The sequence below is a fragment of the Streptomyces africanus genome (genome assembly GCF_030816955.1).
In the GTDB taxonomy this organism is placed as follows: domain Bacteria; phylum Actinomycetota; class Actinomycetes; order Streptomycetales; family Streptomycetaceae; genus Streptomyces; species Streptomyces africanus.
This window is the reverse complement of record NZ_JAUSYP010000001.1, coordinates 563513-677611: the sequence shown is the minus strand read 5'-3', so window position 1 is coordinate 677611 and position 114099 is coordinate 563513. Positions and strand designations below refer to the sequence as shown.

At 71.8% G+C, this 114099-nt stretch carries 97 protein-coding genes, 8 pseudogenes and 1 riboswitch (2 of these 106 only partly in view); of the genes and pseudogenes, 38 read left to right on the top strand and 67 right to left on the bottom strand.

The window, feature by feature from the left end; all coding sequences use genetic code 11:
* On the bottom strand, nucleotides 1-773 hold the 5' portion of the coding sequence (locus tag QF034_RS03410; protein WP_307173484.1) for a LacI family DNA-binding transcriptional regulator. Its footprint begins 223 nt before the window's first position; the window shows 773 of its 996 coding nt (coding positions 1-773); it begins with the start codon at nucleotides 771-773; its stop codon lies beyond the left edge, outside the window.
* Between the two features lie 359 nt (nucleotides 774-1132).
* Here QF034_RS03410 and QF034_RS03405 point away from each other — a divergent pair, with 359 nt between their 5' ends.
* Nucleotides 1133-2140 (top strand): LacI family DNA-binding transcriptional regulator, encoded by a 1008-nt coding sequence (locus tag QF034_RS03405; protein ID WP_307173483.1) that lies wholly within the window; start codon nucleotides 1133-1135, stop codon nucleotides 2138-2140.
* Between the two features lie 156 nt (nucleotides 2141-2296).
* On the opposite strand, the gene QF034_RS03400 is transcribed toward QF034_RS03405, so the two are convergent.
* Together QF034_RS03400 and QF034_RS03395 are read right to left on the bottom strand one after the other, a co-directional pair.
* Complete coding sequence (locus QF034_RS03400) at nucleotides 2297-2551, bottom strand: hypothetical protein (RefSeq protein ID WP_307173482.1); 255 nt, start codon at nucleotides 2549-2551, stop codon at nucleotides 2297-2299.
* A 250-nt stretch (nucleotides 2552-2801) separates the two neighbouring features.
* Nucleotides 2802-3256 (bottom strand): annotated as a pseudogene (locus tag QF034_RS03395) (4-hydroxy-2-oxovalerate aldolase); the annotation flags it as partial.
* 204 nt (nucleotides 3257-3460) lie between these two features.
* Between QF034_RS03395 and QF034_RS03390 the strand changes: the two are divergent.
* The 3 genes from QF034_RS03390 to QF034_RS03380 all read left to right on the top strand — a co-directional run bounded on the left by QF034_RS03390 (nucleotide 3461) and on the right by QF034_RS03380 (nucleotide 5730).
* Nucleotides 3461-4285 (top strand): SDR family oxidoreductase, encoded by an 825-nt coding sequence (locus tag QF034_RS03390; RefSeq protein ID WP_307173481.1) that lies wholly within the window; start codon nucleotides 3461-3463, stop codon nucleotides 4283-4285.
* 466 nt (nucleotides 4286-4751) lie between these two features.
* Entirely contained in the window at nucleotides 4752-5375 is a 624-nt protein-coding gene (locus tag QF034_RS03385) for a TetR/AcrR family transcriptional regulator (RefSeq protein ID WP_234388089.1), read from the top strand.
* A 208-nt stretch (nucleotides 5376-5583) separates the two neighbouring features.
* The gene (locus tag QF034_RS03380) at nucleotides 5584-5730 is read left to right on the top strand and encodes a hypothetical protein (protein WP_307173480.1); all 147 of its coding nucleotides are present in this window, start codon (nucleotides 5584-5586) and stop codon (nucleotides 5728-5730) included.
* Between the two features lie 124 nt (nucleotides 5731-5854).
* Here QF034_RS03380 and QF034_RS03375 read toward each other — a convergent pair whose 3' ends face one another.
* The 7 genes from QF034_RS03375 to QF034_RS03345 form a co-directional block, all read right to left on the bottom strand.
* Nucleotides 5855-7114, bottom strand: a complete 1260-nt coding sequence (locus QF034_RS03375; protein WP_307173479.1) for an FAD-dependent oxidoreductase — start codon at nucleotides 7112-7114, stop codon at nucleotides 5855-5857.
* 105 nt (nucleotides 7115-7219) lie between these two features.
* Entirely contained in the window at nucleotides 7220-8185 is a 966-nt protein-coding gene (locus QF034_RS03370; RefSeq protein ID WP_307173478.1) for a fumarylacetoacetate hydrolase family protein, read from the bottom strand.
* A 92-nt stretch (nucleotides 8186-8277) separates the two neighbouring features.
* Entirely contained in the window at nucleotides 8278-9216 is a 939-nt protein-coding gene (locus QF034_RS03365) for a VOC family protein (RefSeq protein ID WP_307173477.1), read from the bottom strand.
* Between the two features lie 10 nt (nucleotides 9217-9226).
* A complete protein-coding gene (locus QF034_RS03360; RefSeq protein WP_307173476.1) occupies nucleotides 9227-10246 on the bottom strand; it encodes an amidohydrolase family protein in 1020 nt (339 codons plus the stop codon).
* The gene (locus QF034_RS03355) at nucleotides 10243-11382 is read right to left on the bottom strand and encodes an FAD-dependent oxidoreductase (protein WP_307173475.1); all 1140 of its coding nucleotides are present in this window, start codon (nucleotides 11380-11382) and stop codon (nucleotides 10243-10245) included. The genes QF034_RS03360 and QF034_RS03355 overlap by 4 nt, the downstream gene beginning before the upstream one ends.
* A 110-nt stretch (nucleotides 11383-11492) precedes the next feature.
* Nucleotides 11493-12464 (bottom strand): cyclase family protein, encoded by a 972-nt coding sequence (locus tag QF034_RS03350; protein WP_307179788.1) that lies wholly within the window; start codon nucleotides 12462-12464, stop codon nucleotides 11493-11495.
* A 5-nt stretch (nucleotides 12465-12469) separates the two neighbouring features.
* The gene (locus QF034_RS03345) at nucleotides 12470-13474 is read right to left on the bottom strand and encodes a fumarylacetoacetate hydrolase family protein (protein WP_307173474.1); all 1005 of its coding nucleotides are present in this window, start codon (nucleotides 13472-13474) and stop codon (nucleotides 12470-12472) included.
* Between the two features lie 128 nt (nucleotides 13475-13602).
* Here QF034_RS03345 and QF034_RS03340 point away from each other — a divergent pair, with 128 nt between their 5' ends.
* Nucleotides 13603-14538, top strand: coding sequence for a LysR family transcriptional regulator (locus QF034_RS03340; RefSeq protein ID WP_307173473.1), 936 nt, complete (start codon nucleotides 13603-13605; stop codon nucleotides 14536-14538).
* 197 nt (nucleotides 14539-14735) lie between these two features.
* Here the strand turns inward: QF034_RS03340 and QF034_RS03335 are convergent, their stop codons facing one another.
* A complete protein-coding gene (locus tag QF034_RS03335; protein WP_307173472.1) occupies nucleotides 14736-16289 on the bottom strand; it encodes a serine/threonine-protein kinase in 1554 nt (517 codons plus the stop codon).
* A 153-nt stretch (nucleotides 16290-16442) separates the two neighbouring features.
* A pseudogene (locus QF034_RS41420) lies at nucleotides 16443-16664 on the bottom strand (hypothetical protein); the annotation flags it as partial.
* An 860-nt stretch (nucleotides 16665-17524) separates the two neighbouring features.
* On the opposite strand from QF034_RS41420, the gene QF034_RS03330 reads away from it, so the two are divergent.
* The gene (locus QF034_RS03330; protein ID WP_307173471.1) at nucleotides 17525-18013 is read left to right on the top strand and encodes a GNAT family N-acetyltransferase; all 489 of its coding nucleotides are present in this window, start codon (nucleotides 17525-17527) and stop codon (nucleotides 18011-18013) included.
* Between the two features lie 306 nt (nucleotides 18014-18319).
* On the opposite strand, the gene QF034_RS41415 is transcribed toward QF034_RS03330, so the two are convergent.
* The 7 genes from QF034_RS41415 to QF034_RS03295 form a co-directional block, all read right to left on the bottom strand.
* A complete protein-coding gene (locus tag QF034_RS41415) occupies nucleotides 18320-18631 on the bottom strand; it encodes a hypothetical protein (RefSeq protein WP_370880765.1) in 312 nt (103 codons plus the stop codon).
* 441 nt (nucleotides 18632-19072) lie between these two features.
* The gene (locus QF034_RS03320; protein WP_307173470.1) at nucleotides 19073-19756 is read right to left on the bottom strand and encodes a TetR/AcrR family transcriptional regulator; all 684 of its coding nucleotides are present in this window, start codon (nucleotides 19754-19756) and stop codon (nucleotides 19073-19075) included.
* A gap of 183 nt (nucleotides 19757-19939) precedes the next feature.
* Nucleotides 19940-21634 (bottom strand): allophanate hydrolase, encoded by a 1695-nt coding sequence (locus tag QF034_RS03315; RefSeq protein ID WP_307173469.1) that lies wholly within the window; start codon nucleotides 21632-21634, stop codon nucleotides 19940-19942.
* On the bottom strand, nucleotides 21631-25227 hold the full coding sequence (gene uca / locus QF034_RS03310; protein WP_307173468.1) for an urea carboxylase: 3597 nt from the start codon (nucleotides 25225-25227) through the stop codon (nucleotides 21631-21633). The genes QF034_RS03315 and uca overlap by 4 nt, the downstream gene beginning before the upstream one ends.
* On the bottom strand, nucleotides 25224-26042 hold the full coding sequence (locus QF034_RS03305; RefSeq protein WP_307173467.1) for an urea amidolyase associated protein UAAP2: 819 nt from the start codon (nucleotides 26040-26042) through the stop codon (nucleotides 25224-25226). Before QF034_RS03305 ends, uca begins: the two co-directional genes overlap by 4 nt.
* Before the next feature lies 1 nt (nucleotide 26043).
* A complete protein-coding gene (locus QF034_RS03300; RefSeq protein ID WP_307173466.1) occupies nucleotides 26044-26955 on the bottom strand; it encodes an urea amidolyase associated protein UAAP1 in 912 nt (303 codons plus the stop codon).
* A 73-nt stretch (nucleotides 26956-27028) separates the two neighbouring features.
* On the bottom strand, nucleotides 27029-28624 hold the full coding sequence (locus tag QF034_RS03295) for an amino acid permease (RefSeq protein ID WP_307173464.1): 1596 nt from the start codon (nucleotides 28622-28624) through the stop codon (nucleotides 27029-27031).
* A 358-nt stretch (nucleotides 28625-28982) separates the two neighbouring features.
* On the opposite strand from QF034_RS03295, the gene QF034_RS03290 reads away from it, so the two are divergent.
* On the top strand, nucleotides 28983-30362 hold the full coding sequence (locus QF034_RS03290; protein WP_307179787.1) for a DEAD/DEAH box helicase: 1380 nt from the start codon (nucleotides 28983-28985) through the stop codon (nucleotides 30360-30362).
* A 241-nt stretch (nucleotides 30363-30603) separates the two neighbouring features.
* Here QF034_RS03290 and QF034_RS03285 read toward each other — a convergent pair whose 3' ends face one another.
* Nucleotides 30604-33357, bottom strand: coding sequence for a SpoIIE family protein phosphatase (locus QF034_RS03285; protein WP_307173463.1), 2754 nt, complete (start codon nucleotides 33355-33357; stop codon nucleotides 30604-30606).
* A 200-nt stretch (nucleotides 33358-33557) separates the two neighbouring features.
* Between QF034_RS03285 and QF034_RS03280 the strand changes: the two genes are divergently transcribed.
* Nucleotides 33558-34679 carry a PP2C family protein-serine/threonine phosphatase gene (locus QF034_RS03280; RefSeq protein ID WP_307173462.1) on the top strand — a complete coding sequence of 374 codons (1122 nt, stop codon included), beginning with the start codon at nucleotides 33558-33560 and terminating at the stop codon, nucleotides 34677-34679.
* A gap of 77 nt (nucleotides 34680-34756) precedes the next feature.
* Here QF034_RS03280 and QF034_RS03275 read toward each other — a convergent pair whose 3' ends face one another.
* From QF034_RS03275 to QF034_RS03260, 4 genes and pseudogenes are all read right to left on the bottom strand, one after another.
* Nucleotides 34757-35683 (bottom strand): ABC transporter substrate-binding protein, encoded by a 927-nt coding sequence (locus QF034_RS03275; protein ID WP_307173461.1) that lies wholly within the window; start codon nucleotides 35681-35683, stop codon nucleotides 34757-34759.
* A 13-nt stretch (nucleotides 35684-35696) separates the two neighbouring features.
* Nucleotides 35697-36356: pseudogene (locus QF034_RS03270) on the bottom strand (ABC transporter permease); the annotation flags it as partial.
* 1 nt (nucleotide 36357) lies between these two features.
* On the bottom strand, nucleotides 36358-36999 hold the full coding sequence (locus tag QF034_RS03265; protein WP_307173460.1) for an ABC transporter permease: 642 nt from the start codon (nucleotides 36997-36999) through the stop codon (nucleotides 36358-36360).
* Nucleotides 36996-38063 (bottom strand): annotated as a pseudogene (locus QF034_RS03260) (ABC transporter ATP-binding protein). Before QF034_RS03260 ends, QF034_RS03265 begins: the two are co-directional and overlap by 4 nt.
* Before the next feature lie 141 nt (nucleotides 38064-38204).
* On the opposite strand from QF034_RS03260, the gene QF034_RS03255 reads away from it, so the two are divergent.
* Nucleotides 38205-39767: an aromatic amino acid ammonia-lyase gene (locus QF034_RS03255; protein WP_307173459.1), complete on the top strand. Its 1563-nt coding sequence runs from the start codon at nucleotides 38205-38207 to the stop codon at nucleotides 39765-39767.
* Nucleotides 39768-39796: 29 nt separating this feature from the next.
* Here the strand turns inward: QF034_RS03255 and QF034_RS03250 are convergent, their stop codons facing one another.
* A complete protein-coding gene (locus tag QF034_RS03250) occupies nucleotides 39797-40405 on the bottom strand; it encodes a GOLPH3/VPS74 family protein (protein ID WP_307173458.1) in 609 nt (202 codons plus the stop codon).
* A gap of 162 nt (nucleotides 40406-40567) precedes the next feature.
* Between QF034_RS03250 and QF034_RS03245 the strand changes: the two genes are divergently transcribed.
* The 3 genes and pseudogenes from QF034_RS03245 (at nucleotide 40568) to QF034_RS03235 (ending at nucleotide 42088) form a co-directional block, all read left to right on the top strand.
* Nucleotides 40568-41182, top strand: coding sequence for a dihydrofolate reductase family protein (locus tag QF034_RS03245; RefSeq protein ID WP_307173457.1), 615 nt, complete (start codon nucleotides 40568-40570; stop codon nucleotides 41180-41182).
* Nucleotides 41183-41525: 343 nt separating this feature from the next.
* A pseudogene (locus QF034_RS03240) lies at nucleotides 41526-41684 on the top strand (amidohydrolase); the annotation flags it as partial.
* Nucleotides 41645-42088: an amidohydrolase family protein gene (locus tag QF034_RS03235; RefSeq protein WP_307179786.1), complete on the top strand. Its 444-nt coding sequence runs from the start codon at nucleotides 41645-41647 to the stop codon at nucleotides 42086-42088. The pseudogene QF034_RS03240 and the gene QF034_RS03235, both read left to right, overlap by 40 nt.
* On the opposite strand, the pseudogene QF034_RS03230 reads toward QF034_RS03235, so the two are convergent.
* Nucleotides 42066-42449, bottom strand: a pseudogene (locus tag QF034_RS03230) (MSCRAMM family protein); the annotation flags it as partial. The gene QF034_RS03235 and the pseudogene QF034_RS03230 overlap by 23 nt on opposite strands.
* Here QF034_RS03230 and QF034_RS03225 point away from each other — a divergent pair.
* Entirely contained in the window at nucleotides 42432-42776 is a 345-nt protein-coding gene (locus QF034_RS03225; protein ID WP_307173456.1) for a 2-oxo acid dehydrogenase subunit E2, read from the top strand. The pseudogene QF034_RS03230 and the gene QF034_RS03225 overlap by 18 nt on opposite strands.
* On the opposite strand, the gene QF034_RS03220 is transcribed toward QF034_RS03225, so the two are convergent.
* The 6 genes from QF034_RS03220 to QF034_RS03195 are packed head-to-tail and all read right to left on the bottom strand — an operon-like array spanning nucleotide 42766 to nucleotide 48869.
* Nucleotides 42766-43188 (bottom strand): DUF6917 domain-containing protein, encoded by a 423-nt coding sequence (locus QF034_RS03220; RefSeq protein WP_307173455.1) that lies wholly within the window; start codon nucleotides 43186-43188, stop codon nucleotides 42766-42768. The genes QF034_RS03225 and QF034_RS03220 overlap by 11 nt on opposite strands.
* Complete coding sequence (locus QF034_RS03215) at nucleotides 43185-44132, bottom strand: Gfo/Idh/MocA family protein (protein ID WP_307173454.1); 948 nt, start codon at nucleotides 44130-44132, stop codon at nucleotides 43185-43187. Before QF034_RS03215 ends, QF034_RS03220 begins: the two co-directional genes overlap by 4 nt.
* On the bottom strand, nucleotides 44129-45337 hold the full coding sequence (locus QF034_RS03210; protein ID WP_307173453.1) for an Ldh family oxidoreductase: 1209 nt from the start codon (nucleotides 45335-45337) through the stop codon (nucleotides 44129-44131). Before QF034_RS03210 ends, QF034_RS03215 begins: the two co-directional genes overlap by 4 nt.
* 17 nt (nucleotides 45338-45354) lie before the next feature.
* Nucleotides 45355-46782, bottom strand: a complete 1428-nt coding sequence (locus QF034_RS03205; RefSeq protein ID WP_307173452.1) for a M20/M25/M40 family metallo-hydrolase — start codon at nucleotides 46780-46782, stop codon at nucleotides 45355-45357.
* Nucleotides 46775-47734, bottom strand: a complete 960-nt coding sequence (locus tag QF034_RS03200) for a sugar phosphate isomerase/epimerase family protein (protein WP_307173451.1) — start codon at nucleotides 47732-47734, stop codon at nucleotides 46775-46777. The genes QF034_RS03205 and QF034_RS03200 overlap by 8 nt, the downstream gene beginning before the upstream one ends.
* A complete protein-coding gene (locus QF034_RS03195) occupies nucleotides 47724-48869 on the bottom strand; it encodes a Gfo/Idh/MocA family oxidoreductase (RefSeq protein ID WP_307173450.1) in 1146 nt (381 codons plus the stop codon). The genes QF034_RS03200 and QF034_RS03195 overlap by 11 nt, the downstream gene beginning before the upstream one ends.
* 584 nt (nucleotides 48870-49453) lie before the next feature.
* On the opposite strand from QF034_RS03195, the gene QF034_RS03190 reads away from it, so the two are divergent.
* From QF034_RS03190 to QF034_RS03125, 14 genes are all read left to right on the top strand, one after another.
* Nucleotides 49454-49993, top strand: a complete 540-nt coding sequence (locus QF034_RS03190) for an EF-hand domain-containing protein (protein WP_307173449.1) — start codon at nucleotides 49454-49456, stop codon at nucleotides 49991-49993.
* A 175-nt stretch (nucleotides 49994-50168) separates the two neighbouring features.
* Nucleotides 50169-50573, top strand: coding sequence for a hypothetical protein (locus QF034_RS03185; protein WP_307173448.1), 405 nt, complete (start codon nucleotides 50169-50171; stop codon nucleotides 50571-50573).
* 103 nt (nucleotides 50574-50676) lie between these two features.
* Entirely contained in the window at nucleotides 50677-51207 is a 531-nt protein-coding gene (locus QF034_RS03180) for an EF-hand domain-containing protein (RefSeq protein WP_307173447.1), read from the top strand.
* A gap of 106 nt (nucleotides 51208-51313) precedes the next feature.
* Nucleotides 51314-52540, top strand: a complete 1227-nt coding sequence (locus QF034_RS03175) for a DegT/DnrJ/EryC1/StrS family aminotransferase (protein ID WP_307173446.1) — start codon at nucleotides 51314-51316, stop codon at nucleotides 52538-52540.
* Complete coding sequence (locus QF034_RS03170; RefSeq protein ID WP_307173445.1) at nucleotides 52537-53661, top strand: DegT/DnrJ/EryC1/StrS family aminotransferase; 1125 nt, start codon at nucleotides 52537-52539, stop codon at nucleotides 53659-53661. The genes QF034_RS03175 and QF034_RS03170 overlap by 4 nt, the downstream gene beginning before the upstream one ends.
* Nucleotides 53662-53688: 27 nt before the next feature.
* Entirely contained in the window at nucleotides 53689-54666 is a 978-nt protein-coding gene (locus tag QF034_RS03165) for a UbiA family prenyltransferase (protein WP_307173444.1), read from the top strand.
* A complete protein-coding gene (locus tag QF034_RS03160) occupies nucleotides 54663-56042 on the top strand; it encodes a protoporphyrinogen/coproporphyrinogen oxidase (protein WP_307173443.1) in 1380 nt (459 codons plus the stop codon). Before QF034_RS03165 ends, QF034_RS03160 begins: the two co-directional genes overlap by 4 nt.
* Complete coding sequence (locus QF034_RS03155) at nucleotides 56039-57805, top strand: AMP-binding protein (protein WP_307173442.1); 1767 nt, start codon at nucleotides 56039-56041, stop codon at nucleotides 57803-57805. Before QF034_RS03160 ends, QF034_RS03155 begins: the two co-directional genes overlap by 4 nt.
* The gene (locus QF034_RS03150; protein WP_307173441.1) at nucleotides 57703-58554 is read left to right on the top strand and encodes a methyltransferase domain-containing protein; all 852 of its coding nucleotides are present in this window, start codon (nucleotides 57703-57705) and stop codon (nucleotides 58552-58554) included. The genes QF034_RS03155 and QF034_RS03150 overlap by 103 nt, the downstream gene beginning before the upstream one ends.
* Nucleotides 58551-60296, top strand: a complete 1746-nt coding sequence (locus QF034_RS03145) for a CoA transferase (protein WP_307173440.1) — start codon at nucleotides 58551-58553, stop codon at nucleotides 60294-60296. Before QF034_RS03150 ends, QF034_RS03145 begins: the two co-directional genes overlap by 4 nt.
* Nucleotides 60293-61915, top strand: a complete 1623-nt coding sequence (locus QF034_RS03140; protein ID WP_307173439.1) for a class I adenylate-forming enzyme family protein — start codon at nucleotides 60293-60295, stop codon at nucleotides 61913-61915. The genes QF034_RS03145 and QF034_RS03140 overlap by 4 nt, the downstream gene beginning before the upstream one ends.
* A gap of 71 nt (nucleotides 61916-61986) precedes the next feature.
* A complete protein-coding gene (locus QF034_RS03135) occupies nucleotides 61987-63243 on the top strand; it encodes a nucleotide sugar dehydrogenase (protein WP_307173438.1) in 1257 nt (418 codons plus the stop codon).
* A gap of 164 nt (nucleotides 63244-63407) precedes the next feature.
* Complete coding sequence (locus QF034_RS03130; RefSeq protein ID WP_307173437.1) at nucleotides 63408-65054, top strand: alpha/beta hydrolase; 1647 nt, start codon at nucleotides 63408-63410, stop codon at nucleotides 65052-65054.
* A gap of 119 nt (nucleotides 65055-65173) precedes the next feature.
* A complete protein-coding gene (locus tag QF034_RS03125) occupies nucleotides 65174-66127 on the top strand; it encodes a sugar-binding transcriptional regulator (RefSeq protein ID WP_307173436.1) in 954 nt (317 codons plus the stop codon).
* 48 nt (nucleotides 66128-66175) lie between these two features.
* On the opposite strand, the gene QF034_RS03120 is transcribed toward QF034_RS03125, so the two are convergent.
* The 12 genes from QF034_RS03120 to QF034_RS03065 all read right to left on the bottom strand — a co-directional run bounded on the left by QF034_RS03120 (nucleotide 66176) and on the right by QF034_RS03065 (nucleotide 79497).
* Nucleotides 66176-66949 (bottom strand): SDR family oxidoreductase, encoded by a 774-nt coding sequence (locus QF034_RS03120; protein WP_307173435.1) that lies wholly within the window; start codon nucleotides 66947-66949, stop codon nucleotides 66176-66178.
* Between the two features lie 71 nt (nucleotides 66950-67020).
* Nucleotides 67021-68529, bottom strand: a complete 1509-nt coding sequence (locus QF034_RS03115) for an FGGY family carbohydrate kinase (protein ID WP_307173434.1) — start codon at nucleotides 68527-68529, stop codon at nucleotides 67021-67023.
* Entirely contained in the window at nucleotides 68526-69497 is a 972-nt protein-coding gene (locus tag QF034_RS03110; protein WP_307173433.1) for a transketolase family protein, read from the bottom strand. Before QF034_RS03110 ends, QF034_RS03115 begins: the two co-directional genes overlap by 4 nt.
* Nucleotides 69494-70387, bottom strand: a complete 894-nt coding sequence (locus QF034_RS03105; protein ID WP_307173432.1) for a transketolase — start codon at nucleotides 70385-70387, stop codon at nucleotides 69494-69496. The genes QF034_RS03110 and QF034_RS03105 overlap by 4 nt, the downstream gene beginning before the upstream one ends.
* A gap of 38 nt (nucleotides 70388-70425) precedes the next feature.
* Entirely contained in the window at nucleotides 70426-71931 is a 1506-nt protein-coding gene (locus tag QF034_RS03100) for a sugar ABC transporter ATP-binding protein (protein WP_307173431.1), read from the bottom strand.
* A 21-nt stretch (nucleotides 71932-71952) separates the two neighbouring features.
* Complete coding sequence (locus QF034_RS03095) at nucleotides 71953-72918, bottom strand: sugar ABC transporter substrate-binding protein (protein ID WP_307173430.1); 966 nt, start codon at nucleotides 72916-72918, stop codon at nucleotides 71953-71955.
* Nucleotides 72919-72968: 50 nt separating this feature from the next.
* On the bottom strand, nucleotides 72969-73982 hold the full coding sequence (locus QF034_RS03090) for an ABC transporter permease (RefSeq protein WP_086558547.1): 1014 nt from the start codon (nucleotides 73980-73982) through the stop codon (nucleotides 72969-72971).
* Between the two features lie 92 nt (nucleotides 73983-74074).
* The gene (locus tag QF034_RS03085) at nucleotides 74075-74872 is read right to left on the bottom strand and encodes an SDR family oxidoreductase (RefSeq protein WP_307173429.1); all 798 of its coding nucleotides are present in this window, start codon (nucleotides 74870-74872) and stop codon (nucleotides 74075-74077) included.
* Nucleotides 74869-75825 (bottom strand): transketolase family protein, encoded by a 957-nt coding sequence (locus QF034_RS03080; RefSeq protein WP_307173428.1) that lies wholly within the window; start codon nucleotides 75823-75825, stop codon nucleotides 74869-74871. The genes QF034_RS03085 and QF034_RS03080 overlap by 4 nt, the downstream gene beginning before the upstream one ends.
* Complete coding sequence (locus QF034_RS03075; RefSeq protein ID WP_307173427.1) at nucleotides 75822-76700, bottom strand: transketolase; 879 nt, start codon at nucleotides 76698-76700, stop codon at nucleotides 75822-75824. Before QF034_RS03075 ends, QF034_RS03080 begins: the two co-directional genes overlap by 4 nt.
* Before the next feature lie 209 nt (nucleotides 76701-76909).
* Nucleotides 76910-77356, bottom strand: coding sequence for an SRPBCC family protein (locus QF034_RS03070; protein ID WP_307173426.1), 447 nt, complete (start codon nucleotides 77354-77356; stop codon nucleotides 76910-76912).
* A 326-nt stretch (nucleotides 77357-77682) separates the two neighbouring features.
* Nucleotides 77683-79497, bottom strand: coding sequence for an ABC transporter ATP-binding protein (locus QF034_RS03065; RefSeq protein WP_307173425.1), 1815 nt, complete (start codon nucleotides 79495-79497; stop codon nucleotides 77683-77685).
* A 374-nt stretch (nucleotides 79498-79871) separates the two neighbouring features.
* Here QF034_RS03065 and QF034_RS03060 point away from each other — a divergent pair, with 374 nt between their 5' ends.
* On the top strand, nucleotides 79872-80531 hold the full coding sequence (locus tag QF034_RS03060) for a hypothetical protein (protein ID WP_307173424.1): 660 nt from the start codon (nucleotides 79872-79874) through the stop codon (nucleotides 80529-80531).
* Here QF034_RS03060 and QF034_RS03055 read toward each other — a convergent pair.
* Together QF034_RS03055 and QF034_RS03050 are read right to left on the bottom strand one after the other, a co-directional pair.
* Nucleotides 80519-81175, bottom strand: a complete 657-nt coding sequence (locus tag QF034_RS03055; RefSeq protein ID WP_307173423.1) for a maleylpyruvate isomerase N-terminal domain-containing protein — start codon at nucleotides 81173-81175, stop codon at nucleotides 80519-80521. The genes QF034_RS03060 and QF034_RS03055 overlap by 13 nt on opposite strands.
* A 41-nt stretch (nucleotides 81176-81216) precedes the next feature.
* Nucleotides 81217-81819 (bottom strand): TetR/AcrR family transcriptional regulator, encoded by a 603-nt coding sequence (locus QF034_RS03050; RefSeq protein ID WP_307173422.1) that lies wholly within the window; start codon nucleotides 81817-81819, stop codon nucleotides 81217-81219.
* 89 nt (nucleotides 81820-81908) lie between these two features.
* Here QF034_RS03050 and QF034_RS03045 point away from each other — a divergent pair, with 89 nt between their 5' ends.
* Nucleotides 81909-83066: an FAD-dependent monooxygenase gene (locus QF034_RS03045; RefSeq protein ID WP_307173421.1), complete on the top strand. Its 1158-nt coding sequence runs from the start codon at nucleotides 81909-81911 to the stop codon at nucleotides 83064-83066.
* A gap of 92 nt (nucleotides 83067-83158) precedes the next feature.
* On the opposite strand, the gene QF034_RS03040 is transcribed toward QF034_RS03045, so the two are convergent.
* The 9 genes from QF034_RS03040 to QF034_RS03000 all read right to left on the bottom strand — a co-directional run bounded on the left by QF034_RS03040 (nucleotide 83159) and on the right by QF034_RS03000 (nucleotide 93012).
* Nucleotides 83159-84013, bottom strand: a complete 855-nt coding sequence (locus tag QF034_RS03040; RefSeq protein ID WP_307173420.1) for an energy-coupling factor ABC transporter ATP-binding protein — start codon at nucleotides 84011-84013, stop codon at nucleotides 83159-83161.
* Nucleotides 84010-84759, bottom strand: coding sequence for a cobalt ECF transporter T component CbiQ (gene cbiQ, locus QF034_RS03035; RefSeq protein ID WP_307173419.1), 750 nt, complete (start codon nucleotides 84757-84759; stop codon nucleotides 84010-84012). The genes QF034_RS03040 and cbiQ overlap by 4 nt, the downstream gene beginning before the upstream one ends.
* A 5-nt stretch (nucleotides 84760-84764) precedes the next feature.
* The gene (locus tag QF034_RS03030) at nucleotides 84765-85139 is read right to left on the bottom strand and encodes an energy-coupling factor ABC transporter substrate-binding protein (protein WP_307173418.1); all 375 of its coding nucleotides are present in this window, start codon (nucleotides 85137-85139) and stop codon (nucleotides 84765-84767) included.
* Nucleotides 85136-85837, bottom strand: coding sequence for an energy-coupling factor ABC transporter permease (locus QF034_RS03025; RefSeq protein WP_307173417.1), 702 nt, complete (start codon nucleotides 85835-85837; stop codon nucleotides 85136-85138). The genes QF034_RS03030 and QF034_RS03025 overlap by 4 nt, the downstream gene beginning before the upstream one ends.
* A 30-nt stretch (nucleotides 85838-85867) precedes the next feature.
* Nucleotides 85868-86228, bottom strand: a riboswitch (cobalamin riboswitch).
* Between the two features lie 90 nt (nucleotides 86229-86318).
* Complete coding sequence (locus QF034_RS03020) at nucleotides 86319-87731, bottom strand: serine/threonine-protein kinase (RefSeq protein WP_307173416.1); 1413 nt, start codon at nucleotides 87729-87731, stop codon at nucleotides 86319-86321.
* 651 nt (nucleotides 87732-88382) lie between these two features.
* Nucleotides 88383-89711: an MDR family MFS transporter gene (locus QF034_RS03015; protein WP_307173415.1), complete on the bottom strand. Its 1329-nt coding sequence runs from the start codon at nucleotides 89709-89711 to the stop codon at nucleotides 88383-88385.
* Complete coding sequence (locus QF034_RS03010) at nucleotides 89708-91552, bottom strand: ABC transporter permease subunit (protein WP_307179785.1); 1845 nt, start codon at nucleotides 91550-91552, stop codon at nucleotides 89708-89710. Before QF034_RS03010 ends, QF034_RS03015 begins: the two co-directional genes overlap by 4 nt.
* Nucleotides 91553-91623: 71 nt before the next feature.
* On the bottom strand, nucleotides 91624-92160 hold the full coding sequence (locus QF034_RS03005; protein ID WP_307173414.1) for a GNAT family N-acetyltransferase: 537 nt from the start codon (nucleotides 92158-92160) through the stop codon (nucleotides 91624-91626).
* A gap of 54 nt (nucleotides 92161-92214) precedes the next feature.
* Nucleotides 92215-93012, bottom strand: a complete 798-nt coding sequence (locus QF034_RS03000) for a VOC family protein (RefSeq protein WP_307173413.1) — start codon at nucleotides 93010-93012, stop codon at nucleotides 92215-92217.
* A gap of 187 nt (nucleotides 93013-93199) precedes the next feature.
* Between QF034_RS03000 and QF034_RS02995 the strand changes: the two genes are divergently transcribed.
* Complete coding sequence (locus QF034_RS02995; RefSeq protein ID WP_307173412.1) at nucleotides 93200-94048, top strand: class I SAM-dependent methyltransferase; 849 nt, start codon at nucleotides 93200-93202, stop codon at nucleotides 94046-94048.
* Nucleotides 94049-94069: 21 nt separating this feature from the next.
* Here QF034_RS02995 and QF034_RS02990 read toward each other — a convergent pair whose 3' ends face one another.
* Nucleotides 94070-94867: an SDR family NAD(P)-dependent oxidoreductase gene (locus tag QF034_RS02990; protein ID WP_307173411.1), complete on the bottom strand. Its 798-nt coding sequence runs from the start codon at nucleotides 94865-94867 to the stop codon at nucleotides 94070-94072.
* Between the two features lie 151 nt (nucleotides 94868-95018).
* Here QF034_RS02990 and QF034_RS02985 point away from each other — a divergent pair, with 151 nt between their 5' ends.
* Both QF034_RS02985 and QF034_RS02980 read left to right on the top strand, forming a co-directional pair.
* The gene (locus tag QF034_RS02985; RefSeq protein WP_307173410.1) at nucleotides 95019-95684 is read left to right on the top strand and encodes a hypothetical protein; all 666 of its coding nucleotides are present in this window, start codon (nucleotides 95019-95021) and stop codon (nucleotides 95682-95684) included.
* 175 nt (nucleotides 95685-95859) lie between these two features.
* Nucleotides 95860-96492: a sigma-70 family RNA polymerase sigma factor gene (locus QF034_RS02980; RefSeq protein ID WP_307173409.1), complete on the top strand. Its 633-nt coding sequence runs from the start codon at nucleotides 95860-95862 to the stop codon at nucleotides 96490-96492.
* Between the two features lie 419 nt (nucleotides 96493-96911).
* Here the strand turns inward: QF034_RS02980 and QF034_RS02975 are convergent, their stop codons facing one another.
* From QF034_RS02975 to QF034_RS02965, 3 genes are read right to left on the bottom strand one after another with little or no spacing between them, the layout of a single operon-like run.
* Nucleotides 96912-97793 (bottom strand): metal ABC transporter permease, encoded by an 882-nt coding sequence (locus QF034_RS02975; protein WP_307173408.1) that lies wholly within the window; start codon nucleotides 97791-97793, stop codon nucleotides 96912-96914.
* Entirely contained in the window at nucleotides 97790-98638 is an 849-nt protein-coding gene (locus tag QF034_RS02970) for a metal ABC transporter ATP-binding protein (protein ID WP_307173407.1), read from the bottom strand. The genes QF034_RS02975 and QF034_RS02970 overlap by 4 nt, the downstream gene beginning before the upstream one ends.
* Complete coding sequence (locus QF034_RS02965) at nucleotides 98635-99555, bottom strand: metal ABC transporter solute-binding protein, Zn/Mn family (RefSeq protein WP_307173406.1); 921 nt, start codon at nucleotides 99553-99555, stop codon at nucleotides 98635-98637. The genes QF034_RS02970 and QF034_RS02965 overlap by 4 nt, the downstream gene beginning before the upstream one ends.
* Before the next feature lie 171 nt (nucleotides 99556-99726).
* On the opposite strand from QF034_RS02965, the gene QF034_RS02960 reads away from it, so the two are divergent.
* From QF034_RS02960 to QF034_RS02950, 3 genes are all read left to right on the top strand, one after another.
* Nucleotides 99727-100419, top strand: coding sequence for a helix-turn-helix transcriptional regulator (locus QF034_RS02960; protein WP_307173405.1), 693 nt, complete (start codon nucleotides 99727-99729; stop codon nucleotides 100417-100419).
* Nucleotides 100416-101396, top strand: coding sequence for a pyridoxal-phosphate dependent enzyme (locus QF034_RS02955; RefSeq protein WP_307173404.1), 981 nt, complete (start codon nucleotides 100416-100418; stop codon nucleotides 101394-101396). Before QF034_RS02960 ends, QF034_RS02955 begins: the two co-directional genes overlap by 4 nt.
* A gap of 61 nt (nucleotides 101397-101457) precedes the next feature.
* A complete protein-coding gene (locus QF034_RS02950) occupies nucleotides 101458-101814 on the top strand; it encodes a cupin domain-containing protein (RefSeq protein ID WP_307173403.1) in 357 nt (118 codons plus the stop codon).
* Nucleotides 101815-101837: 23 nt separating this feature from the next.
* Here QF034_RS02950 and QF034_RS02945 read toward each other — a convergent pair whose 3' ends face one another.
* Both QF034_RS02945 and QF034_RS02940 read right to left on the bottom strand, forming a co-directional pair.
* A complete protein-coding gene (locus tag QF034_RS02945) occupies nucleotides 101838-103196 on the bottom strand; it encodes a VWA domain-containing protein (protein ID WP_307173402.1) in 1359 nt (452 codons plus the stop codon).
* The gene (locus tag QF034_RS02940; RefSeq protein WP_307173401.1) at nucleotides 103193-104050 is read right to left on the bottom strand and encodes an AAA family ATPase; all 858 of its coding nucleotides are present in this window, start codon (nucleotides 104048-104050) and stop codon (nucleotides 103193-103195) included. The genes QF034_RS02945 and QF034_RS02940 overlap by 4 nt, the downstream gene beginning before the upstream one ends.
* Before the next feature lie 183 nt (nucleotides 104051-104233).
* On the opposite strand from QF034_RS02940, the pseudogene QF034_RS02935 reads away from it, so the two are divergent.
* Nucleotides 104234-104494, top strand: a pseudogene (locus tag QF034_RS02935) (SDR family oxidoreductase); the annotation flags it as partial.
* Between the two features lie 16 nt (nucleotides 104495-104510).
* Here the strand turns inward: QF034_RS02935 and QF034_RS02930 are convergent.
* The 6 genes and pseudogenes from QF034_RS02930 to rhaI form a co-directional block, all read right to left on the bottom strand.
* On the bottom strand, nucleotides 104511-105158 hold the full coding sequence (locus QF034_RS02930) for a LutC/YkgG family protein (protein WP_307173400.1): 648 nt from the start codon (nucleotides 105156-105158) through the stop codon (nucleotides 104511-104513).
* On the bottom strand, nucleotides 105155-106633 hold the full coding sequence (locus QF034_RS02925) for a LutB/LldF family L-lactate oxidation iron-sulfur protein (RefSeq protein WP_307173399.1): 1479 nt from the start codon (nucleotides 106631-106633) through the stop codon (nucleotides 105155-105157). Before QF034_RS02925 ends, QF034_RS02930 begins: the two co-directional genes overlap by 4 nt.
* Nucleotides 106630-107385 (bottom strand): (Fe-S)-binding protein, encoded by a 756-nt coding sequence (locus tag QF034_RS02920; protein ID WP_307173398.1) that lies wholly within the window; start codon nucleotides 107383-107385, stop codon nucleotides 106630-106632. The genes QF034_RS02925 and QF034_RS02920 overlap by 4 nt, the downstream gene beginning before the upstream one ends.
* A 70-nt stretch (nucleotides 107386-107455) precedes the next feature.
* Complete coding sequence (locus QF034_RS02915) at nucleotides 107456-108904, bottom strand: rhamnulokinase (RefSeq protein WP_307173397.1); 1449 nt, start codon at nucleotides 108902-108904, stop codon at nucleotides 107456-107458.
* Entirely contained in the window at nucleotides 108901-110940 is a 2040-nt protein-coding gene (locus tag QF034_RS02910; RefSeq protein WP_307173396.1) for a bifunctional aldolase/short-chain dehydrogenase, read from the bottom strand. The genes QF034_RS02915 and QF034_RS02910 overlap by 4 nt, the downstream gene beginning before the upstream one ends.
* 110 nt (nucleotides 110941-111050) lie before the next feature.
* Nucleotides 111051-112212: pseudogene (rhaI, locus tag QF034_RS02905) on the bottom strand (L-rhamnose isomerase).
* Between the two features lie 270 nt (nucleotides 112213-112482).
* Between rhaI and QF034_RS02900 the strand changes: the two are divergent.
* Both QF034_RS02900 and QF034_RS02895 read left to right on the top strand, forming a co-directional pair.
* The gene (locus QF034_RS02900; protein ID WP_307173395.1) at nucleotides 112483-114000 is read left to right on the top strand and encodes a sugar ABC transporter ATP-binding protein; all 1518 of its coding nucleotides are present in this window, start codon (nucleotides 112483-112485) and stop codon (nucleotides 113998-114000) included.
* Nucleotides 113997-114099, top strand: the 5' end (the start) of a protein-coding gene (locus tag QF034_RS02895) for an ABC transporter permease (protein WP_307173394.1). 938 nt of this gene lie beyond the right edge of the window; only the first 103 of its 1041 coding nucleotides appear in the window; the start codon lies at nucleotides 113997-113999; its stop codon lies off the right edge, out of view. Before QF034_RS02900 ends, QF034_RS02895 begins: the two co-directional genes overlap by 4 nt.

Sequence of the window (114099 nt, the reverse complement as noted above, 5' to 3'; positions counted from 1 at the left end):
CGGAAGGCGGACATCGCGCCGATGGCGATGGTGTCGTTGGCGGCGAGGACCGCGTGGGGCGGCTCCAGCCCCTCGGCGACCAGCCGCCGCGCCGCGTCGAACCCCCCCTGGCGGTTCACTGTGCAGTGCGAGATCCGGATGTGCCGCTCCTCGACGCCGCCGTGGCGGAGACCGGCGATGAAGCCCGCGGTACGGGCCGAGACGTTCCCCTGCCCGCGCGCGCCGGCGAGGATCGTCACGTGCCGGTGCCCCGCCCCGGCGATGTAGGTGGCCAATTCCTTCGCAGGGCCCTGATTGTCGAAGCCGATGGAGTCGAACGGCATGTCGGTGTCACCGACGATCACTACCCGGCCGCCCTCGCGTTCGTAGCCGAGCAACTCGTTGAGCAGGCGCCCGCCGAGGGCCTTCGTGTCGAGGCGGCTCGAGGTCAGAATGAGCGCACGGGGCCGCAGAGCACGCTGCAACCGGACGGTTTCGAGCTGCCGCTCGGCGGTGCCGTGGGTCGACGAGACGGTCACGAACGCACCTGCGTCGCGCGCTCGCCGTTCCATCGCCGCGGCGACCATTCCCATCGACGGGGTCGTGAGATCGTCGCCGACGACCGCGATCGAGTCGTTCGCGCGCCGCATCGCCCGGGCCGCGGCGTCCGCGGTGTAGCGCAACGCGGCCGCCGCGGAGACGACCCGCTGCCGGTATTCCTCCGCGACCGTCCGGGAACTGCCGCCCAGCACTCGCGACGCGGTCGAAACCGACACACCGGCGGCCGCCGCCACGTCACGCAGGGTGACGGTCGGCCTGGCTGAATGGGGCATCGCGCCGTCCCTCCCGCACCACGAAAACGGAGCCGCGTCGACGCTACCCGAGGATATCCCCGGCCAGGCCGCCGAGTGTGGACGAATGTGCCGGTGACCGACTCGGGATATGGTCGCCCGGCTGGAAGGTGGTCGCGTCGGCCCGGTCGGATTTCGCAAGGCATGTGCGGCGCAGTAAGCGCACCGGCCTGCGGAGTGACCCTCGGTAGTGATTCCGCGACTTCCAGGCGCCAGCGGCTCGGTGCACAATGTGCGGCATGGGAGATGGAGCGGCAGCGCCTGTAGGGCGTCGCGGGGAGGCCGTATCCGAGGGGCGCCAGGTGACCCTGCATGATGTGGCGCGGACAGCGGGCGTCTCACAGGCCACGGCGTCGCGGGTGCTCAACGGCAGCGTCCGCAACGTCCGGCAGGAGAACGTCGACCGTGTGCTCACCGCGGCCGCGGAACTGGACTACGCACCGCACCTGTCCGCCCAGGCCATCGCGCGGGGTTCGACGAACATCGCCGCGCTGGTCGTCAGCGGTGTCGACGACCCGTACTTTTCCTCCATCGCGGCAGGTGTGACGCAGGCAGCCGAGGCCGCCGGACTCATCGTGACCATGGCGGTCGCGGACCGCTCCCCGGAGCGCGAACTCCAGATCGTCGGGACGCTGCGCGGCATGCGCCCCCGCGTCATCATCATGACCGGCAGCCGCGTCGACGGCGCCGATGCCCGCGACGCACTTGTCGAGGAGCTCCACGCCTACCGGGAAGCGGGCGGCAGCGTTGTCCTGATCAGCCAGCACGACCTGCCGTTCCACACCGTCAGCATCGACAACTACGGTGGAGCGCGGCAGCTTGCCCGCGCGCTGGTAGGGCTCGGCTACCGGCGGTTCGCGGTGGTCCGCGCAGGATCCGCACTAAGGACGTCCCGTGACCGGTGCAGCGGTTTCGTGGAGGGCCTGCGCGAGTTCGGCATCGGCGTCGACGAACGGTTGGTGGTGGAAGCCGAGTTCAGCCGCCGAGGGGGTTGTGCGGCGGCCCGGGAGCTCGTCCGGCGGGGACTGGACGGCACGGAACTCGTCTTCGCGGTCAGCGACGTCATGGCGATCGGTGTGATGACCGCATTCCGCGACGCCGGGCTCGTCCCCGGCCGGGACATCGCCGTCGCCGGCTTCGACGACATCGGCCCGGCGGTGGACGTCGTCCCGGAGCTGACGTCCGTGACCGTTCCTCTGCAGCAGGTCGGGCTCCTCGCGATGGAGCTCGCGCTCTCCGACGATGACGCCCCGCGGGTCGTACCGGTCGACCCGAATGTCGTCCTGCGGGCAAGCACACCCCCTCGATGACCGTGCCGGCTGATCGCGTGGTGAGCGTCGGCTGTCCGGCCCTGAGCTGCTCCGCGGCCCGGCCGACGCCCCCGTGGCGGGCGACGGTCTTCCGGCCTGCCGAGCGCGCCGTAGTCGATGAGCACGGCGCCGTCCTCGGGAGAAGCCCCGCTCAGCTCAGGGCAAGCCGTCGAGCCGAGCCGGGCGGCGGACCATGACCAGGCCCGGAGCGGGCTCACGGCGATAGCCGGGAGCGAGCCGCAGTTCGGGGAAGCGCTCCAGCAACTGTTCCAGGACGACGCGGGACTCCAACCGGGCCAGTGGTGCGCAGGGGCAGGTGTGGAGGCCATGGCCGAAGACCATCGCAGTGGCCTGTACGTCGAGGACGTCGGTCACGATGTCGCGGGCGCGTGCTTCCTGCTCGCGGAGCACGGCGGGAGCGAACCAGCGCCTGAGACGAGCGCAGGGCCGTGTGGTCGGGCGGGGCCAGCGTGGTGATCATCACCGCGGGCAGGTCGGCCGTCGTGCCACCGCTTTCCATGGCGAAGCTGTCGACGGACGAGTACGCCTCGTGGTCGGTGAGGACGTCCCGGACGTCGTCGTGGCAGGTGACAAGTGCACGCCGGGGCGCGGCTGGGACATCGGGCAGTGGTCGTGGGCCTCGGCGAGCCGGGGCGATCGGCGTCAGGGATTCCCGGTCGACGCGCACGTCCTGGTCCTGGAGCGGGCGGACCGGACGTCGGCGGCATCCATGAGTGGGAACAGGTCGCAGCCGTGCTTCCCGCCCATCAGGTCGGCGACCGTGATGAACGCGTTCAGCGGGCAGTCGCCGGCGCCTGCCCTGCCAAGGAGCGTCCAAGCGCGTCACCCCGTTCTCGACGGCGACGACGGTGTCGGTGTCGGCGGCGCCGAGGGGGCTCCATCAGCTTGGCCTGGCGGCCAAGTCGGCCAGTTCGGCCAGCGGGACATCAGCAGGATGCCCGCCACATCCATGCCCAGCCCGCGGGCCGCGGCGATGTGCTGGGCGGAGTGGTCGGCCTCGGTGCAGTGGGGGGGGCACGCGCACGGAGCGGATGCCGGCGAGTGAGCGCGTCGCAGGTCGTGCAGGGTGCCGATGCGGGGCAGCAGCGGGGTGGTCGAGAGCCGGATCGCTGCTTGGGTCGCCTCTGCCTGACTCGTCGCTCGCCTGTGCCACGCAGGCTCGACGGCTTGGCCGGGAACTGTGTCGAAGGTGTGCGGAGCTACTCATGCTCAAGAATCTACAGAGGAACTACTTGATACTGAGTATCAACAGGATCTAGAGTCTCGTACTGCAAGTTCGTTTCGAACAGGAGTGTCCTCATGAGCAAGATCTGGTTCGTCACCGGTTCCTCGCGTGGCTTCGGTCGTCAGTTCGTCCAGGCGGCCCTAGAGCGTGGTGACAAGGTCGCGGCCACCGCCCGCAACACCGACTCCCTGGCGGATCTGGTGGCCGCCCACGGTGAGGCGGTCCTGCCGCTGAAGCTGGACGTCACCGACAAGGCCGCCGCATTCGAGGCCGTCAAGCAGGCGCACGAGCACTTCGGCCGCCTGGACGTGATCGTCAACAACGCCGGACACGGTTTGTTCGGCGCGGTCGAGGAGCTGACGGAACAGCAGGTCCGCGGTCAGATGGAGACCAACTTCTACGGCGCTCTGTGGGTCACCCAGGCCGCCCTGCCCCTCCTGCGGGCCCAGGGCAGCGGCCACATCGTGCAGATCTCCACCGTCGGCGGCGTCGTCTCCTTCCCCAACCTGGGCGGTTACAACGCCTCCAAGTGGGCCCTGGAAGGCCTGACCGAGGCCCTCGCCCAGGAGGTCGCCGGATTTGGCATCAAGGTCACCCTCGTCGAGCCCGGCGGCTTCGAAACCGACTGGGCCGGCTCCTCCGCCACCTTCGCCGAACAGCTGCCCGCCTACGACGACCTGCGCGCCGCCGTCGCCGCCGCCTGGGGCGACGTCAAGTCCGGCGACCCCGCCGCAACCGGCCCGGCCCTGCTGGAGATCGTCGACGCGGACAACCCTCCGCTGCGCGTCTTCTTCGGCACGGCTCCCCTCCACCTCGTCCCCCAGGTCTACGCCGAGCGGCTGAAGACCTGGGAGGAGTGGGCGGCGGTCTCCGCCGAGGCCGAGGGCGCCGCGGCCTGAAGCCGCGCGCGGCAACGAGACGCCGCGGGCCGATCCGTGACGAGGTGGACGGTTCGGGCGGCAGCCCGCAGGTATGAAGACGGGCTCGGTGGTCAGGATCCACTCGCGGCTCCCGAAGTGTCCGGGCGTCCCCGGCGCACTGTAGGCCCTTCCTGTCGGGGTGACGGGGAGGGCCGGGCGGGCACGGGGCGGGGCGCGGCCGGTCCGCCTGGCCGGGAACGGTGAGCAGGCCTGCTGCCGTCACGTTCCCTGCTGGCGGCCCAGGGATTCGTCGTCATCGCTGCCGTCCCCGAGGGCGGACTGGGTGCGGCCGGGCAGGTCCTCCAGGTCAAGTGGACCCTCACCTCGCATCAGCTGACGCCCTCCGTGGGAGTGACCTGAACGGCCGGCGTGGACAGTGTGGCCGCCGGGAGCCCAGGTTTCTGATGCTCAGTATCAGATTGAGTCGCTGTTGTATTCTTTATTCATGACCGACGCCGCCCGCACCTCCGCCCAGTCCGCAACCAAACCGCCCGGCCTGCGGGAGCGTATGCGCGCGACGGTCCGGAAGGAAGTCGTCGAGGTCGCGCTCCGGCTCTTCAGCGAGCAGGGATTCGACGGGACGACCGTCGACCAGATTGCCGGTGAGGTCGGGCTGTCGCGTGCCAGCCTGTTCCGGTACTTCGGCACCAAAGAAGACATGGTCCTGCAGGGCTTGGAGGAGACCGGCCGTCAGATCGCGGAGGCGTTCGCCGCCCGCCCCGACACCGAGCGTCCCTGGGAGGCGCTGCGCAGGGCGTTCGACGTCCTCACGCAGGCGAACGAGCAGGCGCCCGAGCAGGCGCTCAGCTATCTGCGCATGCTCCAGGAGACTCCGTCATTGCGCGCACGGCACTTCGAGAAGCAGCTGAGCTGGCAGGCGATGCTGGAGCCGGAGATCGCCCGGCGGCTGGGCGTCAGCGCCGACCAGCCGGAGGAGGTCGGGCCGAACGCGCTTTCCGGGGCCGCGCTCGCCTGTCTGGATGCGGCCGCGACGGGCTGGGTAGCTTGTGGGGGCGCCGTTCCCCTGGCCGTACTGCTCGACCGTGCGATGGGCACGCTGACGGAATAGTTTCACCAAGGCCCCCTGCATCCTGGAGCCACGGGGGTGGGCAAGGGGACGGACCGCCTGAAGTGGTGGTGTCTTGAGGGAACGCCGCGGTAGCGGCAATGTGGGCTTTCTCAGAGATCAACGGCGCTTGTCCCTAGCGGAGTTCGCTGGGCAGGCGAGGCCGGCGAAGCAGGTGCTCTCGAATCCGGCGCAGGGCGCGGGCAATCCCATGGTGGACACACTGTTCTCGATCGCCGTGGTGCTCGGCGTACCCGTGACCCGGCTGGTGGCCGAGTTGTCGGCGGCGAACCCCAGTCCGCGCTCGGCCACTCCGAGCGGATCCAGCGATGCGTTGACCGACGGTCGCGGAGCCTAGGCGAGGTTGTTCTCGACTTCCCGATGAACGCTTGGCGTTCTGCGCCGGGGTGTGCGTCGGGCGGCCTGCTGTTCTGGGGCAGCACCAGCCCCGCCGGGCGCGGGCGCGGCCCGAGCCACGTGGTTCAGGAAGCGGTGTCGTGTGTCCCGCCGAGGCCGAGGAGTGTGATGAAGCGGGCTTCGGCCCGGTCGATCTCACCGAGCTGAGCGAGGATCGAGCTGGGGGTGGAGTCACCGACCACCTTCTGCATCAGTGGGGTGCGGTCCAGGATCGCGTCCCGGACCGGTTGCAGAGCGCGCGGCGCGTGATGGAAGACCTGCCCGAGGACGTAGGCGTGCTGGGACTGCCGGGCGGTGTGCGGTTTGCGGGGGGCTTCGAAAGCGTCGAGTGCGTGGCGGACAGCGGCGTAGTCGCTCAGGTCCAGCCCTGCCAGGCGGCGGCCGATGAAATAGCCGTCCTCGGTGGCCATACCGGCGCCGTACCCGGCGTACGGGGAGGTGGGATGAGCGGCGTCGCCGACGAGGGTGGCGCGGCCCTTGGACCACTGCTTCAGCGGCTTGCGATCGCGGATCACCCAGCGCTGAACGTGCGCGGGGTCGGTCGCGGCGATCAGCTGGGGGAGCGGACGGGCGAAGGCCTGACCGTGGCTGGTCGCGGTCGAGTGCAGGTCCCCGGTGAATTCCCGGCTTGCGTCGAACGCTTCGAGTACCCACCACTGGTGGCCGTCACGTCCCTTGTCGCGGATGGCGGTCCAACTGCCCTGCACGGTGCGGGTGTGGGACAGGACGCACATCCCGGGCTCGGTCTCGACGCTCTCGTCGAAGGTGTAGCCGCCGAAGATGTGCAGGTTGTGCTCGCGCTTGGGGCTGTCGCCCCACAGAGTGCGGCGGACCAGGGAATCGATGCCGTCCGCGCCGATCACGAGGTCCGCCTCGTGGACTCGACCGTCCGCGAGGTGCAGTCGAACACCGCTCTCGTCCTGCTCGACGCGCTCCACCGTGTGGTTGACCCGCAGGACTCCCTTGGGCAGCGCGTCGAGCAGCCGCTCGTACAGCTCGGGGCGCAGCAGACCGACGAAGCCGCCGCCGTAGTCGCGGACAACCTGCTCCGGAAGGGCCGCGCGGACCCGGCGGCGGCCGCGGGCGTTGCGGAACTCGGCCGTACAGGGCGCACCCAGGTCCTCGGTGTTCACTCCGAGCAGCCCGAGTGCCTTGATGGGGGGCGGCCACAGGTTGAGGATGTTGCCGGCGGGTCTGGCTTGCGGGTAGCGCTCGAACAGCACGACCTCGTGGCCGGCCTGGTGGACGGAGAGCGCGGCGGCCATGCCACCGGGCCCGGCGCCGATGACGGCGACGCGGCCGCGCTGGGCGGGAAGCTTCTTCATGGTGGATTCCTCAGCCTTGGTCGTCGTTGACCTGGTAGTTGGTGAGGGCGGGCTTCTCCCATACAGGGTCGGTGCCCGGCCAGGAAGCTTTGGGGTGTGCGCGGTTCACGGGCGCGTTCGCGGGCGCCTACGGGCGCGAGGGACGGCCACCGGTTCGGCACCGGGTACCACGGTGTTGGAGACGGTGCCGATGCCCTCGACGGTGAGGGTGACGGTGTCGCCGGGCTTGAGCGGCCGCGGGTCCTGGCGGCCGCGTATGCCCCAGAGTTCGGCGAGGCAGCCGCCGTTGCCGCAGGTGCCGGAGCCGAGTACGTCGCCGGGGCGTACCCAGGTGCCGCGGGAGGCGTATGCGGTCATCTCCTCGAAGGTCCAGCTCATGTTGGACAGCAGGTCCTTGCCGACGACCTCGCCGTTGATCTCGGCGGTCAGCGCCAGGCGCAGGAATCCGTCGCTGTCGCGGTAGGGCTCCAGTTCGTCCGCGGTGACTACGTAGGGGCCGAGGGTGGTCGCGGTGTCCTTGCCCTTGCAGGGGCCGAGGCTGACCTGCATCTCGCGGGACTGGAGGTCGCGGGCGGACCAGTCGTTGTACACGGTGTAGCCGATGATGTGGTCGCGGGCCTGCTCGGGGGTGAGGTCGCGGCCCTCGCGGCCGATGACCGCGGCGACTTCGAGTTCGAAGTCCAGTGCCTGGCTGCCGGGCGGCACGGGGACGTCGTCGTGAGCGCCGATGACCGCGTAGGGGTTGGTGAAGTAGAAAGTGGGCGCGTGGTACCAGGCGTCCGGGGCGCCCGGGATTCCGTCGATGCTGCGTCGTACACCCTCGACGTGCTCCTCGAACGTGACGAAGTCGCGTACGGACGGCGGTTGGAGCGGCGGCAGCAATCGCACCTGGGAGACGTGCGGGCCGCGCGGCACGTCCAGGCTTGCGTTGCCCGCCTCGCGCAGCGCCTCGGGACCGGCCTGGATCAGATCGAGAAGCGAGGCTCGGCCGGGGCAGGGGTAGAGGACGCCGTCGTCCTCGACGGTGGCGAGACGGCTGCGGCCGTGCTGTTCGTACGTGGCGAAACGCATGGCATTCCTAGGGAGCTGGGTGGGTTGACACAGGCCGGGGGCCCGGCGGCATGGCAGGCGGGGGAGTACGCCGAGCCCCCGGGATCGAGGGGTCAGACCGGCGGAGCGACGAAGACGCCGCGGTCGACGTCGTTGAGCATCTCCTTGGCGACCATCTCGTTCATCGGGTTGGACGTGCCCCACTGGTCGGCGTTCTCGGGCTTCGTCAGGTCGTAGATGTGCGGGTGCCAGGTGTCCTCGTCCAGCTTTTCGAGCTCGGTGGTGTACTCCACGGTGTTGCCGTGCGGGTCGAGGAAGTACATGAAGGTGTTGTCGCCCGCCATGTGCCGCCCGGGGCCCCAGATCTTGCGGGCGCCGGAACGCATCACGCGGCCCGAGCCGCGCATGTACTCGTCGATGCCGCGCATCTCGAAGGAGAGGTGCTGCAGGGAGGTGTGCGGACCGCTGGCGATGGCCATGGAGTGGTGCTGGTTGCTGATCCGCATGAAGTGCATGGCCTCGCCCATGTGCGGCAAGGCCATCGTGTCGGACAGCCGGAAGTCGAGGTGCTGCTCGTACCAGGCGCGGGTGGCGTTGATATTGGGGGAGTTCAGGACAACGTGCGAGAGACGGACCGGGATGGACTCCTTCTCCTCGATACGACGGTGCCGGCGCGCCTCGACGTCGGCCGAGACCTCGATGGTGCGGCCGTCGATGTCGAAGAAGCGGAAGCCGTAGCCGCCGCCGGGGGTGTCGACCTTGCCCGGCTGGGAGATCAACTGCACTCCCCCGGCGAGGAGTTGCTCGGCGAGCGTGTCCACGTCGGCGGGATTCGCCGCGCCGTAGGAGATGAGGTCGAGGCGCTTCTCCTCGGCCTTGCGCAGCCGGACGATGTACTGCTCGGGGGAGCCCTCGGCGGCCAGGAAGGAGATGCCGGAGTCCTCGGCGACCTTGGTCAGGCCCCAGACGCCGGCGTAGAAGTCGAGCTGCTTGTCGTAGTCCGGCACGGCCAGGTCGACGTGTCGCAGATGGGTGAGCAGACGGTTGGTCATGTCGGGCTCCTCAGGTGAGACGCAGCAGCGCTGCCGCGTTGCCGCCGCGTACGGCGTGGAAGTGGAGGGCGGGCAGGTCCGTGACGTCTCGCAGAGCGCCGAGCGGGTCGTCGGTGCCCATGTCGAAGGGGAAGTCGGAGCCGAGCAGGACCCGGTCGGGGCCGGCCACCCGGATCAGCTCGCGCAGGACGTCCGGGTCGTGGACAAGGGAGTCGAAGTACAGCTGCTTGAGGTAGCTGCTGGGCGGGTGCGCGCAGCCGCGGGTGTCGGTGCGGGCAAGCCAGGCGTGGTCGGAGCGGCCGATGTGGGTGGGCAGATAACCGCCGCCGTGGGCGGCGACGATGCGCAACCCCGGGTGCCTGTCCAGGACTCCGGAGAAGATCAGATGGGACAGGGCGACGGCGTTCTCGGTCGGCTGGCCGACGGTGTTGGACAGGTACCACCGGTTGAGGCGCTCGTCGAGCGTGCAGCCGAAGGGGTGCAGGAAGAGGATCGCTCCGGTTTCCTCGGCCCGCGTCCAGAACGGTTCGTACGCGGGGTCCGACAGTTCGCGTCCCGGCGCGTGGCTCGAGATCTCGACACCGCGCAGGCTCAGGCCGAGGGCGTGGTCGAGGGCTTCGACGGCGAGGTCCGGGTGCTGCAGCGGGACGAGGCCGAGGCCGTGCAGCCGTGCCGGGGCCTGGGCGACGTGCGCGGCGGTGCCCTCGTTGGCCAGTTCCCACACCGTACGGGCCAGGTCCTCGCCGGCCCAGTAGTGGTAGTGCGACGGAGACGGCGAGACCAGCTGGACGTCGATCCCGGAGGCGTCCATCGCGGCGAGCCGGGCCTTGACGTCGGTCAGCCTCGGGAAGCGGTCCCGGAACATCGGGCCGCTGACGGCGATGGCCTCGGGGCCGTTGCGGCGGGCGTCGAGATCGCGGGCCGCGGCCAATCCGGGGTGTCCGGCGACGGCGTCCTCGACCTGAGGGAGCAGGACGTGCGCGTGGACGTCGATCGTGGGTGCGCCGTTCTGGGGGTTCACGGGGTTCACGGGGTCTCCTTCAGGACGGACATCGTGCGGGCCATCAGACCGGGTGCGTCGGCGTCACGGGCGCCGTCCAGCTGCCACTGACCGAGTTGCACGGATGCTTCGACCACCATGCGGACACGGCCGATCCGGCGTTCGTAGAAGCCGGTCAGCAGGGCGTCGAGGGAACTCCAGTCCTGCTCCTCGCTCAGCATCTCGGCCAGTACGGAGGCGTCCTCCAGCGACATGGCCGCGCCCTGGGCGAGCGTGGGGGGACAGACGTGGGCCGCGTCACCGACCAGGACGACCCGGCCGCGGTGCCAGGAGCCCTCGACGAGCAGCCGCTCGAACCAGGTGTAGTTGACCTCGGCGGAGTCGGTGATGCTCGCGGCGATATCCGGCCACGCACCCCCGTAGGGCGCGGCCAGCCGCCGCATCTCGTCCGCGTACGAGGCCGGGTCGATGCAGGCGCGGTCGCGGTTGGCCTCGACGAGATAGGCGTAGATGGTGTTCTTGCTGGTGGGGCAGTAGCCGGCGATGTAGCACGGTCCGCCGTAGGCCAGGGTCATGCGCTCCACGCTCTCGGGGCGGGGCGCGGGGACGCGCCAGATGGCCATGCCGGTCGGTTCGGGCTTGTCGCTGATGCCGATCATCGCGCGCGTGCGGGAGCCGACGCCGTCGGCGGCGATGACAAGGTCGTAGCAGCCCTCGGTGCCGTCGCTGAACCGGGCGGTGACGCCGGACGCGTCCTGGACCAGTTCCTCGGCGGTGGTGCCGAGGCGTACCGTCGCGCCGCTCTCGAGAACGGCCGCACACAGAATCTCCTGGAGCCGGGGCCGCTGCATGCCGAAGATCGAGGGCAGGTCGTCCCCACCGGTGCGGAAGTCCTGCTGGACATGGAACACGGTCCCGTCGGGCGCGGCCATGCCGACGGCGTCGACGGCGCTGCCGCTCTCCCGGACCTTGTCCCATACGCCCACTTCGCGCAGCACGCGCAGCGCGTTGCCCTGGAGGGTGATGCCGGAGCCGAGCACGTTCCAGTCGGGTTTGGCCTCGATCAGTTCCACGGCGATGCCCGCCCGCCGCAGCAGCACGGTCACGGCGTTGCCGGACGCGCCGCCGCCTATGACGAGGACGGTGCGGGGACGGGGTTCGTTCATGGGTTCTCCCTGAGATGGCGCCGTGCGACTTCGGGGCAGAGGGGGTGTTGCGGGCCGGGCGGGCGAGGGGCGTAGCCGTCCGGGCGCGGCCCGCCCGGCCGTCCAGGGCGTTACTTGACGGCGATGGGATTCACCGGTGAACCGACGGACCCGGTGATGGGCAGCGGCGCGGCGGTGAGCCAGAACTCGTACCGGCCGTCGGCGGCGCAGTGTGCGGCGAGGGCGTCGAGGTCCCACATCTCACCGATGAGCAGACCGATATGGGGGATGACGACCTGGTGCAGCGGCTGGAAGGCGTGGTCGAACTCGTTGGGCCGCACCTCGAAGCCCCAGGTGTCGGTGGCGATCCCGGCGATCTCGCTCCGGTGCAGCCAGCCGGCCGCTCTGAAGCTCAGCCCCGGCGCCGGCCCGCCCGCGTAGTCGCCCCAGCCTTCGTGACGGGCGCGGGCCAGCCGCCCGGTGCGCACGAGGACCAGGTCACCACGCCCGACGGTCACGCCGTGCGCCTCGGCTGTTGCGGTCAGGTGCTCCTCGGTGATGGCGAAGCCGTCGGGCAGTTCGCCACCCCAGCCGATGATTAGGCCCACGTCGAGGAGGACGCCCCGCCCGGCGACGTGCGGTGCCATGTGCTCGATGCCGGTGACCAGGTCGCCTTCGGAGGTGACGACCTTCTCCGCCGGGCGGCCGTTCCACGCCTTGCCGTGATCGAAGATGTGCCCGAGGCCGTCCCATTGGGTGGAGCACTGCAAGGGCATGGCGATCACGTCGTCGGCGCCACCGAAACCGTGCGGAAAGCCCTGGCCGCCCAGAGCGGCGTCGGTTCCGGTGGCGAGCATCGTGTGCACCGGGTTGGTACGCCGCCGCCAGCCCTTCTGCGGGCCGTCCATGTCAAAGGCCTGTGACAAGGAGAAGCTGACGCCGTCGCGGATCAGGGCTGCGCCCTCGCGGCGCTTGGCCTCGTCGAGGAAGTTGAGCGTGCCGAGCACGTCGTCCTCGCCCCAGCGGCCCCAGTTCGAGTACGCCTTGGCGGCCTCGGCGATCGCCGCCTCGGGATCGGCACGGTCGATGCGGTCGGTGCTCATCTGGCTCATCGGGCCTCCTCCGCGACACAGCGGGTGCGCTGGGCGCCGAGCCCGGAGACCGAGCCGTCCATCACGTCGCCGTCGCGCAGCAGCCGGCCCCAGTGGATGCCGTTGCCGGCCGGGCTGCCGGTGAGGACGAGGTCGCCGGGGAGCAGCCGGGCGGTCTGGGAGATGTACGAGACCAGCCGTGCGACGCCGAAGACCATGTCCTTGGTGGACTCGTCCTGCATGGTCTCGCCGTTGAGTTTGAGGGTGACCCGGAGGTCGGAGGGGTCGGCGATGGAGCCGGCCGGGACGATCCACGGGCCGAGCGGGGTGAAACCGGGGGCGTTCTTGCTGCGCAGCCAGTCGGTGCCGATCGAGGGCATGTCCCGGCGGAAGACGGTCGCGCGGTCGGTCAGGTCGTTGGCGATGGTGTAGCCCGCGACGTACTCCAGGGCTTCCTCCACGGTGACCCGGTAGGCGGGGCGGGAGATCACCGCGGCCAGCTCCAGCTCCCAGTCGGGCTTCTGGGCCCAGGAGGGCAGCACCACGTCGTCGTAGGGGCCGCTGATCGTGGTCGGCAGGCCGATGAAGACGTACGGGAGGTCCTCGGCGGCCCGCTTGTCCATGACCGCCGCGACCTCGGCGCGGGCCTCCTCGACGGTGCCCGGGGCGTCCGGGGCGCGGTGTGCGACCGCCAGGTCGATCACGTGCTGCCGGTAGTTGGCGCCGGACTGGAAGATCTGCCGGGGCTCGACGGGCGCGTGCACCGCCAGGTCCGCCAGCGGTCGCCAGTCGCGCGTCGGGTCCCCGGCGAGGGTGTGCAGGCGCGGCAGCTCCTCGTCCCAGCGCTCCAGGAGCGCGAGCGTGGTCAGCGCGGGTTCACCCAGTGCCGTGCGCAGGTCGAGGACCCGGCCGTCCGGGGCCACGAGGCCCGGAAACCTGGACTCGCCCGGTGCCGAAAGGGTGCCGATGGCGAACGGTCCGGAGAAGGGGGTGAAGGGTGCCGACGTGGCTGCGGATGTCACGGAGATTTCCTCCCGATTGCGGTGCCACTAATCTGGCCCGTAGATTACAATCAGGGAAATCGATTTCCTGTATATAAGAATCCAGCCGGTGAATACCGAGGGTGCCGGCTCCGGAATTGGGACGCTTCGTGAACTTGGCCAGCCTGGACCTCAACCTCGTCGTTGCCCTGCGCGCCCTCCTGCAGGAGCGCAACGTCACCAGGGCCGGCCAGCGCATCGGGCTCAGTCAACCCGCGATGAGCGCGGCGCTGGCCCGGCTGCGCCGCCACTTCGACGACGACCTGCTCGCCCGGGTGGGCGGAGGGTACGAACTGACCGCCCTCGGGCAGGCCCTCCTCGACCGGACCACCACCGCTTGCGACCTGCTGGAGCGCGTCTTCGCCAGTCAGGCCGAATTCGACCCCTCCCGCGAGGAACACGAGTTCACGCTGATCGCCTCGGACTACGCGGTTGCCGTCTTCGGCACCGAACTCGCCCGGACCCTCCAAGCCGAGGCACCAGGCATCCGGCTCAGGTTCAAACAGGTACCGAACGAATTCATCGACAGCACCGGGTCGCTGCTCAGCACCGTGGACGGGCTGCTGCTGCCCCACGGCATCATTCGCGGCTTCCCCACGGTCGAGCTCTACCAGGACAGCTGGGTCTTCCTCGTCGCCGACGACAACCCCGAGGTCGGTGAGCAGCTCACCCTCGACGACCTGGCCCGACTGCCGTGGGTGACGTACCAACGAGCCTACGATGCCCCCGCCGCCCGCCAGATCGCCACGCTCGGCATCGAGCCGCGCGTGGCGGTCTCCGTCGACAGTTTCCAGCTGATGCCACTCCTGGTCGCGGGAACCCGCCGGGTAGCTCTCCTTCAGAGGCGTCTCGCCGACGAGCTGGACGGACTCGCACACGTCCGCATCATGGAACCGCCCTATGACGCCGTGCCGATCCAGCAGGCCTTGTGGTGGCATCCGGTACACATGCACGACGCGGCGCACATGTGGCTGCGGGAGACGGCGGCCCGGGTCGCCGAGGCCGTGGAGGCAGGGCGGCCCACGATCTGCAGTCAGCCGAGTTGAGGACGGGTTGGGCCCTTGCGAGGGCGAAGACGCTGCCGCGCTCCGGCCCTGCCCTCCCGCCGCGGTGAGGGTACCCACGTCGGGGAGGCGGGCGAGCTGGACGGCCATCTACTTTGCGTAGCCGGTGGCGCCCAGGGACAAGCAGCCCGGCGCCGGACGGGAAGGGCTCGGCACCGCCGGGTCGGCGGGCGCAGCCGTCAGCGCCGGGTGAGGGTGGACGGCGCCCCTGCGGACTGGTGACCTTCGTCGCGCAAGCCCAGGGTGTCTCGGCCGGTCATCGTGACGACGTAGATACTGCCGTTGGGGCAGGGGACCTCGGCCCCCTGTTCGGTGGAGTGGCTGCTGACCGCCTTGAGGACCATCGACGCCTTGCGTATCTCCTGCAGTCGCAGGGTCTCGGTGCATCCCAGCTCACGTTTGGTGTCCACTTCTGTCACCCTGCTGACCTGCTTGCCCGCCATCTCACCTCGTTGTGCCGGGTGGAGAGTCAAGGTGACGCTGAACCGGTCGGTGCGGGGCTCAGTGAAGCCGTCAGGAGTGGGATTGCCTGGCCCGGTGCCGACCCATGTACCTGCCCAGGCCTCGGGAAGCGAAGTGGCAGCCGATGACGACGAAGGCGTCCCGTCGGAGGCGTCATCGCCGGAGAAATGCCGCACGAGGAACGTGCCCGTCGCGGCCATCAAGGCCACGGCCATGGTTCCGGTGACCGCTCGGCCGGTACGGCCGGACACCCACCGTCGCACGGCGTCGACACGCGGCAGGACGGCGGTCCGTGCGTCGGCGGAAGCCGGGCCGTCTTCGGGCTCACGTGACACAGCCGCCACAGACGGCGGTTGCACTGTTGCGGAGATCAACGCGTGCGCCTCTTCCTCCCGCACGGCGAGATCTTTCTCCAGCCCTTCGGGCAGCAACTGCGGCCAGGTACCGCACCGCCCGCCCAGGCGTTCCAACAGCACGCTGACGGTGTCGGGCGTGGCCCGCTGCTCGGGGTCCTTGGCCAGACAGGACCGCAGGAGCGGAACCAGAGCCGCCGGGACGCCGTCGAGGTTCGGCTCCTGGTGCACGATGCGGTAGAGCAGCACAGCGGGCGAGAACTCGTCGTTCGGGTTGGAAAACGGGCCCCGTCCCGTCGCCGCGTACACCAGTACCGCAGCCAGCGAGAAGACGTCGCCCGGTGCACCCGATTCCCCAGCACTCACCTGCTCCGGCGCCAGATAGCCGGGAGAACCGATCACACCGCCCGTCCTCGTGTGACGCGTGTCCTCCCTCGCGCGCGCGATCCCGAAATCGATGAGCAGAGGACTACGGCGGCCCAACAGCACATTGGACGGCTTGACATCCCGGTGGGCCAGTCCCGCCCCGTGTACCGCTGCCAGCGCCCCGAAAAGCTCGGCCGCCAGTGCCAGGACGCACGGCTCGGACAGCCGGCCGTACTGCTGCACCCACTCCGCCAGTGACGGCGCTGCCACGTACTCGGTGGCGAGCCACTGCGGGCGCTGCCCCGGAGGGCTGTAGTCCACCACCGCAGGTGTCCAGGGCGAGCGCACCCGGTCGCTGTTACGGATTTCCCGCGCGAACCGCTCCTCGAACCCCGGTCCCCGTCCGAACTCGGCACGCACCGTCTTGAGCGCCAGCGGCCGCCCCGACACCGTCCGGGACAGATACACCCGCCCCATTCCGCCCTCACCGAGCCGCGCCAGCAGTGGATAGCCACCGAGAGCTTCCGGATCCGACCCGTCCAGCAACTCCACGCCCCGCCGCCCTCTCAGATTTGCACTGCCGATCAGGTTCAGCCCAGGACCAGCACAACCAAGCGCCGCATCCGTGACATCGGCACCAAGCATCACCTGTCACCCCCGCGATACACCATTCTCAGCCACAACGTCCGGCAGCCCGAGAACAGGTCACTGGGCGAGAGCCCACGTGGGCCGTCGGGAGGGCGCACATTGGCAGTAGCTCCCGATTTGTTCGGTTGTGTGCATGTCGTGGCATCGGGTTGGGGCGGTGTTCCTGCGGCCTCGCGGTCGTCCAGGGGGTCGGGGCCGTGAAGGTTTCGGTGCTCCGGCCCGGTGGGCGGCCTTCCAGCAGATGTGCCGGAAGTCACGGCGGACGCGGGCAGGGGCGAGTCACGATCCGCAAGGTCACCGCCCGCGGCGGACGCCGATCCGGCGCTTGTCTCCTACTGCGGCACCATCGGCGAACCGTTCTGGGCCAGTTTCAGGCGGGGTGCGGAGGCGGACCCGCAATGTCGGGAAGAGCTCCGGCCGGTGCGTGCCCACCCGGATCCTGGTCATGGTCGAGGCTCTCGGCCCGGCCGACGGCGATCAAGAGGTACGCGATCGAATCAGCACGCCACATCCCCGTGCTGGTTCCATGCTGACTTCGAGGGCCGGAATCATGGAAACCGCAGGTCCTAGCCCCGACCGAATGAGTTGTCGTACCACTCGATGGTGGTGCCGATGAGGCTGGCGGCGACGATGCGTTTGAGGCTGGCGGGGGGTGGGGGAGCGGTTGCGGGGGAGGGCATCGGCACCACTTCCAAGCGGTCGGCGGGGACGGGTTCGTGTCGCCATACCGTAGGAATCCGCAGGTCGGGGGCACATGTGGTGGGACACCATAGTTCGAGGGGTGGCTATGCGTGTGGCCACCATGCCCGCTCATGGAAAGGCGGTTCAGAGGCTCGATGGCGGTCGAAACGAGCGCCGTCCGGGACGCGTAGTTCAGGGGGATTTGATGGTGCGGTGCTGACTCCCGTGCTGGTTCGGTGTGGCCCTCGCTGCGGCAGGCCCAGGGGAAGCAGACCCCGTTCTTCGGCTCCTCCGCAGCGGTTCGGGCGTCCCAGTTGCTGTCGGCGGGCGGCCGATGCGGCGGCAGTGACCTGGTCGATCGGGGCCTGGGCAGGCGGTTCCCGGGAGCGGTGCAGGAATCCGGCCCGAGCAGCCGACCCGCCGCACGACGGCACGCCCCGGTGCGAAATACTCTCCCGATGAGTTCACGCACTTCCCCGATCAGCCAGCCGATCACGATACGGAGGGCTGTCGCGCGGGATGCCAAACGGCTCACGCGGCTCGTGCGTGGCTCAGGCGCCTACGAGGGTAAGTACGCAGCCGCAGTCGCGGGCTACCGGGTCGGGCCTGATTACATCGAGGCCCACCGCGCCTTTGTGGCCGTCGGCGCCGACGAGCATGGAGGCCGGGTCCTCGGGTTCTACTCGCTCGTCCTCGCCCCACCGGAGCTCGACCTGCTGTTCGTCGCCGACGACGTGCAAGGACGGGGTATTGGACGGCTGCTCGTCGCGCACATGCAGTCCGAGGCCCGTGCCGCCGGGCTCGATCGTGTCAAGGTCGTGTCGCATCTTCCCGCCGAGGGCTTTTACCACCGCGCCGGTGCGGTGCGGATCGGGACCGCGCTCGCGAACCCGCCCGCTGTGCCGTGGGACCGTCCCGAGTTCGAGTTTCGCGTTTCTTCGGAATGACGCGGTGTGCCGGTTACCCGGCGTCGCCCGGTGGGCGCTGGTGCTGCTGCCCGTCTACTGGATCGGGGTCACCGGCCGTTGGTGGACATCGGCTGGTGCCTGACGCGGATCGGCGTGCTCACGAACCTGATCGGTAGTGCGCTGGCGAGGGGCGGCGCCGTGGCCAGCGGCGCGCTCGTGCGGCGGCTTGGGCCGCCGCTGGGCGGTGATCGTGTTCGGGGTGGCGCAGCTGCTCGCCTTCTGGCCTGCTGCCGCTGGCCGCCGGCTCCCGCAACGCGATGCTCGCCCGGGCGGCGGTCATCGCCGTCAACGTCGTACGGACACCAGATCCAGGCGGCCGCCGGCCATGGCCACCACGGAGGACACGAACGCCTGGAGGCAGGCGTGCTCGGCCTCCTCGTCAGGATATGAGAGACGCTGCATCGTCAGCCCGTCGAAGCCGGCGAGGAAGCGGAGCGTCTCCTCGCGGGTTGCGTCCTGAGAAGTGGGGAGGGAGCCGCCGGCCAGGAAGTGCTCAAGGCGCTCGGCGTCCTCGCGCGCCTCGCGGCCGGTGATACGCAGGGTGGCTCCGTGGGGGCGGGTCGCGACGATGTGCGCTGAGGCACCTTGGCCGGCCATACCTGAACGCAGGCTGCCGCCGGCGATCCGGCACTCAGCACCAGTCCCACGACCCCCACGATCTCGCCGCCCTTGTCGGTGCTCACAGAGGGATCGGCCGAGGGCAAGCGCAATGAGGCCGTCGGGTCGGCCTCCGACATCTGAGCCAGCAGTTCGCGGGCGTCGAATGACTTGTCGTACCACTCGATGGTGGTGCCGGTTCGGGCCCCATACCGTAGGAATCCGCAGGTCGGGGGCGCGGCGGGACAGCATGGTTCGAGGGTTGGCTCTGCGTGTGGCCACCATGCCGGCTCATGAAGGCGGTTTCAGGGGCTGGATGGTGGTCGAAACGAGTGCCGTCCGGGACGCGTGGTTCAGGGTGATGTGACGGTGCGGTGTGCCGTGATCGATGAACGCGCAGCAGGTGTTCGCCATTGCTCGATTCGCCCGTTGAGCCGCCGGTCAGCCGAAGCGGCTCAGCAGGACCTGCGACTCGTCCCTGGCGGCGGCCACCTCCGACTCGCCGAGCCCGCACAGCCGCAGGCACGACGACGCGATGACATCGGCGTCGGCCGCTTCCGGCTCGCGAGAACGCCGTATCTGAATGACGACCTCGACCAACTGGATCAGCAGTTCGCCGATCCTCTCGGCGGGCACGCTGCGGGCGACGCCCTCGGCCGCCGCCTGGGCGCCGAGAGTGCCGTAGCTCTCCTGCAGCCGGCCCCGCTCGGCTCGGAAGGCGTCGAAACGCTCCGCCCGCACCTCTGGCAGCAGATAGAGCGTGCCGATGTTGTACGGAGTGCGGCAGAGGGTGCGTACATCCATCGCGGCCACCGCATAGAGCGCCGCGGCCGGGGTCGCCCGCTCGGGCACCAGTGCCTGGATCCGCTCCACCATATGGAGACTCGGCCGCACGGAAGTGGCCAGCAGCTCGGCGAGGATCTCTTCCTTGGTGGCGAAGTGGTAGTACAGAGAGGCCTGCCTGATGCCCACCCGTTCGGCGATCATCCGCGTGCTCGTGCTCGCGATCCCGCGTTCGGCGAAGAGCGCGCCCGCGGCGTCGAGGATCTGTTCCCGGGCGGAGGCGTCAGGGTCGGACGGCGGCGCGTGCCGGGGTCTGCCTTGGCGGGGACGCGTGATCGACATGTTTCCATCCTGCCACCTTGGTGGCGGACCTCTGCGGTGCCCGGTACTCGAGCACGGCGGCCGGGAGCACGAACAAGCACCGACGTCTGCGCACGTGGTGCTGCTGACGCAGGCTGTGCCACCGCATCCTGAAGACGCCTGAGGCCTTGTGGACTCACGTCCTTGGGCCCTGTCTCCTGACGGTCATACCGATTCCTGATAGGCCCGCCAGCCGCCGAAGCGAGTGATGTCGGGCGCGCCCTCGACGGCGTACGGCTCCACGAGGAAGCCGCTGACCTGTCGTCCGTCGGCCAGCTCGACGGTACCGATGGTCATCGGCGCGGGAACGGCTGTGGTGAACGTCCCGAATCCCGAAGCCGGCAGCCGCCAGATCTCGCCCTCGATGCCACTGCCCGCCCCGCCGTCCGCTCCCGTGCCGCGGCCCGGCCCGCCCTCGGGCGCCCGGACCAGGCCCGGCTTGGGCGGTTCGGTGGCCAGGGCGTACAGCCGGTAGCCGCCGGCGGTGCGCGCCGGGCCCACCAGGGTGCCGCCCGCCTGCACCAACTGGGCGTTGAGCGGCTGCCCCGTGAGGTGGGCGCCGACCACGAACAGGTCGAGCCCCGGGTTGGCGAGCCGCTCGGCGAGGGCGGCAAGGGCGCGGTCGGAGAACGCCGGGCCGGTGAACATCACGCCGAACGGCAGGCCGTCCACGAACCCGGCGGGGACGGCGAGCGAGGCGTAGTCCAGCAGGTTGGCGAAGTTGGTGAAGCGCCCCATCCGGGCGTTGGCGCCGACCGGATCGGCCGCCACCTCGTCGAGGGTGGGGTGCCAGGCGGTGGTCGGGGTCAGGAGCGCGGCGCAGCCGTCGAGGGCCGCGCGTCCGGCGGCGCCGAGGGCGGCGAGGCGGGCGGTGTCGCCGGCCCAGTCGGCGGCGGTCTTCTCCCGCCCGGCCAGCACGATGGAGGCGACGGTGGGGTCGAGATCCGTACCGATCAGGTCGCGGTGCTTCTCCAGGTGCTCGCCCACGGCGGCGTACCGCGCGGCCACGAATGCGCCGCCGTACAGCAGTTGCGCCGCCTCCAGCAGTGGCGTGATGTCGGCCTCGACGATCTCCGTCCCGGTGCTCGCCAGGCGGGCGGCCGCGGCGTCGAAGGCTTCACGCCAGCCGTCGGCCATGCCCTCCAGGTGCTGTGGCCCCGGGACGGCAACCTTGGGGCGCGCGGGTGGCAGCGAGAGCCGGGGGCCGGTGCGGCAGAGCGGGTCGGCCGGGTCGGGGCCCTCGACGATCTCCGCGGTGACGCGGGCGAGCCGCAGGTCGCGGGCGAAGACGGTCACGCAGTCGAGGGCGTGGCACGCGGGAACCACCCCGGTCACGGGCACCAGACCCTTGGTCGGCTTGACCCCGACGATGCCGTTGAGGGCGGCGGGCACCCGTCCGGAGCCGGCCGTGTCGGTGCCGAGCGCGATGTCGGCGATGCCCAACGCGACCGCGACGGCGGAGCCGGAGGACGAGCCGCCGGAGATGCGGGTCGTGTCCCAGGCGTTGCGTACCGCGCCGTAGGGGCTGCGGGTGCCGACCAGGCCGGTGGCGAACTGGTCCAGATTGGTCTTCCCGAGCACCACCGCGCCGGCCGCGCGCAGTCGCGCCACCGCGGGCGCGTCGGCCGGCGGCAGGTAGGCGTACGACGGGGCGCCCGCGGTCGTGGGCAGGCCGGCCACGTCGATGTTGTCCTTCACGGCCGCGACCAGGCCGGCCAGGGGCAGCGCCGGGTCGATCCCGGCCGCCTCGGCGAGCACCTCGCCGCGGGGCCTGAGGTGGATCCAGATCTCGGGCCGGCCGGCGCTCTCGATGCGGTCGTACGCGGCCTCGACGCGTGCGGTCGGCGTCACGGCGCTCATGCCCTCACCGCCGCGAGGACCTGGCCGGCGGCGACCTGTTCACCGGGCTTGACGTAGATCTCCAGCAGGGTGCCCGCGGCGGGGGCGCTCACCTTCGACTCCATCTTCATCGCCTCCAGGGAGAGGATCGGGTCACCCTCGGCGACGACGGCGCCCGGCTCGGCGACGGTCTGCCAGACGGTGGCGGTGAACGGCGCGGTGACCGGGACCGCGCCGTCCGGGACGGCGACCGCGACGGCACTCGCGGCCGCGGGGCCGGGATCGTCGTCCCGGTCGAACTCGCCCGTGGCCCGCCAGCGATCCTTCTCGGCCTCGAACGCGGCGCTCTGCCGCTTCCGGAAAGCGGCGATCGAATCGGCCTCGGCGGACAGGAAGGCGTTGTACTCGGCGATCGAGAAAGCCCCCTCCTCGGTCCGGAAGGCGCCGCGGCCGGCGTCGGTCTCGGCGCGCAGTTCGAGCAGCTCCTCCGCGGTGACGGGGTACCACTCGATGCGGTCGAAGAAGCGCAGCGCCCACGGCGAGTCCTCGAACAGCCCGCCCTTGCGGAACCGGTTCCAGATCTGCACCGTGCGGCCGACGAACTGATAGCCGCCGGGACCCTCCATGCCGTAGACGCACAGATAGGCGCCGCCGATGCCCACGGAGTTCTCCGCGGTCCAGGTGCGTGCCGGGTTGTATTTGGTGGTCACCAGGCGGTGCCGCGGGTCGAGCGGGGTGGCGACGGGGGCGCCGAGATAGACGTCGCCGAGGCCGAGCACCAGGTAAGAGGCGTCGAAGACGGTGCGGTAGACGTCGTCGGCGGTCTCCAGGCCGTTGACGCGGCGGATGAACTCGATGTTCCACGGGCACCACGGGGCGTCGTCGCGCACCCCCGCCATGTAGCGCTCGATGGCGAGCCGGGTCGCCGGATCGTCCCAGCTCAGTGGAAGCCGCACCGTGCGGGAGGGGACCACCAGCTCATGCGTGGGCGCGACCTCGTCCTCCAGTTCACGCAGCAGGACGGTGAGGTCGCGGGGTTTCAGCCGCCGGGTGTCGGTGTGGATCTGCAGTGAGCGGATGCCCGGGGTGACGTCGACGATGCCGTCGGGCGCGTGCGCGGCGAAGGCCTCCTGCAGGGCATGCACGCGCATCCGCAGCCCGAGATCGAGCACCATGGGGCCGTACTCGACGAGGACGTTGTCGTCACCGGCCCGGCGGTAGGTGACGCAAGGGCGGTCGTCGGTGGCCTCCAGACGGCCGAGTATGCCGTCGTCGCCGTCTCCGCCCGCGCTGATCAGCGCGGGGGAGGCACGGCGGGCATCCAGGGCGGCCGCCTCGGCTTCCCTGACCGGCACGAAGCGGACGGTGTCCCCGGGGCGGAGCTGACCGAGCTTCCACGCATCCCCGCCGGCGACCACCGCGGGGCAGACGAAACCGCCCAGGGACGGCCCGTCGGGGCCCAGGATGATCGGCGTGTCGCCGGTGAAGTCCAGAGCGCCCACCGCGTACGGCGTGTCGTGGATGTTGGAGGGGTGCAACCCTGCCTCGCCGCCGTCCTGGCGGGCCCACTGGGGTCTGGGCCCGATCAGGCGGATACCGGTGCGGGCCGAGTTGTGGTGCACCCGGTAGTCGGTGGCGTAGAGGGTGTCGATGTCCTCGCGGGTGAAGAACTCGGGCGCCGCGTGCGGGCCTTCGGTGACACCGATCTGCCAGTGCGGGGTGATCGCCGGCCGGCGCTCGGGCGGTGTCGGCCCGCCACCGGCGGTCGCGGCGGCCCCGGGCCGCAGGACGTCCCCGGCGAGCAGGGCCCGACCGCCGTGTCCGCCGAAGCCGCCGAGGGTGAACGTCGAGGCGCTGCCCAGGTACGCGGGTACGTCGACGCCGCCCCGGACGGCCACGTAGCTGCGCAGGCCGGGACCGTGGCAGGCGCCGAGGACCAGGGTGCCCCCGGCCGGGACCGGCACCGGCTCCCACAGGGCCGCCGCGGCGCCGTCCACCGTGACCGGGACGGGGGCGCCGGTGACGGCGACCACGCAGGCGGCGGAGAAGCGCAGGGTGAGCCCGCCCGCGGTGACCTCCAGTGCGGGCGCCCCGGCCGGGTTGCCGACGGCCAGGTTGGCCTCGGCGAAGGAGACGGGGTCGAAGGGCCCGCTCGGCGGCACGCCGACATGCCAGTGACCGAGCCGGCCGGGAAGGTCCTGGACGGTGGTCATCGCTCCCGGCACCAGGACGTCGACGCGTGGCTCAGGGTCGGTGGTGGTGGCGAGGGTGCTGGTGCTGTGCACGGCCTCGCGCACCTCGTCGCGCACGGTCAGCGAGCGCAGCAGGCCCAGGTTGGTGACGACGCCGTCGACCCGGCTGGCGGCCAGGGCCCGGCCGAGCACGTCGAACGCGGTGCCGCGGTCGGGGCCCTTGGCGATCACCTTGGCCAGCATGGGGTCGTAGTACGGCGAGACCTCCAGGCCGGTCTCGGCGAAGCCGTCGACGCGGACGCCGGGGATCTCGTCGGCGCCCTGGCCGGGGAAGGCCGCCCGGGTGATCAGGCCCGAGGAGGGAGCCGAGTCCTTGCCGGGGTCCTCGGCGTAGACGCGCGCCTCCACGGCGTGTCCGGAGGGCGTCCACTCCCGCTCGAAGACCGCGTCGTCGACCCGGTTGTCGCGGGCCAGGGTGAGCATGAGTGCGACGAGGTCGACGCCGTACGCCTCCTCGGTCACCGGGTGCTCGACCTGGAGCCGGGTGTTGACCTCCAGGAAGGCGGCCTCCTCGCGCACCGGATCGTAGACGAACTCCACGGTCCCCGCGCCGCGGTAGCCGACCGAGGCGAGCAGCCGGCGCGACGAGTCCCGCAGCAGTTCGCGGACACGGTCGGGCAGGGCCGGGGCCGGGGCCTCCTCGATCACCTTCTGGTTGCGGCGCTGCAGCGAGCAGTCGCGGTCGCCGAACACGGCGATCCGGCCGGTGCCGTCGCCGAAGACCTGCACCTCGACGTGGCGGGCCGGGCGGACCAGACGCTCCAGGAACACCCCGGCCGACCCGAAGTGGGACTCGGCGAGCGCCGCCACGCCGGCGAAGGCCTCGCGCACCTCGTCGCCGGTGGCGCAGGCCCGCATGCCGATGCCGCCACCACCGCCCGTGGCCTTGACCATCACGGGCAGCCCGATCGACTCGGCCGCGGCGACGGCCTCCTCGGCGCTCCCGAGCAACTCCGTCCCGGCCAGCATCGGGACTCCGGCCGCCCTGGCCAGGGCGCGGGCGGTGTGCTTCTCGCCGAAGGCGGTGATCTGTTCGGCGGTCGGGCCCGCGAAACGCAGGCCGGCCTCCTCGACGGCACGGGCGAAGGCGGTGTTCTCGGAGAGGAAGCCGTAGCCCGGGTGGATGATTCCGGCGCCATGGGCGAGCGCGGCCTCGATGATCGCGTCACCGCGCAGATACGAGTCGCGGGCGGGCGCCGGACCCAGCCGGACGGCGTGGTCGGCCTCGCGGACGTGCGGGGCGGCCCGGTCGGCGTCGGAGAAGACGGCGACGGTACCCAGGCCCAGCTTCCGGGCGGTGCGGATGACACGGCGGGCTATCTCACCGCGGTTGGCGACGAGAACAGCGGTGGGGCGGTTCACGCGGCGGCCTCCGGGGTGCGGGTGGCCCGCGCGGACCGCGGGCCACCCGCGAGGGGACCGGGGCCCCCGCCGCGTGCCGGGTCCACGACGATCATTCGCAGCGGGGTCGGGTTGAAGTCGTTGCACGGGTTGTTCATCTGCGGGCAGTTGGACACCATCACCAGGACGTCCATCTCGGCGCGCACCGCGACCCGGCGGCCGGGCGCCGACATGCCGTCCACGATGCCCAGCGCGCCGTCCGCCTCGACGGGCACGTTCATGAACCAGTTGAGGTTGGAGACGATGTCCCGCACCCCCAGACCGCGCCGCCCGGCCTCGGCGAGGAAGTTCTCGCGACAACCGTGATGGAACATCACGTGGTGGCCGTAGCGCAGGGTGTTGGACTCCTTGCCGCAGGCGCCGCCGATGGTGTCCTGACGGTCGATCTCGTTGGCGACGACGGTCATCAGCGGGCGGCCCTCGCTGCTGCGCAGCACGGTGCCGGTGCGCACATAGGCGTTGCCCTGCCAGGCCAGGGTGTCGGGCACGCTGTAGCGCTCCTCCGGGTCGTCGGCGCTGTAGAGCAGGCAGTCGGCCGACTGGTTGCCGCCGACGTCGACAATGGTCAGGACGTGTCCCTCCTTCACCACCGCCGACCAGGGCGCGTTGGGGGCCACCTTCTCGTCCAGCACGACGGCGCCCTCGACCAGGCTCGCTCCCCAGTCCAGGGGGGAGCCCTCGGCGTACACCGCGCCGACCGGGACGGTGGAGGGGAGGGTGCCGCCCGAGGTGGTCGGGTAGGTGGCCGACGTGCTCTCGGTGTGAGTGGTCGCCATGTCACAGCCCCCGGGCTTCGCAGTAGTCGACGGTGTTGAGGTAGGCGCGGTGCAGCTCGGGCGTGGCGGTGAATCGCGGATCGTGCGGGCCGGTGGCGGCTGCGCGCCAGGCGTGCACGCGCAGCGGACCGACGACGTAGCCGGGGCGCGGGTCCAGCGGATGCGCGACGTTGGCGACCAGCACCAGCAAGGGCATTTCCGCGAGGAGTTCGACATGCGTGCCCGGGCCGGCGCTGCCCCGCCAGGCGAGTTCACCGTCCGCCTCGACGCGTACGCCCTGGAAGAAGGAGAGGCTGGGCGGCAGGTCGCGACGGCTCAGGCCGTGCTTCGCGGCCGCCTTGAGGAAGAGTGCGCGGCCGGAGGGGGACGGCCCGTGGGGGCGGGCATCACCGTACTTGCGTTCGTTCCAGGCGTCGGTGGTGGTGCCGCAGAACGCGTCGTGCCGGCCGGAGGAGTCACCGGTGACCACGGCCAGGACCCGGCCGTCACCGGACAGCAGCGGATGGTTCTCCCCGAGGTAGGCCTGCCACGGGATCTTCTGGGTGTCGGCGACGTTGAGCCGCTCCGTCGTTTCCAGGGCGTTGAAGAGCAGCAGGTGGGGGCAGGCGTCGCCGGTCGGGTCGTCGAAACGCAGCCGGGTGCCGCGGGCGAGGACCTTGTGGGTGTAACCGCCGGGTGCCACCGTCTCCGCCCATACCAGGGCGGCCGGTTCCACCGCCGGCGGGCAGTGCGGGCTGCCGGACGCCGGGAGGTACGGCATCCACTCGCTCGCCTGTCCGCCCTGGGCGCGGGCGTCGTTCCGGGCACTTCGGACGGTGTCGGTCAGGTGCGCATCACGGACTCCGGCGGAGTCGTGCCCGGTGGCGTACTGGTCGTGCTGTGCGAGGGCCGTCGGCTCGTCGGCTGTGGTCATGAATGTGTCCCGTCATCCTTCGTCGGTACGTCGATCAGTGCGTCCGGTCGCGTAGCACGGGCCGCCGGACGACTCAGGCGGGCTCGGCGACGGCCGCGGCCTGCGCGGGCGGCTCGACGTGCGTGTGGGGCACGTGCCTCAACTCGATGTGGCGGTGCAGCCGCCGGGCCAGGAAGTAGGTGGCGGCGACGGCGAGACTGAGCCCGATGAACAGCAGGGCGCTCCACCGCAGCCACCACGTGCCGCCGGTGAGGTCGTAGATCTCGGGACGGGGCCACATCAGGTTGACCGTCATACCGGCCCCGTAGAGCACGGCGAGCGTGTTGACGGCCATCCCCCAGCGGCCCAGCGAGAACAGCGGCCGGCCTGTCTCGTCGACGCCCTCCGGGAGCCCCCGGTGCCGGATCCGGGCGACCAACTGCGGCAGCGTCACGCCCAGATAGGCCAGGTACAGCATGGCGATGCAGAGGCTGGCGAGGGCGGTGAAGATCGCCGTCTGGCGAAGGTTGACCACGAGCGCGATCGCGGCGCCCACGCCCACCACGACCGACGTGGTGATCGGCGTACCGGTACGAGCGGAGACCTTGCCGAGGCGCCGGTGGAACGGCAGGGCGCCCTCGCGAGCCATCGAGTAGATCATCCGTGCGCCGGAGGTCTGCACGGCGAGCGTGCAGGCGAACACCGCGACCGCGACGCAGCACAGCAGCAGCCGGCCCAGGACGTCACCGAGCCGGTCGGTGAGCACCCAGGACAGACCGCCGGTGGCCAGGTTCCCGTCGGTCAGGCTGCGCGCCGCCATCAGTCCCGAGAGGATCAGCAGCGCGCCGCCGACGCCCGAGAGGACCAGCGCCCGCAGGATGGTCCGGGGAGTGGTCCGGCGTGGGTTGTGTGTCTCCTCGGCGAGTTCTCCCGCCGAGTCGAAGCCGACCATGACGTAGGCCGCCATCAGCGAGGACGCGAGGAACGCCCCGATGTAGCCGCCGTCGCCGGTCCAGCCGGTGTGGTGTGCCACCACCTGCGGGCCCCGCTCGGGCAGGAAGAAGAGCACCAGCACCAGCGCGATCACACCGACGATCTCGATCGCGACGCCGATGCTGGTGGCGGCGGCCATCTGGCGGATGCCGAGGATGTTCACCACCGTGGTGAGCACCAGCAGGAGGCAGCCCAGAAGGACCGCGTTCCGAGCGCCCGTCGGCGAGCCGACCGACGGGTCGGCTCCCGCTCCGCCGACGATCTGGAAGCCGGACCAGATGCCCGGCAGCACCGCCTGCACCGCGATCGCGGCCGCCGCGACGGTGAGGATCTGGCCGATGATCATGACCCAGCCGACGAACCAGCCCGCCGTGGTCCCGGCCAGCCGGCTCGACCACTGGTAGATCGCCCCGGAGATGGGCCAGCGTGCAGCCAGTTCGGCGAAACAGAGCGCGACCAGCATCTGGCCCGCGAAGACCAGCGGCCAGGTCCAGAAGAACGCCGCCCCACCGAGGCCGAAGCCGAGGCCGAAGAGCTGGAAGACGGTGGTGAGGATCGATACGAAGGAGAAGCCGGCGGCGAATGAGGCGAATCCGCCCACCCCCCGGCGAAGTTCCTGCTGGTAGCCAAGGGTGGCGGGACTTGTCGCGACGCCACCGTCGGGGCTCTGCCCAGGGGCGAGTTCGGGCCGACCCATCGCGGCACCTCCGGTCGATCAAGGAATACCTGTCGATCGACAGGTATGGCGATGGTGGGCCGGACGCGTCTCACGCCTGGGTCCCGGACGTTAACTTCCTGTGTCTGGTGCCACTGAGCAGACGGACCAGCCGAGGTCGTACTGAGGCTTGGTCCGCTCCTGGTCCACCTCTCGGTGCCGGGTGCCGCGCACGTGTCCCGTGCTAGCGTTACGCGTTTGCAGCGTCGCTGTGCCGGTCTCCGTTCGGTGTCCCTGGCTGGTGGCCGCGTCCCTGCCGCGCCTTCCTCGGTACGGTCCCTTCGCAGGAAGGCTCTCTGTGAGCGAATCAGCACGTGCCGATGCCCGGCGGCGGGACGATGTGTCCGAGTCGTCGGACGCGACTTCGGCGGGGCCCACGGCGGCGTCCTTCGCACGGTTGGGGCTGCCGGCCGAGGTTCTGCGGGCGCTCGATGAGCGCGGTGTGACTGTGCCCTTCCCCATCCAGGTGGCGGCGCTGCCGAACGCGCTCGCGGGACGGGACGTCCTGGGCCGGGGCCGCACGGGATCCGGCAAGACGCTCGCCTTCGGCCTGGGGATGCTCGCCCGGACGGCCGGGCAGCGCGCGCAGCCGAAGGAGCCGCTGGCGCTGGTTCTGGTGCCCACCAGGGAGCTGGCGCAGCAGGTCGGTGAAGCGCTCATCCCGTACGCCGAGGCGCTGCGGCTGCGGCTCGCGACCGTGGTGGGCGGAGTGTCCATCGGACGGCAGGCCGCCGCGCTGCGGGACGGCGCCGAGATCGTCGTCGCCACGCCCGGTCGGCTGCAGGACCTGATCGGGCGCAAGGGCTGCCGACTGGGACGGGTGCGCATCACGGTCCTGGACGAGGCCGACCAGATGTGCGACATGGGGTTCCTTCCGCAGGTCACCGAGATTCTGGACCAGGTGCGTCCCGACGGGCAGCGGATGCTGTTCTCCGCCACCCTCGACCGCGACGTCGACCAGCTGGTGCAGCGCTACCTGCGCGACCCCGCCGTCCACTCCGTGGACCCCTCGTCCAGCGCGGTCTCCGCGATCGCGCACCACGTCTTCGTCGTGCACGGCCCGGACCGGTACGCCGTGACCACGGAGATCGCCGCGCGGGACGGCCGCGTCCTGCTGTTCCTGGACACCAAGCACGGCGTCGACCAGCTCACGCGGCACCTGCGGGCCAGCGGCGTGGCCGCCGCCGCACTGCACAGCGGGAAGTCCCAGCCGCAGCGCACCCGGACCCTGTCCCAGTTCAAGAACGGGCAGGTCACCGCGCTGGTGGCGACGAACGTCGCCGCACGCGGCCTGCACGTCGACGACCTCGACCTCGTGGTCAACGTCGACCCGGCCACCGACCCGAAGGACTATCTGCACCGCGCGGGCCGCACGGCCCGGGCAGGCCGCTCCGGCACCGTGGTGACGCTCGTCCTGTCGGGACAACGCCGCGAGACGAGCCAGGTCATGGCGGACGCCGACGTCGCCCCCACGGTCACCAAAGTGCGGTCCGGCGAGGCGGAGCTGAGCCGGATCACCGGCGCCAAGGCCCCCTCCGGAAAGCCTCTCGACGGCGGGCCGGCCGTACCGCGCCCCAAGAACCACAACGTCCCGTTCCGCGGCCTGGGCAGCACCAAGGACGCCGAGGGCGGTTCCGGCGGCAGGCCGTCCCGCAAGAGCAGCGAGGCCCGCAAGCTCGCGGAGGCCCGCAAAGCGGCCCGGGTGCGGCGCGGCGGCTGAGACCGGCTTCCCGACTGCCGGTCAACGGCAGTTGAGGTCTCCCGGGGGCCACGGCATCGCGCGAGCCGTGGAGTCCACCCGGCCGACCGCCACCGGGGCGGCCTTCGGCACTCCCGGACACCTCGCGCCCGAGCAGGCGCAGGGCGACGACGGTCAGGGCCCCGGGAGCAGTAGCGCTCGCACCGTGGCTCTCCGCGCGACCTGCCGCGCGGAGGGCGTCATCACCCGATCGCCGCCGCCTTCATGTCAGGGTTTTCGGGTCGGCTGCCTCTTCGTCCGGGGGCGTGTCCGCGTCGGCCGGTGCCGGGACGGGCTGCCGGCTGACCTCGGGCAGGTCCTGTTCGGCCCAGATCACCTTGCCCTGCGGGGTGTACCGGGTGCCCCAGCGCTCAGCCATCTGCGACACCAGGAACAGGCCCCGGCCTCCCTCGTCCGTCGTCGCGGCGTACCGCAGATGCGGTGAGGTGCTGCTGCCGTCGGCCACCTCGCAGATCAGCGTGCGGTCGCGGATCAGCCGTACGTGGATCGGCCCGGCGCTGTAGCGGATGGCGTTGGTGATGAGCTCGCTCAGGATCAGCTCCATGGTGAAGCCGAACTCCGACAGGCCCCATGCTTCGAGCCTTCGGGACACAGCGTCGCGCATACCCGAGACGGCGGCCGGGTCCGCTGGTACATCCCAGTCGGCGATGCGGTCGCGCGGCAGTACCCGAGTGCGGGCGACGAGCAGGGCGACGTCGTCCTTGGGACGATCGGGGAGCAGGCTGTCCAGCACGTCCTGGCAGGTCTCCTCGGGCGGCCGGCCGGAGTGGCCCGTCAGCGTGTCGCGCAGAATCTCCATTCCCACGTCCAGGTCGCGTCTGCGGTCCTCGATGAGTCCGTCGGTGAACAGGACGAGCTGGGTTCCCTCCGCGAGGCACAGCTCCGCGGTCCGGAACGGCATGCCGCCGAGGCCCAGGGGCGGACCGGCCGGCACGTCCGGGAAGGTGACGGTTCCGTCAGGCTGGACCAGCGCGGGCGCCAGGTGCCCCGCACGCGCCATGACGTAGTGGCGCGTCACGGGGTCGTAGATCCCGTACAGGCAGGTGGCGCCCACGACGCCCGCTGCGCTCTGCGCCGTCTCGTTCTGGTCGATGCGCCCGACCAGGTCGTCCAGATGGCTCAGCAGCTCGTCGGGTGGCAGATCGAGGGCGGAGAAGTTGTGCACCGCGGTCCGCAGCCGTCCCATGGTGGCGGCGGCGTGCAGGCCGTGGCCGACCACATCGCCGACGGCCAGTGCCACCCGGCTCCCCGGCAGGGGAATCACGTCGAACCAGTCTCCGCCCACGCCCGACTGGGCGGGCAGGTAGCGGTAGGCGATGTCGAGGGCGTTCTGCTCCGGCACGGCCTGTGGCAGCAGGCTGCGCTGGAGGGTGACTGCCAGAGCGTGCTCGCGCGTGTAACGGCGGGCATTGTCGATGCTGATCGCGGCACGGGCCACCAGCTCCTCCGCCAGCGACAGATCCTCTTCGTCGAAGGGCTCGTGCTGGTGCGCGCGCCAGAAATTGGCCATGCCCAGCACGACGCCACGGGCCTGGATGGGGGCGCTGATGAGGGAGTGGATGCCGTGGTCGATGATCTCCTTGGCGCGCTCGGGGTCCTGCACGCGCCAGCCCGTGGCGGCCGGCAGATCGCTCACCAACTGGGACCGGCCGCTGCCGTAGCCGCGCGCCTGGGGCGTGGCGGGAAGGTAGTCGAAAAGCCGGCCCCGTTCGGAGAGCGGATGGTCGTCCTGAATGCCGCACACGGCCGCGCGTCGCATGTCCGTCGCGGTGAGGGCCGGCTCCTCGCCGTGCAGGACGGCGTCGGCCAGGTCCACGGTGACGAAGTCCGCGAAGCGAGGAATCGGGACCTGCGCCAACTCGTCGGCGGTGCGCAGCACGTCCAGGGTGGTACCGATGCGGAGTCCGGCGTCGTACAGCAGCCTGAGCCGCTCCCGTGCCACCTCCGCCCTGCCGGTCACCGCCTGCAGCTCGGTGGAGTCGCGCAGTGTCACCACTGTTCCCTCGGGGCCTGCCCCGAAGTCCGTGGGCCGTTGGTTGACCGCGAGCAGCCGCTCGCCCGCGAGGTGCACCTCGTCGGTGGCCTCGCGCCCGGAGGCGAGCAGCGCCTTCGTCTCGGGATCGAGGCCCGGCAGCTCCGAGACGAGCTGCCCCTCGACGTCGGGCGGCAGCTCCAGCAGGCGTCTGGCTTCGTCGTTCGCCAGCATCAGCTGCCCGTCGGCGGCCACGATCAGTACCCCTTCCCGAACGGAGTGGAGCACCGTGTCGTGGTGCTCGTACATCAGGGTCATCTCGTCCGGGGCCAGGCTGTGTGTCTGGCGTCGCAGCCGCCTGCCCACCAGCGCCGTCACACCGGTGGACAGCGCGAGCGCTACGGCCCCGGCGCCCAGGATGATCGGTAGTTGCCGGGCCAACTGACTTTCGACGTTCTCGACCTTCATCCCGGCCGAGACCAGGGCCACCACCTGGCTGTCGGCGTTCTCGATCGGGACCGTGGCCTGCACCTCGCGACCGAGCGGGCCGTCGACGCTCTCCGTGTAGACCTTCCCCGCCAGCGGCGGCCCGATCTCGCCCACGAACCGCTTTCCGATCCGCTCCGGCAGGGGGTGCGTGTACCGGATGCCCTCGGTGTCCATGACCACGATGAAGTCGACGCCGGCGGCCCGGCGTGCCGCCTCGGTGAGCGGCTGGAGAATCTTGCTCGGATCCGGGGCCTGCAATGCCGCCAGGACGCCTGGTGAGTGCGCGTAGGTCTGTGCCACGGCCGTGGAGCGTCGCTTGGCCTCGGCGCTGGAGTCCCGCTCCGACTGCAGGATGAGAGCGAAAACGCCGCAGGTCACGAGCAGCACTACCAGGGCCACCTGGAAAACCAGCACCTGCCCGGCCACGCTCCGCGTGCCCTTGCTGAGGAGGCGCTTGACTGACAGGTGTCGAAAACGGGCGAAAAGATTCGCCATGCGACCTTTTTAGCATCGGTGATCCCCAGTGGCCAGGGCTCGGCCGACCCGTGCCCGGCTGACCTCGGGCCCCCGGGCGGCATGCGCTGCATGGCTTCGGCTCCTCCGGACGTGGCCGCCCGGCGCGCATTCCTCGCGTGCGGCGCATGATCCGTCCGCGCTCGATGTCCGATTAGGCCGATACTATGCATTTTGTGATCATGTCTGCACGGCTGTGGCGTCGTCGCCCCGCCTACAGCGGCCGATGGGAAGCTGCCCGGCTGTCACCCCTCATCCTGACGGCCGTCATCGCCGGCCTGGCGTTCTCCACGCCCAGGGAGATCGCCTTCAGCCGCCTTCTGCCCGCCGCGCCCGCCCTTGCCGCCGCGATGTGGCCCGTGCTCCCCACGATCCTGCTGGGGGCGTTCTGCCTGCTGCTCATGATCGTCCTCAGCTTCTTCTACACCGATCTGGGGACGCAGTACACGGCGGCCGCGATCGTCGCGGTCACCCTGGCGGCCGCATACGGGAGTCATGTCCGACTCCAGCGCGAGGAAATGATCTTCCAGATCCGGCTCGTCGCCGACGCAGCCCAGAAGGTGCTGCTGCGCCCGCTGCCACGCCGCATCGAGGGCGTCGAGATCGAGTCGCTGTACCTGGCGGCCCAAGAGCAGGCCCGGATCGGCGGCGACTTCTATGAGGCGATCGGCACACCGCACGGGGTCCGGCTGCTCATCGGCGACGTACGGGGCAAGGGCCTGTCCGCAGTGGGGGCGGCCTCGGCGGTGATCAGTTGCTTCAGAGAGGCCGCTTACGACGAGCCCGACCTGCAGGGCGTCATCCACCGCCTCGAGACCGCCGTCACGCGCCACAGCGCCGCGTTTCCGGCCCAGGACCAGCCCGAGCACTTCGCCACTGCTCTGCTCGCCGAGATCCCGCACGACGGCGGCTGCGTACGACTTCTCAACTGCGGGCATCCCCCGCCGCTGATCGCGCATCACGGAAAGGTCCGGGTCCTGGTCCCGACCATCGCCTCCCCGCCTCTCAACCTCGCAGCGCTCATCGGTGACCGTTACTGGGTCGACGTCGTCGCCTTCGCCCCGGGGGACCAGCTGCTGCTCTACACGGACGGCGTGTCGGAGGCCCGGGACCACGCGGGCGAGTTCTTCCCGCTGCCGGACTGGATGCGGCGGCAGGGCCTGGAGCAGCCCCGCGAGCTGCTCGACCAGTTGCACCGGGCTCTGCTGCAGCACAGCGGCGGAAGGCTCGACGACGACATCGCGGCCCTCGCGCTGAGGTCCTCCCACGCGCAGGATCGGGGAACCGTCGGCATCGAGGGCTGAGTCTTCGTGCCCGCATGCCGGAAAACCGCAGGTCCTATGTCTGTCCGCTCGGATTCCCGCTCGGATTCCCGGCCTCGTCAAGCCAGCCCGTGCTGCTTCGCGTACGCGTCCGCCACGTCCTCCGGGTCCTTCTTGTCCTTGTCCACCTGGCGGTTGAGCTCGGTGAGCTGGGCCGTGGTGAGGACGTTGCCGAGGCGGGCCAGGGCCTTGCGGACCGTGGAGTCGGCCTTGCGGTCGGCGATGAGCGGGACGACGTGCTGGCCGGGGATGAGGTTCTCGGGGTCCGTCAGGACCACCCAGTCGTTGGCCCGGATGTCGGTGTCCGTGGTGAAGAGGTTCGCCACGTCCACGTCGCCCTTCTTCAAGGCGCCTTTGACCAGGGGGCCGGAGGAGTCGAGGGACTTGAACTCCTTGAACTCCACCCCGTAGACGTCCTTGAGGCCGACCACACCCACCTGGCGCTTCTTCACCTCCGGCGCCGCGCCGATGACCAGCTTGCCGTTCTGCTTCTTCAGGTCGGCCAGGGAGGTCAGGGCGTACTTCTTCGCCGTCTCCCGCGTGACCACGAAGGCGTCCGAGTCCTCCGCCATGCCGTACGGCAGCACCTGGAGGCCGGCGGGGAGCGCGACGGTGAGGGCGTTCTGCATCTCGCCCTCCTCGGTCGCCGTCGCCTTCGGGTCGAGGTAGTGCAGGAGGGCGCCCTGGTACTCGGGCAGGAGGTCGATGTCGCCGCCCTTGATCGCGGGGATGAGGATCTCGCGGGTGCCGAGGTTGGGGCGGACGTTCGTCTTGACGCCGGCTGCCGTGAGCACAGCCGCGTACAGATACCCCAGCACCTGGTTCTCGGTGAAGTTGGCGGTGCCGATGGTGACTCCGCCCTTGCTGGAGCCGCCGCCGGAGGTCGTGCCCTGGTTGTCGAGGGAGGTGATGCCGCTCGCGCAGGCGGAGAGGGCGGGGACGGAGGCCGCTGCGAAGAGGCCGCCGAGGAGAGTGCGTCGGTTCATCGAGGGGTCCCTGGGCAGTGCGGTGTCGGAAGAGGAAGCGCTGGAGGGCGCTCAGCAGCAGATCGAGTACGACGGCCACGGCGGCGACCAGCACCGCCCCGCCGAGCACCTGCACGAGGTCGCGCTGGGCCAGGCCGTCGAAGACGTAACGGCCGAGGCCGCCGAAGGAGACGTACGCGGCGATCGTGGCCGTGGCGACGACCTGGATGAGCGCCAGGCGCAGGCCCGTCATGATCAGGGGGAGGGCGAGCGGCAACTCGACCTGGAACAGGACTTGGTGACCGCGCATGCCCTGCCCGCGCGCCGCGTCCTTCACGTCCGGGTCGACGGCGGTCATCCCGGCGTAGGTGTTGGTGACGATCGCCGGGACCGCCAGGGCGACCAGGGCCACGTAGACCGGGACCATGGACAGTCCGCCGGCCAGGAAGACCAGGACGACCAGGCCGACGGTGGGGAGCGCGCGGCCGAACGACGCCAGGTTGATCGCGAGGAACGCGCCCTTGCCGGTGTGGCCGATCAGCAGGCCCAGCGGGAGGCCGATGGCGGCCGCGATGAGCGTGGCGAGCAGGGAGTACTGGAGGTGCTCGGCGAGGCGGTGGACGATGCCGTCCGAGCCGGACCACTGGGCGCCGCTGGTCAGCCAGCTGCCGAGGTTCTTGAAGAGTTCGTACATGTCAGGCTCGCCGCCTCCGCCACGGGGTCAGGACGTACTGGACGGCGACCAGGGCCGCGTCCGCGATCACGGCCAGGAGGATCGTGAGGACCACTCCCGCGATCACCGGCGTCGGGAAGTTGCGCTGGAAGCCGTCGGTGAAGAGCTGGCCGAGGCCGCCGTCGCCGATGTAGGTCGCGACCGAGACGAGGGAGATCGACATGACCGTCGCGATGCGGACACCCGCCATGATCACGGGGAGCGCCAGCGGGAACTCGACGGTGAGGAGCGTGCGCAGGGGGCGCGTGCCCATGGCCTTCGCCGCCTCCTTCGTCTTCGCGGGGACCGAGTCGAGGCCCTCCACGGTGTTCCGGAGCAGCACGACCAGCGTGTAGATGGTCAGGCCGATCACGGTGGTGGTGCGGGTGAGGCCGCTGACCGGCAGCAGGAGCACGAAGATCGCGATCGACGGGATCGTGAACAGGATGTTCGAGATGCCGAGCAGGAAGCCGCGCAGGGGGCGGATCCGGTGGGCGACGACGGCCAGGGGAAGCGAGATCAGGACGCCGAAGAGGACGGCGGACAGGGCGGCCTGGAGGTGGGAGACCGTGAGGGTGGTGAGGTCGTCGGTGTGGTCGCCGATCCACGACCAGTCGATCGTCATGCGGCCACCCGGGCTTCCGTGTGGGCCTGCCCCGCGTGCTGGTGGATGTCGTCACGGGACGAGACGCCGGTGAGGACGCCGGCGGCGTCGACGCGGGCTATCAGGCCGGGTGGGGGAGGCGATGCACTCGTCGAGGGCCGACAGCAGGGAGTCGTCGTCCCCCAGCGGCCGTACGGGGAGTTCGGCATCGCCCGAGGCCCAGTGCAGGGGCTTGTTCGCCGCGTCGAGTACGAGGGTCCAGGGGCCGCCTTCCGGGGCCGGGCCCTGCGGGACCGCCGCGAGGGTCTTCAGCGAGAGCAGCTTCAGACCGCGCTCGGCGCCGAGGAAGTCGGCCACGAAGTCGTCGGCGGGACGGGCCAGGAGCTCGGTGGGTGAGGCGCACTGGACCAGGTGACCACCGGTACGGAAGATCGCGATCTGGTCGCCCAGCCGTACGGCCTCGTCGATGTCGTGGGTGACGAAGACGATGGTCTTGCTCAACTCCTTCTGGAGCCGGAGGAGTTCGTCCTGGAGCTGGGCGCGCACGACCGGGTCTACCGCGCCGAAGGGCTCGTCCATGAGGAGCACCGGCGGGTCGGCGGCGAGCGCGCGGGCCACGCCGACGCTCCCCCAGTGCCTTAATGGCCTGGGGGGACCCCCAGCTGCTGGCCGCCGGAGAGCTGGTGCGGGTAGCGCTTGCCGGCCTCGGCCGACAGGCCCACGGTCTCCAGCAGTTCGGCCGCGCGGGCCCGGGCCTTCCTGCGGCCGTGGCCCAGGAGCAGCGGCACGGTGGCGACGTTGTCGAGCACCGTGCGGTGGGGGAAGAGGCCGGCCTGCTGGATGACGTATCCGATGGAGCGGCGCAGTTCGGCGGCGTCCTGCCGGGTGACGTCCTTGCCGCCGACGCGGATGGTGCCTGAGGTCGGCTCGACCATCCGGTTGATCATGCGCAGGGTGGTCGTCTTGCCGCAACCGGAAGATCCGACGAGGACGGTCACGCCGCCTTCCGTCATGTCGAGGGTGAGGTCGTGGACTGCTGTCGTGCCGTTGGGGAAGCGCTTGTGGACCGCGTCGAACTGGATCATGAGATGTCCCTTGCCCGGCTGTATAACGTCATGCAGAGTTCTCGGTACGTGAATAGGTTGTCAACGGTTCGGCGTTAATCCGACGTAACGGCTGACCGCCAGACAAGATCAGATGTCCACCTTGAGGGGAGTTTGGGCGCGATGTCGTCTCAGATCGTGGACGCCGCCGGTGCTGTGTCGTCCGGGCATACCGGCCCAGTGGTCCTCGACGGGATCGGACTCCGGGTCGAGGACGTCGTGCGCCTCGCCGACGGGAGGGCGCGGCCGGTGCTCAGGGCCGACGCGATGAAGCGGGTGGCGGAGTCCTGGGACGCCGCCCGGCAGATCGCCGCGACCGGACGCGTCTACGGCCGCTCCACCGGCGTCGGTGCCAACCGGAACGAGGACGTGCCCACCGAGGCGGCCGCCGAGCACGGCCTCCGGCTGCTGCGCAGCCACGCCGGCGCCATCGGGGAGGAACTGCCGGCCCGCGAGGTCCGCGCGCTGCTCGCCGTCCGCGCCAACCAGTTGCTGGCCGGGGGTGCGGGGCTGCGGCCGACCATGGTCACCGCGCTGTGCGAGGCGCTGGAGAGCGGGGCGTATCCGGTCGTCAACGAGTTCGGATCGGTGGGCACCGGGGACATCGCGGCGCTGGCCCAGGTGGGACTGGCGCTGGCGGGAGAGCATCCGTGGCGGGAAGCGGGTTCCTCGGGCGCGGGCGGCGCTTCCGGAGAGCCGCGAGGGGTGGCCGGTGCCCCCGAGCCCCAGCACCTCGACAACAACGACGCCCTCGCCTTCATCAGCAGCAACGCCCTCACACTCGGTCAGGCCGCGCTCGCCCTGCACGAGTTGCGGGGGCTGCTGGAGGCCACGCAGGTCGTCGGCGCGCTGTCGGTGCTGGCGGTGGATGGGGCACAGGAGGCGTACGCCGCTCCCGTGCACACCGCCCGACCGCACCGAGGCTCCGTCGAAGTCGCCCGGCGGATGCGGGAGTTGCTCGGTGCCGCCGACCGGCCCACCCCGCCGCTCGGGCGGCTCCAGGACCCGTACGGCTTCCGCTGTCTCCCCCAGATCCACGGCCCCGCCCATGATGCGGCCGACGCCCTCGAAGAGGTCGTCGCGATCGAGATCAACGCGGCCGCCGAGAACCCGCTGATCACCCCCGAGGACATGGCGGCCTACCACCACGGCGGCTTCTACCAGGCCCAACTCGCCCTCGCCCTGGACCACTTCAGGCTGGCCCTCACCCAGGTGGCCCGGCTGTCGACGTCACGGCTCTCCACCCTCAACGAGCCCGTCTACACCCGCCTGCGCCCCTTCCTCGCCGACCACGAACCCGCCTCCTCCGGCGTCATGATCCTGGAGTACGCCGCCGGCGCCGCCCTCGGCGAACTGCGGGCCTTCTCGGCGCCGGCCTCGCTCGGCCACGCCGTACTCTCCCGAGGCGTCGAGGAACAGGCCAGCTTCGCCTCGCTCGCAGCACGTCAGACGCTGCGCGCGTGCGGTGCGTACCGTCTGGTCGTCGGCTGCGAACTCGTCGCCGCCGTACGGGCACTGCGCCAGCGCGAGTTCCGCCCCGATCCGGACCTTCCCGTGGGCCGCGCGCTGGAACTCGCCCTGTCGGTGCTCAACGAGGACCAGGCCGACCGGCCGCTCACGGACGACGTGACGGCGGCGGCCGCCCTGCTCGACCGGTTCACGGACATCTGGAGGAGGGGCGGGTGATGGTGCGTGCGGCTTTTGCGGCTCGCCTTCTAATCGCCCCGCCAGATGTTGTCGAAGGCCGCCTCGTCGATGGCTCGCCGTTGCCGTTCGGCCTCCAGATCCCTGACCGCGTCCTGGACGGCGGCGAGCACTGTCGCCACGGCCTCGTCGGCCACGCTCGGTGACTCTTCAGTCAGCTCGTCGCCGGTCCCGGCGGCTGTCGCGAGGGCGGCGAGGACGGGCTCACCCGACGCATATCGGCTCGCCGCGTGGCGGCGTTCGGGCGAATCGACCAGCACCGTGTGAGGGGGCTGGAAGATCATCCAACGGTGGTGGCGACGACGGCTGAGCTGCCCTTCTGCTTCAAGGGCGGCCAGATAGGCCTCGGACAGGTCGCGGCCCCTGCGCCACAGCCAGGCGTCGACCGAGTCGTACGGCGCTTGCCGCGCGAGCGACGAGGCAGCCTCGTCCAGCATCCGATCAGCCATGGAACGCCGGTCACTCGGCACGATGCGGTCACCGGCCAGTGTGACGGCCTGGGCATTCAGGAGGTCGATCAGCTCGGCTCCCGCGAGCGCGAGGGACAGATCGCCTCGTTCCAGCGCGCGAGTGGCCGCCAGATCCATGGTAGTGATCAAAAGGTCCCGTGGCGTGGTCATGAGCGGCTCCACCTCACCTCAAGGAGCTGGAGGCGAGCGACGCGGTGCGCCGGATGTACCTCGGCTCGCCGGCAGCACTCCCGTACGAGCCTACGGAGCGAGGACGACGGCCGCACCCCAAGCGTGCGATGAGTCCGGGCGGCGGATCGGGTCTGTCCTTGTATGACTCGAATCATCGCTGACATCTCGGTCTCTCTCGACGGTTTCGTCACCGGGCCGGACCCCGGCCCGGACAACGGTCTGGGCACCGGCGGCGAGGCCCTGCACACCTGGGCGTTCTCCGACGACCCCGACGACCGCCGGTATCTGCGCGAGGGGACTGCCCGTTCGGGCGCCGTAGTCCTCGGCCGCCGCCTCTTCGACGTGGTCGACGGGCCGGACGGCTGGGACGACACCACCGGCTACGGCGCCGGCGAGGTCGGCAAGCCCGCGTTCGTCGTCGTGACCAGCTCGCCACCGGAGTCGGTGCGGCTCACCGGCCTCGACTGGACGTTCGTCACCACCGGTCTGCCCGACGCCGTCACCGCCGCGCGTGAGCGCGCCGAGGCGGCGTCCGCGCACAGCGGCAAGGACCTCGACGTCGTCCTCATGGGCGGCGGCGCCACGATCGGCTCGGCGCTCGACGCCGGGCTGGTCGACGTGCTGACGCTGCACCTCGCCCCCGTCGTGCTCGGCGCCGGGACACCACTGTTCACCGGCGGAGCGCCACGCACGCTCGTGCAGCGGAGCGTGACCTCGACATCGACGGCGACGCACCTGACCTATGACGTCCTCTGACGACATCGTTTCGGTCTCCTGAGCGCTCGGCCGGGCGCTGGCTCGGCAGGGGCCCGGACCTCATGGTCGTGCAAAACGTTTTGGATACCTAGCTTGTGCGCCATGAGCGACAGCAACGCCTCCAGCGACCGGCCGCCTCCTGGTGAGCGGCTGCGATGTGCTGCGGGTCCCGCCGGAGGGCGAGTGCGAGATTCTGCGGGCGCAGGACATTGTCGTGACGGACGGTGTCATCGAGGCGGTACAGCCGACCGGCGCCACCGGTCCGAGCGGCGCGGCGGACGTGATCGACGGGCGCGGCCTGCTGGCCGTTCCCGGCCTGGTCAACGCGCACACGCACAGCCCCATGGTGCTGATGCGCGGCGCGGCCGAGGACGTGACCGTCGAGGGCTGGTTCAACGACCGCGTCCGGCCGATGGAGTCCAACCTCATCCCCGAAGACGTACGGGCCGGGGCCAGGCTCGCCTGCGCGGAGATGATCCGCTCCGGTGTCACCACCTTCGCCGACCACTACTTCTTCCCCGAGCAGATCGCCGGGGCGGTCGCCGAGACCGGCCTGCGGGCCGACATCGCGCCCACGTACTTCAGCAGCCGGGCGAGGCAGCCCTGGAGGAAACGGCGAGGTGCGCGGATGCCTGGCACGGCGGTGCCGACGGCCGGGTCACCGTCTCGCTCGGGCCGCACGCCCCGTACACGGTCGACGACGGCGACCTGCGGACCCTCGCCGGGCACGCCCGGCGGCTCGGCCTGCGCATGCACATCCACGCCGCCGAGCACCTGGAGCAGACCCGGTCCAGCCTGGAGCGGCGCGGCATCACCCCGATCCGCGTGCTGCACGAGACGGGGGTCCTCGACACAGGCGCCCTGATCGCGCACGGCTGCCTCTGTCGCCGCCGTCCAGGTCGGTGAAGGCGTAGCCGCCGTCCTCGCCGGTGGTCGCGGTGGCCACCACGTTGCCGGCCGCGTCGCCGAGCGTGACCCGCGCGTCGTTCAACGGCCTGCCCGCGGCCTGGACCACGCCCTGCACCTGCAGGCCGGGAGAGAGATCGACCTCGGTCCTGGTGACGCCCTGCGCGGCGATCTCGACGGGCAGCGCGATCGGCCGGTGGCCGGACGCGGTCACCGCGAGGGTCAGCCGGCCGGGCACCAGCTCGGTGAAGCCGAAGGTGCCGTCCGTGTCGGTCGGTCCGGCGGCGAGCACGTCGCCGCGCATGTCGGCCGCGACCACCATGGCGCCGACGACCGGCGCCTTGTGGTCGGCCGACCGGACACCGGCCGGTCGGAGATCGTCCGGCTGCCCCATGTGCACCTCGGCTTCGCCGCTCAGACCGATCACGGCCTGGTCGTTCCCGTCGTACGGGACGCCGACCGGCTGCCGCTCGGCGCCCTCGCCGCCGAACTGCGCCGCCTCACCGACCTCGTCCGGCGCGACGCGGTGCCCGCCGGCCACCTCACCGGCGGCACCTTCACCCTCAGCAACTACGGCCCTCTCGGGGTCGACGGTGCCACCCCATCCTCAACCACCCCCAGACGCCCCGCTGCCGCCGAACAACCGCTCCATGAACTCACTGATGCCGCAGCACGACTCACTCCCTGACGACGGCTCGGCCCGGCCCGAACCTGACCTCGGCTTCGGGGGCGAGGCCGAGCTGCAGGCCGGTGAGGCGTTCGGGCGCCGAGATGAGGATGTTGTAGTGGTTCGGGAAATGGCAGGCGTCGAACCCCAGGACCGTCCCCACCATGCTCCCGTCGGCCCACACCTCGTCGCCCCGGTCGATGACGCCGGCGCATCCGACCTCCACGAAGCCCAGGAATCCGACGCGGTCGATCCGGGTGCCGGGGGCGGTCTCCGTGTGGTCGGTGGTCACCAGCTCATGCACCTCCCCACGGCGGACACACCGGCTGGCGAACTCCTCCAGCGCCATCCCCCGGTCGTCACGCCGGTGGATGAGGACCTTCACCAGCCGCCCGTACACGGCGCGCTTGGCGCCGTCCTCCCCGGGTGTCATGGGTGGCGTACCTCCTGTCCGGCACGGTGTCGGCCGAGGCGTTCGCAGGCGTACGTGGCGGCCACCAGCTCCAGGGCGGCCAGACCGTCGGGGCCGTTCGGGCGGCGGCCGGACAGGACCTCGGTGAAGTCCTGCAGCACACCCACGTACTCGTGCCAGAGGGACCCTTTGAACTCCGGATGTCCCGCGAGCATGTCGGCACGGTCGACGGTCCCGTCGGCGAGTCGCACCTCGACCGTCTTGCGCTCGCCGGGGCGGGACCAGTCGAGCACCACCCGGGCTGCCGCCCCGCCGGACAGGGCGGTCAACAGCACCTGCGCCTGCCGGTCGACGCCCCGCGCATCGCGGTGCACGGTGGCCTCGGTCACCCGTACGTCTCCGAGGAACAGGTGAACGAGATCGAACGCGTTGGGTCCGTTGTCGGCGACGCAGCCGCCCCCGCAGCGCTCCGGGTCGAGATACCAGCCGTCCAGGCCGGCGTGTTCCTCGATCGTCTCCTCGTAGCGCACCGTCAGCGACACGATCGGCGCGCCGGAGGCGATGCGCCGGCGGAGCGCGTCGACCTCCCTGTTGTAGCGGCGGTGGAAGGAGGTGAACAGCACGGTGCCGCTCTTTCGGGAGAGCCGCGCGAGGTGGTGGCCGTCGTACGCACGCGTGGCGAGCGGCTTCTCCACGCAGACCGCGCGTCCGGCCGCCAACGCGTCCCTGCACACCGGATAGTGCAGGTCGTTGGGCACGTTGACCACCACGGCGTCCAGGTCCGCGGCCCGCAGCAGCTCACGGTGGTCGCGGTAGCGCGGCACATGTGCCGGTGCGGCGGCGAGCCGGTTCTCGTCGGGGTCGCACACCGCCACCAGCCGTGCGCACGCGGCGCTTTCGAGCGCGGCCAGGTAGAAGCGGGAGATGACACCGAGGCCGATGAGGCCGATGCGGGGAAGTGTCATGCCGGGCTCCCCGCCCCCGTGGGGCGAACGGGTTCCGGGAAGCCGATACCGCTGCTCCGGGCCAGGTCGAGCATCTCCCGGTGCAGGGCCGGCTCCAGCGGGACGCCGTGAGCGCGCCGCTCCCTGGAGCGGGCGTCCTCCGGCCAGCCGGGATAGCGCACGGGTTCGTCCGCCCGGACCGGCGGACAGCCGAGGAGGGCACCGAACACGTCGGCCGCGTCGGCGCGGAACTCCGCCTCGGGCCTGAGACACCCGGGGGCGACGGCCAGCATGAAGAAGCCGATGTCGTCGTCGGGGCCGGCCGGCTCCGCCGTCTCCTCCCGCGGGCCGGTTCCGGCGCCGGGGACGAGTGCGGACAGTACCTCGACCAGCAGACCGAGCCCGAAGCCCTTGTACGCGCCGGTGTCGGGATCACCGCCGAGCCAGCGCAGGTGCGCCTGGCCGCGGTCGAAGGCGGCCGGGTCGGTCACCGGCGCGCCGTCGTCGTCCTGCAGCCAGCCCGCGGGCACGCTCTGCCCGGCGCGTGCGGCGGCCCGGACCCTGCCGGTGGGAGCGACCGTGGTGGCCATGTCCAGGACGAACGGCGGCCGGTCGCCGGCCGGGGCGGCCAGCGCGAGCGGATTTGTGCCCAGCATGGGAACCCGCCCGCCGACCGGGCGGACGATCCGCTGCCGGCCGCAGTTGGCGGTGACCAGGCCCACCATGTGGTGCCGGACCGCGCGCAGGGCGTGGTGGCCCGCGCAGCCGAAGTGGGTGGCTCCCCGCACCGAGACCATGCCGACCCCGTACCGGCGGGCACGCTCGACTGCCAGGTCCATCGCCTCGGCGGCGGCCCACAGCCCGAGCGCCCGGCGGGCGTCGAGGAGCACCGAGGCACCGCGGTCGGCGACGACGCGCGGTTCCGCACGTGGGTCGCAGCGGCCCGAGTCGAGCAGCGGGAGGTAAAGCCGGGTGAGGTTGGTGACGCCGTGACTGGTGAAGCCCGTCAGGTCGCCGTGGCACAGTGCCTCGGCGGCGCTTCCCGCGCGGTCCGCGGGCAGTCCCCTGGCGCTCAGGACCTGCGTCACGAACGCGAGGAGGTCCGGGTACGGCACCCGTACGGCGATGTCGCCGACAGGGCCGCGGTCCTGCGCCGGGACGGGGCACGGTCCGGGACGGTGCCTCGCGGCAACCGGGTCGGTGTCGTCCGCGGAGGGGGTGGACATGGGGGAAACCGTCGAGGTCATCGAGGAGAGATCCTGTCCGCGGCCGCGCCGGGCACGGCAGCTGAGTGAACGTGGGATGGTTCGCCGGCAGCGCCACCGGGCGGACCGTGGCGGACCCGGGCGACGAGAATGCGGGCGATCTCGTCGGCGTACCGGTCCAGGTCGTCCAGGTCGGCGTACTCGTCGGCGGCGTGCGCGTGGTTGGTGTCCAGGTCGCCCGGGCCGAAGACCGCCGTGTAGCCGCCGGGTACGTCCGCCATCCAGATCGCGTCGCAGGTGAAGGCCGGCTCCTCGTCGGGCCAGCGCACCAGGCCCGCATGGCGTTCCAGCAGGTCCTCGGCCCACGGTGCGCGGCCTCGGCCGTCCAGCGCGGGCAGGCCGCGTTTGTACCAGTGCAGGGACGTGATCCGTGCCGCGTCGGCGGCCGTCCTGGCCAGGTCGGGGGCACCGGCGGCCCCGGAGGCGAAGTCGGCGAGTGCCTCGCGCAGCGTCCGCTCCAGCGCGGCCTCGGCGGCGCGGCCGGCCGGCCGCGACCCGTAGGAGATGTTGAGCAGCAGCCGGCCGGTGCCGTAGACCCGGTTGTGCCGTTCGCCGGTGTGCAGGCCGGCCACACACACCCTGCCGTCGCCGATCCGCGGCGGCAGGGCCCGGGCCAGGTAGTGGCTGATGTGCCCGAGCAGCACGGTCGCGTTGTGACCGGCTTCGGGGCGGTCGTCCACGGCGTCCTCGCCGTCGACCCGGACCAAGGCCGTCATGGATGCCGTCGAACGGGGCAGGAAGCGGTGTCCGGTGGGCTCGCAGAACAGGTTCAGCCCGCCGGTGAACCCGTCCTCCACAAGCGGTCTGGTGCCGAACGTGCCCATGGCACCGCCTTCCTCCCCGGCGACGGCCTGGACGAGCACCCCGATCCGGCTGCCCAGGGCCGGCTCGGCCGCGCGGGCGGCCCGGATGCCGGCGAGCAGGGCGACAGCGGGGCCCTTGGCGTCGATCGCTCCCCGGCCGGTGAACCGCCGGCCGTCGAAGCGGGCCGGCCACCAGCCGGCCACCGTGTCCAGATGGACGTTGAACATCACCGTGTCCCGCCGCGGGAGTTCGGGGCCGAGGCGCAGCACCAGACTGGGCTGCCGGGCCAGGAACGTCTCGTCCCGCGCCGCCGCCTCCCGGACCGTGAGCGGCACGTCGTCGCGGCGCAGCGCCGCCGGGCCGGGTGGGGCGTGGCGCAACACCCTCAGACCGATCGCGGCGGCTGCCGCCGCATAGGCCCGTCCGGCTTCCCAAAGGCGCACGGCGGGACCGTCGGGGCCGGTCTCCAGCGGCCCGGCTGTCGGAGTGGCGAGCAGATCGAGCAGCAGGTCGTGATCGGCCGGCGTCAACCGGGCGGGATGCGGCAGAGCCGTGAAAAGCGGCAGGGCCGGGAAGCCGGGCCGGGCCGGAACGTCAGCCATGCCGCCCTCCACCGACGGGAGTCCGGGCCGGCCGGACCTCCCGCCGTACGAGCCGTTCCAGGCACCGCCCGTAGCGGACGAACGCCGCCACACCGTCGGCTCCGGTGGTGTCCTGGCATTGGTGGGGTCGAAGATGCGTGTGCGGTTCGATGGACCAGGCACCGGAGTAACCATGGTCGACGAGGGCGTCGAGGCAGGAGCGCACGCGAGACTCGCCCTCGCCCGGGAGTGTGTACGTGACCTGGCCGTCCGGCCCGGTCCGGGCGTCCTTGACGTGCACGTGAGCGACGTGGTCGATGATCTCGTCCAGCAGCGCGCGGGCGTCGTAGCCGTGAGGCACTCCGTTGCCCATGTCGAACAGCAGCTTCAGCGCGGGACCGCCGGCGCGGTCGAGGAGTTCCCGCATCCGGTCGCCCCGGGTGCCGGCCCAACCGCTGCAGTTCTCGTGCAGCAGTACCAGCCCCTCTTGCTCGGCCTGCCGGACCAACCGGGCCATCCGGTCCAGTGCCCGCCTGCCCCACTCCTCGTCGTCCAGACCGGCGTTGGGGTAGGACATCACGCGGACGAAACGAGTGCCCAGGGCGGCGCAGCGCGGGGCCAGCCGCCCCAGCTCCCGCACATCGTCCTCGAAGCGCCCGGTGATCGGGCGGCTCCAGTCGGCGATCCGGGAATCGACGCAGACGACGTCGAGACCGGCTGCCGCGACCCGGTCGGCCAGGGTGGCGAAGGCCCGGTCGTCGAGGTCGGCGAGCGCGACGCCGTCGACGGTGCGCAGCTCGATCGCCCCCCAGCCGAGTCGGCGCAGCGCCTCCAGTTGCCCCGTGAGATCCGCCGCGGCCTCGTCCCCGATGCCCGCGAACCGGATACCGGGGGTCGCCCGTCCGCTCGGGGCGTCCTCGGTCACTGCGCACCGGGATTCCCGGAGATCCGCGTCGGGAACGTCAACGCCCATGCGAGAGGGCCTCCTTGCGGGGGTGGGTGCCGCTGACGGGAGACGTGCCGGCGGCGGGTGACGTGCCGGCTAGGGGAGACATGCCGGCGGCGGCTGACGTGCCGGCGGCGGGTGACGTGCCGCCGACAGGAGATGCGCCGCCGGCGGGAGACCGGGCCGCCAGCCGTTTCGCCTCCGCCAGCAGCTCGACCGTCCGCACGTGCAGGCCGAGGTCACCGCCACCGGCTTCGTCGCCGCCCTCGGCGTAGCCGCGATAGGCATGGGTCAGGCATGCCGTGAGGGAGTCGTCACGGAAGACCTCGCGGGTGGTGTGGCCGTCACGGGTGATCTCCAGCTGTGCGAAGTCGTCGTCCTGGCCGACCGCGTAGTGCCCGACGACGCTTCCGTCCTCCATGCCGAGGACGATCCGCCGCTGACGTACCGGTGCGGACAGGTCGGACAGCACCTCGCTGCGGATCCCGCCCGTGTGCAGCAGTTCGAGGTGCGCACCGCCCATGTCCGGCACCGTCGTCGTTCCCACTCGCAGGTCGGCGCCGCGCGCGCCGCGCACCTGCGCGTCACCCAGCAGGCGCAGGAGGAGACCCACCGCGTGCGGCGCCTCCACGTCGAAGGCGGAGGTGTGACTGCTGGTGCTCAGAGAGCGCCGGAACCGGGGCTTGTGCTGGGTGACGGACACCGAACGCACAGCGCCGGGCCCGCGATCGCCCACCAGCTGGACGAGGCGCCGGGTCAGCGTGCTGTGCAGCCAGGGCGCCACCACGGACAGGCACAGCTGTTGTTCCCGCGCGAGCCGCAGGACACACCGCAGCGTGGCCAGGTCACCGGCCAGCGGCTTCTCCATGAGGATCCGGGAGAACCCGAGCGCGGCCACCTCGCGGAGCACCTCGGCGCGTACGGCGGGGGGAGTGCACAGGTGGACGACGGTCCGCGCCGGGTCGAGAAGGTCGCGCGCCCGGCGCAGAGATGCGGCGATCAGCAGATCCCGCCGCTCGGCGCGGGGGGTGTTGCCGGGATCCACTCCCACGATCGGGTGGTCGGCGAAGGTGCCGGGGACGTGGGACCGGGCACGCGACAGCACTGGCACATGCAACCCCAGGCCCGAGCGGCCCAGGCCGACGATCAACGTGTACAGCAAGGCTCGACCCCTTTGTTCGCGCAGCCTTTTCGGGCGTCGCACACCGGTATGATTTCGGGTGCGAATGCGGCGTGGAGTGCGCCGGGTGCAGGCTGGAAAATGGCATCAAAATTCTTCTGCATACCCATCCCGTCCGTCCCTGAAACCGCACGGCAGTCCTCATGGAATGCGCGGAGAAGGATTGTCACGGCCTCAGCGGATCGTATCCGAAAGTGGCCTGACGTGTGAGGGGGTGCCATTTTTCAGCCCGGCGGGAGGATGGCTGAAATTCACGACGGAGGGGGCTGTGGCATCCAGCCGGACCGGCCGATGCGGCGCAGGCTGGCGACTCCGGCTTCAAGGCCGAACCCGTGGACGAAAACAATCGGCCGTGAGGCGGTGCCCGGCGAGCAGAAAAAATGTTCCTGCGCTCTTTGCGTGCCACTTCTCTCCATTGACAGGCCTGGAAGGCTGCTAGTACCCATGTACCTGGCAGCAAGGCTGAATCACCCTTACGGAATCCGAAAAATCACTTTTTCGGATTCCCGCGTTTCCGGGTGCGAGACGGCGGATTTCTCCGCAGCTTTTCGATGACGAGGAGTGAGATGTCCAACAAGACTGCCCAGGCCGAGCGTCTCCGGCAGCGCTTCGCGCTGTACGACACCAACGGCGACGGGCGCGTCGAGCGCGGCGACCTGGAGGCGGAGGCCCGGCGTATCGTCGAGGCCTTCGGTGAGAAGGAGAACTCCCCCAAGGCGCGGGCGCTGCTGGACGCGTACCCGAAGATGTGGGACTACATGATGGAAGAGGCCGGCCTCGACGCCGGTCAGGCCCTGACGGTCGAGGAGTTCGTCCGGATCGCCGACGCCCAGATGCTGAGTCGGGGCCAGGTCGGCTTCAGCACCGTGCTCCGGCCCAGCATCCGCGCGATGGTCGACCTGTGTGACGTCGACGGCGACGGGGAGGTCGATCCGCAGGAGTTCCGGAAGTGGCTCGGGGCCATCGGCGGTGACCGGATCGACGCGGACGAGGCGTTCCGCCAGGTGGACACCGACAACAGCGGGCGCCTGTCCGTCGACGAACTCGTAGCCGCCGTGGGCAAGTACCACGCGGGCGAGCTCGACGCCCCGCTGCTGGGTGTCTGACGCGCGGACCCACGGCAGGGGCCGCTCCGAACGAGGACCGCTCGGAGCGGGCCCCCGTCCGCGGACACGGACGACGCCCGCAGGCCCCAGGAACGGACTGATGCCCGCTGAGTCACGTGGCACCTGCCGACGGGCCGGGTCCGCGGGGCCGGCGCCGGAAACCGGACGCCTCCTGGTGCGTGCCGCACTGGCGCTGCTGTGCCTGGGGCAGGGGGCGCCCGGCGCCTGGGCTCTGTTCGCGCCCCGATCGTTCCATGACGCCTTTCCTCTCCCCGTTTTCGCGTGGGTGACCAAATTCCCCCCGTACAACGAACACCTCGTGCGTGACGTGGGTGCTCTTTCGCTCGGTCTGACCACAGTTCTGCTGTGGGCCGCTGTTCGTCCCGAGCGCTCTCTGGTGCGGGCGGCGGCCTTCGGCAGTCTCGCCTTCACGGTTCCGCACCTGGTGTTCCACATGGCGCATCTCGCGCGGTTCCAGACCGTGGACGTGGTGGGGCAACTCGTCTCTCAAGTCGCCCCGATCGGCATGGCGGGGATGGTCATTGTGTTGAGTCGGCGACGTATTGGTGCGTGCCTATAAAGGTGCCCCATTTCTTTCCTCTCACTCGTAAGAGTGGATTGGCGAAGCCGGTTCAGGAAAGCATCTGAAGCGCAGGTCCCAAAGAAAAACGAAAGGAAGAAGCGTGAGCACTTCCGTACAGGAACAGCGACTGCGTCGCCGTTTCGACATGTGGGACAAGAACGGCGACGGCACCATCGACCGCAGTGACTGGGAAGGCGAGGTCAAACGCATTCTGCTCTCGTTCGGGGAAAACGAGAGTTCCCCGAAGGGGCGGGCCCTCACCGAGGCCTACCTCGGCATGTGGGACCACATCGCGGTGCAGGCCGAAGTAGGCCGCGACGGCGCACTGGACTTCGAGCGGTTCAAGGCCGTCGCGGCGGCGGAGGTGCTCGGTCGCGGGCAGGACGGCTTCGACCAGGTGCTGCGCCCGACGATCAGCGCGATCGCCGGCCTGTGCGACACCGATGGTGACGGTCAGGTCAGCCCTCAGGAATTCCAGCGCTGGATCGTGGCCATCGGCAGCAACGAGTCCACGGCGGACACGGCGTTCAAGCTGATCGACACCGACGACGACGGTCACCTGTCCGTCGACGAGCTGATCGCGGCCGTACACCGCTACCACTCCGGTGAGCTGGAATTCTCCCTGCTCTGACCCGTCCGGATCCACCGGTACCGCGTCCGGCGCTCCCCGGCCCACGAGGAGCGCCGGCGTCCCCCCGGCCGGGCAGCCCGATCCGCCCCGGCGCCAGAAAGGAAACATGTCCAGCGCATCCCTCGACCCGAGGAACGGCAGGCGTGGCTGGGCGACCGGCACCGCGGACGACCCCTCGGTACCGGTGCCGTTCTTCACCCAGGCCCGGACCTTCGAAGCGCTCTGGCCGGACATCCGGACCCGGCTCGCCGAAGTCTTCGACAACGGCAAGTTCTCGCACGGCCGGCAGGTCGCCCGGTTCGAGGAGTCACTGGCCAGGTGGACCGGCGCACGCTACGCGGTCGGCGTGAACAGCGGCACCGACGCCCTGGTGCTGTTGCTGCGCGCCTGCGGCCTGCAACCGGGCGACGAGGTCATCGTCCCCGCCTTCACCTTCGTGGCGTCGGCCTCCTCCGTCGTGCTGGCAGGCGGCCGCCCGGTCTTCGCCGACATCGACCCCGTCACCTACACGATCGACCCCAAGTCCGCGGCCGACTCGGTCACTCCACGCACCCGCATGATCATGCCCGTCCACCTGTTCTGCCAGATGGCCGACATGGACGCGCTGCTCGACGTCGCGCGCCGGCACCGGCTGACCGTGGTGGAGGACAGCGCCGAGGCCATCGGCATGCGGTGGAACGGCGTCCATGCCGGGCTGCTGGGAGCCGGCGGTGTGCTGTCGTTCTTCCCCACCAAGACACTCGGGGCCATCGGCGACGCCGGGGCGATCCTCACCGACGACCGCCGACTCGCCGAGACCGCGGCGGCGTTGCGCCACCACGGACGCTTCGGCCGGACCCTGGCCCACTTCCCGGGCATCAGCAACGAGACCACCGTCACCGGCGTCAACAGCAAGATGGACGACATCCAGGCGGCCGTCCTGATCGCCAAACTGACCCGGTTGCACGAGGACATCGCGCGCCGGGCCCGGCTCGCCGCCGCCTACACCGAACGGCTCGCCGGCACGCCCGGCGTCCTCCGGCTCCCCACCGTGGTGCCCCGCACCGCGCCGACCGACCCGGTCTTCTACGTCTACCTCATCGAGGCCGAGCGGCGTGACGAACTGGCCGGCCACCTGGCGGAGTACGGCGTGGGCACCGAGACGTACTACCCGGCCCCGCTGCACCTCCAGGAGTGCTTCGCCCATCTCGGCTACCGTCGCGGCGACTTCCCGCACGCCGAGGCGGCCTGCGAGCGCACCCTCGCCCTCCCGCTGTACCCCGACATGAGTGTCGACGACGTCGACACGGTGTGCGGGCTCGTCCGCCGTTTCATGACGAGGAGGCCGGCGTGACGGTTCCGTTCTTCGCCCCGGACCTCTTCGAGGACGACCGGCAGCTGCTCATGGACCTCGTCCACGACATCGGCACGGCACCACAGCAGAAGTTCCTGCTCGGCGAGTGCACCGCCCGTTTCGAGGAGGCCCTGCGCGATTCGCTCGGTGTCGCCGACGTGGTGGCCTGCTCCAGCGGCACGTCCGCGCTGACCCTCGTCCTGCACGCCATGGGCGTCGGACCCGGCGACGAGGTGGTCGTACCGGCCTACGGGTGTGCTCCGCTGGCCAACACCGTGGCAGGGCTGGGGGCGACGCCGGTCTTCGCGGACGTCGACCCGTGGACGATGGTGGCCGACCCCGACGAGGTGGAGCGGGCGATCACCGACCGGACCAGGGCGATCATGCCCGCGCACATGTTCTCGGTGATGGCCGACATGCCCCGCATGAGCGAGATCGCCCGGCGTCACGGCGTGCGCCTCGTCGAGGACTCGGCCGTCGCGCAGGGCGGCATCCTCGACGGCCGCCCCGCCGGGACGTGGGGCGAGGCCGGAGTGTTCTCCTTCGTCCAGGTCAAGACCTTCGGAACGGCCGGCGAGGGCGGCGCCGTCGTCACCATGAACCCCGAACTCGCCCGTACGGTCAGGTCGTTGCGCAACCACGGGCAGAGCGAGCGCTTCGTCTACCCGCGCACCGGCTACAACAGCCGGTTCGACGAAGTGCTCGCCGCCTTCCAGCTCCACCGGCTCCCCGCCTTTCCCGGACTGCTGGAACGCCGGGCCCGCATCGCCGACTACTACACCGACCGCTTCACACCGCTCGCCGAGCGCGGTGTGCTGCCCCCGCCGCCGGGCCGCGACGGCCGGTGCTTCTACGTGTACTCGCTGCTCGCCGAGGAGCGGGACGCACTGCGGCGGTACCTGGCCGAGCGGGGAGTCGAGAGCCACGTCTACTACCCCCTCCCGCTGCCGCACCAGGCCGCGTTCACCCGGTTCGCGCCCGCCGGCCGGAGCTGGCCGCACGCGGAGAGCGCCAGCCGGCGCCAACTGGCCATCCCCGTCCACCCGCGCCTCACCGACGCCCAGGTGGAGCACATCGCGGACACGGTCTGCGCCTACGCCGGGCTGAGCGGCAGCCGCTGACCGAACCCACCTGAAGGAGCGGAGCAGATGACGACCCGCACCGAGGCCGGACCGTACCCGGCCGGAACGGCACGCCCCGAGAGCAAGCTGCGCAGCTATGCCCGGCTGGGCAAACTCGACGTCTACGACTACTACCCGAGCGTCGCCGTGGCACTGTCCGCGGTCCTGCTGCCCGTCTCCGGCCTGCGGCCCGCGACGATCGTGACACTCACCCTGTTCCTCCTCGGCGCGGTCTGCGTCATCGTGGCGATGGTCGCCCTCGACGACGTGACCGGTTGTCGCGACGGCAGCGACGCCGCGAACTACGGTCCGGACGACCCCCTGCGCAACAAGCTGCGCAAGCCGCTCGTGGCGGGGACCCTGACCCTGCGCGAAGCGCTCGGTTTCGGGTACGCCACCGCCGCTGCCGGCGCCGCCCTGTGGGGCGCCGCGGTGGCGAGCGCCCCGCACCGGCCCTTGTGGGCCGTGGTGCTGATCGCGGTGCTGTTCGTGGTCTCCGTCCAGTACTCCTACGGGCTGAAGATCAGCTACCACGGCTTCCAGGAGATCTTCCTCGCCGGGCTGGGCGCCGCCCTGGTGTTGGGCGCGTACGGGCTCGCGGCCGGCCACTTCTCCGGGTTCGTACTGGTGCAAGGGGTGCTCTTCGGCTGCGGACCGCTGCTGTTCGGCGTGTACTCCAACACCAACGACATCCCCGGGGACCGGGCCGTCGGGCGTCGCACCGTGGCGTGCCTGGTGTCGCCGAAGGGCAACGCCCTCTTCATCGGATCGCTCTCCGCGGCGGAGTTCCTGACCGGCGCCGTCGCCTCCGCCGTCGGGATCGCCCCGTGGTGGTTCGTGTTCCTGATGCTGCCCGTCACCGCGCTGCGCGTGCGGCAGTACCGCACCGGCTTCCGTCAGGGAGACATCATGCGCGCCCGCAAGCTCGGTTTCCCCGCGCACCGGGTCAGCACCCTGCTGCTGATCACGGCGAACCTGATCGTCGGCGCGGGGGCCACCGGATGAGCCCTGATCTCGACGTGGCCGTGGTCGGCGCGGGCATGGCCGGACTGACCACCGCGCACGAACTGCGGCGCGCGGGCCTGGAGGTGCGGGTCTACGAACAGCACGAGCACGTCGGTGGCAGGATGCGCAGCTTCCGGCACGCCGGATACACCATCGACGAGGGTGCCGAACAGATCTCGGAGCGGGGCTACCGCGCGACCTGGGAGCTGCTGGCGCGGCTGGGCGTGCCGCGAGGCGACGTGCCGCGCATCGGCAGGTCGGTCGCGGTGTGGCGCGACGGACGGGCCCGCCCCGGCGTGGCGGACCCCGCCGCTGTGCTCACCGGCGCGGGGCTCTCCCCCCGTGCCCGGTTCGACCTCGCCCGGCTCCTGGCCTGGACCGGGGCGCACCGCCGGAGGTTCGACGCCGACCACCCCGAACGGACCCCGGCAGGGGCCCTGACGGTCAGGGAGTTCGCCCGCCGGTACCACAGGGACGTGCACGACTACCTGCTGCAGCCGGTCGCCGGAAGCTTCTTCGGCTGGGACACGGCACGCTCCGCCGTCGCACCGATGCTCAGCCTGCTCCTGGAGGTGGGCCCCGCCGCGGGCTGGCGGACGTACCGCGACGGCATGGACCTGCTCGCCCGGCGGCTCGCCGAGGGGCTCGACGTGGTCACCGGCGCACAGGTGCACGAGGTCGTCACCGAGGAAGGCCGCGCGCGGCTGCGCGTCGGGAACGACAGCGTCACGGCGCGCTCGGTGGTCCTGTGCGTGCCCGCCCCGGTCGCGGCGCGCCTGCACGTCAACGCCCCCGCCGACGAGCTTCCGTTCCTGTCGGCCTGCACCTTCACGCCCACGCTCAAGGTCAGCTGCCTGCTGGACCGGCCGCTCGCACCCCCGTCCCGCACGCCGCTGTACGTCCTGCTGACGCCGGACGCGGAGGACGACGTGCTCTCCGCGATCATCGTGGATCATGCCAAGCACCCGGACCGGGCGCCCGTGGGCAAGGGACTGCTGACCCTGATGGCCGACGCCCGCGGCATCCCCGAACTGCTGACCGCGCCGGAGCGGCAGACGGCCGACCGGCTCGTGCGAGCGGCCACCCGGTACGTCCCCGGTCTGCAGACCGCCGCCGGACGCCATTTCGTGCACGCGTTCCCCCACGGCCTGCCCGAGGCGGCTCCCGAGGCCCTGCGCGGACGAGGCCGGTTCATGGCGCGTGCCGCACGGCCGGTCGAGTACGCCGGTGACTGGGTGATGCTGCGGCCGGCCAGCGAAGGCGCCGTACGCGCGGGCGCCCTCGCGGCCTCGCGCGTCCTCAGCCGGCTGCGGCCGCCGCGGACCCTCGGACGGACACGCCCCGCCACTCTCCCCACCGAGGAGAACGTCTCGTGAAACCCCACGACATGGGCGTCCTGTTCGACGAGTGCGCCGAGCGGCAGCTCGGCACGCGCGTCCACCTGGACCGGCCGTTCGACATCGACGCGGACGCCCGCACCCACCACACGCTGCCCCAACTGGCCACGCTCGTACGGGAGGCGGCCGGCTGGCTGGACGCCGCCGGGGCCGGCCCCGGCGACCGTGTGGCGATCGTCAAGGACAACCACTGGGACTACGATCTGCTGGCCTGCGCCGCCGTGCGCGTCGGCGCGGTCCCCGCGCAGTTGTCCGCGCACCTGTCCGGAAGGACGCTGGGGACACTGCTGGCCCGGCTCGGCCCCGCTCTGCTCGTCACGACGGCACAGGTGCTTCAACGCGGCCGGACCGAAGGCACCGACCTGGCCTCGGCGGCACGGGCCACCCTGGTGCTGGACGGCGCCGTACCGGGGGCGCTGGGCATGGACGACGTACGCGGACACACCGCTCCCGGGCCCCGCCGCCGGCACGACGACGAGCCCCTGGTGATCCACCACACGTCGGGCACGACCGGTGTGCCCAAGCTGGTGGTGCACTCCACCCGGACGATCGTCGGGAAACTGGCGCGGTTCGAGAGCGTGCGGTTGCCTCGGATCGGCCTGCGACGCACCGATGTCCTCGCCAACGCGAGCGCGTTCGCCCACGGCAGGACGTTCTGCTGGACCGCAAGCGCCCTGTGCATGGGCCCCTCCGCGATCTCGATCATCACCACGCAGGACCCGAACCTCGCCGACCCCGTGCTGCGCGCCCATCCGCCGACCGTCCTGGAGGCGCTGCCCGCCTCGCTCGTGCGCCTCCTGCCGCTGACCGAAGGACTGGACAACCCGTTCCGGCGCGTGCGCATGGTCATCAGCACGTACGACGCCGTGCATCCCCCCACCGTCCGTGCCTATCTCGGGGCGAGCCGGCACCGCAGTCCGGTGTGGGTGGAGGGGTGGGGGCAGACCGAGACGGGACCGCTGACCTTCCGCTTTCACACCCGGCGGTCCGTCCGCCGGGCGCCGGACGGGGCCGGAACCCGGAACCTCGGACGTCCGGTGCCCGTCAAGACGCGGCTGCGCGTGGTCGATCCCGACACGCACCGGCCCCTGCCGAGGGGGCAGGCGGGCCTGGTGCTCGCCAGGACCGCCGCCTGTGCTCTGGGCTACGTCGGCGAGGAGGACCGCTGGTCGGCCAAGCGCCACGGCGGCTGGTGGAACACCGGCGACATCGGCGCCCGCAACCGCGACGGCAGCGTCGAGCTGCTCGACCGCGAGGTGGACCGCGCCGCGCGGCTCAGCTGCCTGCGGACCGAGGACCTGTTGGAGGACCGGCTGCCGCAGGCCATGGAGTGCGTCGTCCTCGCCGAGCCGGGCCGGGACCGCTGCCCGTCGTGGTCACCGCCGACGGCGAGGTGGACCGGGCCCGCTGGAAGGAGGCGGTGCGCGACCTGCCGCCGCTGCGCGAACCGGTCGCACTCACCTGGGACGAGGTACCGCGTACCGGCACCGGCAAGGTGCGGCGCAGGGAGCTGCTGCACCGCCTCACCGGACGGGCCGACACCTACGGCTCCGGCCGGTGGACCTGAGACGGACGTGGACCTGAGACGAACGTGGGCCTGCGACGAACGTGGGCCTGCGAGGGGACGACGGGAGACGCCATGCACGACAGCCTGGGCCGGGACCCGGGGTACGTCTTCGACAACGACAGCGTGCACAGCGACGAGTTGCACCGCTGCCTCACCGACGCGTACGACACGATGACCTTCGACCGGCTCGCCGAGACCGGAGTCACCACCGGCTGGCGGTGCCTGGACATCGGCTCCGGGAGCGGAAGCGTGGCACGGTGGCTCGCCGAACGCGTCGCTCCCACCGGCGAGGTCGTGGCCACCGACATCAAACCCCACCACATCCCGGACGGACCGTGCCTGACCGCGGTCGAGCACGACGTGGTGACCGATCCGCTGCCCGAGGCCGCCTTCGACCTCGTCGTCGCCCGTCTCGTCCTCCAGCACCTGCCCGAACGGCTCGCCGTCCTCGGCAGACTGGTGCGCTCCCTCAAGCCCGGAGGGTGGCTGCACATCGAGGAGTTCGACGCCTCCTACGAACCGCCCCTCCTCACCCCGGACGAGGAATCCGCCCGCCTCTACACGGCCTTCCTCGACGCCAAGTGCGCCGTCATGCGGGCCGGTGGGGGAGACCCCCACTGGGCCCGGAACGCGCCGGCCGCCATGCGTGCCGCGGGGCTCGTCGACATCGCCCCGCGGCCCCGCATCGAGCTGCGCACCGCGGGGTCGCCGGGCCTGCGCATGCAGCTCAACCACACATACCACCTGCGGGACGAACTCCTGGCCGCTGGCATGACCGAGGCGCAACTGGCGGACGTACGGGCGCTGATGCGGGACCCGTCGTTCTGCGCGGCGTCCAGCGTCGTCTACTCGGTACACGGCCGGCGCCCGCACGCGGAGGAGCAGGCCGACGGCCTGCGGCCACGCCCGGAGGACGCCCGATGAGGCTCTGCGTGCCGCGCGCCGGAGATCCGGCCACGGCCACGGCGCCGGTAGCCGTCGAGGTCGCGGCACACCTCCTCGGCCTGGTGGGCGACCCCGCCACCGCCACCGTCGCCTGGGACATCGACTGGCAGGGCCCGCTCTCCGTCCCCCTGACCGACGAACATGCCGTGCAGGCCGCCTGCGGAATCATGCACGTGCACGGCCGGGCGGCCGGACGCCCGGCCCCGCTCGCCGTCGACTACGCCTCCACCGTGGCGGGCGTCCTCGCGGCCCAGGGAGTCTGCGCGGCACTCCTCGCGCGGGCCGGCGGCGCCGACGTGACGCGGGTACGGACGTCGGTCGGTCAGGCCGCGCTGCTGGCCCTCGCCCAGTACCTCGCGGCGGCGACGGCCGACGGCGACGACCCGGAGGGCTGCCCGCCGTCGCGTGCCGACGCGGGGCAAGAACTCGTGCCCGCCGCTTGCTCGTTCGTGTCCGCCGACGGCGTGTGCTTCGAACTCGAAGCCCTCGACGCCGAGCGATGGCTGGACTTCTGGCGGTTGCTCGGCGTGGACCGTGCCGACACCGGTCGTGGATGGCGGTCGTTCCAGCAACGGTTCGCCACCGCCACCTGCGCGCTGCCTCCCGTGCTGTCCGCGACCGTGCGGCGTGCCTCGTTCACGGCCGTCCGGTCGGCGGCGGACCGGGCGGGCGCCACCGTGCTGCCCGTACGGCAAGACCCCCTGCCGCCCACGGTGACGCCGCCGTGGACCCTCACACCGTTTCCCGAGCCGGGCGGCACCACGATCGACAGGGACGGTACGGCCGCGGCGCCCCTGGAGGGACTGCGGGTCGTCGAGTCGGCGCGACGCGTCCAGGGGCCCCTGGCCGGCCACGTCCTGCGGCTCCTGGGCGCCGACGTCGTACGGATCGAACCGCCGGGCGGTGACCCGATGCGCGGCGTCCCCCCGATGGCGGGCACGACGTCGGCCCGCTTCAGCGCCCTCAACGCGGGCAAAGCCGTCACGGAGATCGACTTCACCACCGACGCCGGACGGCGGGCCGTCCGTGACCTCGTGTCCGAGGCCGACGTCTTCCTGCACAACTGGGCGCCGGGCAAGGCCGTCCGGCTCGGACTGGACGCCGACGACCTGCGTGCGGCGCGCCCCGGGCTGGTGTACGCGTGGGCATCCGGCTGGGGTGACGCCCTGGGGCCGGAACCACCCGTGGGGACCGACTACCTGGTCCAGGCGCACAGCGGCCTCGCCGCCGCCGTGCGGCCCGCGGACGAGCCGCCCGCGCCCTCCCTGATGACGCTCACCGACGTCCTCGGCGGGCTGGTCTGCGCGCAGGGCGTACTGGCGGCACTGCTGACGCGGCTGCATACCGGAAGAGGCGCTCGCGTGGACTCCTCCCTGTTCTCCGCCGCCGTCCTCGTTCCCCGAGGACCGGGACGGCCCGCGGCGACCGGCCGCCCGTTGCACACGCGGGACGGCTACATCGCGCTGGGACCCCGGGCCCGCCAGCGACCGGAGCGCCTCGCGCCGGCGCTCGGCCTCGCCGCCTCGGCGAGCGCGGACGCGATCGCCTCCCGGGCCCGGACCCGGCCCACCGCCCACTGGCTGCCCAGGCTGGCGGCAGCGGGCGTGGCCGTCACGCCGGTGTGCACCAGCCTCGCGGACCTGGCCCGCGACCCGCGGTTCGCTCCGGCGCTGACCGTCGGGGAGTACGCGGCCCCCCTCGCACCCTGGGAGTTCTCATGAGGGCCGAATGGACATCGAACGCCGGCGTCGAGATCCGTGACCTGGTGCCGGCCCCGGTGCGGCGCGCCTGGTCCGAACAGGGCCACTGCCCCGACCGTGACCTGTACACGCTGTTCTCCGGGCACGTACGGCGTCACCCCGGCCGTCCGGCCGTCATCGACTCGGCGGGCACGGCGGACTACGCCGAACTCGACTGCCGGGTACGGCACATCGCCGCCCGGCTCGCCGAACGCGGCCTGGGTCAACGGGACATCGTCGCCGTACGGATGCCGAACGGGCGCGACGCGGTCGCCGCGGAACTCGCGGTCGCCGCGATCGGAGCGGTGGCACTGCCCTATCCGCCGGGGCCCGGCAGCCGGGGACCGGCGAGCCTGCTCGCCCGCGCCCGAGCCCGCGCGGTCATCGTCACCCATCCCTCCGACGCGGTGGCACACGCTCACCTTCCCCACCTCGAAACGGTGTTCACCTTCGGTGAGGGCCATGGGACCGCGCAGTCACTCGCGGCGCCGGCGCGGCGGCCCTTCGTTCCGCGCCCCGTCGACCCCGAGGCACCCGCCCGCATCCTCGTCTCGTCCGGCTCCGAGGCCGAACCCAAGATGGTCGCCTACTCCCACAACGCGATGGCCGGCGGCCGCGCCACCTACGTCCGCGCCCTGCACACCGGGGACGGCCCGATGCGCAACCTCGTACTCGTCCCGCTGGCCTCCTCCTTCGGCTCCTGCGGCACCTCCGTCACCCTCGCCGCACTCGGCGGCACGCTGCTGGTACAGGAGTCCTTCGACGCGGCCGAGGCCCTCCGCATGCTCGTCGAGCACCGTCCCACGCACGTCTTCGGTGTGCCCACGATGCTGCACCGCATCGCCGAGCAACCCCCCGCCCCCAGCGAGGACTTCACCGGCCTCCAGGCCGTCGTGTCCAGCGGAGCGGCCCTCCCGGACGCCACCGCCGCCGCGTGCCGCGCCCGGTTCGGCCGCCGTGTCATCACCGTCTACGGATCATCCGACGGCGTGAACTGCCACACCGCCGCCACCGGGCTCGGCCCCGAGACGGGCACCGGACGTCCCGACCCGGCCGTGGCGCGGATCCGCATCACCGACGACACCGGTGCTCCCGTGCCGGCCGGGCAGCCCGGTGAGATCTGTGCCAGAGGTCCCATGACACCGCTGTGCTACGTCGCCGATCCCGCACTGGACGCCCGGTACCGCACTCCGACCGGCTGGGTGCGCACCGGCGACCGCGGGTTCCTGGACGAACACGGCAGGCTCCACGTCCTGGGCCGCATCAAGCAGATCGTCGTACGTGGCGGCTACAACATCAGCCCGGCGGAGGTGGAACGCGAACTCGCCGCGCATGCCGCCGTGGCCGAGGTGGCCTGCGTCGGTGTGCCCGATCCGGACCTGGGGGAGCGTCTGTGCGCGTGCATCCGCGAGAGGCCGGGCGCGCCCGTACCCGACCTGAGCGAACTCGCCGTCTTCCTGGAGTCCCAGCGCGGCCTCGAACGCCGCAAGCTCCCCGAACTCCTGTTGCGCGTCGGGGAGATGCCCCTCGGGCCCACCGGGAAGATCTGCCGCAGCACCCTCGCGCTCCTGGCCGCCCGTGAGACCTCCGCCACCCGCTGACCGCCCACGACCGCAGGGCGGAGCGGCGGGCCCCGGCCCTGCCTGACGACCCCCTGCAACCAGGGAGCGACATGAACAGCGTTGCCGTCATCGGACTCGGATACACCGGCCTCCCCCTGGCCCGGGAAGCGTGCCGCGCCGGTATGCGTGTCACAGGGATCGACGAGAACCCGTCCGTCACCGCAGCCCTGAACTCTGGCCACTCGCACGTGCCCGACGTCACCGATGCCGACCTCGCCGCCATGCTGGACACCGGTTTCCGGGCGTCCGTCGACGAAAGCCCGCTGGCGGAGGCCTCGGTCGCCGTGATCTGCGTCCCCACACCGCTGGACGACACGGGCGGACCCGACCTTCGCCATGTGCGAGGCGCCGCTTCCGCTCTCGGGGACCGCCTGAAACCCGGCAGTCTCGTCGTCCTGCAGTCCACGTCCTTCCCGGGCACCACGGACGACGTCGTCCGTGGCATCGTGGAGCAGGCCTCCGGACTCAGTGCCGGAACGGACTTCTCCCTCGCCTTCTCACCCGAGCGCATCGACCCCGGCAACCAGACCTTCGGCGTGCGGAACACCCCGCGCGTCGTGGGTGGCTGCACCCGACGGTGCACGACGGCCGCGGCCGACTTCTTCCGGCACTTGTGCGACCAGGTCGTGGAGGCGGGCTCCGCACGCGAGGCCGAACTGGCGAAACTCCTGGAGAACACCTATCGCAACGTAAACATCGCCCTCGTCAACGAACTCGCCGTCGCCGCCCGCGCACTGGGAGTCGATGTCTGGGAGGCTCTCGACTGCGCGCGCACGAAGCCCTTCGGTTTCCAGGAGTTCCGGCCGGGACCGGGTGTGGGCGGGCACTGTATCCCGGTCGATCCGGTCTATCTCACGCACTGGGCGCGCACCGGAGGGGCCCCGCTGCGGCTGGTCGAGCTCTCGCAGGAGATCAACGCCCGGATGCCGGCGCATGTCGTGCGGCGTGCCGAGCACTTGCTGCACGAGCGGGGAAACGCCCTGCGGGACGCGCGAGTGCTGCTCGTCGGAGTGACCTACAAGCGCAACAGCACGGATCTGCGGGCCACCCCGGCCGCCGCGATCGTCCGGCTGATGCGGCAGAGCGGCACCGACGTCACCTACCACGACCCGTTAGTGGACGCCTGGTCGCCGGGCGGCGAACCGGTGCAGCGGTCCGTCGACGCACTGACTGCCGCCGCGGACGCCGACCTCACGATCCTGGTGCAGGACCACGACGCCGTCCCGCTGGACCGGTTGCCCGAGCACGCCCGACTGCTGCTGGACACCCGGGGCCGGCTGCGCGGCACCCGCGCCCATCAGCTCTGAGACGGGACTCGTCTGTGTGTCATCCCCTACAACTCGGGGACCACACACCACTGTTGCGTCATTCCCAGGGTGGAGGGGAGGTACCGCCCGGCGAGGGATCCGCACGTGCGCCCGGTTCCTGAAAGATCCTTCCTGTCCGAACACGCGACCGGAAGGAACGAATCGTGCGCAGACGACGTCTCGCGCCCCTGTTGGCCGTGAGTGTCACGGCGACGCTGGCTCCCGCACTCGCCACCTCGACGGCCGCCGCCGCTCCCGCCGTCACCCCGTCGACCGTCTCCTTATCCGCTGCCAAAGGCGGCGCGCTGGACCGGTACGTGAAGCAGAAGCCGCGGTGGAAGCGGTGCGAGGCCGACTCTCCGGCAACGTTCCAGTGCGCCACGATCAAGGTCCCGCTGGACTACCGGGCTCCCGCGGGCAAGCGGATCGAGCTGGCCATATCCCGGATCAGGAGCACCACGCCCGGCAAGCGGCACGGTGTCCTGTTCTCCAACCCCGGCGGCCCCGGGGGACAGGGGCTTTACATGCCGCTCGACCTGAAGGAGGTGCTCCCCAAGTCAGCGCAGCGGAAGTACGACCTGATCGGCTTCGACCCGCGCGGTGTGGGACGGAGCAGCCCCGTCTCCTGCGACCTGAAGCCGGAGGAGGAGAACTGGCTGCGGCCGTACAAGGAGGAGACGTTCGCCAAGGACGTCGCCTGGGCGCGCGACGTCGCGGACAAGTGCCGGGAGAAGGCGGGCGACACGCTCGCGCACATCACCACGCGCAACACCGCGCGCGACATGGACCTGCTCCGGGCCATCCTCGGTGAGAAGAAGATCTCGTACCTCGGCTACTCGTACGGCACCTACCTGGGCGCCGTCTACACCCAGCTCTTCCCGGGCCGGGCCGACCGGTTCGTGCTGGACAGCGCGGTCGATCCGGCGCGCGCCTGGCGAGGGATGATCCAGTGGTGGGCGGAGGGCGCCGAGCCCGCGTTCGACCGGTGGACCGAGTGGGCCGCCGAGCGTTCGGAGAAGTACGGCCTCGGCGACACCCCGAAGGAGGTCGACCGGACCTTCTGGGACCTGGTCGCGCAGGCCGACGAGAAGCCCATCGAGGTGGAGGGGCAGCCGACCACCGGTGACGACATCCGCAGCGGTCTGCGCAGGGCGGTCTTCAGCCCGGAGTACGCCACCGAGGTGGTCGTGGAACTGAAGAAGGCCGCGGCCGGCCGGCCCGCCTCCGCGAAGAAGCTCGCGGTGTTCACCGGGTCCGGGCGGACCGGGACGGCAGGCGCCGCCGATGCCGCCGAGGTGCCGTCGGACAACATGACGGCGAGTTTCTGGGCCGTGGTGTGCGGCGACAACTCGGCCGCCTGGTCCCGCGATCCCGAGACCTACCGGCGGGACGCCATCGAGGACAAGGGCCGTTACCCGCTCTACGGTGACTTCGCGTCCAGCATCAAGCCCTGTGCGTTCTGGGACAGGTCCGTGGAACGGGCCACCAAGGTGAACAACAAGGTCGGTTCCCTGGTCGTCCAGAACGAGTGGGACTCGCAGACCCCGCTGCCCAGCGGTCAGGCCCTGCACGCCGACCTGAAGGGCTCGAAGATGGTCACCGTCCTCGGCGGCGAGGGCCACGGCGTCTACCCGAGCGGCAACGCGTGCACGGACGGCACGGTCGAGACCTACCTGCTCACCGGCAAGCTCCCGGCGAAGGACGTGACCTGTGAGGCGACGGCCGACTCGAACGCGGAGGCACGCAAGAACCAGAAGCGGGACGTGCTCCCCGGCTCTCCGCTCCCGGAGCGTGCCCCGGACCGTTTCTGAGCCCGGTCGCACGGCCCGTCGCCGCATGACTCCTTGAAGGCGGGGCGGGACCTCTTGGCGGGGTCCCGCCTGCCTGTGCGAATATCTATGCAGGGCTGAGACGGCAGAAGAGGAGTCCCGTGGTGATCGTCGGCGAGGAACTGCGGATGATGACGCACGTGGCCCGGCTGTACCACCTTCAGGGCATCCGACAGCCGGAGATCGCGGCGCGGCTGGATCTGTCGCAGGCGAAGGTCTCGCGCCTGCTGAAAAAGGCGCAGGACCGGGGCATCGTGCGGATCACCGTGACGCCGCCGTCGGGTACGCACCCGGATCTGGAGGACGGTCTCCAGGAGCGGTACGGCCTGAAGCTCGCACTGGTCGTCGACACCGCCCCGGACAACGAGCGCACGATGCTCGGCGATCTCGGCGCGGCCGCCGCCTACTACCTCCAGACGACACTGCGCTCGAGCGACACCGTGGGCATCTCCTCCTGGAGCGCCACCCTGCTCGCCACGGTGCAGGCGATGCAGCCGGTCCCGGGCCTGAAGGGCGTGCGCATCGTGCAGGCGGTGGGCGGAATCGGCGATCCCGCCGCGGCGGGTCACGCTTCGCGTATGACGGGGCAGCTGGCGCAGTTGGTCAACGGTGAGGCCGTCTATCTGCAGGCGCCCGGTGTGGCCGGGTCGGCGCAGAGCGCCCAGGCGCTGCGCGCGGACCCGTTCGTGTCGGCGGCTCTGGGCGAGCTGGGCGACCTGGACGTCGCGCTGGTGGGCATCGGCGAGATCACCCCGTCCAGCACGCTCGCCCGCAGCGGCAACGCCTTCTCGGACGAGGAACGCGCCGAGTTGGAGAAGCTGGGGGCGGTGGGCGATGTGTGTCTGCGGTTCTACGACGCCGAGGGCCGGCCGGTCGAGTCCGAGCTGGACTCCCGGGTCGTCGGCATCAGCCGTGAGCAGCTTGCCGCCGCCCGCCGGAAGATCGGGGTGGCGGGCGGCAGCCGTAAGCACAAGGCGATCCGGTCGGCCGTAGCGGGCGGTCTGGTGGACGTGCTGGTGACCGACCAGGAGACGGCAGCGGCCTTGATGGCCTGATCCTCGGTACGTGTCGACGGCGCTCCACAAAGGCGTGCCGGGCGCCGCTCACCAGCAGACGTAGCCGCCGTCGACGATCAGGTCGGAGCCGGTGACGAAGGAAGCGGCGTCGGAGGCGAGGAAGACGGCGGGGCCCACCATCTCCTCGACCTCGGCGATGCGGCCCAGCGGGGTGTCGGCGGCGTACGCCTTGAGCCGCTCGGCCACCTCGGGCCGCTGGTTCATCGGCGTCAGGGTGTAGCCCGGGCTGATCGAGTTGACCCGGATTCCACGGTCGGCCCACTCCGTGGCCAGGCTCTTGGTGAGGTGCATGACGCCGGCCTTGGAGGCGTTGTAGTGGGCCTGCAGCAGTCCGCGGTTGGCGATGGTGCCCGACATGGAGGCGATGTTGACGATGGACCCGCCGCCGTGGTCGAGCATCACGCGGGCCTCGGCCTGGGCGCTGAGGAACACACCGGTGAGGTTGATGTCGACGACCCGGCGGAAGTCCTCGGCGGGCATGTCCTCGGCGGCGGTGGCGCCGGCCACGCCCGCGCAGTTGACCGCGGTACGGATCGGGCCGATCGATGCGACGGCGGTGCGGACGGCCTCGGCCAGGGACTCGGGGGAGGTGACGTCCCCACCGACGCCGACGGCCCTGCCGCGCGCCGCGACGATCCGGTCGGCGGTGGCCCGGGCGGCCTCGGCGTCGCGGTCGAAACAGGCGACGTCGGCGCCGCAGGCGGCGAAGCCCAGGGCGATGGCCCGGCCGATGCCGCTGCCCGCGCCGGTGATGAACGCGGCCTTGTCGTTGAGGGAGAACGCCTCGGGGGTGAAGGTCATGATGCGGCTCTTTCGGCAGTGGTGAAGCGACGGAGGAGGACGGGCGCCGGTGCCACCGGTCCCGGTCGGCGTCAGGCCCGCTTTCCGCGGGAGCAGGCGACCGCGTCGTGCCAGCCGGCCATACGGCGGTTGCGCCAGGCGTCGTCCTCGTGCGGCGTGAAGCGGGTGCCCTGTGGGGTGAGCGCGGGCAGATCGGCGTCGTCCCAGATGCCGAGCGCGGTGCCGGCCAGGTACGCGACACCCAGGGCGGACACCTCCGGGCGGCCGGCCCGCAGCACGGACCGGCCGATCAGCTCGGCCTGGAGCGCCATGAGGCGGTCGTTGCCCGTCGGCCCGCCGTCCGCGCGGAGTTCGGCGACCGCGCCGGCGAGGACGGTGTCGAAACGGGAGAGCGTGTCGGCCACCTGGAAGGCCATCGACTCGACCGCGGCGCGCGCCACTTCGGCGGGGCCGGTGTCGAAGTCCATGCCCACGAGCAGCGCTCGGGCGCCGCGGTCCCAGTACGGGGCGCCCAGTCCGGAGAACGCCGGGACCAGACACACCTCGGAGTCCTCCCGCGCGCCGGCCGCCAGGGCGGCGATGCCGGCCGGGTCGGTCCCGAGCAGCCGGGCGGCCCAGCGGATCGCCGTGCCCGCCGACGCGATGTTCGCCTCCAGGGCGTGCGCGGCACCGCCGTCCCGCGTGCGCCGCCACGCCAGGGTGGCGGCGATGCCCTCGCCGGGCCGCCGGCCCTCGGGGTTGAGGACCATGAGCGAAGCGCCGGTGCCGTACGTGGCCTTCACCACGCCCGGACGCCCGTGGCCCTGCGCGAAGAGCGCCGCGTGCGAGTCCCCGAGCACGGCCGCGACGGGCAGCCCGTCCGCGAGGCCCGGTACGTTCCGGGTGCGTCCCAGCTCCTCGCCCGCACCGTCCGAGGCGGCGACCCGGGGCAGTGCCGTACGGGGGATGCGGAACAGGTCGAGCAGCTCGGGGTCCCAGTCGGCGTCGTCCAGGCGCACGAGCTGAGTGCGGGAGGCGCAGCCGGTCTCGGTGGCGTCGGTGGCGCCGCCGGTGAGCCGGTGCAGCAGCCAGGCGTCGACCGTGCCGACGCGCAGCCGCCCGGCGGTGGCCGCCTCGTGGTCCGGGTCGAGCCGGTCCAGCAGCCACTCGGCCTTGGTCGCGGAGAACATCGGGTCGACCGGCAGGCCGGTGCGGCCGCTGATCAGCTCGCCCTCGGCCGAGGCGGCCAGCTTGGCGCAGCGCTCGGCGGTGCGCCGGTCCTGCCAGCTGACGAGCGGCGACAGCGCGGCGCCGGTGTCCGGGTCCCAGACCAGGACGGCCTCACGCTGGACACTCAGCCCCAGGCCGACGACGCGCGTGCCCGCGGCGGCCGCCCCGGCCGCCAGTTCCCCGGCCACGCCGATGACGCCGCGCCACAGGACGGCCGGGTCCTGCTCGACCCGCCCGGGCTCGGGATACTGCTGGGTCAGCGGCCGGTGGGCGGCGGCGACCACCCGCCCGTCCTCCGCGACGAGCAGTCCCTTCGTCCCGCTGGTGCCCTGGTCGAGGGCGAGGACGGCGCCTCTTCCCACGGCACTCATGCCGTCGCTCCCTGCCCGGCGCCTGTCAGCTCGCGCGCGGCCCGGACGATGGCCTCGGCGTCGATGCCGAAGTACTCGGACAGGAAGGCCGGACTGCCGGTCGGGGTGAACTCGTCGCGCACGCCGAGCAGCTTCATCGGCACCGGGGTGCGGGCGGCGAGGAACTCCGCGACGGCGCTGCCGAGCCCGCCGTGGACGTTGGCCTCCTCGACGGTGATGATGCGGCCCGTCTCGGCGGCTGCCGCGAGCAGCGCCTCCTCGTCCAGCGGCTTGACGGTGGAGAAGTTGAGCACGCGTGCGTCGACACCCTCGGCAGCCAGCTTCCCGGCGGCGACCAAGGCGGCGAAAACCGTCGTGCCCACGCCGATCAGCGTAACGTCGCGGCCGTCGCGCAGACACGTGGCGCGGCCGGCCTCGAAGGGGACGTGGGGAGCCAGGTCCGGCACCTTGGTGCGGCCGATGCGCAGGTAGACGGGGCCGTCGTACTGGTGGGCCCAGCGCAGCGCCTCACGTGTCTCAGCCGGGTCGGCCGGTGCCAGGACGACCATCTCGGGCAGCGTGCGCAGCCAGGCGAAGTCCTCGACACCGTGGTGGGTGGGGCCGAGCTGGCCGTAGGCGAAGCCGGGGCTCATGGCGCACAGCTTCACGTTGGTGCGCGAATAGGCGACGTCCGCCTTGATCTGCTCCAGGGCGCGGCCGGTGAGGAAGGGCGCCGCGGCGCAGACGAACGGGATACGGCCGCCGTTCGCGAGGCCGGCGCCCGCGCCGACCATGAGCTGCTCGGCGATGCCCACGTTGACCAGCCGGTCCGGGAAGCGCTGCTGGAACTCCTTGAGGTTGGAGGAGCCGACGGAGTCGTTGCAGACGGCCACGGTGCGCTGGTCGGCCTCCGCGAGCTCGATCAGCGTCTCGGCGAACGCCTTGCGGCAGTCGTGCAGCTCGGCGGCTACGGCGGCGGTGGTGCTCATCGGGCGGTCAGCTCCTCGAAGGCGGCAGCGGTCTGTTCGGCGGTGGGCACCTTGTGGTGCCACTCGACGCGGTCCTCGATGAAGGACACGCCCTTGCCCTTGATCGTGTCGGCGATCAGGCACCGGGGGCGGTCGTCGGCGGAGCGCTCCTCGGTGAGGGCCTGGTAGAGCGCCTCGTGATCGTGGCCGTCGACGGAGCGGACGTCGAAGCCGAAGGAGGCCCACTTGGCGTCGAGCGGGTCCAGGCCTGAGGTCTCCTCGGTGGCGGCGCCCTGCTGGAAGCGGTTGCGGTCGACGATCACGGTCAGCCGGCCGAGGCGCTGCTGGGACGCGCTCATCGCGGCCTCCCAGTTGCTTCCTTCCTGCAGCTCACCGTCACCCGTGAGCACGAAGGTGCGCCGGCTGGAGCCGTCCAGCTTGGCGGCGACCGCCATCCCGACGGCGACCGGGAAGCCGTGGCCCAGCGGGCCCGTGTTGGTCTCCACCCCGGGCACCTTGCGGCGGTTGGGGTGGCCGTTGAGCGGCGACAGCGGCTCCATGAAGGTGGCCAGCTCCGCCTCGGGGAAGAAGCCGGCGTGCGCCAGGGTCGCGTACAGGATGCCCGCGGCGTGCCCCTTGCTGAGGACGAACCGGTCGCGCTCGGCCCATTCCGGCTCCTCGGGACGGACGTCGAGGACCGCGAAGTACAGCACGGTGACGATGTCGGCGGCGGAGTAGTCACCTCCGATGTGCCCCTGGCCGGCTCGGCTGATCATCTCCAGATCGCTGCGGCGGATCGAGTGGGCCAGCTCCCCCAGGCGCGCGGCGCGCTCTGCCGGGGACGCCGCGCGCAGCTCGCGCCTGATGCCGGCGAGCCGCGCCGTGGCGCTGGGGACTGGGGCGAGAACCATGTGTGCATATCCATTCGAGTCTGTTTTCTGATTCGATCTCATGCCGTGGCGAGGTGCATGACCGCGGAGTTCGTCGCCTCCTCGGCCGGCAGGATGCCCTGCTGGCGCCCCCGGCTGAGGACCAGCACGCGGTGGGACAGCCCCAGGACCTCGTCGAGGTCGGAACTGACCACCACGACCGCCATGCCCGACCGGGCCAGCTCCGCGATCACCTCGTAGATGGCCGCCCGGGCGCCGACGTCGATGCCGCGGGTGGGCTCGTCGAGGATGATGACCTTGGGCTTGCGCTCCAGCCACTTGGCGATGACGACCTTCTGCTGGTTGCCGCCGGACAGGGTCCGCACCGGCTGCACGGCCCGTCCCTTGACGGTCATCGTCCTGATGGCGTCGGTGGCGACCTCGGTGACGCGCCGTGGGGTCAGCCAGCCCCGCCGGGCGACCCGGTCGAGGCTGGGCAGGACCACGTTGTCGCCGATCGACAGGTCGAGCACGGCGCCCTGGCCCTTGCGGTCCTCGGGTACGAGCGCCACCCCCGCGTCGATGGCGTCCCGGGGCCCGCGCAGCCGCAGCACCCGGCCGTCGACGGACACCTTTCCCTCGGTCACCGGGTCGACTCCGGCGATCGCCCGCACCAGTTCGGTGCGCCCGGCGCCGACGATCCCGGCGATACCGAACACCTCGCCCGCGCGCACACTGAAGGAGACGTCCCGGAAGGAGGGGTTGGACAGGCCCTCCACACGCAGCACCTCACGCTCCGCCGGCGCTCCCGTGTCGGGGAAGATGCGCTCGACGCTGCGCCCCACCATCTCCTCGACGAGCTGCGACACGGGCACTTGTGCGGTCGAGTGCGTGGCGACCTTCTGTCCGTCCCGCATCACCACGATGCGGTCGCAGATGCGGGCGATCTCCTCCAGGCGGTGGCTGACGTAGACGAAGGACACGCCTTCCTTGCGCAGCGCGTCGATCCGCTCGAAGAGGTGGTCGGTCTCGTCGCCGCCCAGGGCGGCCGTCGGCTCGTCGAGGATCAGCAGCCTGGCGTCGAGCGTCAGGGCTTTGGCGATCTCGACCTGTTGCTGCGCGGCCACCCGGAGCGTGCCGACCAGCCGGGTGGGGGAGATGTCCAGACCGAGCCGGTGCAGCTGCTCCTCGGCACGGTGGTTCATCTCCGTACGGTCGATGCGTCCGCCACGGGTGAGGAGCCGGCCCAGGAAGACGTTCTCGGCGATCGACAGGTCCGGCAGCAGGCGCGTCTCCTGATGGATGAGCCCGATGCCGTGGGTGATGGCCTCCCCTGGCGACTTCGGCTCGTAAGGCCCTCCCCGCCAGGTCATGTGACCGGTGTCGGAGGAGAACGTGCCGGCGATGATGTTGGCCAGAGTGGACTTCCCGGCGCCGTTCTCGCCGAGCAGCGCCACCACCTCGCCGGGGCGTACGTCGAGGTCGATCCGGTCCAGGGCCTGGGTCGCGCCGAAGCGCTTGGACACGCCCCGGACGATCAGGCCCTCGTGCGTCCGGTCCCTCGGGACCTGGCTGACGTTCGTCATGATGACGTTGCTCCCCGGGGCTCAGGGGTGGGTCTTGATGTACTGGTCGGCCTTCGCCGGGTCGTCCTTGGTCAGCAGGAACGCGGGCTGCAACTGCGTCGCCGGGACCGACTTGCCGTTGACGACGTCCAGTGCGGTGTCGACCGACATCCGCCCCATCTTCTGGGTCTGCTGGACCATGGTGGCGTCGATGGTGCCGTTGCGGACCGCCTTCAGGCCCGCGACGTCGCCGTCGAAGCCGACGATCAGACGCTTCTTGCCGTCGGCGCTCTTGACCGCCTGTGCGGCACCGAGAGCCATGGCGTCGGCCTGGCCCCACAGGATGTCGATGCTCGGGTGGGCCTGGAGCATGTCCTGGGCCACGGAGTACGCCTTGTCCTGCGCCCAGTCGGCGGTCTGCTGCGAGACCACCTTGATCCCGGGCGCCTTGGCGAGCGCCTGGCCGAAGCCCTTCTGCCGGTCCACCTGCGGTGTGGTGCCGATCTGGCCCTGGAGGATGGCCAGTTGGCCCTTGCCGCCCTTCTGCTTGATCACCCACTCGCCGAGCGTCCTGGCGGCCGCGACGCTGTCGGTGGCGATGAACGACTTGCCCGGGGCGTCCTCGGGGTTCCGGTCGACCGTGACGACGGGGATCTTCGCGCGTTCCGCCGCCTTCACCGGCACGCCGGCGGCCGTGGCGCCGGCCGGGATGTAGATGATCGCGCTGACCTGACGGCTGATGAAGTCCTGTATCTGGTTGACCTGGGTCGCCGCGTCACCGCGGGCGTCCGCCACGACGACCTTGACGCCCTTCTTCTTCGCCTCGGCTTCGACGGACTGCTTGATCTGGTTGAAGAAGTCGGCCTGGAGATTGGCGACGGCGAGACCGATCGTCACCGGTTTGCCGTCCGCGGTGGTCGTGGCGGCGCTGTCTCTGTTGCAGGCGGTGGCGCTGAGGGCGAGAGCGGCCACGATGCCGGTGGCGGCCCAACGGTGGTGCGACTTCATGACGATGGTGCTCCTTCGGTAAGCCGGGGGGGGAGGACGAGCCGAGACGGTCAGCGCGCCTCGCGTCGGCGCAGTACGTCGACCATGACGGCCAGAGCGATCACCACGCCGATGACGATCTGCTGGACGAACGGGGAGACTCCGAGCAGGTTGAGCCCGTTGTGCAGGACGCCGATGATCAGGACGCCGAACAGGGTCCCGGTGACGGAGCCGACGCCGCCGCTGAGGCTCGCGCCGCCGATCACCACGGCGGCGATCGCGTCGAGTTCGTAGCCCGTTCCGGCGCTCGGCTGCGAGGAGTCGAGACGCATCGACAGGAAGACACCGGCCAGGCCGACGAGGACGCCGGTCACGGTGTAGACGAGCACGGTCCGCTTCCGCACGCTGATGCCGGCGAGCCTGGCCACCTCCGAGCTGCCGCCGATGGCGTACAGCTCACGCCCGCCGGTCCGGTAGCGCATGTAGGCCCATCCGGCCACGTACAGCACGACGAGCACGAAGGTGACGAAGGTGAAGACGCCGAGGTACCGGGTGGTGGAGAGGTTGTCGAACCAGTCCGGGTACCCGACGATCTGCTGGCCGTCGGTGATGACGTTGGCCAGACCGCGGGCGATGGACATCATCGCCAGGGTGGCGATGAAGGGCGGGAGTCTGGTGAAGGTGACGCCCAGCCCGTTGGCCAGGCCGCACGCTCCCGCGACGCCGACCGCGACGACGGCGCTCAGCCACAGCGGCCAGCCCTGGTCGTGGGAGAGCCAGCCGAGCACCATGGTCGCCAGTGCCAGTACCGCGCCGACCGAGAGGTCGATGCCGCCCGTGATGATGACGGCGGTCATGCCGAGGGCGAGAAGACCCAGGATCACCGCCTGGTCGACGATGTTCAGCAGGTTGTTCTGCGTCAGGAAATACGGCGTCGCGATGTAGAAGACGACGCACATGGCGACGAGGCCGAGTGCGGGACCGCGGGAACCCGTGAGCAGTCCGGTCGCCCAGGACGGTGTCTTCAGCCGCCGCTCGGCCGGCTGCGCGTCCACGGGCTGCGCCGCGTTGCTGGTCGTACTCATGAAAGTCTCCGGATAGTGAATGTGCATCCAGGTCGGGAGGTGCGGCATGGACCGCCTTCGGCCGCTTGCGCTGTCGTCACGCCCGTGACGTGCTAGTTCATGAACATCCCCCCGTCGACGTTGATCGTCTGGCCCGTGATGTACGCCGCTTCCTCGGAGGCGAGGAAGAGCAGGAGGTTGGCCACGTCGTCGTCGGTACCGGCCCGGCCCAGCGGGATGCCGGCGACCCATTCGGCCATGAGTTCGCCCGGCTCGTAGTCGCCCAGCAGCCGGCCCCAGGCGCGGTCGTTGTAGTCCCACATGTCGCTGCCGACGATGCCGGGGCAGTAGGCGTTCACGGTGATCCGGTCCTTGGCGAGTTCCTTCGCCAGGCTCTGTGTGAGGCCCACGACCCCGAACTTGCTGGCCGCGTAGTGCGGTGTGTAGATGAAGCCCTGACGTGCCTGTCCCGATGCGGCGTTGAGGATGCGCCCGCCGCGCCCGTGCCGCCGCATGCTCGCGGCGGCGGCCTGCGCGCACAGGAACGTTCCTGTGGTGTTGACGGCGAGGACCTTCTGCCAGGCGTCGAGGCTCAGGTCCTCCAGCGGGCTGATGGTGATGACGCCGGCGTTGTTGACCAGGACGTCCACACCTCCCCGGGTACGGTCGGCGAGGTCGAAGGCACGGGCCACGTCGTCCGCCGAGGTGACATCCGCGCGGACGCCGAGCGCGCTGCCGGCGGGGTGCTGGGCGGCGACCGTCTCGGCCGCCTCCTCGACGGCCTCGGACAGGTCGAGCATCAGCACGTCGGCGCCTTCGCCGGCGAACCGCGCGGCTGTCCCGCGTCCGATGCCCTGCGCGGCGCCGGTGACGACGACGCACTTGTCCTTGAAGCGAAGGGAAGGTGTCACAGCAACTCCCGTACGGCGGAGGCGATGCCGTCGGCTGTGAGGCCGAAGTGCTCCAGCAGGAAGGCGGCACTCCCGGTCGGCGCGAACTCGCGCCGCACGCCGAGGATCCGCATGGGCACGGGACGGTTCTGCGCGACGACGCTCGCCACGGCCGCGCCGAGGCCGCCCGTGGTGGTCGCCTCCTCGGCGGTGACGATGCCCCGCGTTTCGCGCGCGGCCCGCAGGACGGCATCCAGGTCCAGCGGCTCGACGAAGGTCATGTTCAGCACCCGGACGCCGATGCCCTCGGCCCGCAGGGCCCCGGCGGCGGCCAGGGCTCGGGAGACCATGGTCCCGACGGCCATGACGGTGACGTCCGTGCCGTCGGTGAGCTGGATGCTGCGGCCGGGTTCGAACGGTGCTGCGCCCTCTGGCGTGACCGACGGGACCTTGAACCGGGGGATGCGCAGGTAGCTGGGGCCGTCGTGCGCGGCGGCCCAGCGGACGGCGGCGCGGGTCTGCGCCGGGTCCGCGGGCACGGCGACGGCCAGATCGGCGATCGCCCGCATCCAGGACAGGTCCTCGATCGAATGGTGGGTCGGACCCAGTTCCCCGTAGGCCAGACCGGGGCTCTGGCCGCAGAGCACCACCGGAAGTGCGTTGTAGGCGGCGTCGGTCTTGATCTGCTCCGTGGCGCGGCCGGTCAGGAAGGGACCCGCCGCGCTGACGAACGGGACGAAGCCGCCGATCGCGAGCCCGGCGCCGACGCCGACGAGATCCTGCTCGGCGATGCCGACGTTGATGAGGCGGTCGGGGAAGAGCTCCTTGAACCGGACGAGGTTGCTCGACCCCACGGAGTCATTGCAGACGGCGACGATCCGCTGGTCCTCGGCGGCCAACGCGATCAGTTCGTCCGCGAACGCCTGGCGGCAGTCGTAGGTCTGTACGGCCTCGGACATGACATCGGCAGTCATCGGCTGAGCTCCTCAAGGGCGGCCTGAACCTGCTCGGAATCCGGCACCTTGTGGTGCCACTCCACGCGGTCCTCGATGAACGACACGCCCTTGCCCTTGACGGTGCGGGCCACGACGGCGACCGGCCTGGCGGTCGTGGACGGGCGCAGGGCGGACAGCAGCCGGCCGTGGTCGTGGCCGTCGACGTCCCGCACCTCCCAGCCGAAGCCGGCCCACTTGTCCGCGAGCGGCTCCAGCCGCTTGGTCTCCTCGGTGCGGGCGCCCTGCTGGAGACCGTTCCGGTCGACGATCGCCGTGAGGGAGGAGAGGTCGTGGTGCGCGGCGGTCATCGCCGCCTCCCAGTTGCTGCCCTCCTGGAGTTCTCCGTCGCCCAGGACGACGAAGGTGCGGTACGACCGGCCCGACACCTTGGCCGCCAGTGCGCAGCCGACCGCGACGGGAAAGCCGTGACCGAGGGGTCCGGTGTTCGTCTCGACGCCCGGTACCTTCCTGCGGTTCGGGTGGCCGTTGAGCGGGGAGAGCGGCGCCATGAACGTGGACAACTCCGACAGCGGGAAGAAGCCGCTGTGGGCGAGGGTCGCGTAAAGGGCCGCCGCACAGTGCCCCTTGCTGAGGATGAAGCGGTCGCGGTCCGTGTCGCGCGGCTTCTCGGGATCCACGGCCAGCACCCCGCCGAACAGGGTGGCGAGGATGTCCGTCACCGACAGATCGCCGCCGATGTGGCCGAGCCGGGCGCCGTCGATCATCCGCACGACGCTGCGGCGCACGTCGGTGGACAGCTGCCTCAACTCGTGCAGGCCGACCGCGTCTTCGCCGGCGACACGCCGGCGCCGTTCCCGGAACCGCGCGATCCCGGCTGGGTCTGTGGTGAGCATCTGGATCGTCCTTGATCGCTGGATCTCGGGGGCGGCGAGGGGCCTCGTGGCACCGGCCGCAAGCAGGGCTTGAATAGATATTCAAGCGTGAATCGCGAACGCCATCATGCTGGGCGCGTTTCGGCCACGTGTCAATAGGGTGAATCGATGCCTTTGCGGCTCGTCGCGCACGGACGGCACGAGCAGGGCGTACGCCGGGAGGGGTGCCTCTACCGTCCGATGAGCCGCTGTTCGAGGTCGCGCAGGTCCTTGCGGAGCGAGGAGCGGACCTGGCGGGCCAGGAGCGGCGCGGCCAGCCGGTAGAAGCCGCCTTCGCCGCCGCGGACCCGAATGCGGGCGCGCGTGCCCCGGGCGTCCGGCTCGAAGGCGTACGTGACGTGCATGGGCATCGGACCGGCCACGGAGATCATGTCCAGCAGGCGGGGCGGTTCGTACGCGGCCACCCGCAGGACGTAGTCGATGCGCCGGCCGAGGAAGAAGGCCGTCCGGGTGATCTCGGCGTCGACGCCGAAGCCGCCCGTGTCCGCCTCCCGGGTCAGCTCCGCGGTGCGGATGCCCTGCGTCCACTCGGCGTCATGGCGCCAGTCCATGGCGTACTCGGCCACCCGTTCGGGCGGGAGCGGGATCACGCGCTCCACGGACACGTCGATCGTCATGGCGCCGCCGCCTCGTCCTCGGCCGGCCGGGTCCGGGGCCGGGTGCTGTCTCCAGGATCCTCGGTGGCGCAGGTGGGCGCACGACGGGCATGCCGGGTGCGGTTCGATCGGGGACGGCGTCGGAAGCCTCGCTGTCGTGAGTACGCGTACTCAGTCGCGCCCGCGCAGCTACCGATTCGAGCGGTCGGCCGCCATGAGAAGGTCCCTCCATGTCCGCCTCGACAACCGTCGGCCGTGGCCCGCTTGCCGCAGTCGCCCTGGACCTCCCCTAGGGGTGTCCGCGAAGGCCGTCTCCTCAAGGGACGAGGAGACGGCCCGCCTCCCGTTCAGAGCACCTCGGCCCGCCCCGTGGTGTCGTCGAGGAACCCGCCCGACTGGTGCTGCCACAGCTTCGCGTAGGCGCCGTCGGACGCGAGCAACTCCTGGTGCGTGCCCTGCTCGACGATCCGCCCGCGGTCGAGGACGACGAGCTGGTCCATGGAGGCGACCGTGCTCAGCCGGTGTGCCACCACCAGCGCGGTCCGCCCGTCCATGAGCCGCCACAGCGCCTCCTGCACGAGGAGTTCGCTCTCCGAGTCCAGGGCGCTGGTCGCCTCGTCGAGCAGCAGGATCGGCGCGTCGCGCAGGATCGCCCGGGCCAGAGCGACGCGCTGGCGCTGACCGCCGGACAGTTTGATGCCACGCTCGCCCACCATGGTGTCGAAGCCGTCCGGCAGCACGTCGGCGAACTCGGTGACATGGGCCGCCTCGGCCGCCCGGCGGATCTCGGCCTCGGTGGCGTCCGGCCGGGCGAACGCGATGTTGTCCCGCAGGGTGCGGTGGAACATCGCCGGGTCCTGCGGCACGTAGGCGATCTGGCTGCGCAGGTCGGCCTGGCGCAGCCGGCTGATGTCCTGACCGCCGACGAGGATGCGGCCGCCGTCGATGTCCGTCATCCGCAGCAACAGCCGCGTGAGGGAGGTCTTGCCGCCGCCGGACCGGCCGACCAGGCCGACCCTCGCCCCGCTCGGCACGTCCAGGTCGAGACCTTCGAACAACGGCCGGCCGCCCCGGTGCGCGAAGGTCACCTTCTCGAAGCGGATGCCGGCGGACCGGGGCCGCAGCGGCTCCGGCGACGGTGGGTCGAGCACGGTGGGAGGCGTCAGGAGCAGCTCGGTGAACTGCGCGGCCTCGGTCATCGAGCTCTCCAGCCGGCGGTAGATCTGGTTGAACTCGAACATGATCCGTGTCGCGTTGCTGTAGTAGGTGAAGGCGACCACGATCGCCTCCACGCCGTTCCCGCTTCCGGCGAGCGTGATGGCGAGCAGCAGCCCCATCGCGTTGGTCAGCACCGACATCGGCGCGACCAGTGTGTCGATGCGGAGGTTGCCGTAGTCCCACGACCGCAGTGTGAGCCGGCGTGAGGTGGCGACCCGGGAGCGGTGCTCGGCGGCCTCGCGCTCCTCCGCGGCGAACGCCCGCACCGTGTCCATGTTCATCAGGCTGTCGGCGACGTGGCCCGACACCCGGGCGATCGCCTCCTCCCGCAGGTCGACCAGCGCCTGGCGGCGCCGGATCAGAGGCACGACCAGCACCCCGGTCAACGCGATCATCACCAGCAGGCCGACCACGAGCAGGGGTTCGTAGCGCCACAGCACCACCGCCCCGAACGCCAGCGGCACGAAGCTGCCCACGATCTGGAACGTCAGCGTGTCCACGAACTGCTCGAAACGCGAGGCGAAGCTCAGGACGCGCTTGGTCAGCGAACCGGCGAAGTTGTCGTGGAAGAACGCGGCGTCCTTGGCGAACAGCTCGTCCATCCCGATCACGTACAGGTGCTCGATGCCGAGGGCGTCGAGGCGGTTGAGGCAGTGCACGGCGATGCGCCACAGGGCCTCCGCGAACAGCAGGACCCCGACGAAGCCGAGGACGTACGGCAGTGCCGAGTCGACCGTGACGTTCCTGTCGTCGGCGATGCCGCCGACGAGCTTGGCGACGATCAGCGGCGCGACGTAGTTGATTCCGATGTTGCCCAGCGCCATGAACAGCATCGCGGGTGCCGTCAGCCGGCGGAGCCGGGACAACTCCCGTCCGTAGTAACGAAGTGCGAGAAGTACCGAGCGTTTGCCCGGCTGAACCCTGCGCGATCCAGGCGTATCCATCCCACCCCTGTGTCGTTCTGTGGCCGCCCGCCACGCGCGCATGTGCGGGCAGGGGCCATCACCGCAACGGATGTGTGGAGATTCGGGTCGAGTCCGGCAGTCTCCCGCGACGGCGACCGCGGCGTCCAAGTGTTTTCCGGCCCGGCGGTGGTGCGCAGGGAGCGCCAAGAGGCACGGTCGGCGGACTCGGGGCGGTCGGGGCCGTGCTGCAGGGCCGGCCGGGCGGTTCAGGACGTGTGTGCGCGGGGGTGTCGGTAGGGCCACCCCAGCATCGGGTGTCCAGGCCCAGGGACGGGCCGTCCCGGGGGCGGCAGCATGAGTGTCGTCGGCAACCGGCCGACGAGCGATCCGCCACCGGACATCGGGGGACCCCCATGAACGAGACCTTCGCCAGGCGCCTGACGGGCCTCACCGGCATCGCCGCCGCGGCCGCCCTCATCATCGAAGTGCCGCTGTACTTCGTCTACTCCGGTCCGCCGCCGGACGCGAACGTCCTCACCAGGCTGCTGCTCGGTATCTTCGCGCTGGCGTTCCTGATCGTGTTCGTGACGGCGTTCCGCGAGCTGGTCAAGCGGGTGAACCCGGCCTATGAGTGGGTGGGTTCGCTCGCCTTCGCCACCGGACTGGTCTACGTGGCGGTCACCCTGGTCTCCAGCGGGCTGGAGGCCGGCGCGGTCATCGCCGCCGACCGTTCCATCGATCCGACCATCACGGTCAGCGGCACCTACATCCTCTACGGGTCGATCGGCAAGGTGCTGATGGCGCTGTTCCTCACCGCGGTGGGCTTCGGCATCTCCCGTACGAACCTGCTGCCGCGCTGGACCGGCCGCTCCGCCTACGTCCTGGCCGGGGTCAATCTGGCCTTCGTGCCGTCCCTGTTCTTCGGCAACGACCCGGCGGACTTCTACGCGGCGAACGGCTGGGGCACCACCGCGTCGCTGGGCGCGATCCTCAGCTACTGGCTGCTCGCGCTCGGCATCACGACGTACCGCAGCGCCACCGTGAGGGTTGCCCTGCCCGCTCAGCCCAGGTAGATCGGCAACTTCGAGGCCAGATCGCCCAGTTCGGCCTCTTCGGCCGCGGTCGGCGCCCGCCGCCCCGTACCCACCAGCAGTGCGTCCGCGTCGGAGAACGACGGCGGGAAGGCGCTCCCGGTGATCTGCTCCAGCATCTCGCGGGACCGGGCGAGCCCCTCCGCGGGCGGCGGCGCGGCGTCCGGGAGGTGGGCGATCAGGTCGAGATGGTGCAGCGTCCACTCCATGACGTACGTGGAGAGGTAGTCGCCCACGGTGAGAACCTCGCCGCGGGTGCCGACCCTGAGACCGGGGTCGGCGAGCTCCGCCGCGCGGCCCGCGGCGGAGCCGACGTCGTCCAGGTGGAACTTGAGCAGATGCGGTTCCCCGTACGCGGCGGCCAGCCGGACGGTCAGCGCGTCGAGCGGGTCGTCTCCGGTCGGCGGCGTGTCGGAGATCTCCCAGTAGGTCAGCGCGTCACGGGTCGGTTCCCCGTCGGCGGGCGTGGCGAGGGTGATCAGGACGTCCTGCGCGTCGATGACCAGATGGCACACCAGGTCCCGCACCAGCCAGCCGGTACAGCCGGACGGCCGGGCGAAGTCCTCGTCGGCCAAGTCGGCGACCGCCGCGCGCAACGCCGTCCAAGAACGTGAGAACAGATCCACCTCGGCAACCTAGTGCGGCGCCGCGAGGGCCGACAAGCGCTTTACGGCCGACCGGGCCCGCCGCGGGCGGTGCCGGTGGGCGCGGGCTGTCGGAGCGCCGCCGCCACGAGTCCGCGGATCTCCTGCTCCGACACCGATCCGCCCCCCACCAGCCGGTCGAAGACCAGTCCGTCCACACAGGTCAGCAGCGTGACCGTGCGGTCCTCGGCGTCCGCGACACCCTGCGTGGCCAGGAAGTCGCGTACGGCTTGCCGCCCCGCGTTCCGGCGCGGCACGAGAATCTCCCGCAGCTCGGGGTGGTGCACGCTCTCGATGGCGCACGCGTAGCGCGCGAGAGAGCGCCGTCGTCCTTCCCCTGTGAGCCGTTGCTCGACGAACGCGGCGATCCCGGCCACCAGTTCCCCGGCATTCCGCGGCACCGGAGCCCGGTCCCCGATCGCCTGGAGTTCCGCCTGGTCGAGGGCGACCAGGCGCCGGACCAGGGCGGTGAGCAGTGCCTGGCGGGTGCGGTAGTAGGCGGACGTGGTGCCGGGCGGCAGGTCAGCCGCCCGGTCCACCGCGCGATGGGTCAATCCTCGGATTCCGGCGTCGGCGAGCACACCGATGGCCGCATCGGCGAGGACGGTACGTCGGTCTGTGGGCATCCCCCCTTTCTACACCTGTAGAGGAGCGGGGGTACGATCCTTCTACATCTGTAGAAAGATCGTGGCGGGGCGGACGAGGGAGGGCCGGTATGGGTGGCAGCGCGGTCGTGGTGGGCGGAGGCATCGGCGGGCTGGCCGCCGCGCTCGGTCTGCGCCGGATCGGCTGGGAGGTGACGGTGGTCGAACGCGCCCCCGTCCTGGACGACGCGGGCGCCGGTATCTCCCTGCACGCCAACGGGATCCGCGCCCTGGACGTCCTCGGTGTCGGCGAGGCGGTGCGCGCGGCTGCGCGGCCCCAGTACACCGGGGGCACCCGGGCCCCCGGTGGCGGCTGGCTGGCCCGGATGGACGGGACCGCTCTCGAACGCGAACTGGGCACACCGATCGCAGGTATCCCGCGGGCCACGCTGCACGGCCTGCTGCGTGCGGCGTTGCCGTCCGGGTGCCTGCTGACCGGGGCCGAGGCGACGTCCGTCGACCGCTCCGACCCCAGCCGGGTGCGGATACCGCTCGGGGACACCGCTCTGGAGGCGGATCTGCTCGTGGCCGCCGACGGTGTGGGCAGCAGGCTGCGCGCCCAGCTGTTCCCCCAGCACCCCGGCCCGGCCTACAGCGGCTCGACCGTGCTGCGCGCCGTCACCGAGCGCCCGGTGGAGTTGGCCACCGACTTCGAGCTGACCTGGGGGAGGGGAGCCGAGTTCGGGCACATCGCGTTCGCCGACGGCCGGGCCGAGTGGCACGCAGTGCTCAACTCGCCGCCCGGGGTGCGGCACACGGACGCCCTCGACGCGATGCGCCGACGGTTCGGCACCTGGCACGATCCGATCCCTGCGCTGCTGGACGCGACCCGCCCCGACGCCGTCCTGCACCACGACATCCACGAACTGGTGACGCCCTTGCCGGCGTTCACCGCGGGCCGGATCGCGCTGCTCGGCGACGCCGCCCACGCCATGACCCCGAACCTCGGCCAGGGCGCCTGCCAGGCGCTGGAGGACGCGGCCGTGCTGGCCGCCGCACTCGCCACCGAGCCCACCGTCACATCGGCGCTGGCCCGTTACGACGCCGAGCGCCGCCCGCGCACCCAGTCCGTCGCACGCGCCGCCCGCCAGGCCGGCCGGATGGGGCAGCAACTGACCCACCCGCTGGCCGTCGCCGCGCGGAACACCGCTCTCCGTCTGGCCCCCTCCCGCGCGACCGTCCGCGCCATTCTGCGGCATGCCGACTGGACACCGCCGGTCCTGCGCTGACGACAGCGACGAAGACTCCCAAGTCTCCGGGCGCCCCCCAGTCTCCGGGCGCCCCTCAGTCTTCGGGCGGCCCTCAGTCTCCGGGTCGCCCCTCAGCCTCCCGGCGTGCCCAGCCGTCCGGCCGCGAGGGCGGCGAGTTCCGCGGGCGTCCGCGGCCCCGGCTCCGCGCCGGTCAACCACCCCTGCGCGCGCAGGAGTTCCGCCGCGGCGGCTCCCCACGGCAGTCGCAGCCCCGCCTCCCGGAGCAGATCGGTGCGGGCCAGTGCCTCGGGGGCGGGCCCGGTGCGGACCCCGGACGGGGTGAGGAGCGCCGCGTCGTCGGCCCAGCGCAGCGCGAGGTCGACGTCGTGGGTGGCCATCACCACCGTGGTGCCGGCCTCACGGAGTCCGTCGAGCGTGGTGAGGAGCCGTTCCTGGCCGTCGGGGTCGAGTCCGGCCGTCGGCTCGTCGAGGACGAGGACACGGGGCCGCATGGCGACCGCGCCCGCGATGGCGGTGCGTTTGCGCTGCCCGTAGGAGAGCAGATGGGTGGGCCGGTCGGCCAGGGCGGTGATGTCCAGGGCGACGAGTGCCTCCGCCACCCGCGCCCGCACCTGCGCGTCGTCCAGACCGAGGTTCAGCGGCCCGAACGACACGTCCTGCTCGACGGACGCCGCGAAGAGCTGGTCGTCCGGGTCCTGCACCACCAGCTGGACGGTCGTCCGCAGCCGGGTCAGGCCCTTGCGGTCGTACGTCACCGGCTGCCCCGCGACCGTCAACCGGCCCTCGCGGGGCCGCAGTCCGCCGCTGAGGAGCCGCATCAGCGTGGTCTTGCCGCTGCCGTTGCGGCCGAGCAGCGCGAGCGCGCGCCCCTCGCGGATCTCGAAGTCCAGGCCGCTGAGCACGGCCGGGCCGTCCTCGTAGGCGAAGGACGCGCCCCGCAGGGCGACGAGGGCGGGCTCGCTCATGTCAGCGGCCTTTCCAGTACGAAGGTGAGGACGGCCAGCGCCGCGAGGAGCACGCAACTGGCCGTCGTGAAGCGGACGGAGACACGGGCCTCGGGCACGAGGACGCGCAGGGTGCCGTCGTAGCCGCGCCCGGCGAGTCCGGACTGGAGGCGGACCGCCCGGTCGAAGGCCCGGACGAACGCGGTGGCGCCGAGTCCGCCCAGGGACCGCCAGGCGGCGGCCCGCGTGGTGTGCCCGAGCCGGGCGGCCTGGGCGTCACGGACCCGGCGCACGGAGTCCAGCAGCAGGAAGCTCATCCGGTACGTCACGAGCGCCACGTCGACGACCGGCGCGGGCACCCCGGCCCGGACCAGCCGCGGCAGCAGGTCGGACATGGGCGTGGTGAACGCGAACAGCAGCACACCCAGGGAGGCCGCCGAGGTGCGCAGCAGCAACTCCCCGGCCCGGACCGGCCCGTCACCGGTGAGGGAGACGAAGCCGCCCGGCCCGCCCACCTGCACGAGCAGCGTCAGCGCGCCGGTCACGCAGAAACCCAGCGGCACCCGGTAGGCCCGCCACAGCCGGCGCCCGGGCACGCCCGCCGGACCCAGCAGCACCACCAGGGCGGTCAGCAGCACCAGAGCCGCGCCCGGCCAGGGCGGCAGCGAGATCGCCAGCAGGGTCAGACCCAGGCCGAGGACGGCCTTGTCCACGGGATGGCGGCGGCGCCAGCGACTGCTGTGCGCCGCCGCGTCGATCGGCAGCACGCGGCTCAGGCCCCTTCGGCCGGGGACTTCTCGGCGGTACCGTCCGCCGCGTTCCCGGAGTCCGGCCCCCGCTCCCGCGCCCGCCGCTCACCCTGCCGCCTGCCCCGGCGCAGGCCGAAGTAGTAGGCGAGGACACCGGAGCCCAGGGCCGCCTGGAGGGAGAACAGCGCCGACTCGATCTCACCGGACGGCGGTTCGTACAGGGGGGAGAACCAGGGCTTGTAGTCCGGCTCGATCTCGGTGATCGCCGTCTCCGCTTCGCCGTCGGAGCCGGTGAACGGCTCCTTCTTGTGGTCGCCGAGGCCGAGCGCGAGCGGCAGCACGGCGAGCGCGGCCACGGCGAGCAGCAGCAGAAGGTTGATCTTCGTGTTCCTGCTCATCGGGCCACCTCCTCGGTCTCGCTCCGGGACTGCTTCCCGGCCACGAGCACACCCAGCCGGGTCAGTTCGCCCTTGCTGGACTGCACCAGCAGCCGCATCACGAGGACCGTCAGCAGTCCCTCGCTCACCGCGAGCGGGATCTGGGTGACGGCGAAGATGGAGCCGAACTTGCCGAGCGCGCCCAGGAACCCGCTGCCCGGGTCGGGGAACGCGAGCGCCAGCTGCACGCTGGTGACGCAGTAGGTGGACAGGTCGGCGACGAACGCGGCGGAGAACACGGCGACCATCAGCGGCACGTCGTAGCGGCGCAGCAGGCGGTACACCGCGTAGCCCGCCCAGGGGCCGACGATCGCCATGGAGAAGACGTTGGCGCCGAGCGTGGTCAGACCGCCGTGCGCGAGCAGCAGCGCCTGGAAGAGCAGGGTGATGGTGCCCAGCACCGCCATGACGGGCGGCCGGAACAGGATGGCGCCCAGGCCCGTGCCGGTGGGGTGGGAACAACTGCCGGTGACGGACGGCAGTTTCAGAGCGGACAGGACGAACGTGAAGGCACCGGAGGCACCGAGGAGCAGGGTGCTCTCGGGGTGCTCGCGCACTTCACGGGTGAGCGACCGGACCCCGTGGAGGACGAACGGCGCGGACGCGACGCCCCAGGCGGCCGCGTGCGCCGGCGGCAGGAAACCCTCGGCAATGTGCATGGCTCAGCAGACCCTCTCCAGCACCTCGTGGATGGTTGACGCGCCTTGGCCGGTCTCCTGGCTCACGGGTCCCACCGCCCGTACTCCGCCTTCCCGGGGCCGTGGGCCCTGGCGTCACATTCCCGTCGTCCGCCCGAAGGGCGGGCCGCGCGGCGTCTGGCGCATGCGATCGCAAGGCGCCGGAGCGCCCCCGTGGCGGAGCCACGTGGGCGATTCGGCAACGCGGCGAGCGTGCGTGCCAGACGTCGCGCGGCAGACGGGAATGCGACGCCAGGGCCCTAGGACCCAGTGGCCGCCCGTGAGGGCCGGAGCCGGACTTCCCGATCACAGTGGCGAGGGCCGCACCGGCATCACACCGGATTTCCCGTTCACCAAGGCGTGGTGACAGTAATGCCGGGATAAGGGCCATGACAAGCCAGCCGAGGGGGCGCGCGAGGGGGCGCGTGAAGGGGCGACCGCTCGCACACCGGCGCAGGAGGGCTCAGTCGTCCCCGTCGTCGCCCTCGTCCTCCCCACTGTCCCCGGACTGTGGAGGCTGTTCCTGCTGGGGCTTGTCAGCCTTCTCCGGCGAGCTGTTGCTCGTCTCCTGCGCCGGGCTCGTGGCGCCGGTCGTCGCTTCGGCGGGGGCCGGGGAAGCGGGTGCCGTGGTGGAGGGAGTGACATCGGCCACTGTGCCGGCCGTCGGCGTCGTGGCGGCCGCCGGGGCGGAGGCCAGGGGGTCGGCGGAGTCGGCCGAGTCGCCGGGCGAGGGGGCTGCCGGGCTGCTCGCGGACGGGGACACGTCGGGTTCCGTGCCCTCCGTCGCGGTGTCGTCGGGCGAGAACCACTGCATGCCGGCGAGCATCGCGGCGAGGAAGACGGCCGCCGCGGCCACCGCCGCGGCCGTCCTGCGGTGGTGGCCGAGACCGCCACGGGGCGCGGCGCGACGGGAACGCCCGCCCGAAGCGGTGCGGGACCCGGTGGGCAGCGCGTACGTGGCCGGGCTGCCAGTGCCGGTGCCGGTGCCGGTGTCGGCTGCCGTGTACGGCCCCGGCCCGGCGGGCGGCACCGGCGACGCCGCCTCCGGCAGCGGCTCGGGCAGCCCCCGCCACGCGCCGCCGGCGAACCACTCGGCGGCCTGCTGCGCCGTGGGCCGGTCCTCGGGCTGCTTGGCGAGCAGGGCGAGGAGGTAGCTCTCGAAGGCCGGCGGCAGACCGGCGACACCGAGTTCCCGGGGCGGTACGGGGGCGTTGTCGAGATGCTGGTGCAGGAGTGCGACGGCGGTGTCGGCCTGGAACGGCGGGCGGCCGCTGAGGAGCTGGTAGAGCACGCACCCCAGGGAGTACGTGTCGGAGGCGGGACCCGCGGGCCGGCCCAGGGCCCGTTCGGGCGCGAGGTAGAGGCCGGTGCCGACGATCTGGCCGGTCGCGGTGAGCGCGGCGCCCGGGTCGTCGAGGAAACGCGCGATGCCGAAGTCGCCGATCTTCAGCGTGCCGCCCGCGTCCAGCAGGAGGTTGGCGGGTTTGACGTCGCGGTGCACGATGCCCTGCTCGTGCGCGGCGGCGAGTCCGGCGGCGGCCTGCGCGGCGAGCCGGGCCACCCGCTCGGCGGGGAGCGCGCCGGAGACGGACAGCACCCGGGCGAGGCTGTCGCCCTCGACCAGCTCCATCACCAGGTACAGGCGGTTGTCGTACTCGCCGAAGTCCAGGACCCCGACCACGTTGGGGTGGTTGAGACGCCCGGCCGTCCGGGCCTCCAGGCGGAACCGGGAGGTCGCCGTCGCGTCGGTGTCCTGAGGCAGCAGCAGCTTGACGGCCACCGCTCTGGCGAGCGTCTCGTCGTACGCACGCCAGACCTCTCCCATTCCGCCGCGCCCGATCTCAACGTCCAGCCGGTAGCGGCCCGCTAGCAGCACTCGTCCTCGTCCTATGCTCGTGGGAAGGTCCTCGCCGCGGGCCGTAACTCCCCGCGTCGGAGCGGGGATTGGTGGGGGGTGCCGCAGCCGACCCAGGATACTGGCGCTGCGTGACCACCGTTCCCCGGTGCGGTGCCGTGGACGGTACGGTCCAGGAAACCGGGGAGCGGAGCGGTGCCCCGCCGGGGTGATGGCGCGACGCACGTGGTTGCCCAGGCTGTCCCCGGCGCCTCGCCGGCCGCCGGATCGGGCCGCCGCTGTGCCTTCCCTCTCTTCTCTCCCTTCTCTACGTCTCGGCCTGTTCGCCGGGCAGCCGCGCGTCGGGCCCGTGCGTCTCCGTATGCCGCGGTCGGGGCTGCCGCGAGCCGGCCTCCTGCGTCTGCGCGTATGGTCGGGCTGCCGGGCAGCCGCGCGCCGGGCCGGTGCGTCTCCGTATGCCGCGGTCGGGCCGCCGCGAGCCGACCTCCTGCGTCTGCGCGTGTGGTCGGGCTGCCGGGCACCCGCCTCTCGCTGCCTGTGGTCGGCTGCCGCGCGTTCGCCGCCTGCGCCTTCGCCTGCGTCTGCGGTCGGCCTCTGCGCGCCCGGCCCTGTATCTCCGCCTGCCGTCAGGCCTCCCGCGCCCGTCCCTTGTGCCTGTGCCTGTGCCTGTCGTCAGGCCGCCAAGCCCGCCCCCTGCGCCCGCTCCTTCCGGCGCGGCAGCAGTGTCACCGCCAGGGCGGGGACGGCCGCGAGGAGGAGCCAGGGCACGGCGGGCGGGAGGCCCGCTTCGAGCAGGGAGCCGGTGGCCGCGCTGCCGGCGAGGACGATCAGGCCAGAGACGGACGACAGCGCACCCATGTAGAGGCCGATCCGGCCCTCCTCGGCGAGATCGGGCACCCAGGCGCGGGCGGCGGGCACGACCAGCATCTGTCCGACGGTGAGCAGCACGACGAACCCCGCGGCCGGCAGCAGCCCGGCGGTACCCGTCCAGCCGGCGGGGCGCGCCGCGGCCACCACCGCGAAACCGGACGCGATCAGCAGCAGCCCGGCGGTCATGGAGCGGCGCAGGTCGAGCCGGTCGCCCGCCCAGCGGGTCACCGGCAGTTGGGCGAACACCACCAGCACCGAGGACAGGGCGAACAGCCAGGACAGCGGCGCCTGGGAGCCCGCCGCGCGCTGCACCTCGTCGGGCAGGGCCAGATACAGCTGGTTGTAGGCGAGCAGGTACGTGCCGTACGCGCAGCACAGCGCCAGGAAGCGGCGGTTGCGCAGCAGCATGCGCGCCCCGCCCTTCTCCCGGGTCCGGACCCGGCCGGGGATGTGCTGCGGCATCAGCCACACGTGTCCGGCCAGGACGAGCACGAACACCGCGGCGCCCGCGAGGCACGCGGTGCGGAAGTCGACGGCGAGCAGCAGCGCGCCGAGCAGCGGTCCGACGAAGGCCCCGGCCTGGCCCGCCACGCTGAACAGGGCCAGGAGACGGGTGCGTGAGCCGTGTCCTTCCTCCTCCCAGACCACCGCCTGGCGGGCCACCTCGGACTCCACGGCGGGGGAGAACAGCGCGGCGGCGAAGCCGATCACCAGGACCGCCCCGATCACGGTCCAGCTCGCCTCCGCGTACCCGAGCCACGCGAACCCGGCGATCCGCAGCACGCAGCCCGCCAGCACGACCGGGCGCACGCCGTAGCGGTCGACGAGCGAGCCACCGACCACGAACAGGCCCTGCTGGCTGAAGGTGCGCAGCCCGAGCACGAAGCCGACCAGCCAGCCCGCCATGCCGATCGCGGTGCCGAGGTGCTCGGCGAGGAACGGCAGCACGGCGTAGAAGCCTACGTTGAAGGCTAGTTGGGTCACGATCAGCAGCCGCAGCAGCGGGGACAGGTCCCGCCAGAGCCGCCAGGTGCTCTCGCGCGGAGCCCTGGGCGTCGCGCCGTCGGGTGTCTCCTCGCCGGACGCAGGGGCGGCCCGGCGGGCCAGGACGCGGGATATGGGGCCTGTCATCGTTCTTCTCTCGCTGAGAGGGATACGGGGGTCAGAAGGGCGTCGCCGTGGTCCGGCCGCTGCCGCGGGGCGGGCACGACCCGGTCGCCGGGCGGCCCCGCCGCGCTGTCGGTCCGCCCGCGCCGCCGGGGCGGGCGGACGCCGTCGGCGGCCGTCACCGCGAGCGCACCCAGCAGGACCAGTACGGCGGCCGGGAAGAGGACGGCCCACGGGGCGCGCTCGGCGTACGGCTGGTTCTCGGCGAGCAGCAGACCCCACTCGGGGGACGGCGGCTGTGCGCCCAGGCCGAGGAAGCCGAGCGCGGCGAGGCTCAGCGCGACGCCGGGCAGCCGGAGCAGGGCGTGCCGGGCCACCGGCGGCAGGACGGCGGGCAGCAGTTCGTGCCGGAGCAGGTGTCCCCGCCCGGCACCCAGCGCACGGGTGGCGGCCAGGTGCGTGGTCGCACGCTCCTGACGCAGCAGGGAGGACGTGTGGGCGGCCAGCGGGGACCAGGCCACGACACCGACGGCGAGGGCGGGCGCCCAGGGGCCGCTGCCCGTGACGCCGGCGACGAGGAGCCCGGCCAGGACGGGCGGTACGGCACTGACGGTGTCGACCAGCGGCCCGGACAGCCGCGGCAGCAGCCCCAGCAGCAGCCCGGCGAGAAGGGCCGCGGCACTCACCGCGAGCGCCGTGCCGAGGGTGTTCAGCGCGCCGTGGGCGACCCGGGCGAGGACGTCCCGGCCCAGCGCGTCCGTCCCGAACGGGTGGGCCGGGGAGGGGCCTTGCAGCCGGGCGAGGGTGTCCAGGGCGAGCGCGTCACGCGGCAGGCCGAGGCCGATGACCGTGGCGAGCAGCGCCCCGTACAGCAGGGGCAGGGCGCGGGGCGGAGGCGGGGCCCGCCGGTGCAGGGAGTGCAGGGCGCCGTCGCGCAGCGCGGGCCCGGTCAGCAGCCGGGCCGCCAGCCGGGCGAGGGCGCCGGCGGTGGCCGCGAGCAGGACGAGGGTGAGCGTGCCGGTCTGCAGGACGGGCAGGTCCTGGGCGAGCGCGGCGTGCAGGGTGAGCCGGCCCAGGCCGGGGATGTCGAAGATCTGCTCGACGGCGACGGACCCGCCGGTCAGGCCGACCACGAACAGGCCCAGGTTGGGCAGCAGTCCGGGCACACAGCGGCGCACCGCCTGCCGTGCCACGGACTTCGGCGGAACACCGCGGGCCGCGGCGGCCAGCGCCCAGGGTTCGGCGAACGCGCCGGGCAGCAGGTCGTCCAGCATCCGCCCGAGGACCGCGCCGACCGGCAGGCCGAGGGCCAGCGAGGGCAGCACCATCCACCGCGGCCCGTACCAGCCGAGGGCCGGCAGCCAGCCCAGCTGCACGCCGATCACCGAGGCGAGCACCGCGGCGACGAGGAACTCGGGCAGCGCCGCCAGTACAGCGGTCGCCGTGCCGCCGGCACCGCGCGCGCCGAGCCGGCCCCGCGAGCCGAGCCGGAGGGTACGGGCGCACACGGCCGTCGCCGTGACGGCGGCGACGACGAGGGCGCCGGACATCAGCAGCAACGACGCGCCGAGCGCCGGCAGGACGGAGGGCAGCACCTGGGCACCGGACACCCACGACGTGCCCGCGTCCCCGTGCGCCAGCCCGCCCAGCCAGCGGCCGAGCAGCGCCAAGGGGCCGTCGTCGAGCCCGAGTTCGTCGCGGATGGCGCGCAGCGTCTCGGGGGTCGGGTCGCGGTCCGCCGAGCGGGACTTCAGCACGGTCAGCGCCGGGTCGGTGCGCGACAGCCACGGCAGCAGGCCGATCGCGCCCACCAGGCCGGCCGTGAGCACGACCCGCCACAGCAGCGTCGGGACGCCGCCGCGCACCAGAACGCGCAGGGCGGCCAGGCCCCTGCTCAGGGGTGAGATCGAGGTGTTCACCGTCGTCCCCGGGTCACTCAGGCGAAGGGGATCTCGAAGTGCACCACGCCGCTGCCCCCGCCGGGCACGTCCTCCCGCTCGTCGCACACCACCTTGCCCAGCGTCCGCCACAGGCCCATCGCACCGGGCGAGTGCGGATACGTGTGCAGATACACGGACCGGTACCCACCGTCGGCCCGCGCGAAGTCCAGCAGACCCTCCACCAGCCGCCGGGCCAGGCCCCGCCGCCGGTGCTCGGGGCGCACGTACACCCGCCGGAGCTGTGCCGTCTCGCCCGAGGGGAACCGCTCCGCCAGCCAGCGCGGGTTCGGCGGATGCGCCGGGCCCCGCGCGTCCAGCGCCGCCGTGGCCGCCACCGTCCCGTCCCGCTCGTCCACGGCGACCAGGAGCGTGTGCCGTGGCGGCAGGACGTAGAAGGACGCGGGGTCGATGATGTCGGCGTGCCACCCTGGCACGTATCCCGTCCGGAAGTCCCGGTACACCGCGTCGAGCATCACCACCCGGGCCCCGTCGAGATACTCCGCCGTGGCTTCCCTGATGATGACGTTGCGCATTTGCACATCATATGCAAGAAGCTTTTCCGGCTCGCCAGGGGGTGTCCGCCGGGCTCAGCTCCCGGCCGGGGTGAGCACCACGAAGTCCGCGTTCGCCGGGTCGAGGCAGACGGCCAGCCGGCCGACGCCCTCCGCGTCCGCGGGCCCCATCTGCACGCTGCCGCCGTTCTCGGTGGCCTTGGCCACCGCGGCGTCGCAGTCCTCCACGGCGAAGACCGGGTGCCAGTACGGCCGGCCGTTCGTCAGCGACAGGTTCTCCTTGCCCATCTCCATGAGACCGCCGTGCATGCGCTCCTCGGGCAGTCCCGCGGGAGTGATGAGGGTGTACGTGCCTCCACCGCCCGGCAGCTCCATGTCGCCGAACTGCCAGCCGAACAGGCCGCCGTAGAACTCCTTCGCGGCCGTCGCGTCGCTCGTCATCAGCTCGGTCCACGACAGCGAGCCCGGCTGGTCGACCAGGTCGACGCCCTTGCTCGTCCCCGGCTGCCAGACGGCGAACTGGCCGCCCAGCGGGTCGCTGTACTGCGCCATCCGGCCCCACTCGTCGAGGTCCATCGGCGCCACCCGGACGGTGCCGCCCGCCTGCTGCACGGCCTCCGTCGTGGCGTCCGCGTCGGGGACGCTGAAGTAGAGCATCCAGGCCGAGCGCGCTCCCTCCTCCGTGAGCTTGCCGAGACCGGCGACGATCTTGCCGTCCTTCCGGAACATGCCCCCTTCGAAGTCCTCGCCCCCGCCCATGGACTCGTAGTCCCACCCGAGCACGGCGCCGTAGAAGGCCGCGGCGGTCCGCACGTCCGGAGTGCCGAGGTCGAGCCAACAGGGGGAGCCGGGGGCGAACTCCGTGGTGATCATGGCGATGCTTCCCTTCCGCAGATTCGGTGTGCCCAGCGTGACACCGGGCACTGACAACCGCCCGTCGGCCGAGACCCGGCCGGCGGATCCCCGGCCGTCCCTGGTGGCTTGCGGGGCCGTGGAATCATCGGGGGGCATCGCCCGGTCGGGTGATCGCGCAATCCTGTGCGGTGAGGTGGTGGGCGGCGTGGCGGTCGGCTGGGAGTGGGACGACACGTTGTTCTCGGGGACCGCCGCCTACTACGAGCGGGGGCGGCTGCCGTACGCCCCGGGGCTGGCCGACGCGCTCGCCGAAGCGCTGCGGCCCGACGGAGCGGGGCGCCTCATCGACGTCGGCTGCGGGCCAGGGACCGTCGCCCTGAGCCTCGCGCACCTGTTCGGCGAGGTCGTCGGCGTGGATCCCGACCGCGGGATGATCGCCGAAGCCGGACGCCGGGCCGCGGAGCGGGGAGTGGGGGAGAGGACCCGGTGGGTGCGGGCCCGCGCCGAGGAGCTGCCCGCGGGGCTCGGCACGTTCGCCGTCGCCGCCTTCGCGCAGTCCTTCCACTGGATGGACCGCGACCTTGTCGCGGCGACCGTCAGGGACATGCTCCAGCCGGGCGGGGCCGTGGTGCACGTCGCGGACCTGAAGACGGAACACCGCACCCTCGACGGCCTGCCGCACCCGGCGGTCCCCTACGCGGCCGTGGACGACCTGGTCAGGCGATACCTGGGACCAGTGCGGCGGGCGGGCCGCGGAGTCCTGCCGCAGGGCACAGCGGGCGGCGAGGCCGAGGTGTTCGCCCGGGCGGGGTTCTCCGGCCCCCGGCGTCTCGTCGTACCCGGCGGGCAGGCGCTGGAGCGGACCGTCGACGATGTCGTCGCCTGGGTGTTCTCGATGTCGTTCTCGGCGCCGCATTTGTTCGAAGGACGCCGGGACGACTTCGAGGAGGACCTGCGCCGGCTGCTGCGGGAGGCCTCCGCGGAGGGCCGGTTCTCCGAACGCGGCCCGAGCACGGAGGTCTTCGTATGGCGGAAGGACCCCTCCGGGCACTGAACGGCAGGCGCCGGGACGGCGTCAGTGCACCGACATGCCGCCGTCGACGAAGACCGCCTGCCCGGTGATGTAGGCGGACGCGGGGCTCGCCAGGAAGACCGCCGCCCCCGCGAAGTCCTCGGCCAGTCCGTTCCGCCCGATCAGCGTGCGTTCGGCGAGGGCGGCCACCTTCTCCGGATCCGACGACAGCCGCGCGTTGAGCGGTGTCATGACGAAGCCCGGCACCAGTACGTTGCATGTGACGCCGCGCGGCGACCAGGCCTCGGCCTGCGACCGCGCCAGCGACTCCAGGCCGCCCTTGGAGGCGCCGTAGGCACCGCTCTGGACGAACGCCCGGTGCGCCTGCTGCGAGCTGATGTGCAGGATCCGCCCGTAACCGCGCTCCGCCATGCCCGGGCCGAAGCGCTGGCCCAGCAGGAAGGGCGCGTCCAGGTTGACGGCCATCGTGAGGTCCCAGACGTCCTCGGTGAGTTCGTCCATGGGCGGACGCACGTTGATCCCGGCGCTGTTGACGAGGATGTCGGGTTCCCCGAACGCCTCGACGGCCCGCTCGGCGGCCGTCCGCACACCCTCGCGCGTACTCAGGTCCGCGCTGACCCACGCGGCGCGGCAGCCCCCGGCCGTCAACTCCTCGACCGTCGCGGTCAGTCCTGCCTCGCCACGGGCCACGACCACCACGCTCGCCCCGGCGCGCGCGAGGGCACCGGTGATGGCGCGGCCGATGCCCGAACTGCCGCCCGTGACCACCGCGGTCCGGCCGTGCAGGGAGAACAACTCGGAGAGATAGGCCTGGGTGGCCGGCCTGGCTGCTGTCGTCATGACGAGCACTCTAGATCGGCCCGCACGCCCCCCGCTGAACTCCGGTTCACGGACAGTGGTTTGGATCACATGGCGTGGATTGAGTGCCCGTCCCGGGCGATGTCCGTACCCCTGGGCGACGGAGCGGGGCCGGATGCGAGGATGAGGCGCCATGACGGCTGGGCGGTGTGCTCGCACGATACGGGCCGCGGTGTTCGCGGCCGTCTGTGTCGTGCTCGCCGCCCTGGGACACGTCATGATGTCCGGCGACCAGGTGCCCCTCCGGACGCTGCTGGCCGGCTGGGCCGTGACGGGCGTGGCGGGCTGGTGCCTGGCGGGCCGCGAGCGCGGACTCCGGCTGGTCGTCGCCGTCGCCGTGGCCGTCCAGACGGCCCTGCACTCGGCGTTCTCGCTCGTGCCGTCGGCGCCGGACTCCATGCACATGGGGACCAGCGGTACGGCATCCATCGGGCACGGCGTGGGATCCGCGGAGCCCATGCGGACGTCCATGCCCACCCCCATGCCCATCTCCGAGCACATGGGGCACGCGGGACACACTCCCGGCGGTGACTCGTCCCTCGGGATGCTCGCCGCCCACCTGCTCGCCGCCCTGCTGTGCGGCCTGTGGCTGGGGCACGGGGAGCGGGCCGTCTTCCGTCTGCTGCGTGCCGTGGGCGGCCGGCTGGCCGCGCCGCTGCGGCTGCTGTTCGCCCTGCCCGCACCGCCGCCCCCGCCCGTGCGCGTACGGTGGTGGTCCTCGGACCGGGCGCCGCGCCTCCTCCTTCTCGTCCACGCGATCACCTCCCGAGGGCCACCGGTGAGGGCCGCTGCCGTCTGACGGCAGCCGGTAGGTCCCGGGGCGGCCCCTGCACGCCCCGGTGCCGTACGGGTCCGGCCCATCGGGCACGGCCCGTCCCTCACTCACCGGACCGCGCAGTCGTGCGCGCACGCCCGGCATCACGTACGCCCGTGCACGCCCTCCCGTGGTCCCGGAACTCCGAGAAGGACACCAGGTGATCACTCCTGCCCTGCCCCTTTCGCACGAGAGAAGAGAGCCCCCGGCGTCGGCCGACGAGTCGATAACCGCCTGGGCGCTGGCCGCCCGCGGCGGTGACCCCGTCGCCGTCGACCGCTTCGTGCGCGCCCTGCACCGCGACGTCATCCGCTACGTCGCCCATCTGTGCGCCGATCCGCAGGCCGTGGACGATCTTGCGCAGGACACGTTCCTGCGGGCGCTCGGCAGCCTGCACCGGTTCGAGGGCCGCTCCTCGGCACGTACCTGGCTGCTGGCCATCGCCCGGCGTGCGGTGGCCGACAGCCTCCGGTACACCGCCGTCCGCCCCCGCCCGGCCGACCTGCCCGACTGGGAGCCGGCGGCCGAGCTCGCCCAGCCGCGCGGTCTGCCCGGCTTCGACGACGGCGTGGCGCTGCTGGAGCTGCTGGCCTCACTGCCGGACGAGCGGCGCGAGGCGTTCGTCCTCACCCAGATGCTGGGCCTGCCGTACGCGGAGGCCGCCGAGCTGAGCGACTGTCCGGTCGGCACCGTCCGCTCCCGCGTGGCCCGCGCCCGGGCGACACTGTTGGCCCTGCTCGCCGAGGCGGAGCAACCGGCCCCGGCCGCGCCACGGGCCCTGGCCGCGGCCTGACACCCCCTGGGCGCCCGCCGGGTCTCTCCGGCGGGCGCCGGGCGGCGCGGGCTGTTCAAGGGGCCGGGGTGCGCAGACGGTGGCCTGCGCCACCTGCCTCCGCACTTGCGACGCGGAACGACTGCGCCGGCTCGCGCCCTGACGGTCGGTCAGTCTGCCGTGCGTGCCCGGCGCCGTGACGTCGAAGGCCCCGAGCCGCCCGGGCGCGGTCGGCGTCCGCCCCCACAGCGAGGCGTACCTGCGCCGCCGGACCCGGCCCGCGCTCACGGTGCGGACCTCGGCGGAGGCGGCCGCCTGGGAACGCGGCACCCTGACCGTGCCCGGGTCCCGCGTCGACCACTGGCCGGGCAGTGGGCACCACCTGCACGAGGAGCACGTCGAGCGGACGATCCCGCTGCCGCGCGACTGGACGGACCGCGTCATGCCGCCCCCACCGCCGTCCGCCGCGATCCCCACCGCCGGGTCCGGTAGCTCCCGGCCACCCGGCACACCGTGTAGATGCCGAACGAGATCGTCGTGACGTAGGGGCTGATGGGAACGCTGCTGCCCAGCGCGAGCAGGATGCCGCCCTCGATCGAGGCGACGGCGAACAGCACGCTCAGCGCGGGCAGCAGCACCGGCGACGCGGTGACGCGGGCGGCGGCCGCGGCCGGAGTGACGACCAGCGTGAGTACCAGCAGCGCCCCGACGACCTGCACCGACAGGGCGACCGCGAGCCCGAGCACCAGCATGAACGCGAAGGACAGCGTGCGCACCGGCACCCCGCGTGCCTCCGCGACATCCGGGTCGGTGCTGGCGAAAGCGAGCGGACGCCACATGACCGCCAGGGCGATCAGCACCAGCACGGACGTGCCGAGCAGCCACGACATCTGCGGGGTGTCCACGGCGACGATCTGACCGGTGAGCAGCCCGAACTTGTTGGCCGCCCGGCCCTTGTAGAGGGCGAGGAAGAGCACCCCGAGACCCAGCCCGAACGGCATGATGATGCCGATCACCGAGTTGCGGTCCCGGGCCCGTGCCCCCAGCACCCCGACGGCGCCGGCCGCGAGGAGCGAACCGGCGATCGAGCCCGCCACGATGTTCGCACCCAGCAGCAGCGCGGCCGACGCGCCCGCGAAGGACAGCTCGCTGATGCCGTGCACCGCGAACGGCAGGTCCCGCATCAGGACGAAGACCCCCGCCAGCCCGCCCACGAGCCCCAGCGCCACGCCCGCGATGAGCGAGTTGCGGACCAGGCCCAGGAGTTCGCCGTAGTCCGTGAAGTCGAAGATCTGCTGCCAGACCCCGTCGGCGAGCGTCATGCGCGCACTCCGTCCGTCTCGTGAACCTGCCCGGGATGGTGCGGCGGCGCGGCCGGATCGTCCGGGGCCCCGGCGACGACGACCCGCCCGCGCACGCGCACCACGTCGACCCGCGTGCCGTAGAGCCGGGACAGCGACTCGGAGGTCAGCACCTCGTCCGGGGTGCCGACGCGGTGGCCGCCGGGGGCCAGGTACAGCACCCGGTCGACCATCCCCAGCACCGGGTTGATCTCGTGCGTCACGAAGACCACCGCCGTGCCCTGCGAGCGGCGCCGGGCGTCGATCAGCTCGGTCACGGCCCGCTGGTGGTTCAGGTCGAGCGACAGCAGCGGCTCGTCGCACAGCAGGAGCCGCGGATCGGTCGCCAGGGCCTGCCCGATGCGCACGCGTTGCCGTTCGCCGCCGGACAGCATGCCGAGCGGGACGTCGGCGTAGGCCGCGGCCCCCACCGACTCGAGGATCTCGTCCACCCGGCGGCGGACCGCGCCGGTGCGCAGGCGCGGCCCGAAGCGGTGCCCGTCGATGCCGAACCGCACGAGGTCCCGGGCGCGCAGCATGGCCTGCGCGGACAGCGCCGCCTGCTGCGGGACGTAACCGATGTGCCGGGCGGCGTCGCGAGCGGGCCGGCCGAGGACGGTCAGCGTTCCGGCGGACAGCGGCCGACGGCCCAGCAGCGCCCGTACGAAACTGGTCTTGCCCGCCCCGTTCGGCCCCAGCACGGCCAGGAACTCCCCGGGACGTACGTCGAGGTCCAGGCCGCTCCACACCGTGCGCTCGCCGTAGGACAGGGCGGCGCCGCGCAGACGGACGACGGGAGTGCCGTCCTGCCGGGACACGGCGGTCACTTGGCCAGCGCGCTCGCGAGCGCGTCGACGTTGGAGGTCATCCAGCCGAGGTAGTCCTTGCCCTTCGGCAGCGTTTCGGTCACGGGCACGACGGGGATGCCGGCCGCCTTGGCCGCCGCCTTCGCCTTCTCGGTCTGCGGGCCGGAGGTCTGCTCGTTGTAGACGAGCGCCTCGACCTTCCTGCCGCTGAACAGGGCCAGGCTCTCCTGGAGGGTGCGTGGCGAGACGTCGTCGCCCTCCTCGATCGCCTCGCTGAACTCCGCGGGCGTCCTGTTCACCAGGCCGCTCGCCTCGATCATGTACAGCGGTACGGGCTCGGTGATCGCGACCGCGCCGCCGCCGTGCTCCTTCTTGATCCGTGCCTCCTTCGCCTCCAGCGGCGCGAGCTTCGCCTTGAAGGCGGTGGCGTTCTTCCGGAAGGCGGCCGCGTCGACGGGGTCGGCCTCGGCGAGGGCCGCGGATATGCGGTCGGCGACGCGGGCCACGGTGGGGAAGTCGTACCAGACGTGCTCGTTCAGCTCGCCGCCCTTCGGCGCCGTCTTGCCGGACACCCGCACGGCGTTGATCACCTGGGCGGAGTCGTTGTGGCCGCTCTTGAGCATGCGGTCGACGAAGTCGTCGTAGCCGCCGCCGTTCTCGACGACGACCTTCGCCTTGGACAGGGCCAGCTGGTTCTGGGTGTCGGCCTCGTAGGAGTGCGGGTCCTGGTCGGGGTCGCTGATGACCGAGGTGACGTCGACCTTGTCGGCGCCGATGCTGCGCACGATGTCGCCGTAGACGTTCGTGGAGGCGACCACGGGCACCTCGGGCGAGGTGCTCTTGGCGTCGGCGGAGTCCGACGAGCTGCCGCAGCCCGCGAGAAGGGCCAGTGACGCGCTGGTCAGCAGCGCCAGGCGGCGGGACGTGGACAGGGGCATGGCTCCTCCAGGACGGATGTGCAGAGGGGGTGCCGGGGTGGTCGGCAGGCGCCACGCTAGATGGAAATGAATGTCAAGAGCGGGTTCTGGTCGAAGTCATGTGGAAACCATTGCCACTTGTTGGGAATTTCTGGACTGGTGGTCCAGAAGTTGGACCTGTAGTCTAGGGTCATGCGAGAGACTCTGACCGCGGAACGGGACGCGATCCTCGCCGCGCTGACACCGGTGGTCGACGGGATCGCCGCGACCTTCGGGCCGGTCTGCGAAGTCGTGCTGCACGACTACCGGAACCCGGAGAAGTCGGTCGTCGCCGTGGCCGGATCGGTGACCGGGCGGGAGGTGGGCGGCGCGATGAGCGAGATCGGCATGCGCGTCCTGTCCCACGGGGACGAGGCGGCCGACGACCTGAACTACGTCACCCGCACCCGGAACGGAACACTGGTGAAGTCCTCCACGATGGTGCTGCGGGACTCCACGGGAGCCGTGTTCGGCGCGCTCTGCGTCAACGTGGACGTCAGTGCCGTCAGCCAGGTCCACGACCTGCTCGGCGCCCTCGCCGGAGTCGGCGCGGCCCCCGCCGAGCTGCCGACCACCACCTTCGGCAACGACATCGACTCCGTCGTCGACGCGCTCGTCGACGCCCACCAGTCGAAACAGCGCGGCAGCTGGGCGGAGCTCGACCGCGCCGAGCGCCTGGAGCTGTTCGGCGGGCTCGACACGCGCGGGGTCTTCGCCGTGCGCGGCGCGGTCGAGCAGGTCGCCGCCCGGCTCGGCATCTCCCGCGCCTCCGCCTACAACTACCTCTCCCAGGCCCGGGCCGCCCGCAGTGCGGCGTCCGGCACATCCGCTGGAGGACACGCGTGACGACCACCACCCCACCGGTCACCCTCGACGACGTCCGGGACGCCGCCGCCCGGCTTCGCGGCGTCGCCCACCGCACGCCCGTCCTGCGCTCCCGCACCCTCGACGCCCTCGCCGGTGCCGAGATCCACCTCAAGTGCGAGAACTTCCAGCGCGTCGGCGCCTTCAAGTTCCGCGGCGCCTACAACGCCGCCTCCCGCCTCGCCCCCGACCAGATGTCCCGCGGCATCGCCGCCTACTCCTCCGGCAACCACGCCCAGGCCGTCGCCCTGGCCGCCCGCGAGCTGGGCACCACCGCCGTGATCGTCATGCCGGATGACGCCCCGCCGTCCAAGCGTGCGGCCACCGCCGGCTACGGCGCCGAGATCGTCACCTACGGCCGCTACACCGGCGACCGTGTCGCCATCGCCGAGGCCCTGGCCGCCGAGCGGGGTCTCGCCGTCATACCGCCGTACGAGCATCCGCACGTGATGGCCGGACAGGGCACGGCCGCGCTCGAACTCCTCGAAGAGACGGGGGAGCTGGGTGCGCTGCTGACACCGGTCGGCGGCGGCGGACTCATGGCCGGCAGTGCCACGGCGGCCAAGGGCCTGCACCCGGACATCCGGATGATCGGCGTCGAACCGGAGGCCGGGGACGACACCAAGCGCTCCCTGGAGGCGGGCCGGCGCATCAGCATCCCGGTGCCGCACACCATCGCCGACGGACAGGCCCTGCACACACCCGGCGAACTCACCTTCTCCGTCAACCGGCGGCTCGTCGACGACATCGTCCTGGTCACAGACGACGAGATCCGGGACGCGATGCGGTTCGCCTTCGAACGCCTGAAGATCGTCATCGAGCCGAGCGGCGCCACCCCGCTGGCCGCCCTGCTCACCGGCCGCGCGGGCCCGCTCCCGCGCCGCGTCGGCGTCATCCTCTCCGGCGGCAACATCGACGCCGAGCGCTTCGCCCGGCTGTGCGGCACCACTACCGGCTGAATGGCGCGGCCCGCCCGCCGGACGGACGATGGAAGCACATCCCTCACTGAGGAGGAGCGTCATGTTGGAAGTGAAGACGCTCGACAAGCCGGACGAGCGGCGTGATTTCCCCCGCGGTCACATGGAAGCCGTCCACATGACGGATCTCGACTTCGCCGTGGCGACGTTCGAGCCCGGCTGGCGCTGGACCGAGTCCGTGGCCCCGATCGCGGGCACCGCCACCTGCCAGATGCACCACAACGGCTACGTCCTCCAAGGCCGCATGCGCATCCGGATGGACGACGGCGGCGAGACCGAGGTCGGCCCCGGCGACGTCTACGTCGTCTCGCCCGGACACGACGCCTGGGTGGTGGGCGACGAGCCGACCGTGGTCTACGACTTCCAGGGGCAGACGGCGAGGGAGTTCGCGAAGAAGTAAGGCCGCGGCTCGCCGCCGCCTGATCACACCGGCAGTAGCCGCCCCACCAGGGCGCTCAACTGCCGGACGGTGCGGCACTCGTGCATCTCGGCCAGCTCGGCGTAGGCGGGCGCGGCGGAATCGCCCGTGCCCCAGCGCGACCGCTGCTCGGGGTTCAGCCAGTAGACGCGGCGGGCCCGTTCGGCGATCTGCCGCACGGCCGGCAGGTTCGGATCGCTCATGTTCGTGCGGGCGTCACCGAGGACGAACACGGTCGTGCGCGGGCCGACCGCGTCACCGTGGCGTTCCGCGAACTCGCCCAGCGCCATGCCGTAGTCGCTGCTGCCGTGCCAGCCCGTGAGCGTGGCCTCCGCCTGGATACGGGCACTGAGTCCTTCCGGGTCCGCGGTGCCGTGCCGCAGGAGCCCGGTCACCTCGTCGATCCGGTTGACGAAGGCGAACACCCGCACCTTGCTGAACTGGTCGTGCAGCGCCTGCACCAGCAGCATCGTGAAGTCGGAGAAGCCGGACACCGATCCCGACACATCGCACAGCAGCACCAGTTCGGGGCGGACGGGACGCCGTCTGCGCAGCACCGGCCTCATCGGCACGCCGCCCGTCGACAGCGAACCGCGCAGGGTCCGCCGCAGGTCGATCGCGCCCCGGGAGGCACGGCGGCGGCGGGCCGCGAGCCGGGTCGCGAGCTTGCGGGCGAGCGGCTGAACCGTCCTGCGCAACTCGGCCAGCCGGGCCTTGCCGGCGAACAGGAACTCGACCTGGTCGGCGGTCGGGGCCACCGCCCGCCGGGCGATCTCGTCCCGCCCGCGCCGCTCGGCGACCCGGCGCCGCGCCTCCGCCGCCACCAACGCGCGGAAGGTCTCGATACGCCGCCGGATCTCGTCCTCCAGCAGCCGGTCCGCGAACCCCTCACCCCCGCCCGTGCCGCGCACGTCGTCGCGGACCCGGGCGAGCAGAGTCTGCGGACGCAGCCGTTCCAGCGTCTGGTACGACGACCAGCCGTCCGACTCCGGCGCGGAACCATAGCCGCCGAAACCGTCGACCGCCTCGACCGCCAGCCGGCCCAGCAGCACCTGGTCGTCGGCGGCGAGCGCGGCCGCCAGCCGGTCGCGCAGATCGTCCCGGCCCGCGGCCTTCTCCTCCGGCCCGCCGACACCGCGCGGGAAGTACAGGTCGAAGACCGGGTCGAACACCTGCCGCCCGCCGGGGCCGTGCAGCAGCGTCGCCGCGAGCCCCTCGCGCAGCAGCTCCCGGTCCGCGAGGCCGAGCGCCTCGACCGCCCGTGCCGCGTCGACCGACTCGCCGGTGCCGATCCGCATGCCGTGCGCGCGCAACGCCCCGACCAGGGAGGTCAGCCGCTCCGCGACGCCCGCCGGGGTGGTCACAGGGCGTCCAGGTCGAGCTTGGCGGTCGCCTTGAGCACGTCGTCCTGGTGCTTGAGGAGCACCCCGAGGGTGGCCCGCACGACCGTCTCGTCCAGGGTGTCCGCACCGAGGGCGAGCAGCGTGCGCGTCCAGTCGATGGTCTCGGCGACCGACGGCACCTTGCGCAGGTCCATCGCCCGCAGCGCACCCACGACCCGGACGACCGAGCGGGCCAGCGCCTCGTCGAGCCCCGGTACCTTCAGCCGTACGATCCGGCGCTCCAGCTCCTCCTCGGGGAAGCCGATGTGGAGGAAGAGGCAGCGGCGGCGCAGCGCCTCGGACAGCTCCCGGCTCGCGTTGGACGTGAGGACGACGAAGGGGCGGCGCGTCGCGGTGATGGTGCCCAGCTCGGGCACGGTCACCTGGAAGTCGCTGAGCACTTCCAGGAGCAGGCCCTCCACCTCGACGTCCGCCTTGTCGGTCTCGTCGATCAGCAGCACCTTCGGGTCGTCGCCCCGGATGGCGGTCAGCAGCGGCCGTGTGAGCAGGAACTCCTCGCTGAAGATGTCCGTGCGCGTCTCGTCCCACGTCTCGTCGCGGCCCGCGCTGATGCGCAGGAGCTGCTTGGCGTGGTTCCACTCGTACAGCGCCCGGGACTCGTCGACCCCCTCGTAGCACTGGAGGCGCACCAGCCGCGCCCCCGCCACCTCGGCGACGGCCTTGGCGAGCTCCGTCTTGCCGACGCCGGCCGGGCCCTCCACCAGCAGCGGTTTGCCCAGGCGGTCGGCGAGGAAGACGGTCGTGGCGACGGCGGGCGAGGCGAGATAGCCGGTCTCGGCCAGACGTGCGGAGACGTCGTCGACGGATGTGAACAACGGGGCCTCCAGGTCGGCGGCAGCGGGCAGGGCAGACAGGTGTCCAAGCGCTTGCTCACCGATGATGTCACGGAGGCTCCGCGTGCAGAACCCGTAGCGCGGGGTGTGCTCGGCGACACCCCCAGTACCCGTGCGCCGGCCACGGGTACTCGGTCACTCCAGCACGGCTCGATCACTCCAGCAATGAACTCCGTCATCGCCGGGCCGACCCACACCGGCGGCGTCGAGGACTTCGTCTACCCGCTCGTCGACCGCGACCTGCCCTGGGACGAGGCCCAGCGCGCCTTCATGCGAGAGCACCGGCCGCAGTCCCTGCTCCAGCGGCTGATCGAGCCGGAGGAGATCGCCCACATGGTCGTCTACCTCGCCTCCGACCAGGCCTCGGCGACGACCGGCGGCGCCCTGCGCGTCGACGGCGGCTACGTCGACTCGATCCTGCCCTGAGCCGGCGTTCCGCCCGTCAGGCCCCGCCCACCAGGATCACCTCAAGCGTGCGCGGACCGTGCACCCCCTCGACCCGGTCCAGCTCGATGTCACTGGTCGCCGACGGACCGGAGATCCAGGTCAACGGCCGCGCCGGGTCGAGGCGTTCCAGGCCCTGCGGCACGGACGACACGACCTGGCCGGGGACGCGCACGACGCAGATGTGGTGGTCCGGGACGAGCGTGATCCGGCGGCGGCCCTGGTCGGGCGAGCCGTCCAGCACGATCGTCCCGGTCTCCGCGATCGCGACCGCACAGGCCGTCACCACACTGTCCACCCGGTCGAGTTCATCCGGCGTGCTCTCCGCCCGGTCCGCCACCCGGGTCACACCGGTCGCCGCCAGCCACCCCTCGTCCAGCCCGGGCGGCACCAGCACGGACGCCGAGCCGCGCTTCTCCAGCAGCCCCGCGATCAGCCCGGCCAGCCCCTCGGCGTCCGTACGGTGCACGATCGCCCGGTAGTCCGCCAGGTTCTCGGCGAGCAGATCCACCGTCTCCGAGACGCTCCGGTCCCCGTGCTCGCGCGCATAGTCACGCGCGACCGCCTGCTCGTACGGCGTGTCGTCACGCGGTACGTCCGCCAGCGCGCGCCGCACCCGCCCGAGAATCCGCTCCCTGCTGTTCACTTGGCCCCGTCCTTCCCGCCGCGCGTCCGCTGCCACCAGTCCCGGAACGGCTCGGCGGGCACCGGTGGCAGATCCCGGGTTCCGCTCCAGGCCCGGCCGGGCCCCGGCAGCGTACGGGGATGGAAGCGCCGGGTCCGGGAGGCGGCGCGCTGGCCGGTGCGCAGCGCGCCCGGGCGCGTGAACGCCCAGCGTGCCGCGCGCATCGCCGCCCGCTCGGCGGCGTGCCCCTTCGCCGGCCGCAGCACCACCTTGTTGCCCTCCCGGGTGACCTCCCCGCCCTCCACCACCCGTTCCCGCAGATGCACCAGCACCTCGGGGATGTCGATGGCGACCGGGCACACCTCGTAGCACGCCCCGCACAGCGAGGACGCGTACGGCAGCGAGGCGTCGATCTCGCTGCCCGTGCCTCGCAGTTGGGGGCTGAGGATCGCACCGATCGGGCCCGGGTACACCGAGCCGTAGGCGTGGCCGCCGGCCCGCTCGTACACCGGGCACACGTTCAGGCACGCCGAGCAGCGGATGCAGCGCAGCGCCTGCCGGCCGACCTCGTCGGCGAGGGTGTCGGTGCGGCCGTTGTCCAGCAGCACCAGATGGAAGGTGCTCGGCCCGTCCCCGTCGGTCGTGCCGGTCCAGGTGGACGTGTACGGGTTCATGCGCTCGGCCGTCGAGGAGCGGGGGAGGGTCTGCAGGAACACCTCCAGGTCCCGCCACGTCGGCACGATCTTCTCGATGCCGACGACCGAGATCAGCGTCTCGGGCAGCGTCAGGCACATCCGGCCGTTGCCCTCCGACTCCACGACCACCAGCGTGCCCGTCTCGGCGACCATGAAGTTGGCCCCGGAGATGCCGACCTTGGCGCGCAGGAACTTCTCCCGCAGGTGCAGCCGGGCCGCCTCGGCGAGTTCGGCGGGCGTGTCGGTGAGGCCCTCGGGGGCCGGGCGGCCCCACTCGCTCATCTCACGGGAGAAGATGTCGCGGATCTCGCCGCGGTTGCGGTGGATGGCCGGCACGAGGATGTGCGAGGGCCGGTCCTTGCCCAACTGTACGATCAGCTCGGCGAGATCCGTCTCGTAGGCGCGGATGCCCTCGGCCTGAAGCGCCTCGTTGAGCCCGATCTCCTGCGTGGCCATCGACTTGACCTTGACGACCTCCGACTCGCCGGTCATCTTCACGAGCTGGGTGACGATCTCGTTGGCCTCGGCCGCGTCGGCGGCCCAGTGGACGATGCCGCCGGCCGCCGTCACCGCCTCCTCCAACTGCTCCAGGTAGCGGTCGAGATGGCGCAGCGTGTGGTCCTTGATCCGCTTGCCCGCCTCGCGCAGCTCGGCCCAGTCGGACACCTCCGTCACGGCCTTGGCCCGCTTGGCACGGATGGTGTGCGTGGCGTGCCGCAGATTGCCGCGCAGGGTCTCGTTGCCCACGGCCTCCCGCGCGGCCTCCGGAAACGCCGGCATCCCGACGAACGTCCCGCTCATACGGCCGGTTCCTCCTCCGTGCTCGCCAGGATCTCCGCGATGTGCACCGGCCGCATGCCAGTCCGTAGCCGGGTCATCGTCCCGCCGATGTGCATCAGACAGGAGTTGTCGGCCGCGCACAGTACCTCCGCGCCCGTCGACTCGGCGTTGCGCACCTTGTCGGCGCCCATGGCCGCCGAGACGTCGGCGTTCTTCAGTGCGAAGGTGCCGCCGAACCCGCAGCACTCGTCGGCCCCCGGCAGCTCGGCCAGCTCCAGCCCCTTCACGGCCTGGAGCAGCCGCGTCGGCCGGTCGCCGAGGCCCAGCCCGCGCAGACCGTGACAGGTCGGGTGGTAGGTCACCCTGTGCGGGTAGTACGCCCCGACGTCCGTCACGCCCAGCACGTCCACCAGGAACTCCGTGAGCTCGTACGTCTTCGGCACGACCGGCGCCAGCGTCGCCGCGAGGGCGTCCCCGCGCCCCTCGGCCCGGGCCCGCTCGCCCATCCGCGGATACAGCTCCCGCACCATCGCCCCGCACGACCCGGACGGCGTCACGATCGCCTCGTACTCGCCGAAGACATCGGAGAAGTGCCGGGCGAGCGGTTCGGCCTCGTGACGGTATCCGGTGTTGTAGTGCGCCTGGCCGCAGCAGGTCTGCGCCATCGGGAAGTCGACGTCGACGCCCAGTCTGGTCAGCAGTTTCACCACGGCGCGCCCGGTGTCCGGATACAGCGTGTCGTTGACGCAGGTCAGGAACAGGGCGACACGCATCGCGGCTCCTTGTGGTCGATCATCGGATGAGTGCAGCGTAGTGCGGGGACGGGACCGGGGGGAGACCCCGTCAGTTCCCGGCGAGCCGGTCCTGCGCGGCGCGCCACCGCTCGGTCCCGGCGCGCGGCTCGTAGCGCGTGAGCGGCTGGGTGCGGACGAGCAGCCGCCGCATCCCCGCCAGATCACCGGCCAGACCGTGGGCCCGCGCCTGCACGAGCACGTTCCCCAGGGCGGCGGCCTCGGTCGGCCCCGCCACCACCGGCAACCCGCAGGCGTCGGCGGTCAGCTGGCACAGCAGCGCGTTGCGCGTACCGCCGCCGACCACGTGCACCACGTCGACCGGATGCCCGGCGAGCCGCTGCGCGTCCTGGACGGCCTTGCGGTGGGCGAGGGCGAGGGAGTCGAGGATGCAGCGCGTCACCTCGGCCGGCGACTCGGGCACCGGCTGCCCCGAGGCCCGGCACGCCTCGGCGATCCGCTCCGGCATCCGCCCCGGCGCGAGAAACGCCGCGTCGCCCGCGTCCACGACCGACCGCAGCGCCTCCACCTTGGACGCCTCCAGCAGCAGCGCGCCCAGGTCCGTCTCGCCCCAGGCCCGCACGCACTCCTGGAGCAGCCACAGCCCCATGATGTTGCGCAGGTACCGGACCGTGCCGTCCAGCCCGAGTTCGTTGGTGAAGTTGGCCGCCCGGCTCTCCTCGGTCAGCACCGGCGCGTCCAGCTCCAGACCGGCCAGGGACCAGGTGCCGGTGCAGATGTACGCGAACCGCTCCCGCCCGGCGGGTACGGCGGCCACGGCCGACGCGGTGTCGTGCGACCCGACCGCCGTCACGGGCACGGGCCCGGTCAGCCCGGTCTCCTCCAGCACCGCCCCGCGCAGCACACCCGCCGGATCCCCGGGCTGCCGCAGCGGCGCGAACAGCCCCAGGTCGATCCCCAGCCGCGAGGCGATGTCGTACGACCAGTCGCGCGTCCGGGGATCGATCAGCTGGGTCGTCGAGGCGTTGGTGAGCTCGGTGCCCTGCTCGCCCGTCAGCCAGTACGTCAGGAGGTCGGGGATGAGCAACAGCCGCTCGGCGGCGGACAGCTGGGCCGAGGACCGAGCCGCCGTCAACTGGTACAGGGTGTTGAAGGGCGCGTACTGCAACCCGGTCGCCGCGTACAGCTCCTCCGCCGGGACGGTCGCCCACACCTTCTCCGCGACCCCCTCCGTCCGGGAGTCCCGGTAGTGCACGGGATTGCCGAGCAGCGCCCCGTCCGCGTCGAGCAGCCCGTAGTCCACGGCCCAGCTGTCGATCCCGACGGAGTCGACCTGCCCGGCCGCCTTCAACCCGTCCAGCACTCCCGCGTACAGCCCCAGCACGTCCCAGCGCAGCCCCTCGGGCACCCGCACGGGCCGGTTCGGGAAGCGGTGCGCCTCGGTCAGCTCCAGGCTGTCGGGGCCGACGCGGCCGACCATGACGCGCCCGCTGGACGCGCCGAGGTCGACCGCGGCGTACGACTTCACGGCCGCGCTCACCGCAGGAAGGCGGCCGCGACGCCGGCGTCGACCGGGACGTGCAGCCCGGTGGTGTGGGTCAGGTCGCCGCCGGTGAGGGCGAAGACCGCGTTCGCGACATGCTCGGGCAGCACCTCACGCTTGAGGATGGTCCGCTGGGCGTAGAACTCGCCGAGCTTCTCCTCCTCGACCCCGTACACGGCGGCCCGCTGGGCCCCCCACCCGCCGGCGAAGATCCCGGAGCCGCGCACGACCCCGTCCGGGTTGACGCCGTTGACGCGGATGCCGTGCTCGCCCAGCTCGGCGGCGAGCAGCCGCACCTGATGGGCCTGGTCTGCCTTGGTGGCCGAATAGGCGATGTTGTTGGGCCCGGCGAACACGGCGTTCTTCGACGCGATGTAGACGATGTCGCCGCCCAGCTGCTGCGCGATCATCACCCGCGCCGCTTCCCGCGACACCAGGAAGGACCCGCGCGCCATGATGTCGTGCTGCAGGTCCCAGTCCTTCGCCGAGGTCTCCAGCAGCGGCTTGGAGATCGAGATACCGGCGTTGTTGACGACGAGATCGACACCGCCGAAGGCCAGCACGGCCGCCCGGAACGCCTCGGCGATCTGCTCCTCTGACGTGACGTCCACGGTCACGGCGACGGCCTTGTCCGGCCCGCCCAGCTCCTCCGCCACCGCGGCCGCGTTCTCGCCGTTCAGGTCGGCCACGACGACACAGGCGCCCTCGGCGGCCAGCCGGTGCGCGATGGCCTTCCCGATCCCGCTGCCGGCACCGGTCACCAGCGCCACCCGCGTCGCGAGGGCCTTGGGCTTCGGCATCCGCTGGAGCTTGGCCTCCTCAAGGGCCCAGTACTCGATGCGGAACTTCTCGGACTCCTCGATCGGCGCGTACGTGGACACCGCCTCCGCGCCGCGCATCACATTGATGGCGTTGACGTAGAACTCGCCGGCCACCCGCGCGGTCTGCTTGTCCTTGCCGAAGCTGAACATGCCCACGCCCGGGACCAGCACGATCGCCGGGTCGGCGCCGCGCATGGCGGGGGAGTCGGGTTCGGCGTGCCGCTGGTAGTAGGCGGCGTACTCCTCGCGGTACTCCGCGTGCAGCTCCTTCAGCCGGGCGACGGCCTCGTCGAGCGGAGCGGTCGGCGGCAGGTCCAGGACCAGCGGCCGCACCTTGGTCCGCAGGAAGTGGTCCGGGCAGGAGGTGCCCAGCGCGGCCAGCCGCGGATGCTCGGCGCTCGCCAGGAAGTCGAGAACCACCTCGGAGTCGTTGAAGTGCCCGACCTGGGGCCGGTCCTGGGAAGCGAGGGCACGGACGTGCGGCGCGAGGGCGGCGGCCCGCTCCCGGCGCTCCCCGGCACCCAGCGCGGCGTACCCCTCGATCACCGGCCCGAAGGGCTCGTCCTTGCCGCGCTCGGCGAGGAACTTCTCCGCGGTCCGGATGATGTGCAGCGAGTTCCGCTCGCACTCCTCGGACGTGTCACCCCAGGCGGTGATCCCGTGCCCGCCGAGAATGCACCCGATGGCCTGCGGATTGGCCTCCTTCACGGCCGCGATGTCCAGCCCCAGCTGGAATCCGGGCCGCCGCCACGGCACCCACACGACACTGTCCCCGAAACACTCGGCGGTCAGCTTCTCCCCGTCGGCGGCACACGCCAGCGCGATACCGGAGTCCGGGTGCAGATGATCGACGTGCGCGGCCTCGACGAGCCCGTGCATGGCCGTGTCGATGGAGGGAGCCGCACCGCCCTTCCCGTGCAGGCAGTAGTCGAACGCGGCGACCATCTCGTCCTCGCGCTCGACACCCGGGTAGACGTCGACGAGCGCCCGCATCCGGTCCAGCCGCAGCACGGCCAGCCCGGCCTCGGTCAGCGTCCCGAGATCCCCACCGGACCCCTTGACCCACATCAGCTCGACATCGCCACCGGTGACGGGGTCGGTCTCGGTGCCCTTGGCGGAGGCGTTGCCCCCCGCGTAGTTGGTGTTACGGGGATCGGAGCCGAGCCGATGCGACCGAGCGAGCAGGGCGGCAGCTTCGGGATGGGTTGCCATGACAGTTCCTTTTCAAAAGAGAGCGGGTGAGGTGCCTTCAGGGGCGCGGGGAACTGCGCGACCAGCCACACTCGGCCCGCACCCCGCAGACAACAGATCTCGGCAGACGCTTACGCACCCCACCCCGCCTGCTCCCCGCCAACCCGCTCATCAACGATCTTCTCCGCCCCACCCGGAACGGCGATACGCGGCGATCGGATCCGGGTCGAGCCCCAGTTCCCCCCGCACCTCGGCGAGAAGAGGACGCACGTCGGTGTTGTACGCGTCCATCAGCACGGCATTCGCCCCGAGGACGTCCCCCGACCTCTGCGCCTCACCCAGCGCCTCCCGGTCGACGAGCAGCGCCTTCGCCGTCGCCTCCTGCACATTCATCACCGACCGGATGATCGCCGGGATCTTCGCCTCGATGTTGTGGCACTGGTCGAGCATGAACGCCACCTCGGGCGAGAACCCCCCGCCCCGGATCACCTCGTACATGATCCGGAACAGCTGGAAGGGATCGGCCGCGCCCACCATCAGGTCGTCGTCCGCGTAGAACCGAGAGTTGAAGTCGAACCCCCCGAGCTTCCCCTCCCGCAGCAGCGTCGCCACGATGAACTCGATATTGGTGCCCGGCGCGTGATGCCCCGTGTCGACGACGACCTGCGCCTTCGGCCCGAGCTTCAGGCAGTGGGCGTACGCCGTGCCCCAGTCCGGCACATCGGTCGAGTAGAACGCCGGCTCGAAGAACTTGTACTCCAGCAGCATCCGCTGCCCGTCACCCAGCCGCTCGTAGACCTCCGCGAGCCCCTCGGCGAGCCGGTCCTGCCGGGCCCGGATGTCGTCCTGCCCGGGATAGTTCGTCCCGTCGGCGAACCACAGCTTCAGATCGCTGGACCCGGTCGCATCCATGATGTCGACACACTCCAGCAGGTGGTCGACGGCCTTCCGGCGCACAGAAGCCTCCGGGTGGCAGATGCTCCCGAGCTTGTAGTCGTCGTCCTGGAACGTGTTGGAGTTGATCGCGCCGAGCTTCACCCCGCGCTGCTCCGCATGCTTCGCCAGCGCCGCGTAGTCGTCGACCTTGTCCCACGGGATGTGCAGGGCGACGGTCGGGGCGACCCCCGTGAACTCGTGCACCTTCGCCGCGTCGTCCAGCTTCTCGTACGGATTGCGCGGCACACCCGCTTGAGCGAACACCTTGAAACGCGTGCCCGAGTTCCCGTACGCCCACGACGGCGTCTCGACTGCCTGGGTCTTGAGAGCGGCCTTCACCGCGGCGAGCTCGGTCACGTCAGGGCTCCTGAGGCATCGGGTCGTAACGACCACCGAATGAAACGATTCAGGACGCGAAGTTATGGGCCCCCCGAAGGGGTGTCAACCCCTCCGGTCGACACGGTTGCTCGTGACCAGGGCGTGACCTTTTGTCCTCGAAACTTTTTCGACCGGAACCCATTGACGTGACATGCGCGACCCGCCTAACGTCCCGGCAATCCAGTTGAAACCTTTCACGACGCCCACGACGCCGAGAGGCGGTCCCGCCGGCGTCGTCGAGGAGCCCCCATGACCCACCCGTCCACCACGGGTTTGGCCCCGGTTCTGGCACTGAAGGACGTCTCCAAGTCCTTCGGCGCGGTCCGCGCACTGCGGGACGTCTCCCTTGAGCTGTTCCCCGGGGAGGTGCACGCCCTCGCCGGTGAGAACGGTGCCGGCAAGTCGACCCTCATCAAGACGCTCGCCGGGGTGCACCGGCCGGACACCGGCCAGGTGCTGCTCGACGGTGCGCCCGTCGCCTTCCACGGTCCCGGCGACGCCCGCGACGCCGGCATCGCCGTGATCTACCAGGAGCCCACGCTCTTCCCCGACCTGTCGATCGCCGAGAACATCTACATGGGCCGCCAGCCCCGGCGCGCCCTCGGCCGGATCGACCACAAGGCCACGCACAACGCGACCGCCGCCCTCATGGAGCGCCTCGGAGTCGAACTCGACCCCGACCGGCCCGCCCGCGGCCTGTCCATCGCCGACCAGCAGATCGTCGAGATCGCCAAGGCCCTCTCCTTCGACGCCCGCGTCCTGATCATGGACGAGCCCACCGCCGCGCTCACCGGCAGCGAGGTCGCCCGCCTCTTCGGCGTCGTACGCACCCTGCGCGAACAGGGCGCGGCCGTGCTGTTCATCTCCCACCGGCTGGAGGAGATCTTCGAGATCTGCCGGCGGGTCACCACCCTGCGCGACGGCGCCTGGGTCGGCAGCGAGCCGCTGGAGGGCATGACCGAGGACGACCTCGTGCGCCGCATGGTCGGCCGCGACCTCGACGAGCTCTACCCCAAGCAGGACGTGCGGCCGGGCGAGGTCGCCCTGAGCGTGCGCCGACTGACCCGCGAGGGGGTGTTCACCGACGTCTCCTTCGAGGTGCGGCACGGCGAGATCGTCGGCCTCGCCGGACTCGTCGGCGCCGGACGCACGGAGGTCGCCCGGGCCGTGTTCGGCATCGACCGCTGGGACGCCGGCGAGGTCTCCGTCGACGGCAAGGCCCTGGTCAACGGTGCCCCGTCCACCGCGATGGCCGCCGGACTCGCCCTGGTCCCCGAGGACCGGCGCGCCCAGGGCCTGGTGATGGACATGTCCATCGAGCGGAACATCGGGCTCACCGGACTGCGCTCCACCGTGAAGGCGGGCCTGATGGACCGCGGCGCCGAGCGCAGCCGCTCCCTCGACTGGGCCGTCAAGCTCCAGGTCAAGTACGCCCGGATCGCCGACACCGTCAACACCCTGTCCGGCGGCAACCAGCAGAAGGTCGTGCTCGCCAAGTGGCTCGCCACCGCGCCCAGGGTGCTGATCGTCGACGAGCCGACCCGCGGCATCGACGTCGGTACCAAGGCCGAGGTGCACCGGCTGCTGTCCCAGCTGGCCGCCGACGGCGTGGCCGTCCTGATGATCTCCTCCGACCTGCCCGAGATCCTCGGCATGGCCGACCGCGTGCTGGTCATGCACGAGGGCCGGCTCACCGCCGAGATCCCACGCTCCGACGCCACCGAGGAAACCGTGATGGCCGCAGCCACCGGGAGGGCCGCCGCATGACGGTCGTCACCCCACAAGAGGCCCCCGTGGCCGACGTGCCCAAGTCGAGCGGCACCCGCCTCGTCGACCGCGTCTTCAAGATGCGCGAACTCGCCATCC

What these genes read in the sequence shown, in the direction of transcription:
- QF034_RS03105 (WP_307173432.1), bottom strand. Translation starts at nt 70,387, where the DNA reads ATGGTTCTCGCCCCAGTCCCCAGCGCCACGGCGCGGCTCGCCGGCATC.
- QF034_RS03190 (WP_307173449.1), top strand. Translation starts at nt 49,454, where the DNA reads ATGTCCAACAAGACTGCCCAGGCCGAGCGTCTCCGGCAGCGCTTCGCG.
- QF034_RS03370 (WP_307173478.1), bottom strand. Translation starts at nt 8,185, where the DNA reads ATGCGTTTCGCCACGTACGAACAGCACGGCCGCAGCCGTCTCGCCACC.
- QF034_RS03090 (WP_086558547.1), bottom strand. Translation starts at nt 73,982, where the DNA reads ATGAGTACGACCAGCAACGCGGCGCAGCCCGTGGACGCGCAGCCGGCC.
- QF034_RS03140 (WP_307173439.1), top strand. Translation starts at nt 60,293, where the DNA reads ATGAGGGCCGAATGGACATCGAACGCCGGCGTCGAGATCCGTGACCTG.
- QF034_RS03375 (WP_307173479.1), bottom strand. Translation starts at nt 7,114, where the DNA reads ATGAAGAAGCTTCCCGCCCAGCGCGGCCGCGTCGCCGTCATCGGCGCC.
- QF034_RS03215 (WP_307173454.1), bottom strand. Translation starts at nt 44,132, where the DNA reads ATGACACTTCCCCGCATCGGCCTCATCGGCCTCGGTGTCATCTCCCGC.
- QF034_RS03265 (WP_307173460.1), bottom strand. Translation starts at nt 36,999, where the DNA reads ATGACGATCGACTGGTCGTGGATCGGCGACCACACCGACGACCTCACC.
- QF034_RS03065 (WP_307173425.1), bottom strand. Translation starts at nt 79,497, where the DNA reads ATGGATACGCCTGGATCGCGCAGGGTTCAGCCGGGCAAACGCTCGGTA.
- QF034_RS03030 (WP_307173418.1), bottom strand. Translation starts at nt 85,139, where the DNA reads ATGAGCAGGAACACGAAGATCAACCTTCTGCTGCTGCTCGCCGTGGCC.
- QF034_RS03080 (WP_307173428.1), bottom strand. Translation starts at nt 75,825, where the DNA reads ATGACTGCCGATGTCATGTCCGAGGCCGTACAGACCTACGACTGCCGC.
- QF034_RS02990 (WP_307173411.1), bottom strand. Translation starts at nt 94,867, where the DNA reads ATGACGACAGCAGCCAGGCCGGCCACCCAGGCCTATCTCTCCGAGTTG.
- QF034_RS03025 (WP_307173417.1), bottom strand. Translation starts at nt 85,837, where the DNA reads ATGCACATTGCCGAGGGTTTCCTGCCGCCGGCGCACGCGGCCGCCTGG.
- QF034_RS03250 (WP_307173458.1), bottom strand. Translation starts at nt 40,405, where the DNA reads ATGACCACGCCACGGGACCTTTTGATCACTACCATGGATCTGGCGGCC.
- QF034_RS03175 (WP_307173446.1), top strand. Translation starts at nt 51,314, where the DNA reads ATGTCCAGCGCATCCCTCGACCCGAGGAACGGCAGGCGTGGCTGGGCG.
- QF034_RS03015 (WP_307173415.1), bottom strand. Translation starts at nt 89,711, where the DNA reads ATGACAGGCCCCATATCCCGCGTCCTGGCCCGCCGGGCCGCCCCTGCG.
- QF034_RS03245 (WP_307173457.1), top strand. Translation starts at nt 40,568, where the DNA reads ATGACTCGAATCATCGCTGACATCTCGGTCTCTCTCGACGGTTTCGTC.
- QF034_RS03120 (WP_307173435.1), bottom strand. Translation starts at nt 66,949, where the DNA reads ATGACCTTCACCCCCGAGGCGTTCTCCCTCAACGACAAGGCCGCGTTC.
- QF034_RS02960 (WP_307173405.1), top strand. Translation starts at nt 99,727, where the DNA reads ATGCGAGAGACTCTGACCGCGGAACGGGACGCGATCCTCGCCGCGCTG.
- QF034_RS03050 (WP_307173422.1), bottom strand. Translation starts at nt 81,819, where the DNA reads ATGCCCACAGACCGACGTACCGTCCTCGCCGATGCGGCCATCGGTGTG.
- QF034_RS03305 (WP_307173467.1), bottom strand. Translation starts at nt 26,042, where the DNA reads ATGGCGACCACTCACACCGAGAGCACGTCGGCCACCTACCCGACCACC.
- QF034_RS02925 (WP_307173399.1), bottom strand. Translation starts at nt 106,633, where the DNA reads ATGAGCGGGACGTTCGTCGGGATGCCGGCGTTTCCGGAGGCCGCGCGG.
- QF034_RS03100 (WP_307173431.1), bottom strand. Translation starts at nt 71,931, where the DNA reads ATGACGAACGTCAGCCAGGTCCCGAGGGACCGGACGCACGAGGGCCTG.
- QF034_RS41415 (WP_370880765.1), bottom strand. Translation starts at nt 18,631, where the DNA reads ATGGCCGGCCAAGGTGCCTCAGCGCACATCGTCGCGACCCGCCCCCAC.
- QF034_RS03150 (WP_307173441.1), top strand. Translation starts at nt 57,703, where the DNA reads ATGCACGACAGCCTGGGCCGGGACCCGGGGTACGTCTTCGACAACGAC.
- QF034_RS02965 (WP_307173406.1), bottom strand. Translation starts at nt 99,555, where the DNA reads ATGCCCCTGTCCACGTCCCGCCGCCTGGCGCTGCTGACCAGCGCGTCA.
- QF034_RS03115 (WP_307173434.1), bottom strand. Translation starts at nt 68,529, where the DNA reads ATGAGTGCCGTGGGAAGAGGCGCCGTCCTCGCCCTCGACCAGGGCACC.
- QF034_RS03380 (WP_307173480.1), top strand. Translation starts at nt 5,584, where the DNA reads ATGGTGGACACACTGTTCTCGATCGCCGTGGTGCTCGGCGTACCCGTG.
- QF034_RS03095 (WP_307173430.1), bottom strand. Translation starts at nt 72,918, where the DNA reads ATGAAGTCGCACCACCGTTGGGCCGCCACCGGCATCGTGGCCGCTCTC.
- QF034_RS03045 (WP_307173421.1), top strand. Translation starts at nt 81,909, where the DNA reads ATGGGTGGCAGCGCGGTCGTGGTGGGCGGAGGCATCGGCGGGCTGGCC.
- QF034_RS03165 (WP_307173444.1), top strand. Translation starts at nt 53,689, where the DNA reads ATGACGACCCGCACCGAGGCCGGACCGTACCCGGCCGGAACGGCACGC.
- QF034_RS02950 (WP_307173403.1), top strand. Translation starts at nt 101,458, where the DNA reads ATGTTGGAAGTGAAGACGCTCGACAAGCCGGACGAGCGGCGTGATTTC.
- QF034_RS02910 (WP_307173396.1), bottom strand. Translation starts at nt 110,940, where the DNA reads ATGGCAACCCATCCCGAAGCTGCCGCCCTGCTCGCTCGGTCGCATCGG.
- QF034_RS03275 (WP_307173461.1), bottom strand. Translation starts at nt 35,683, where the DNA reads ATGAACCGACGCACTCTCCTCGGCGGCCTCTTCGCAGCGGCCTCCGTC.
- QF034_RS03060 (WP_307173424.1), top strand. Translation starts at nt 79,872, where the DNA reads ATGAACGAGACCTTCGCCAGGCGCCTGACGGGCCTCACCGGCATCGCC.
- QF034_RS03160 (WP_307173443.1), top strand. Translation starts at nt 54,663, where the DNA reads ATGAGCCCTGATCTCGACGTGGCCGTGGTCGGCGCGGGCATGGCCGGA.
- QF034_RS02985 (WP_307173410.1), top strand. Translation starts at nt 95,019, where the DNA reads ATGACGGCTGGGCGGTGTGCTCGCACGATACGGGCCGCGGTGTTCGCG.
- QF034_RS03350 (WP_307179788.1), bottom strand. Translation starts at nt 12,464, where the DNA reads ATGAGCACCGACCGCATCGACCGTGCCGATCCCGAGGCGGCGATCGCC.
- QF034_RS03075 (WP_307173427.1), bottom strand. Translation starts at nt 76,700, where the DNA reads ATGCTCACCACAGACCCAGCCGGGATCGCGCGGTTCCGGGAACGGCGC.
- QF034_RS03210 (WP_307173453.1), bottom strand. Translation starts at nt 45,337, where the DNA reads ATGTCCACCCCCTCCGCGGACGACACCGACCCGGTTGCCGCGAGGCAC.
- QF034_RS03070 (WP_307173426.1), bottom strand. Translation starts at nt 77,356, where the DNA reads ATGACGATCGACGTGTCCGTGGAGCGCGTGATCCCGCTCCCGCCCGAA.
- QF034_RS03320 (WP_307173470.1), bottom strand. Translation starts at nt 19,756, where the DNA reads ATGTCGATCACGCGTCCCCGCCAAGGCAGACCCCGGCACGCGCCGCCG.
- QF034_RS03005 (WP_307173414.1), bottom strand. Translation starts at nt 92,160, where the DNA reads ATGCGCAACGTCATCATCAGGGAAGCCACGGCGGAGTATCTCGACGGG.
- QF034_RS03000 (WP_307173413.1), bottom strand. Translation starts at nt 93,012, where the DNA reads ATGATCACCACGGAGTTCGCCCCCGGCTCCCCCTGTTGGCTCGACCTC.
- QF034_RS03390 (WP_307173481.1), top strand. Translation starts at nt 3,461, where the DNA reads ATGAGCAAGATCTGGTTCGTCACCGGTTCCTCGCGTGGCTTCGGTCGT.
- QF034_RS03285 (WP_307173463.1), bottom strand. Translation starts at nt 33,357, where the DNA reads ATGGCGAATCTTTTCGCCCGTTTTCGACACCTGTCAGTCAAGCGCCTC.
- QF034_RS03315 (WP_307173469.1), bottom strand. Translation starts at nt 21,634, where the DNA reads ATGAGCGCCGTGACGCCGACCGCACGCGTCGAGGCCGCGTACGACCGC.
- QF034_RS03255 (WP_307173459.1), top strand. Translation starts at nt 38,205, where the DNA reads ATGTCGTCTCAGATCGTGGACGCCGCCGGTGCTGTGTCGTCCGGGCAT.
- QF034_RS03145 (WP_307173440.1), top strand. Translation starts at nt 58,551, where the DNA reads ATGAGGCTCTGCGTGCCGCGCGCCGGAGATCCGGCCACGGCCACGGCG.
- QF034_RS03200 (WP_307173451.1), bottom strand. Translation starts at nt 47,734, where the DNA reads ATGGGCGTTGACGTTCCCGACGCGGATCTCCGGGAATCCCGGTGCGCA.
- QF034_RS03295 (WP_307173464.1), bottom strand. Translation starts at nt 28,624, where the DNA reads ATGGGTCGGCCCGAACTCGCCCCTGGGCAGAGCCCCGACGGTGGCGTC.
- QF034_RS03365 (WP_307173477.1), bottom strand. Translation starts at nt 9,216, where the DNA reads ATGACCAACCGTCTGCTCACCCATCTGCGACACGTCGACCTGGCCGTG.
- QF034_RS03280 (WP_307173462.1), top strand. Translation starts at nt 33,558, where the DNA reads ATGTCTGCACGGCTGTGGCGTCGTCGCCCCGCCTACAGCGGCCGATGG.
- QF034_RS02920 (WP_307173398.1), bottom strand. Translation starts at nt 107,385, where the DNA reads ATGCGTGTCGCCCTGTTCCTGACCTGCGTCAACGACACGCTGTATCCG.
- QF034_RS02975 (WP_307173408.1), bottom strand. Translation starts at nt 97,793, where the DNA reads ATGACGCTCGCCGACGGGGTCTGGCAGCAGATCTTCGACTTCACGGAC.
- QF034_RS03330 (WP_307173471.1), top strand. Translation starts at nt 17,525, where the DNA reads ATGAGTTCACGCACTTCCCCGATCAGCCAGCCGATCACGATACGGAGG.
- QF034_RS03385 (WP_234388089.1), top strand. Translation starts at nt 4,752, where the DNA reads ATGACCGACGCCGCCCGCACCTCCGCCCAGTCCGCAACCAAACCGCCC.
- QF034_RS02900 (WP_307173395.1), top strand. Translation starts at nt 112,483, where the DNA reads ATGACCCACCCGTCCACCACGGGTTTGGCCCCGGTTCTGGCACTGAAG.
- QF034_RS03040 (WP_307173420.1), bottom strand. Translation starts at nt 84,013, where the DNA reads ATGAGCGAGCCCGCCCTCGTCGCCCTGCGGGGCGCGTCCTTCGCCTAC.
- QF034_RS03135 (WP_307173438.1), top strand. Translation starts at nt 61,987, where the DNA reads ATGAACAGCGTTGCCGTCATCGGACTCGGATACACCGGCCTCCCCCTG.
- QF034_RS03355 (WP_307173475.1), bottom strand. Translation starts at nt 11,382, where the DNA reads ATGAACGAACCCCGTCCCCGCACCGTCCTCGTCATAGGCGGCGGCGCG.
- QF034_RS03300 (WP_307173466.1), bottom strand. Translation starts at nt 26,955, where the DNA reads ATGACCACAGCCGACGAGCCGACGGCCCTCGCACAGCACGACCAGTAC.
- QF034_RS03110 (WP_307173433.1), bottom strand. Translation starts at nt 69,497, where the DNA reads ATGAGCACCACCGCCGCCGTAGCCGCCGAGCTGCACGACTGCCGCAAG.
- QF034_RS03220 (WP_307173455.1), bottom strand. Translation starts at nt 43,188, where the DNA reads ATGACACCCGGGGAGGACGGCGCCAAGCGCGCCGTGTACGGGCGGCTG.
- QF034_RS03205 (WP_307173452.1), bottom strand. Translation starts at nt 46,782, where the DNA reads ATGGCTGACGTTCCGGCCCGGCCCGGCTTCCCGGCCCTGCCGCTTTTC.